At 71.9% G+C, this 104,800-nt stretch carries 72 protein-coding genes, 2 pseudogenes and 1 riboswitch; of the genes and pseudogenes, 48 read left to right on the plus strand and 26 right to left on the minus strand.

The genetic code is table 11. The annotated features are described in order from the left end of the window. Positions 1 to 195 precede the first annotated feature (195 nt). The 10 genes from ACIP89_RS34540 to ACIP89_RS34585 all read left to right on the plus strand — a co-directional run bounded on the left by ACIP89_RS34540 (position 196) and on the right by ACIP89_RS34585 (position 10,258). Positions 196 to 804, plus strand: coding sequence for a CDP-alcohol phosphatidyltransferase family protein (locus ACIP89_RS34540; protein ID WP_401934307.1), 609 nt, complete (start codon positions 196 to 198; stop codon positions 802 to 804). 113 nt (positions 805 to 917) lie between these two features. After that, the gene (locus ACIP89_RS34545; RefSeq protein WP_401932645.1) at positions 918 to 3,413 is read left to right on the plus strand and encodes a sugar phosphate nucleotidyltransferase; all 2,496 of its coding nucleotides are present in this window, start codon (positions 918 to 920) and stop codon (positions 3,411 to 3,413) included. 149 nt (positions 3,414 to 3,562) lie between these two features. Beyond that, the gene (locus ACIP89_RS34550; protein WP_401934309.1) at positions 3,563 to 4,486 is read left to right on the plus strand and encodes a DUF881 domain-containing protein; all 924 of its coding nucleotides are present in this window, start codon (positions 3,563 to 3,565) and stop codon (positions 4,484 to 4,486) included. Beyond that, complete coding sequence (locus ACIP89_RS34555) at positions 4,483 to 4,815, plus strand: small basic family protein (protein ID WP_003970459.1); 333 nt, start codon at positions 4,483 to 4,485, stop codon at positions 4,813 to 4,815. Before ACIP89_RS34550 ends, ACIP89_RS34555 begins: the two co-directional genes overlap by 4 nt. 5 nt (positions 4,816 to 4,820) lie before the next feature. After that, positions 4,821 to 5,612: a DUF881 domain-containing protein gene (locus tag ACIP89_RS34560; RefSeq protein ID WP_401932639.1), complete on the plus strand. Its 792-nt coding sequence runs from the start codon at positions 4,821 to 4,823 to the stop codon at positions 5,610 to 5,612. Positions 5,613 to 5,673: 61 nt separating this feature from the next. Next, positions 5,674 to 6,582, plus strand: a complete 909-nt coding sequence (locus tag ACIP89_RS34565) for an FHA domain-containing protein (RefSeq protein ID WP_401932656.1) — start codon at positions 5,674 to 5,676, stop codon at positions 6,580 to 6,582. Positions 6,583 to 6,622: 40 nt separating this feature from the next. Beyond that, the gene (locus ACIP89_RS34570) at positions 6,623 to 7,366 is read left to right on the plus strand and encodes a MerR family transcriptional regulator (RefSeq protein ID WP_402118322.1); all 744 of its coding nucleotides are present in this window, start codon (positions 6,623 to 6,625) and stop codon (positions 7,364 to 7,366) included. 53 nt (positions 7,367 to 7,419) lie between these two features. Further along, positions 7,420 to 7,893, plus strand: a complete 474-nt coding sequence (locus tag ACIP89_RS34575; RefSeq protein ID WP_006123076.1) for a bifunctional nuclease family protein — start codon at positions 7,420 to 7,422, stop codon at positions 7,891 to 7,893. A 167-nt stretch (positions 7,894 to 8,060) separates the two neighbouring features. Beyond that, a complete protein-coding gene (locus ACIP89_RS34580; RefSeq protein WP_401932633.1) occupies positions 8,061 to 8,678 on the plus strand; it encodes a MerR family transcriptional regulator in 618 nt (205 codons plus the stop codon). 92 nt (positions 8,679 to 8,770) lie between these two features. Then, on the plus strand, positions 8,771 to 10,258 hold the full coding sequence (locus ACIP89_RS34585) for a DNA polymerase IV (protein WP_401932631.1): 1,488 nt from the start codon (positions 8,771 to 8,773) through the stop codon (positions 10,256 to 10,258). Here ACIP89_RS34585 and ACIP89_RS34590 read toward each other — a convergent pair. After that, positions 10,183 to 10,551 carry a PRC-barrel domain-containing protein gene (locus ACIP89_RS34590; RefSeq protein WP_401932628.1) on the minus strand — a complete coding sequence of 123 codons (369 nt, stop codon included), beginning with the start codon at positions 10,549 to 10,551 and terminating at the stop codon, positions 10,183 to 10,185. The genes ACIP89_RS34585 and ACIP89_RS34590 overlap by 76 nt on opposite strands. A 113-nt stretch (positions 10,552 to 10,664) precedes the next feature. Further along, a riboswitch (glycine riboswitch) is annotated at positions 10,665 to 10,761 on the plus strand. Between the two features lie 193 nt (positions 10,762 to 10,954). On the opposite strand from ACIP89_RS34590, the gene gcvP reads away from it, so the two are divergent. After that, positions 10,955 to 13,840, plus strand: coding sequence for an aminomethyl-transferring glycine dehydrogenase (gene gcvP / locus ACIP89_RS34595; RefSeq protein ID WP_402118324.1), 2,886 nt, complete (start codon positions 10,955 to 10,957; stop codon positions 13,838 to 13,840). 97 nt (positions 13,841 to 13,937) lie between these two features. Here the strand turns inward: gcvP and ACIP89_RS34600 are convergent, their stop codons facing one another. Both ACIP89_RS34600 and ACIP89_RS34605 read right to left on the minus strand, forming a co-directional pair. Then, the gene (locus ACIP89_RS34600) at positions 13,938 to 14,144 is read right to left on the minus strand and encodes a DUF5999 family protein (protein ID WP_401932623.1); all 207 of its coding nucleotides are present in this window, start codon (positions 14,142 to 14,144) and stop codon (positions 13,938 to 13,940) included. A 313-nt stretch (positions 14,145 to 14,457) separates the two neighbouring features. Then, entirely contained in the window at positions 14,458 to 15,051 is a 594-nt protein-coding gene (locus tag ACIP89_RS34605; protein ID WP_401934315.1) for a hypothetical protein, read from the minus strand. 483 nt (positions 15,052 to 15,534) lie between these two features. Between ACIP89_RS34605 and ACIP89_RS34610 the strand changes: the two genes are divergently transcribed. Then, the gene (locus ACIP89_RS34610; RefSeq protein ID WP_401934317.1) at positions 15,535 to 17,040 is read left to right on the plus strand and encodes a glutamate-cysteine ligase family protein; all 1,506 of its coding nucleotides are present in this window, start codon (positions 15,535 to 15,537) and stop codon (positions 17,038 to 17,040) included. Between the two features lie 81 nt (positions 17,041 to 17,121). On the opposite strand, the gene ACIP89_RS34615 is transcribed toward ACIP89_RS34610, so the two are convergent. Then, positions 17,122 to 18,909: a substrate-binding and VWA domain-containing protein gene (locus ACIP89_RS34615; RefSeq protein WP_402118326.1), complete on the minus strand. Its 1,788-nt coding sequence runs from the start codon at positions 18,907 to 18,909 to the stop codon at positions 17,122 to 17,124. Positions 18,910 to 19,093: 184 nt separating this feature from the next. On the opposite strand from ACIP89_RS34615, the gene ACIP89_RS34620 reads away from it, so the two are divergent. After that, a complete protein-coding gene (locus ACIP89_RS34620; protein WP_401932612.1) occupies positions 19,094 to 19,873 on the plus strand; it encodes a CPBP family intramembrane glutamic endopeptidase in 780 nt (259 codons plus the stop codon). 79 nt (positions 19,874 to 19,952) lie between these two features. On the opposite strand, the gene ACIP89_RS34625 is transcribed toward ACIP89_RS34620, so the two are convergent. Next, positions 19,953 to 20,768: a PhzF family phenazine biosynthesis protein gene (locus tag ACIP89_RS34625; protein WP_402118327.1), complete on the minus strand. Its 816-nt coding sequence runs from the start codon at positions 20,766 to 20,768 to the stop codon at positions 19,953 to 19,955. A 148-nt stretch (positions 20,769 to 20,916) separates the two neighbouring features. Between ACIP89_RS34625 and ACIP89_RS34630 the strand changes: the two genes are divergently transcribed. Further along, positions 20,917 to 21,495, plus strand: a complete 579-nt coding sequence (locus tag ACIP89_RS34630; protein ID WP_402118328.1) for a carboxymuconolactone decarboxylase family protein — start codon at positions 20,917 to 20,919, stop codon at positions 21,493 to 21,495. Next, entirely contained in the window at positions 21,492 to 22,364 is an 873-nt protein-coding gene (locus tag ACIP89_RS34635) for an RNA polymerase sigma-70 factor (protein ID WP_402118329.1), read from the plus strand. Before ACIP89_RS34630 ends, ACIP89_RS34635 begins: the two co-directional genes overlap by 4 nt. A gap of 241 nt (positions 22,365 to 22,605) precedes the next feature. Here the strand turns inward: ACIP89_RS34635 and ACIP89_RS34640 are convergent, their stop codons facing one another. Together ACIP89_RS34640 and ACIP89_RS34645 are read right to left on the minus strand one after the other, a co-directional pair. Then, positions 22,606 to 23,169: a DinB family protein gene (locus tag ACIP89_RS34640; RefSeq protein WP_402118331.1), complete on the minus strand. Its 564-nt coding sequence runs from the start codon at positions 23,167 to 23,169 to the stop codon at positions 22,606 to 22,608. 51 nt (positions 23,170 to 23,220) lie between these two features. Beyond that, positions 23,221 to 24,036 (minus strand): class I SAM-dependent methyltransferase, encoded by an 816-nt coding sequence (locus tag ACIP89_RS34645; protein ID WP_401932654.1) that lies wholly within the window; start codon positions 24,034 to 24,036, stop codon positions 23,221 to 23,223. Between the two features lie 559 nt (positions 24,037 to 24,595). Between ACIP89_RS34645 and ACIP89_RS34650 the strand changes: the two genes are divergently transcribed. Together ACIP89_RS34650 and ACIP89_RS34655 are read left to right on the plus strand one after the other, a co-directional pair. Next, the gene (locus tag ACIP89_RS34650) at positions 24,596 to 24,928 is read left to right on the plus strand and encodes an SCO4225 family membrane protein (protein WP_401932652.1); all 333 of its coding nucleotides are present in this window, start codon (positions 24,596 to 24,598) and stop codon (positions 24,926 to 24,928) included. 72 nt (positions 24,929 to 25,000) lie between these two features. Next, positions 25,001 to 25,639 carry an SMI1/KNR4 family protein gene (locus tag ACIP89_RS34655; RefSeq protein WP_401932599.1) on the plus strand — a complete coding sequence of 213 codons (639 nt, stop codon included), beginning with the start codon at positions 25,001 to 25,003 and terminating at the stop codon, positions 25,637 to 25,639. Between the two features lie 16 nt (positions 25,640 to 25,655). On the opposite strand, the gene ACIP89_RS34660 is transcribed toward ACIP89_RS34655, so the two are convergent. Further along, positions 25,656 to 26,255 carry a TnsA-like heteromeric transposase endonuclease subunit gene (locus ACIP89_RS34660; RefSeq protein ID WP_401932596.1) on the minus strand — a complete coding sequence of 200 codons (600 nt, stop codon included), beginning with the start codon at positions 26,253 to 26,255 and terminating at the stop codon, positions 25,656 to 25,658. A gap of 625 nt (positions 26,256 to 26,880) precedes the next feature. Here ACIP89_RS34660 and ACIP89_RS34665 point away from each other — a divergent pair. After that, positions 26,881 to 27,528 (plus strand): PadR family transcriptional regulator, encoded by a 648-nt coding sequence (locus tag ACIP89_RS34665; protein WP_401932593.1) that lies wholly within the window; start codon positions 26,881 to 26,883, stop codon positions 27,526 to 27,528. Between the two features lie 130 nt (positions 27,529 to 27,658). Here the strand turns inward: ACIP89_RS34665 and ACIP89_RS34670 are convergent, their stop codons facing one another. After that, the gene (locus tag ACIP89_RS34670; protein WP_401932591.1) at positions 27,659 to 28,090 is read right to left on the minus strand and encodes an SRPBCC family protein; all 432 of its coding nucleotides are present in this window, start codon (positions 28,088 to 28,090) and stop codon (positions 27,659 to 27,661) included. A gap of 148 nt (positions 28,091 to 28,238) precedes the next feature. After that, entirely contained in the window at positions 28,239 to 28,433 is a 195-nt protein-coding gene (locus ACIP89_RS34675) for a hypothetical protein (RefSeq protein WP_401932588.1), read from the minus strand. A gap of 243 nt (positions 28,434 to 28,676) precedes the next feature. Here ACIP89_RS34675 and ACIP89_RS34680 point away from each other — a divergent pair, with 243 nt between their 5' ends. The 4 genes from ACIP89_RS34680 to ACIP89_RS34695 all read left to right on the plus strand — a co-directional run bounded on the left by ACIP89_RS34680 (position 28,677) and on the right by ACIP89_RS34695 (position 32,045). After that, the gene (locus ACIP89_RS34680; RefSeq protein ID WP_402118332.1) at positions 28,677 to 29,219 is read left to right on the plus strand and encodes a Clp protease N-terminal domain-containing protein; all 543 of its coding nucleotides are present in this window, start codon (positions 28,677 to 28,679) and stop codon (positions 29,217 to 29,219) included. Between the two features lie 168 nt (positions 29,220 to 29,387). Further along, positions 29,388 to 29,870, plus strand: a complete 483-nt coding sequence (locus ACIP89_RS34685) for a nuclear transport factor 2 family protein (RefSeq protein ID WP_402118334.1) — start codon at positions 29,388 to 29,390, stop codon at positions 29,868 to 29,870. Between the two features lie 56 nt (positions 29,871 to 29,926). Continuing rightward, positions 29,927 to 30,931, plus strand: a complete 1,005-nt coding sequence (locus ACIP89_RS34690; protein ID WP_402118335.1) for an EamA family transporter — start codon at positions 29,927 to 29,929, stop codon at positions 30,929 to 30,931. Positions 30,932 to 31,088: 157 nt separating this feature from the next. Beyond that, positions 31,089 to 32,045, plus strand: a complete 957-nt coding sequence (locus ACIP89_RS34695) for a DMT family transporter (protein WP_402118337.1) — start codon at positions 31,089 to 31,091, stop codon at positions 32,043 to 32,045. 62 nt (positions 32,046 to 32,107) lie between these two features. Here ACIP89_RS34695 and ACIP89_RS34700 read toward each other — a convergent pair whose 3' ends face one another. Beyond that, entirely contained in the window at positions 32,108 to 32,803 is a 696-nt protein-coding gene (locus tag ACIP89_RS34700; RefSeq protein WP_401934346.1) for a pyridoxamine 5'-phosphate oxidase family protein, read from the minus strand. Positions 32,804 to 32,838: 35 nt separating this feature from the next. Here ACIP89_RS34700 and ACIP89_RS34705 point away from each other — a divergent pair, with 35 nt between their 5' ends. Next, positions 32,839 to 34,170 (plus strand): aminotransferase class I/II-fold pyridoxal phosphate-dependent enzyme, encoded by a 1,332-nt coding sequence (locus ACIP89_RS34705; protein ID WP_402118339.1) that lies wholly within the window; start codon positions 32,839 to 32,841, stop codon positions 34,168 to 34,170. Between the two features lie 212 nt (positions 34,171 to 34,382). Further along, positions 34,383 to 35,204, plus strand: coding sequence for an APH(3'') family aminoglycoside O-phosphotransferase (locus ACIP89_RS34710; protein ID WP_401934350.1), 822 nt, complete (start codon positions 34,383 to 34,385; stop codon positions 35,202 to 35,204). Between the two features lie 36 nt (positions 35,205 to 35,240). Here ACIP89_RS34710 and ACIP89_RS34715 read toward each other — a convergent pair. Then, positions 35,241 to 36,290, minus strand: a pseudogene (locus ACIP89_RS34715) (DMT family transporter); the annotation flags it as partial. A 38-nt stretch (positions 36,291 to 36,328) separates the two neighbouring features. Between ACIP89_RS34715 and ACIP89_RS34720 the strand changes: the two are divergent. After that, positions 36,329 to 37,249, plus strand: coding sequence for a LysR family transcriptional regulator (locus tag ACIP89_RS34720; protein ID WP_402118341.1), 921 nt, complete (start codon positions 36,329 to 36,331; stop codon positions 37,247 to 37,249). 49 nt (positions 37,250 to 37,298) lie between these two features. Here ACIP89_RS34720 and ACIP89_RS34725 read toward each other — a convergent pair whose 3' ends face one another. After that, positions 37,299 to 37,775 carry a pyridoxamine 5'-phosphate oxidase family protein gene (locus tag ACIP89_RS34725; protein WP_401932562.1) on the minus strand — a complete coding sequence of 159 codons (477 nt, stop codon included), beginning with the start codon at positions 37,773 to 37,775 and terminating at the stop codon, positions 37,299 to 37,301. A gap of 122 nt (positions 37,776 to 37,897) precedes the next feature. Here ACIP89_RS34725 and ACIP89_RS34730 point away from each other — a divergent pair, with 122 nt between their 5' ends. Beyond that, positions 37,898 to 38,548, plus strand: coding sequence for a cysteine hydrolase (locus ACIP89_RS34730; RefSeq protein ID WP_401934354.1), 651 nt, complete (start codon positions 37,898 to 37,900; stop codon positions 38,546 to 38,548). On the opposite strand, the gene ACIP89_RS34735 is transcribed toward ACIP89_RS34730, so the two are convergent. From ACIP89_RS34735 to ACIP89_RS34745, 3 genes are all read right to left on the minus strand, one after another. Beyond that, the gene (locus ACIP89_RS34735) at positions 38,532 to 38,990 is read right to left on the minus strand and encodes a Rieske (2Fe-2S) protein (RefSeq protein WP_401932556.1); all 459 of its coding nucleotides are present in this window, start codon (positions 38,988 to 38,990) and stop codon (positions 38,532 to 38,534) included. The two genes, ACIP89_RS34730 and ACIP89_RS34735, sit on opposite strands and share 17 nt — an antisense overlap. A gap of 74 nt (positions 38,991 to 39,064) precedes the next feature. Continuing rightward, on the minus strand, positions 39,065 to 41,233 hold the full coding sequence (locus tag ACIP89_RS34740) for a prolyl oligopeptidase family serine peptidase (RefSeq protein WP_402118343.1): 2,169 nt from the start codon (positions 41,231 to 41,233) through the stop codon (positions 39,065 to 39,067). A gap of 45 nt (positions 41,234 to 41,278) precedes the next feature. Beyond that, positions 41,279 to 42,484 carry a cytochrome P450 gene (locus tag ACIP89_RS34745; protein WP_402118373.1) on the minus strand — a complete coding sequence of 402 codons (1,206 nt, stop codon included), beginning with the start codon at positions 42,482 to 42,484 and terminating at the stop codon, positions 41,279 to 41,281. 292 nt (positions 42,485 to 42,776) lie between these two features. On the opposite strand from ACIP89_RS34745, the gene ACIP89_RS34750 reads away from it, so the two are divergent. The 3 genes from ACIP89_RS34750 (at position 42,777) to ACIP89_RS34760 (ending at position 44,376) form a co-directional block, all read left to right on the plus strand. Next, the gene (locus tag ACIP89_RS34750) at positions 42,777 to 43,004 is read left to right on the plus strand and encodes a hypothetical protein (RefSeq protein WP_401932552.1); all 228 of its coding nucleotides are present in this window, start codon (positions 42,777 to 42,779) and stop codon (positions 43,002 to 43,004) included. 19 nt (positions 43,005 to 43,023) lie between these two features. After that, entirely contained in the window at positions 43,024 to 43,512 is a 489-nt protein-coding gene (locus ACIP89_RS34755; RefSeq protein ID WP_401934359.1) for a hypothetical protein, read from the plus strand. Between the two features lie 105 nt (positions 43,513 to 43,617). Beyond that, a complete protein-coding gene (locus tag ACIP89_RS34760; RefSeq protein WP_402118345.1) occupies positions 43,618 to 44,376 on the plus strand; it encodes a thioesterase II family protein in 759 nt (252 codons plus the stop codon). 72 nt (positions 44,377 to 44,448) lie between these two features. Here the strand turns inward: ACIP89_RS34760 and ACIP89_RS34765 are convergent, their stop codons facing one another. The 7 genes from ACIP89_RS34765 to ACIP89_RS34795 are packed head-to-tail and all read right to left on the minus strand — an operon-like array spanning position 44,449 to position 64,361. Beyond that, complete coding sequence (locus tag ACIP89_RS34765; protein WP_402118347.1) at positions 44,449 to 46,521, minus strand: beta-ketoacyl synthase N-terminal-like domain-containing protein; 2,073 nt, start codon at positions 46,519 to 46,521, stop codon at positions 44,449 to 44,451. Continuing rightward, the gene (locus ACIP89_RS34770; protein ID WP_402118348.1) at positions 46,518 to 49,817 is read right to left on the minus strand and encodes an amino acid adenylation domain-containing protein; all 3,300 of its coding nucleotides are present in this window, start codon (positions 49,815 to 49,817) and stop codon (positions 46,518 to 46,520) included. Before ACIP89_RS34770 ends, ACIP89_RS34765 begins: the two co-directional genes overlap by 4 nt. Positions 49,818 to 49,822: 5 nt before the next feature. After that, a complete protein-coding gene (locus tag ACIP89_RS34775; RefSeq protein WP_402118350.1) occupies positions 49,823 to 53,776 on the minus strand; it encodes an amino acid adenylation domain-containing protein in 3,954 nt (1,317 codons plus the stop codon). Continuing rightward, a complete protein-coding gene (locus ACIP89_RS34780; protein WP_402118352.1) occupies positions 53,773 to 58,476 on the minus strand; it encodes an amino acid adenylation domain-containing protein in 4,704 nt (1,567 codons plus the stop codon). Before ACIP89_RS34780 ends, ACIP89_RS34775 begins: the two co-directional genes overlap by 4 nt. Beyond that, positions 58,476 to 59,528: a MupA/Atu3671 family FMN-dependent luciferase-like monooxygenase gene (locus ACIP89_RS34785; protein WP_402118353.1), complete on the minus strand. Its 1,053-nt coding sequence runs from the start codon at positions 59,526 to 59,528 to the stop codon at positions 58,476 to 58,478. The genes ACIP89_RS34780 and ACIP89_RS34785 overlap by 1 nt, the downstream gene beginning before the upstream one ends. Continuing rightward, positions 59,513 to 63,031 (minus strand): amino acid adenylation domain-containing protein, encoded by a 3,519-nt coding sequence (locus ACIP89_RS34790; protein WP_402118355.1) that lies wholly within the window; start codon positions 63,029 to 63,031, stop codon positions 59,513 to 59,515. The genes ACIP89_RS34785 and ACIP89_RS34790 overlap by 16 nt, the downstream gene beginning before the upstream one ends. Then, positions 63,015 to 64,361: an MFS transporter gene (locus ACIP89_RS34795; RefSeq protein WP_402118357.1), complete on the minus strand. Its 1,347-nt coding sequence runs from the start codon at positions 64,359 to 64,361 to the stop codon at positions 63,015 to 63,017. Before ACIP89_RS34795 ends, ACIP89_RS34790 begins: the two co-directional genes overlap by 17 nt. 321 nt (positions 64,362 to 64,682) lie before the next feature. Between ACIP89_RS34795 and ACIP89_RS34800 the strand changes: the two genes are divergently transcribed. Then, the gene (locus tag ACIP89_RS34800) at positions 64,683 to 65,075 is read left to right on the plus strand and encodes a hypothetical protein (protein ID WP_401932529.1); all 393 of its coding nucleotides are present in this window, start codon (positions 64,683 to 64,685) and stop codon (positions 65,073 to 65,075) included. 153 nt (positions 65,076 to 65,228) lie between these two features. Continuing rightward, positions 65,229 to 65,540: a hypothetical protein gene (locus ACIP89_RS34805; protein WP_401932527.1), complete on the plus strand. Its 312-nt coding sequence runs from the start codon at positions 65,229 to 65,231 to the stop codon at positions 65,538 to 65,540. A 72-nt stretch (positions 65,541 to 65,612) separates the two neighbouring features. Here the strand turns inward: ACIP89_RS34805 and ACIP89_RS34810 are convergent, their stop codons facing one another. After that, complete coding sequence (locus ACIP89_RS34810) at positions 65,613 to 68,627, minus strand: BTAD domain-containing putative transcriptional regulator (protein WP_401932525.1); 3,015 nt, start codon at positions 68,625 to 68,627, stop codon at positions 65,613 to 65,615. Positions 68,628 to 68,901: 274 nt separating this feature from the next. Here ACIP89_RS34810 and ACIP89_RS34815 point away from each other — a divergent pair, with 274 nt between their 5' ends. Together ACIP89_RS34815 and ACIP89_RS34820 are read left to right on the plus strand one after the other, a co-directional pair. Continuing rightward, positions 68,902 to 70,266, plus strand: coding sequence for a helix-turn-helix domain-containing protein (locus ACIP89_RS34815; RefSeq protein WP_402118358.1), 1,365 nt, complete (start codon positions 68,902 to 68,904; stop codon positions 70,264 to 70,266). Between the two features lie 77 nt (positions 70,267 to 70,343). Further along, positions 70,344 to 71,270 (plus strand): ornithine carbamoyltransferase, encoded by a 927-nt coding sequence (locus ACIP89_RS34820; protein ID WP_402118359.1) that lies wholly within the window; start codon positions 70,344 to 70,346, stop codon positions 71,268 to 71,270. Between the two features lie 91 nt (positions 71,271 to 71,361). On the opposite strand, the gene ACIP89_RS34825 is transcribed toward ACIP89_RS34820, so the two are convergent. Together ACIP89_RS34825 and ACIP89_RS34830 are read right to left on the minus strand one after the other, a co-directional pair. Further along, entirely contained in the window at positions 71,362 to 71,574 is a 213-nt protein-coding gene (locus ACIP89_RS34825; protein WP_401932518.1) for an MbtH family protein, read from the minus strand. Positions 71,575 to 71,718: 144 nt separating this feature from the next. Continuing rightward, positions 71,719 to 72,000 carry a hypothetical protein gene (locus ACIP89_RS34830; RefSeq protein ID WP_401932516.1) on the minus strand — a complete coding sequence of 94 codons (282 nt, stop codon included), beginning with the start codon at positions 71,998 to 72,000 and terminating at the stop codon, positions 71,719 to 71,721. A gap of 366 nt (positions 72,001 to 72,366) precedes the next feature. Here ACIP89_RS34830 and ACIP89_RS34835 point away from each other — a divergent pair, with 366 nt between their 5' ends. The 15 genes and pseudogenes from ACIP89_RS34835 to ACIP89_RS34905 all read left to right on the plus strand — a co-directional run. Further along, on the plus strand, positions 72,367 to 72,714 hold the full coding sequence (locus tag ACIP89_RS34835; RefSeq protein WP_402118361.1) for a cobalamin B12-binding domain-containing protein: 348 nt from the start codon (positions 72,367 to 72,369) through the stop codon (positions 72,712 to 72,714). Next, positions 72,711 to 74,150 (plus strand): methylaspartate mutase, encoded by a 1,440-nt coding sequence (locus tag ACIP89_RS34840; protein ID WP_402118363.1) that lies wholly within the window; start codon positions 72,711 to 72,713, stop codon positions 74,148 to 74,150. The genes ACIP89_RS34835 and ACIP89_RS34840 overlap by 4 nt, the downstream gene beginning before the upstream one ends. Further along, positions 74,147 to 75,163, plus strand: a complete 1,017-nt coding sequence (locus tag ACIP89_RS34845; protein WP_401932508.1) for an asparagine synthetase A — start codon at positions 74,147 to 74,149, stop codon at positions 75,161 to 75,163. Before ACIP89_RS34840 ends, ACIP89_RS34845 begins: the two co-directional genes overlap by 4 nt. Continuing rightward, positions 75,160 to 76,425, plus strand: coding sequence for a glutamate synthase-related protein (locus tag ACIP89_RS34850; RefSeq protein WP_402118365.1), 1,266 nt, complete (start codon positions 75,160 to 75,162; stop codon positions 76,423 to 76,425). The genes ACIP89_RS34845 and ACIP89_RS34850 overlap by 4 nt, the downstream gene beginning before the upstream one ends. A gap of 155 nt (positions 76,426 to 76,580) precedes the next feature. Beyond that, positions 76,581 to 87,932, plus strand: coding sequence for an amino acid adenylation domain-containing protein (locus ACIP89_RS34855; RefSeq protein ID WP_402118366.1), 11,352 nt, complete (start codon positions 76,581 to 76,583; stop codon positions 87,930 to 87,932). Then, positions 87,929 to 95,014 carry an amino acid adenylation domain-containing protein gene (locus tag ACIP89_RS34860; protein ID WP_402118368.1) on the plus strand — a complete coding sequence of 2,362 codons (7,086 nt, stop codon included), beginning with the start codon at positions 87,929 to 87,931 and terminating at the stop codon, positions 95,012 to 95,014. Before ACIP89_RS34855 ends, ACIP89_RS34860 begins: the two co-directional genes overlap by 4 nt. A 262-nt stretch (positions 95,015 to 95,276) precedes the next feature. Then, the gene (locus ACIP89_RS34865; protein ID WP_401933099.1) at positions 95,277 to 96,122 is read left to right on the plus strand and encodes a kinase; all 846 of its coding nucleotides are present in this window, start codon (positions 95,277 to 95,279) and stop codon (positions 96,120 to 96,122) included. A 1-nt stretch (position 96,123) separates the two neighbouring features. Further along, positions 96,124 to 97,173, plus strand: a complete 1,050-nt coding sequence (locus tag ACIP89_RS34870) for a PLP-dependent cysteine synthase family protein (RefSeq protein WP_401930286.1) — start codon at positions 96,124 to 96,126, stop codon at positions 97,171 to 97,173. Then, positions 97,170 to 98,435, plus strand: a complete 1,266-nt coding sequence (locus ACIP89_RS34875) for an ATP-grasp domain-containing protein (RefSeq protein WP_402118370.1) — start codon at positions 97,170 to 97,172, stop codon at positions 98,433 to 98,435. The genes ACIP89_RS34870 and ACIP89_RS34875 overlap by 4 nt, the downstream gene beginning before the upstream one ends. Next, on the plus strand, positions 98,432 to 99,898 hold the full coding sequence (gene argH / locus ACIP89_RS34880; protein WP_401930290.1) for an argininosuccinate lyase: 1,467 nt from the start codon (positions 98,432 to 98,434) through the stop codon (positions 99,896 to 99,898). The genes ACIP89_RS34875 and argH overlap by 4 nt, the downstream gene beginning before the upstream one ends. Continuing rightward, the gene (locus ACIP89_RS34885) at positions 99,895 to 101,187 is read left to right on the plus strand and encodes an MFS transporter (protein ID WP_401930292.1); all 1,293 of its coding nucleotides are present in this window, start codon (positions 99,895 to 99,897) and stop codon (positions 101,185 to 101,187) included. Before argH ends, ACIP89_RS34885 begins: the two co-directional genes overlap by 4 nt. 45 nt (positions 101,188 to 101,232) lie before the next feature. Further along, positions 101,233 to 102,009, plus strand: coding sequence for a 4'-phosphopantetheinyl transferase family protein (locus ACIP89_RS34890; protein WP_401933108.1), 777 nt, complete (start codon positions 101,233 to 101,235; stop codon positions 102,007 to 102,009). A gap of 136 nt (positions 102,010 to 102,145) precedes the next feature. Further along, positions 102,146 to 104,008, plus strand: coding sequence for an acetolactate synthase large subunit (locus tag ACIP89_RS34895; protein ID WP_401930296.1), 1,863 nt, complete (start codon positions 102,146 to 102,148; stop codon positions 104,006 to 104,008). A 14-nt stretch (positions 104,009 to 104,022) separates the two neighbouring features. After that, the gene (ilvN, locus tag ACIP89_RS34900) at positions 104,023 to 104,595 is read left to right on the plus strand and encodes an acetolactate synthase small subunit (protein WP_401930298.1); all 573 of its coding nucleotides are present in this window, start codon (positions 104,023 to 104,025) and stop codon (positions 104,593 to 104,595) included. A gap of 67 nt (positions 104,596 to 104,662) precedes the next feature. Next, a pseudogene (locus tag ACIP89_RS34905) lies at positions 104,663 to 104,800 on the plus strand (ketol-acid reductoisomerase); the annotation flags it as partial.

A 104,800-nucleotide genomic window follows, 5' to 3' on the forward strand; every position in this document is an offset into this window, starting at 1 on the left:
AGGGGGGACCCTGTGGGAGAGTAGGACGCCGCCGAACTCCTTTTAAAATAGTTGAGCCCCGTGCCCTTGTGGCACGGGGCTCTTCTGCGTTCCCGAACAGCCGACGAGGACCAAGTACCCCCGTGTACCTGCCGGCCGCCCCTGAGGGTAGGGTCAGGAGGCATCATTGGCACGTTCTTCACAGGAGGCCCCCGGGTGGAGGTCCAGGAGACTCGCGTTCAGACGAACCGGGTACTCACCATCCCCAACATCCTCAGCATGGCTCGCCTCGTCGGCGTACCTGTCTTCCTGTGGCTGATTCTCCGTCCTGAGTTCGGCGGGCCCAAGAGCGACGGCTGGGCGCTGCTCGTGCTGATGTTCAGCGGTATCAGCGACTACCTGGACGGAAAGCTGGCGCGTCGCTGGAACCAGATCAGCAGCCTCGGGCGACTCCTCGACCCGGCCGCCGACCGTCTCTACATTCTTTCTACCCTTGTCGGGCTGACCTGGCGGGAGATCCTTCCCCTCTGGCTCACCGCGGCGCTCCTCGCTCGCGAGCTGATGCTTCTCGTGATGGTGGGAATCCTGCGCCGGCACGGCTATCCGCCGCCCCAGGTGAACTTCCTGGGCAAGGCGGCTACGTTCAATCTGATGTACGCGTTTCCCTTGTTGCTGCTCAGCGATGGAGGTGGTTGGCTTGCATGGTTGGCCACTGTTTTCGGATGGGCGTTCGCAGGATGGGGTACAACGCTCTATTGGTGGGCAGGGATCCTCTATGTGGTTCAGGTCCGCCGTCTTGTCACGGCGGATGCAGTAGCCGATTGAGCCCGTTGATGCGGTGCCGCGCAGCGTGGCCGGCCCGCGGCTGATGACACAGATGCTGCTCCGACGGGCGAAGTCGGCTTGACCGTCGTCTCTTCGAGGAGGACGTTTCCGACATGAAGGCCGTCGTTATGGCTGGTGGTGAAGGCACTCGCCTTCGCCCCATGACCTCAAGCATGCCCAAGCCGCTCCTGCCCGTAGCCAATCGGCCGATCATGGAGCATGTGCTCCGGCTGCTGAAGAGGCACGGGCTCAATGAGACGGTTGTGACCGTCCAGTTTCTCGCGTCTCTGGTGAAGAACTACTTCGGAGACGGCGAAGAGCTCGGAATGGAGCTCACCTACGCCAATGAGGAGAAACCGCTCGGCACCGCGGGCAGTGTGAAGAATGCCGAAGAGGCATTGAAGGACGACACCTTCCTCGTCATCTCCGGTGACGCCCTCACCGACTTCGACCTCACCGACCTCATCGCCTTCCACAAGGAAAAGGGCGGCCTGGTCACGGTCTGCCTCACTCGCGTACCGAACCCCCTGGAATTCGGGATCACGATCGTGGACGAAGCGGGCCAGGTCGAGCGGTTCCTGGAGAAGCCCACCTGGGGTCAGGTCTTCTCGGACACCGTCAACACGGGTATCTACGTGATGGAGCCCGAGGTCTTCAACTACGTCGAGGCCGATGTCTCCGTGGACTGGTCCGGAGACGTCTTCCCGCAGCTCATGAAGGAAGGCAAGCCCATCTACGGCTATGTCGCCGAGGGCTACTGGGAGGACGTGGGGACGCACGAGAGCTACGTCAAGGCCCAGGCCGACGTACTTGAGCGCAAGGTCGACGTGGAGATCGACGGCTTCGAGATCTCGCCCGGAGTGTGGGTGGCCGAAGGCGCGGAAGTACACCCCGACGCCGTGCTCCGGGGGCCCCTGTACATCGGTGACTACGCCAAGGTCGAGGCCGGGGTCGAGATCCGTGAACACACGGTCATCGGGTCGAACGTCGTCGTGAAGAGCGGGGCGTTCCTGCACAAGGCAGTGGTGCACGACAACGTGTACATCGGTGATCACAGCAATCTGCGTGGCTGTGTCATCGGCAAGAACACCGACATCATGCGTGCCGCCCGGATCGAGGACGGCGCCGTCATCGGCGATGAATGCCTCGTCGGCGAGGAATCGATCATCCAGGGCAACGTCCGCGTCTACCCCTTCAAGACCATTGAGGCAGGCGCGTTCGTCAACACCTCGGTGATCTGGGAGTCGCGCGGACAGGCTCATCTGTTCGGAGCGCGTGGTGTCTCCGGGATCCTGAACGTCGAGATCACGCCGGAACTGGCCGTCAGGCTGGCCGGCGCGTACGCCACGACGCTGAAGAAGGGTTCGACGGTCACCACCGCGCGTGACCACTCCCGCGGCGCCCGAGCGTTGAAGCGCGCGGTGATCTCGGCACTTCAGGCCAGTGCCATCGATGTCCGCGACCTGGAGAACGTGCCGCTGCCCGTGGCGCGTCAGCAGACCGCACGCGGCAGCGCCGGCGGCATCATGATCCGCACGTCGCCGGGTGTTCCCGACTCCGTCGACATCATGTTCTTCGACGCGAGCGGTGCGGACCTCTCCCAGGGGCAGCAGCGAAAGCTGGACCGCGTCTACGCCCGGCAGGAGTACCGCCGTGCCTTCCCCGGCGAGATCGGGGACCTGCACTTCCCGTCCAGTGTCTTCGACTCGTACACCGGATCCCTGCTGCGGAACGTGGACACCGCCGGAATCGCCGACTCCGGGCTCAAGGTCGTCGTGGACGCCTCCAACGGCAGCGCGGGGCTTGTTCTGCCCAGCCTGCTGGGACGGCTCGGTGTGGACGCGCTGACCATCAATCCGGGACTGGACGAGTCGCGTCCCACCGAGTCCGCCGAGGCCCGGCGGTCCGGACTGGTGCGGCTCGGGGAGATCGTCTCCTCGGCCAGGGCAGCCTTCGGCGTCCGGTTCGACCCGGTCGGCGAACGGCTCTCCCTGGTCGACGAGCGGGGCCGGATCATCGAGGACGACCGGGCCCTGCTCGTCATGCTCGATCTCGTCGCCGCCGAGCGGCGCAGCGGGCGGGTGGCGCTGCCGGTGACCACGACCCGGATCGCCGAGCAGGTGGCCGCGTACCACGGCACCCAGGTCGAGTGGACGATGACATCGCCGGACGACCTGACCCGGGTCGGACGCGAAGAAGGCACCATCTTCGGTGGAGACGGCCGGGGCGGCTTCATCGTTCCGGAATTCAGCAGCGTCTTCGACGGCTCGGCCGCGTTCGTGCGGCTGATCGGGCTGGTGGCGAGGACTCAGCTCACTCTCAGCCAGATCGACGCACGTATCCCGCGAGCCCACGTGCTACGCCGGGACCTGGCGACTCCGTGGGCAGTGAAGGGGCTGGTGATGCGCCGGGTCGTCGAGGCCGCCGGAGACCGTGACGTCGACACGACGGACGGCGTCCGGGTCGTCGAGGCGGACGGCCGCTGGGTGATGGTGCTGCCGGACCGGGCGGAAGCGGTCACCCATCTGTGGGCGGAAGGCCCGGACGACGCGTCGGCCCAGGCCCTGCTGGACGAGTGGTCGACGATCGTCGAGAGCGCGGGCGACTGAGACATCCGGCCGCGGCGGTGGGGCAACGCATTCGCCGCGGCCGGACGGTTCGCGCTCCCGCGGTCCGCCGGAGCGCGTCGGTCGGCGCGTCCCCGCACACCGGTGGGGCCATTCGGCGGTAGCAGCTGCGACGTGCGACGATGTGCGGCATGTCGCAGCAGCCCCCCGATCGGAGTACGGCCTCGCCGCCCGCGCGCCCCGACGCGTCCATGTCGCTGCTGACCAATGTGATGGACCACAGCCTGGACGACGGATACGCCGAGGCATCGGCCCGTCGCGAGGCCGACGGCCGGGCCGGCCTGCCCCGTACGCTCAAGGCGAAGCTGGGCTTCGCCGCGTGCCTGGTGCTGGCCGCGCTCGTTGTCACACTGGGCGCCGCGCAGGCACGGGTCTCGGCGCCGGTCCTCGCCAAGGAACGCGAAGAGCTGATCGACCGGATCGACGCGGAGACCGACGCGGCCGACACCCTTGAGGACCAGGTCGAGAAGGTCCGCGACGACGTCGGCCGACGCCAGCGCAAAGCTCTGGAAAAACACGGCGGCGACCAGGCGGAACTGGTAGCGCTGCTCTCCGGCGCAACCGCCGTGCACGGGCCCGGCGTGAAGCTGGTCGTCGACGACGCGAAGAACACCGACCAGGGCGGCGGCGGGCCGCGTGAGACCAGTGGCTTCTCCGACACCGGACGGGTCCGGGACCGGGACATGCAGCGGGTCGTCAACGGGCTGTGGCAGTCCGGTGCCGAAGCGATCGCCATCAACGGGCAGCGTCTGACCGCCCTGTCGGCGATCCGGGCCGCCGGCGACGCCATACTGGTCGACAACAAGCCGCTCGTGCCGCCGTACTCGGTGCTCGCGGTGGGGGACGGGAAGAAGCTCGGTGCCGCCTTCCGCGACAGCGCCGACGGCCAGTACCTGCAAGCGCTGAAGGACACCTTCGACATCAGGACGAGCATCTCGGTCCAGGAGAAGGTGAGTCTCCCGGCCGCCCCGAGCCTGACCGTACGGACAGCAGAGCCTTATAAGGCCGCAGACACCGGCAGTGGTGCGGCAGACACAGGGAAGGGCACATCGTGATCGCCGTACTGGGCCTCGTCGTGGGAGTCGTGGTCGGACTGTTGGTCCGGCCCGAAGTGCCGGCGGTGGTCGAGCCCTACCTCCCGATCGCCGTCGTGGCCGCCCTCGACGCCGTCTTCGGCGGCCTGCGGGCGATGCTCGACGGAATCTTCGTCGACAAGGTCTTCGTGGTCTCGTTCCTCTCGAACGTGGTCGTGGCCGCCCTGATCGTCTTCCTGGGCGACAAGCTGGGCGTCGGCGCCCAGCTCTCCACCGGTGTGGTGGTCGTCCTGGGTATCCGGATCTTCTCCAACGCCGCGGCCATCCGCCGGCACGTCTTCCGGGCCTGAGGCCGATGAGCAACGACGAGGAACCCACCGGCGGCCGGGAACAGCCCGGAGAGCGGCCCGTGGACGCGCCCAAGGGGCTCACCGGACGCCAGCGGCTGATGGCCGGCATCTGGCCACCACGGGTCACCCGTGCCCAACTCATCGTCGCGGTACTGCTGTTCGTCCTCGGCCTGGGGCTCGCGATTCAGGTGCGCTCCAACAGCGACAACAGCGCCCTGCGTGGCGCGCGCCAGGAGGACCTGGTCCGCATCCTCGACGAGGTGGACGACCGTTCGCAGCGGCTGGAGGACGAGAAGCAGCGCCTGGAGGATCAGCGCACGGAGCTGGAGAACAGCTCCGACCAGGCCGAGGAGGCCCGCAAGCAGACGGTCGAGAAGGAACGTCAACTCGGCATCCTCGCGGGTACCGTGGCCGCGCACGGCCCGGGAATCACCCTCACCATCAACGACCCGGGCGACGCGGTCGAGGCGGACAAGCTGCTCGACGCGCTTCAGGAGCTCCGGGCCGCCGGCGCCGAGGCCATCGAGGTCAACGGCGTACGGGTGGTGGCCAATACGTACTTCTCCGGTGACGGCGGCGCCATCAAGGTCGACGGGCGGAAGATCTCGGCTCCGTACGTCTTCAAGGTCATCGGCAAGCCGCAGGATCTGGAACCGGCGCTCAACATCCCGGGAGGCGTGGTGCAGACGCTGGAGAAGGAGCAGGCCACCGTGCATGTGTCGCAGGCCGAGGACATTGTCGTGAACGCCTTGCGACCGGCGGAGCGGCCTGACTACGCTCGGTCGTCGGCCCAGTGAAGCCGGGACGCGTGGGCGTCGGGGGACACGGACAGAAGGTTGCGGGGGGTCGCCGCATCGTATTCGTGGTGCGTGGTGGAAACTGTCGAGTAGATACGGACGTTGTGAAGATGTCCGGGTCGGCAGGTGTGTTCATTCAGGGTTCGTCCTGCCCCACGGGCGGGTCTGTTTCGGTCAAGGGGAATCGCCCGTGAAGTTGTTTGGGAAGTTGTTCGGTAAGAGCGCACGCGATGAGGCTGCCCGCCATCGTGCGCCGCGCAATGGTCAAGCCGACGAGCAGGGCTCCGAGCGCCCGCTCTTCCGTGATCAGGTGGGAGGCCCCGGGGGTGACAATTCGGGCGCGTCGTCTGTTGACCCCGCCGGTCCCGGCCGCATAGGTTTCGGAGAACCGTCAACCTCAAGTACGGGTGGAGGGTTCACTCCGAGGCAGGAGGGTTCGTCCATGCCGGTCTGTACGAGGTGCGGTCACCGCAATGCCGAAGCCAGCCGCTTCTGCTCCAACTGCGGCGCGCCGCTGAGGGGCGGGGTTCCCGAGCGGGCTTCGGAGACGACGTCGACCATCTCCATCTCGGGCCTTGAGGCCTACGAGGCGGAGGCGACCGGTCAGTCGTCGGCGCCGTCGCTCTCGCCCGAGGCCCAGGCGGCTGTGGACGCCCTGCCGCTCGGCTCGGCACTCCTGGTGGTGCGTCGCGGTCCGAATTCGGGCAGCCGCTTCCTGCTGGACGGCGAGCTGACCACGGCCGGCCGCCACCCGCAGAGCGATATCTTCCTCGACGACGTGACGGTCTCGCGCCGCCACGTGGAGTTCCACCGGAATCCGGACGGCAGCTTCACGGTCGGGGACGTGGGCAGCCTCAACGGCACGTACGTCAACCGAGAGCGCATCGACTCCGTCCCGCTGTCCAACGGCGACGAAGTGCAGATCGGCAAGTACCGGCTGGTCTTCTACGCGAGCCAGCGGGCCATCTGACCCGCCCCTGACTCCGTCGGGGGGACCCCGAGGAAGGTCCATGCTGAGAACACCGACGGGCGGTGCCGGAAACGGCACCGCCCCCGCCGACGACCGCCCGATGAGCATCGGCACGGTGCTCCTGCAACTGCGGAACGAGTTTCCCGAAGTGACCATCTCCAAGATCCGGTTCCTGGAGGCGGAGGGGCTCGTCGAGCCGCAGCGGACGCCCTCGGGCTACCGCAAGTTCCGCCCCGACGATGTCGAGCGGCTCGCCCAGGTGCTGCGGATGCAGCGGGACCACTACCTTCCGCTGAAGGTCATCCGCGAGCACCTGGACGCCGTCGCCCGGGGCGAGCGGGCCCCCCTGCCGGCCCCGGACAGCGAGCGGGACTTCACCGACGGCAGCTGGACCGGCGGGACGGGCCGCGCCACCGCCGCGCGCATCGGCCGGGCCGAGCTGCTCGCTGCCGCAGAGGTCACCGAGAGCGACCTCGACGCGTGGGAGTCGTACGGTCTGGTCGTCCCATCGGCCGACGGCGGATACGACGCGGAGACGGTCACCGTCGCCAGGCTCGTGTCGGATCTGGGCCGATTCGGTCTGGAACCGCGGCATCTGCGCGCCATGCGGGCGGCCGCTGACCGGGAGGCCGGGCTGATCGAACAGGTGGTCGCCCCCCTGCGCCGGCACCGGAATCCGCAGACCAGAGCCCATGCCGAGGCCACCGCGAAGGAGCTGGCAGAACTCTCTGTACGGCTGCATTCGGCCCTCGTGCAGACCGCGCTCCAGATCAGACTCCACTGATCCGCGTGGGCCCCGACTACCCAAACCTGCCGAGCACGTCCTAGGGTTGCTGTGTGAACGAGCTCGACGTTGTGGGTGTCCGGGTGGAAATGCCCTCCAACCAGCCGATCGTGCTCCTGCGTGAAGTGGGAGGCGACCGGTACCTCCCCATTTGGATCGGTCCTGGCGAGGCGACCGCTATCGCCTTCGCCCAGCAGGGCATGGCTCCGGCGAGGCCGCTGACCCATGACCTCTTCAAGGATGTGCTTGAGGCCGTGGGCCAGGAGCTCACCGAGGTCCGGATCACGGACCTCAGGGAAGGGGTCTTCTACGCGGAGCTGGTCTTCGCGAGCGGAGTCGAGGTGAGTGCGCGGCCGTCCGACGCCATAGCGCTCGCCCTGCGTACCGGAACGCCGATCTACGGCAGTGACGGGGTGCTCGATGACGCGGGAATCGCGATTCCCGACGAGCAGGAGGACGAGGTGGAGAAGTTCCGCGAATTCCTCGACCAGATCTCGCCGGAGGACTTCGGTACGAACAGCCAGTGAGGTCCCGAAGGGGCGCCGCCAGCGCATCCGAGAAGCCTTTCCCGGTCGAGGGTCACTGGAAACCACCCTCAGGGTGATTATCACTCGGCGTGCCGAGTGTGGCGATCGTTGACGCACCCCGGGTGACTGCCTACCTTCGAGTGGGCAGGTCAAGGACGGAGGTCGGCGTGGGAAGCAGCGGCGACGGTGCGGCAGCGGGTGGGCCGTATCCGCAGCAGGGGAGTACAGCCGACCAGACCATCAGGCAGCCGGCTGCGCCGGCTGCGGTGGCGGGGGGCGGCGTGGCATCGGCCAAGGACATCGGCTATCGCGGGCCGACGGCGTGCGCGGCGGCGGGGATCACTTATCGACAGCTCGACTACTGGGCCCGTACGGGCCTGGTCGAGCCGAGCGTCCGTCCGGCCTACGGGTCGGGCACACAACGGCTCTACAGCTTCAGGGACGTCGTCCTGCTGAAGATCGTGAAGCGCTTCCTCGACACCGGGGTGGCCCTCCAGAACATCCGCACCACGGTCCAGCACCTGCGGGCCCGCGGGTTCCAGGACCTTGAGCGCATGACGCTGATGAGCGACGGAGCGACGGTCTACGAGTGCTCCTCACCCGCCGAGGTCGTGGAGCTGCTCCAAGGGGGTCAGGGCGTCTTCGGTATCGCCGTGGGGGTGGTCTGGCGGGACGTCGACGCCGCGCTGTCACAGCTGCACGGAGAGCGGGTGGACACCGGCGAGACCCTGATCGGGAACAATCCCGCCGATGAGCTCGCCCGACGGCGCAACCGGGCCGGCTGACCCGGTGAGGTCCGGCCGGTACCGGGCCGTCCGGGGCCGGCGGGCGCTCGCCGCCCGGCGATTGTCAGTGCCATGGGGCAGCATCGGTTGATGTGAGAGCCGTGCCGACCATCCTGCATCTGGACATGGATGCCTTCTACGCCTCTGCCGAGCAGGCGTCGAAGCCGAGCCTGCGCGGCAAACCGGTCGTGGTGGGCGGTCTGGGACCGCGCGGGGTCGTCGCCACCGCCTCGTACGAGGCCCGGCGTTTCGGGATCCACTCGGCCATGCCGATGGCGCAGGCCAGAAGGCTCGCGCCGAACGCCGCCTATCTGGTGCCGCGCTTCGCGCTCTACCGGACGGTGAGCGACCAGGTCATGGAGCTGCTCGGCCGGCTGTCGCCGCTGGTTGAGCCACTGAGCCTGGACGAGGCCTTCGTCGACCTGGAGGCGGGCGGCACGGCGAACGACACGGCCTCCGCGCTGGCCGTCGGCGAGCAGCTGCGCGAGGCGATCGAGGCGGTCACCGGACTCAGCGGCTCCGTCGGCCTGGCGGGCTCCAAGATGCTGGCCAAGATCGCCTCTGAGGAGGCGAAGCCGGACGGGATCATGCTGATAGAGCCGGGGACCGAGCGGGAGATGCTCGCGCCCATGCCGGTGCGCACCCTGCCCGGCGTCGGACCGGCCACCGCGGACCATCTGCGGCGCGCCGGGATGACCACGGTGAACGACCTGGCAGAGGCGGGCGAGGCGGAGCTCGTGCGGCTGCTGGGCAAGGCGCACGGCAGCTCACTGCACCGGATGGCCTCCGGCCACGACGACCGGCCGGTCGTCGCCGAGCGCGACGCGAAATCGGTCTCGGTCGAGGACACCTTCGACATGGACCTGCACGACCGGGTCCGGGTCAGGAACGAGGTCGAGCGGCTTGCCGACCGGTGTGTCCAGCGGCTGCGCGCGGCGGAGCGCTCGGGCAGGACCGTGGTGCTGAAGGTGCGGCGCTACGACTTCTCGACCCTGACCCGCTCCGAGACGCTGCGCGGGCCCACCGACGACCCCACGGTGGTCCGGGAGGCCGCGGCGCGGCTGCTGGAGTCGGTGGACACCACCGGGGGAGTGCGGCTGCTGGGAGTGGGCGTCACCGGGCTGGCCGACTACACCCAGGAGGATCTGTTCGCGCAGGCGGCCGGCGAGCGCGCCGCGGCCGGGCTCGCCGCGGCCCTTGCCGACGCCGAGCGGGCCGGCGGTGCGGAGACCGGAGGGGACGCGGGAACGGACGAGGGCCGGCCGGAGCCCGGAGAGGCGGAACCGGAGAGCGCGGAGCAGCTCGCCGCCCGGCGCTGGCCGGCCGGACACGACGTGCGCCACGACGCCCACGGCCACGGCTGGGTGCAGGGCAGCGGGGTCGGCCGGGTCACGGTGCGTTTCGAGGAGCCGGATTCGGCGCCCGGCCGGGTGCGTACGTTCCGTATCGACGATCCGGAACTCCGGCCCGCCGATCCGCTGCCGCTCGTGCGGGACCCGGCCGACTACTCGTCCTGGCCGGCCAGCCTGCCGAAGTCCCGGTCCGGGGCGGTCTCCTCGGGCGGGGAGTCCAGACCGTAGTGCCGGTAGAGCTGGAGCTCCTGTTCCGGCGAGAGGTGCCGGCCGACCCCGAAGTCGGGTGCGTCCTTGATCAGCGCGCGGTCGAAGGGGACGCGAAGCGTGTCCTTGACGAATTCGCTGGGTTCCAGCGGGACGAAGGCGTCCCGGCTGAACAGTCCGGTGCGTACGGCCGCCCACTCCGGCACACCGGTCGCATCGTCGAGGTACACCTCGTCCACGGTTCCGATCTTGGTGCCCTCGCGGTCGAAGGCCTTGCGGCCGATCAGGCTGCGCGGATCGATGTCGGTCTGCACGGTCCCTCCCACTGGTCGCGGGTACTCCACAGGAACCACAGAAGTGCAGATCCGTGGGGTTGGCCACTCGAAATCTACGCCCGGCACCCCGCTGGTACGCTGAAGGCGGCTGCTTACCCCGTGCGGGAGAGTCCTCCGGAACGAATCCGGAGGCGCCGAAGGAGCAAATCCTCCCCGGAATCTCTCAGGCCCCCGTACCGCACGGACGAGGTCACTCTGGAAAGCAGGGCGGGTTCCGCACGGCACGGGTGCCGAGTGGGTCCCTCCCTCACCGACGGTGAAAGCCGGTGCGCGCAGTGGCACCGGTGAAGCTCTCAGGTTGAGATGACAGAGGGGGAGGCCGTTCGGGCACCCCGCGCCGCGGTGCCCCTCGCAGGTCGTGACAGACCAGGAGGCCTCCACCATGACCCCCCGTCGCACTTCGCTCTCCCAGCTCGAACAGGGAATCCCGTTCGAGCAGCGTCATATCGGTCCCGACGCCGCGGCGCAGGCGAAGATGCTCGCCCAGGTCGGTTACGGCTCGCTCGACGAGCTCACCTCGGCCGCGGTGCCCGACGTCATCCGGAGCGCCGAGGCGCTGCGGCTTCCCACGGCCCGCACCGAGGCCGAGGTGCTGGCCGAACTGCGGGCGCTCGCCGACCGCAACCAGGTGCTGGCCCCGATGATCGGGCTCGGCTACTACGGCACGTTCACCCCGCCGGTGATCCTGCGCAACGTGATGGAGAACCCCGCCTGGTACACGGCCTACACGCCGTACCAGCCGGAGATCTCCCAGGGCCGCCTCGAAGCCCTCCTGAACTTCCAGACGATGGTCGCGGACCTGACCGGACTGCCCACCTCCGGTGCCTCGCTGCTCGACGAGGGCACCGCCGCCGCCGAGGCGATGGCGCTGGCACGGCGCGTCGGCAAGGTGAAGAACGGCGTCTTCCTGGTCGACGCCGACGCCCTCCCGCAGACCGTCGCCGTGATCCGGACCCGTGCGGAGCCGACCGGTGTCGAGGTCGTCGTCGCCGACCTGGCCGACGGCATCCCGGCGGAGATCGCGGAGCGCGGCGTCTTCGGCGTACTGCTGCAGTACCCGGGCGCCTCCGGAGCCGTGCGCGATCTGCGGCCCGTCATCGAGCAGTCCCACGAGCTGGGCGCGATCGTCACCGTCGCCGCCGACCTGCTGGCGCTCACCCTGCTCACCTCGCCCGGCGAGCTGGGCGCGGACATCGCGGTGGGCACCACGCAGCGCTTCGGCGTGCCGATGGGCTTCGGCGGACCGCACGCCGGCTTCATGGCCGTGCGCGAGAAGTTCGCCCGCAGCCTGCCGGGCCGTCTCGTCGGCGTCTCCGTGGACGCGGACGGCAACAAGGCCTACCGGCTGGCCCTGCAGACCCGCGAGCAGCACATCCGCCGTGAGAAGGCCACCAGTAACATCTGCACCGCTCAGGTGCTCCTCGCCGTGATGGCCGGCATGTACGCCGTCTACCACGGCCCCGACGGGCTGCGGACGATCGCGCGGCGCACCCACCGTTACGCCGCGATCCTCGCGCAGGGCCTGCGGTCCGGCGGCGTGGACGTGGTCACCGCCTCGCACTTCGACACGCTGACCGTCCGGGTGCCCGGCCGGGCCGCGGAGGTCGTGGCCGACGCCCGCGAGCGCGGCGTGAACCTGCGGGTCGTCGACGGCGATCTCGTCTCGCTCGCCTGTGACGAGACCACCACACGTACGGAGATCGCGTCCGTCTGGGCGTCCTTCGGCGTCACCGGTGACATCGAGGCGCTGGACGCCACGACCGCCGACGCGCTGCCCGAGGGGCTGCTGCGGACCGACTCCGTGCTGACCCACCCGGTCTTCCACCAGCACCGTTCCGAGACCGCGATGCTGCGCTACCTGCGCAAGCTCGCCGACCGTGACTACGCGCTGGACCGCGGCATGATCCCGCTCGGCTCCTGCACCATGAAGCTGAACGCGACCGCCGAGATGGAGTCGATCACCTGGCCCGAGTTCGGAGCGCTGCACCCCTTCGCGCCGGCCGAGCAGGCCCAGGGCTTCCTGACGCTCATCCGTGAGCTGGAGGAGCGGCTGGCCGAGGTCACCGGTTACGACGCGGTGTCCATCCAGCCGAACGCCGGTTCGCAGGGCGAGTTCGCCGGACTGCTGGCCGTCCGGGCGTACCACCGTGCCAACGGTGACGAGGGGCGGACCGTCTGCCTGATCCCGTCCTCCGCGCACGGCACGAACGCGGCCAGTGCGGTGATGGCCGGTATGCGGGTCGTCGTGGTGAAGACCGCCGACGACGGAGAGGTCGACATCAAGGACCTCCGCGCCAAGATCGAGCAGTACCGCGACGAGCTGGCCGTGCTCATGATCACCTACCCGTCGACGCACGGTGTCTTCGAGGAGCACGTCGCGGACATCTGCGCCGAGGTGCACGACGCGGGCGGTCAGGTGTACGTCGACGGCGCCAACCTCAACGCGCTGGTCGGGCTCGCCAAGCCGGGCCACTTCGGCGGCGACGTCTCGCACCTGAACCTGCACAAGACCTTCTGCATCCCGCACGGCGGCGGCGGCCCCGGCGTCGGCCCGGTCGGGGTGCGCGCGCACCTGGCGCCATACCTGCCGAACCACCCGCTGCAGCCCGCCGCCGGTCCGGAGACCGGGGTCGGCCCGATCTCGGCCGCGCCGTGGGGCTCGGCCGGCATCCTGCCGATCTCCTGGGCGTACGTACGCCTGATGGGCGGGGAGGGCCTGAAGCGTGCGACGCAGGTCGCCGTACTCGCCGCGAACTACATCGCCAAGCGCCTGGAGCCGCACTACCCGATCCTGTACAACGGCCCGGCCGGGCTCGTCGCGCACGAGTGCATCGTGGATCTGCGGCCGATCTCCAAGGCGACCGGCGTCAGCATCGACGACGTGGCCAAGCGGCTCATCGACTACGGCTTCCACTCACCGACCATGTCGTTCCCGGTCGCGGGCACGCTGATGATCGAACCGACCGAGAGCGAGGACCTCGCGGAGCTGGACCGCTTCTGCGACACGATGATCGCCATTCGCGCCGAGATCGAGAAGGTGGCCTCGGGCGAGTGGGCCGCGGACGACAACCCGCTGGCCAATGCCCCGCACACGGCTGCCGCGCTGGGCGGTGACTGGGCGCACGGCTACAGCCGTGCGGAGGCGGTCTTCCCGGCCGGGGTCACCGCCGCGGACAAGTACTGGCCGCCGGTGCGCCGGATCGACGGTGCGTTCGGTGACCGTAACCTCGTCTGCTCCTGCCCGCCGCTGGACGAGTACGACAACTGACGGGGCCGACGTCGTGGGCGTCGGCGGATGACGCGGAACTGCGTCGGGGCCGGTGCGGAGATCTCTCCGGGCCGGCCCCTCCCCGTATCTGCCGCGGTCAGGCGGCCTTCATCACCCGGCCCGTTCCCAGCGGCCGGTGGGGCGCGATGATCTGCCCGTTCGGGAGCAGCTCACCGGTGTCCTCGAAGAGCAGGACGCCGTTGCACAGCAGGCTCCAGCCCTGCTCCGGATGGTGTGCCACCGGGCGGGCTGCCTCCCGGTCGGCTGAGTCGGCTGTGGGGCAGGGTGGCTGGTGCTGACACATGGCTGGGTTCTTTCGCTGCGTTGAGTTGAGTGTCCTGCGGCTTGAAGAGGTGTTCATGGCCGCCCCCCGTATCGATCGGTCCGTTCCCAGTGTTGCCCCACGGGCGTCGTTCCGCAGGGATTTCGCGGCAGCGCTGCTTCTCCTCTCATGACGCGTCACCCGGCCGGACGGTTCAACGCAACTGCCCTGTCACTTCGGGTGGTTCGGGGTGGCCGGATGGGGCTAGTCCGGATGGGGCGCGGATGCGCCCCCGCGCGCTGTGCCCCGCCACCGGAACCGGAGGCGGGGCACAGTGAAGTGAGAGGGCCGGAGGTCAGGCCGGAGAGCCGAGGAGAGGGCCGGGGCCGGGTGTGATGCGGGTGGTGATCACTGGAAGCAGCTCGGCGACCCGGTGCGGACGGTGTGCCGCGATGCCCGGGGGAGCGGGAGCCAGTGGTACCAGCAGATCGGCGGGTGCGGGGGAGCCGGTGGACGCGTCGGCCTCGGTGTCCTCGTGCAGCCACAGCGCCAGCATGTAGAGCTCGGGGATGGACAGCAGCCTCGGCTGGTAGTGCGTGCTCGCCGCCTCCGCCCGGCGCAGGGCGAGTTCGGTCGAGGCGACGTAGGGGCCCTCGAAGAAGTGCGAGAAGGTCCAGCCGTCGGGGGTGAGCATGGTGTCCGCGGCGGCGACCGCCCGCTCCGCGCCGCGGATCTGGAAGCGCCAGGCGGCGAGCCGGGTGGTGGGTGTGAGTCCGTCCGGTCCGCCGCGGTCCAGCACGTGTACGGGGAGCGGGTGTTCGGGGCTCAGGGGGCCCTGGGCCGACCGCAGGGCAGGTGTCCGGGCCTCGCGGACCGCGGTGGGTGAACCGAGTGCCGCGAGGACGCTTCTCAGCGCGGGCGCGGGGGCCGGAGGAACATGCAGGGGCATGGTGGGTCGCCTCTCACTTCGGAGACACGGTGGAGCGTGGGCGGGTGCAGACGGCGCTGTCGGCGGGCGGGGCCAGAGGAGGCCGGTGACTGAGCCGGTGCGTCAACTCTCTGCCCCGTTCGCGGAGTTTATACGACACGTGTTCACGCGGTGATTCCACTAGCCGCCACCACTATTGCCGGCAAGGCGGTATCCAGACTTTATTATGCGGAGAATATGCTGATTCGGTGAGGCGCGCCGCAGCCGCCGCCTCGGGTTTTCCCTCCGACGCGGTAGGCTGAAACACGTCGGCGTATTTCTTACGCCCCGAACGGCGGAAAGCGCTCACTGCGTCATGCCGAGTGAATGTGCCCCCGGCCGCGGTCATCAGATTAGCGGGTGTGCACTGTCCGCGGGGCGTTATAGATCACTCCGTCTGGGCATTATCGATCGTGACGCGAGCGGCCTGGGCCGCGGGCTGCCCACTCATGGAGGGACACGTCGATGGGGGAGAAGGTCGTGGCGGGCGCCTTTGACCTGTCCGATCGGCAGAGGTACCGACGGAAGCTCCACCAGTGCCTGGAGGGGCTGGAGAGGCTGCTGGCGGAGCGGAGATTCGACCGGCCGCGCAACCTCATGGGCATGGAGATCGAGCTGAACCTGGCGGGCCCCGACGGTATGCCGAAGATGTTGAATGGACAGGTCCTTGAGCGCATCGCGAGCGGGGATTTCCAGACGGAACTCGGGATGTTCAATCTGGAAGTGAACATTGTTCCCCACCGTCTCGACGGCCGTGTTCTCGATCAGCTGGCCGAAGAGCTGCGAACCGGCCTTGGATATGCCGACCGGAAGGCCGGTGAGGTCGATGCCGGGATCATGATGATCGGCATCCTGCCCACCGTCGGCAGTACGGACATGGTCCGCGGGACCCTCTCGGACGTGGACCGCTACGCGCTGCTGAACGACCAAATGGTGGCGGCGCGCGGCGAGGATTTCTCCCTCGATATCGAAGGTGTGGAGCGCCTGGTCTGCACCTCGGGGTCGATCGCACCGGAGGCGGCCTGCACCTCGGTCCAGCTCCACCTCCAGGTGACCCCGGAACGGTTCCCCGACGTGTGGAACGCCGCGCAGGCCGTTGCCGCGGTCCAGGTGGCCCTGGGTGCCAATTCGCCCTTCCTGTTCGGCCGGGAGCTGTGGCGGGAGTCGCGGCCGCCGCTCTTCCAGCAGGCCACGGACACCAGGCCGCCCGAACTGCAGAACCAGGGGGTGCGCCCCAGGACCTGGTTCGGGGAGCGGTGGACGGGTTCGGCGTACGAGCTCTTCGAGGAGAACGTGCGCTACTTCCCCCCGCTCCTGCCCATCTGCGACGAGGAGGAGCCGCTGCGGGTCCTCGACGAGGGCGGGGTGCCCCGGCTCCAGGAACTCGTGCTGCACAACGGCACGGTCTACCGCTGGAACCGGCCGGTGTACGGGCTGTCGGACGGCGTTCCCCACCTCCGGGTGGAGAACCGGGTGCTGCCCGCCGGACCGACCGTCGCGGACGTGATCGCCAACGCCGCGCTCTACTACGGGCTCGTGCGGGCCCTGGCGGAGGAGTCCCGGCCGGTGTGGACCAGGATGCCGTTCGCCGCGGCGGCCGAGAACTTCGACACCGCCTGCCGCCGGGGCATCGACGCCGAACTGCTCTGGCCCCGGCCCGGCCGCGCCGGTGGGCTGACCCGGGTCCCGGCCGCCAAGCTCGTACGGGACGAACTGCTGCCGCTGGCGGCCGCCGGGCTCGACGCGTGGAACATCGAACCCGCCGACCGCGACCGCTACCTCGGGATCATCGAGGAGCGCTGCAAGCGGCGGACCAACGGGGCGTCCTGGCAGGCGGACACCTATCACCGGGCCCGTGAGTCCGGGCTGGGGCGGGACGCCGCGCTCGCCGCCATGACCCGCCGGTACGCCGAACTGATGCTGGGCGGGGAGCCCGTGCACAGCTGGCCGGTGGGCATCGCGCGGACATGAGCGGGCGGGGCCGGACCCCCGGGCGCTCGGTCCGGACCCGACGAGGGGCTGGCCCCGCCCGCGTTCGGCACGGCTCGGCGGCTACTCCTGGGCGGCGCGGCCGCTCTGCCCGGCGGTCATGACCGCCTGGAAGATCACTGCCTGGATCTCGGCCGGGTCGTTGACCTGGTAGCCGCCGCCACCGGTCACCTTGGCTATCTCGTTCACCTCTTCACGGTCGGCGTCGGGACCGACCGCGATGGCGAGCAGCGGAACCGGTCGCTCGGGATCGGCGATCCGGGTGAGTTCCGCGATCAGGGCGCTGCGCGAGATGGAATGGTCATCCTGGTTCGAGCCGTCGGTGAGGATCACGACGGCGTTGAACTTGCCCTTCACGTAGGTGCGCTGCGCCTCCTTGTAGGCGGCCAGCGTGGTGTCGTACAGCCCGGTCGCCCCGTCCGGCACGGGCTGCAGCGCCGAGAAGGCCTCCGTGAGCTTCGCACGGTGGGTGCCGCCGTCCTTCGCCTTCTCCCCGAGCCGGCTGGTCGCCACCAGCCGGCGGTAGTCCTTGTCGCCGTCGAGCCTGGTGGCGAACTCCCAGAGGCCGATCTCGTCGTTCGGGGTGAACTGGTTGAGGGCCTCGATCAGGGACGCCTTGGTGACGTCCATCCGGGACTGGTTGCGGCCCGGCACGATCGTGGCCATCGACCCCGAGGCATCGACGACCGTGGTGAGCCGTGCGCTCTGCACGGTGATCGTCCACATGCCGAGCGTTTCCTGAAGTGTCTCGTCGGAAGGCGCCGTGGCGGGTGAGGTGGCGTACGGCTGAGGCGACCTGCCGCCCGCGGACGCGACCAGTGTGCCGCCCGCCGTGCCGTCGACCGTCCGGAAACCGTGCTCCTCCAGTGTGCGCTGCGCGCTCTCCTCGGAGAGCAGGGTCATGAACCGCAGCGCCGCCCGGCTCTTGTCCGTACTGAGCTGATCCTCGTTGACCAGCGCGAACGGATAGTCGAGCAGCGGGGTGCCGTCCTCGGGGTAGAACAGGTCGAGCTTCCCGGCCGCGGTCGACTCGGCGTTGTGGGCGAACGCGGCCTGCTCGGACAGCAGCACCGCCTGGTTCCGGGCGGGATTGCCCTCCTCGGCGCCCGAGTCGTCGCCGGCCAGGGTCCCGAGCACCTGGGTGTCGCCGTCCGACATCCGCTGGGCGAGGAGCTTGGCGGTGGCGGCGACCCTGGTGTCGCTGTCCCCGCCCTGTTTGTCGGAGGACGCGCCGATGCTGGTGAGCGCCAGCAGGCCGGTGGCGCTGCGCGCCGGGTCGGCCGAGCCCAGCCGCACCTTGTCGGACTCCATGGCCGTGGCCATCAGCTCGGCCCAGGTGTACTTCTTCTCCGGCCAGCCGAGGGTCTTTGCGGCGGAGGGCACCATGGCCAGGGCCACCGGGGAGGAGGCGACGGAGTCGCCCGGGGTGACGGGCACGGCGTCGCCGGTCCCCTTCGCCCGGCTCAGCCAGAGATCGGAATCCGGCAGCCACATCTGGTAGTCGGGCTTGCTGGTCCCGGCGGCGAGGGCGTCGGCGACCTTGTACGAGTCACGGGCCAGCACCTCCACGTCGAGACAGTTGCCGTCGGATCTCAGATCGTCCTTGCGGGCCTTGTCGGCCACCGCGCGCACGGCGGGCGCGATATCGGGCGAGGCCACCATCGACAGGTGCACCGCTGAGTCCTCGCAGGACTTCGAGAACGACAGCAAGCCCCCCTGGGCCGCTACCGCCGTTCCCGCCGCCACGGCGAGAACGAGCGCGGTGGCGATGGCTACGGTTCGACGGCGGTTCGGTGGACGGTCCCCGCTTCCGTCCGCCGTGTAGTCGTCGGGCAAGCTGTGACGTCCCATGTCGGTGGTGCCCCTCCTTGAGGATGAACAAGGAAAAGGGGGACCACACCATCGGCAATGGTGCTTGTCCCCCGGCCTGTCGCGCATGATCTTCGTACCTGTATTCGAGACCCTAGCGGGGCGGGGAGCGGCATGGGACGTGAATGCACAACTGAAGGCAGGTGTACAGGTGGAGGCGGGGCGCGTGGCTGATTCTTATCCTCAGGAGGCCGTGTCACGACGGATCTTGCGGTCCGAGACGGTGTTGGTGCTGGCGCTCTCGCTGGGAGCCAGCGGGGTGTCTGCCCTGATCAGTTTTGTCGGATCACTGACGAAACCAGGGGGTTTGAAGGACCAGGCGGCGACGCTCAACAGTTCCTACGCACCCGGCCGCCCCTGGCTGGATCTCGCCTGGCAGCTCTTCGGTATCGCGACCGCGCTGGTGCCTGTCGCGCTGGTGGCCCACCTCCTGATCCGCGAGGGGGCGGGCCTGCGGGCGATCGGTTTCGACCGGACCAGGCCGGGATCGGACCTGGGGCGCGGCACCCTGGTGGCGGCGGGCATCGGCAGCGCCGGGCTGGCCTTCTATCTGGTGGCGCGGGCCGCCGGATTCAACCTCACGGTCGTCCCCGAGTCGCTGCCCGACGTGTGGTGGAAGTTCCCCGTGCTGATCCTGTCGGCGGTCCAGAACTCCGTACTGGAGGAGGTGATCGTCGTCGGATACCTGCTGCGCCGGCTGGGGCAGTTGGGCTGGACCCCGATGGCCGCCCTGGTGGCCAGTTCGGTGCTGCGGGGCTCCTACCACCTGTATCAGGGGATCGGCGGGTTCATCGGGAACATGGCGATGGGTGTCGTCTTCGTGCTGCTGTACCGGCGCTGGCAGCGGGTGGGGCCGCTGGTCGCCGCGCACGCCCTGCTCGACATCGGGGCGTTCGTCGGATACGCGCTGCTCGCCGGAAAGGTGGGGTGGCTGCCCACCCCGTGAACGGCAGTGGGGCCGGGCTCCTGGAGGGGGTGTGCGGGATGATCCGCACACCCCCTCCAGGCGTTTCCTCCTGCCCCTGCTACAGGGCGACGAGCAGTTCTCCGTCCAGGACCGTGACGGCCTCGCCGGTCAGCAGGGTCCGGTCACCGCGCAGCGCGGTGCGGACGAGACCGGACCGGGCGGACGCCTGGAGGCCGGTCAGTTCGTCGCGGCCGAGCCGGGCCGACCAGAACGGCGCCAGGGCGGTGTGGGCGCTGCCCGTCACGGGGTCCTCGTCGATGCCCACGGCGGGGAAGAAGCCGCGGGAGACGAAGTCGTAGCCGGACCCGGTGGCCGCGGCCGTGGCGATGACGCCGCGCCGCGAGTGGGCGGCCAGCGCCGCGAAATCCGGGGCCAGTCCCCGTACGGCCGCCTCGTCGGCCAGTTCCACGAGCAGGTCGCCGGTGTGCGGGCCCGTGTCGTGCACCGATACGGGCTCCGCACCCAGTGCGGCGGCCAGCCAGTCCGGCGTGGCCTCCGGGGTCAGCGGCGCGGTGGGGAAGTCGAGCGTGAGCGAGCCGTCCGGCCGGGCGGTCGAGGTGAGGATGCCGCACCGGGCGGCGAAGCGCACCGTGCCGCTCGCGACGGCCGTGGTGTGCAGGACGTGGGCGGTGGCGAGGGTGGCGTGGCCGCACATGTCGACCTCGGTGGCCGGGGTGAACCAGCGCAGCGCCCAGTCCGCGGCGCCGCCCGGCGCCAGCGGGTGTGCGAACGCGGTCTCGGACAGGTTCAGCTCCGCCGCGATCTGCTGGAGCCGGCTGTCGTCGGGGAAGCCCTCCGGACCCAGCAGCAGGACGCCTGCGGGATTGCCGGTGAAGGGGCGGTCGGTGAACGCGTCGACGATTCGAATCCTCATGCCGCGACCGTAGGCGCGCCGCGGACCCCTACGCCAAGGCCAATTCCGGATCCGCGGACCGGTCGGTCCCGGCTCGGTGCGGGTGTCACATTCGCGGGCCCGGCGGTGTCTTCATGCCGAAGCGGGAAAACGTTCAGAGGAGAACACGATGGCACTGCGCATTCCGAAGGCCGAGCTCCCCGCCGAGCTCCGCGAAATCCTGATCAAGCAGCTCGGTTCCGTGCCCGAGCCCGACGAGGTGTTGTGGAACAACCCCAAGATCGCCCAGGCCAACCAGGAGTTCTCGGCCACGGTGGGCACCTGGGACGCGGCCGACGCGAGCCTCAAGACGTTCGCGCACATGGCCGTCGCGGCACAGATCGGCTGCAGCTGGTGCCTCGACATCAACTACTTCGCGGCACAGAACCAGAACCTGGACCTGACCAAGGCGAGCCAGGTGCCGCGCTGGCGGGAGTCGGAGGTGTTCACGCCACTGGAGCGGGAGGTGATGGAGTACGCCGAGGCCATGACGAACACGCCGCCGACCGTCACCGATGGGCTGTCGGCGAGTCTGCTCGGCCGGCTCGGCCCGGCGGCGCTGGTCGAGATCACCGTGTTCATCGGCTTCGCCAACCTGGCAACCAGGTGCAACACGGCGCACGGGATCACCTCGCAGGGCTACTCCGAGGCCTGCGAGATCCCGCTGGCTGCGCGCCCTGCGACGTCCGACGCAGTCTCGACGGCATGACCGAGGACCCGTTCGTCGCCCATCGCGGTCTGCTGTTCACGGTCGCCTACGAGATGCTCGGCTCGGCGGCCGACGCGGAGGACGTGCTGCAGGAGTCCTGGCTGCGGTGGGCCGAGGTCGACCGGTCGCGGGTGAACGACGCGCGGGCGTACCTCGTCAGGACCGTCACACGGCAGGCGCTCAACCGGCTGCGGACGCTGGCGCGCAGCCGCGAGGACTATGTCGGCGAGTGGCTGCCGGAACCGTTGCTGACCAGCCCGGATGTCGCCGAGGACGTAGAGCTCGCGGAGAGCGTCTCGATCGCGGTGCTGACCGTCCTGGAAACGCTCGGGCCGACGGAGCGGGCGGTGTTCGTGCTCCGCGAGGTGTTCGAGCTGCCGTACGGCGAGATCGCCGGGGCCATCGGGAAGTCCGCGGCCACGGTGCGGCAGATCGCGCGGCGGGCACGCGAGCATGTGGCGGCCAGACGTCCGCGGGTGCGGGTGAGCCGGCCGGAGCAGCAGGCCGTGGTGGAGCGGTTCCTGCAGGCCTTGCGGACCGGGCAGTTGCAGGAGCTGGTCGAGCTCATGGCGCCGGACGTGGTCCTGATCGCCGACGGTGGCGGGCTGGCGGCCGCCGCGCTGGCTCCGATCCACGGGGTCGAGCTGGTGGCGAGGGTGCTCGCGCGCACCAACCGGGTCGACGCGGCCGCGCTCGCGACGACGGCCGTGTGGCTCAACGGCGCACCCGCGGGCCGGATCGAGATCGACGGCGAGCTGGCCACCGCGGTGAGCCTCGTCGTGGAGAACGGGCAGATCACCCGGGTCTACCTGGTGAGAAACCCGCGGAAGCTGACGCGACTGGACGAACCGGCTGAACTCGTCAGGTAAGCCGGCTGCTGCCCCTGTGTCGTGAGTGTTCCGGGCGAGACCGCCCGGAACACTCACCACCGCAGTCCGGGCCGGAACGCGACGGCGTGCCTGTCCAGTCCGCTCAGGCCCCAGGTCAGAAGGAAGCCGCGGGGCACGGCGCCGGGCATGGCTCCCGGCACTGCCGCCAGAGGCGTATCGGCAACAGAAGACGAGGCTGTCCTGTCCCGTCTTCCGAAGCTCGGTCGCCGGCCCCAGAAAGTCATATGCGGTGCGGTGCGGCTCCGTCCCGCCGGCGGTAGAGGTCGCGCAGCAGGGAAATCTCGGCGCCGTGATGGATCAGCTCCCTGTTGACGTGCAGGACCCTGTTCTCCATGGGAAACCGCTCGGGACCCACCGCGGGCGGATTGTCCAGGTCGGTGTCCGAGAGCTTGCGGACTCCCGCGTTCCATCTCCCGTACATGTCGTCGAGCTGCCCCAGCGCCTCTTCGGCGGTCCCCGCGTAGGCGAATGTCCGGGAGTCGATGTCCTGGCCGCCGAAGTGCCATCCGACCCGGTAGCCCAGGCACGAGACGGTGATGTGCGCCAGCCGCCAGGCAATAGTGGTCACCGGTGCAGGCGCCGGGTCGGGGGACGCGGAGTCCATCGTCCACTTCCCCGAACCCGCCGACATTGGTGCGGCCGACGTGCCGCGCGGGCGGATGCTCCAGCAGTCGCGCACCGGCTCCCAGAAGTACTCCTCGTCGGTAAGACCGTCCAGCCGTGGCCGCAGGTTCTTGCGCCAGTACCAGTCCAACTGCTCCGCGAGCCGCTCGCTTCTCATCATTGCCGCACATTACAGATCCGTCGGGCCGAGTCGTCGCCGCCTGGAGGCGCTCTACCGGCGGACCGCCGAGATCAGTCCGCCGGGCCGCTCCTCGCGCCGCGGAGGGGTGCTGATCGGGCGGCCGTACGCGGCAGCGCACTCGCGCAGGGTATGGCTGTCGGCCTCCCAGCCGTGCCCGGCCAGCCAGCCCGCCGGGTCGTCGGGCATCTCCGAGACCCACATGGAGGCCGCCGATCCCGGCACGGCGTCCGCGCCGAAGCGCTCGATCACGCCGCGCGAGCCCAACGTCAGCCCCATCCGACTGCCTGCCGCCGACTGCGCGCCGATCCGGGTCAGGAGCAGTTCCACCGCGTCCTCGGGCAGATAGATCAGCAGTCCTTCGGCGATCCACACGGTCGGCACCGCCGGGTCGTGCCCTGCGGCGGCCAGCGCGGCCGGCCAGTCCGCACGCAGATCCACCGCGACGGTGATCCGCTCGCAGCGGGCGACGGCCCGCTCCCGGCGCAGCACCGAAGCCTTGAAGTCCAGTGGCGCGGCGGTGTCGACCTCGAACAGCCGGGTGCCCTCGGGCCAGTCCATCCGGAAGGCCCGGCTGTCCATGCCGGCGCCGAGCTGCACGACCTGCCGGACCCCGGACGCGGAGGCCCGCTGCAACAGGTCGTCGAGGAACTTCGTCCTGATCACGATGGAGAACGCCACGGCCAGCCGGCGGCGGCGCGCGGCCTCGTCGTCGGGCAGCGGCGGTGAGGAGGGCCATAGACCGCCGGCGGTGGCGAAGGCCTGTGCCAGTGGGTCGCGGAACAGCGCGTTCTCCCGCTCGGTCTCCAGCGCCCGCACCCGGGCCACCCCCACCGCCGTGGCCCACACTCCCGACGGCCGCACCCGCTTCTGCTCATCAGTCACCGCGCCAGCCTAGGCGGAGCCAGTTGGGCCTTCCGCTGCCGGTATGCCTTCTGGCAGCAGGCCGGGGCCTGGCGGCCGGTGATGTCGGTGGGCGGTACCTCCGCGTCGCACTCCAGGGGGCGCCTCGGTTCCAGGCTGGCCAGCAGCGTCTCACGACCGGCCCGACGGCCTGCGGCAACGCTCTCCGGCGAACGAGTGTCCCGTTCGGTTCTGGGTTGTCAATGTTGTCAATGCGGTGTGTCGTTGACCTGCGAATAGGCAAGATGCAGCGAACGGAGTGATCTCGGAGGTCCGGGAAGACGTTGTCGCTCAGGGGGATTTGAGGGCGACTGTCTGGCTCTATAGTGCAGCGTCGTCAGAAGCATGGGTGGCCGGAGTGTCGGGTCCCGGCCGGCAGATGCGAAGGCCGAAGGCGATCATGAGTAGGGGTACTCATGTGACGGATTCCGGTGGACGGCATTGTTCCGGCCGTCAGCAGGTCAGCCACCGTACCGGGCGTTCCGGCATTCTCAGGAGATCCGCCCTGGAAAAGAATCGCCGCTCGTTTCCCCAGGCTCTCCGCCACTACCTGGTGAACCCGCTGTCCCTGGGATACTTGGGTGTTGTTTTCGCGGTGTGCGTGTGGGTGACCATGGACGCCCTCTCCCACTCTTCCTCCGGAGACGCCAGCTTCGCCGGAGTGTGGGCCTTCTTCGTCACGGCACCGACCTCGATGGTGTTCCTCGTCGCCGGACCCGCAGGACTGATAGGCGTCCCCGTCGGTGCCCTTGTCCAGGCCGCCGCGCTCGGCGCCCTGTACCGCAACATCACCGAGCGGTGGGCCCACAGCACCGGGAGCGACGTCAGCAACGCCTGACTGCCCGGCAGTTCGACAGATCCAGCACCAGGGGCCGCCCCCTCCTCCGCATTGTCATAGCCACCTGGCACCATGATCGGCATGAGTGAGACAACTGAGCCTGAAGACAATGAAGTTGCCGCCGTCCTGACGACGCCGGAAGCGTGGCGCGACTTTCTGCAGCGGTTCGGCGAGCTGTACGTGAAGACCCGTGCCGACGAGGAAGAGTTGGACGACCTCCTGGACGAGGATCAGCTGGAGGCTCTGGACCAAGGCGGACACGTCGAGCTGTGGCTGGGTGAAGCCCCTGCTCACGAGGAGGCTCTGGCGGCAGCCGAGGAACGGCTCGGGGTGCGGTTCCCGCCCAGCCTGCGGGGGTTCTTCCTGGCGAGCGACGGTTGGACGCGCCTCGATGCCTACGTGGACGGCGTCCATCCGTGCGACCGCGTCGTGTGGATGCGGGACAGCGACGCCGGCAGCCGCGTGACCGAGACCTACGCGTCCATACCGGGCAACGAGGGAGACGTCGAGTTGTTCCGCCGGTCCGTCGAGATCGCCCGGGGAGAGGACTTCTGGCTGCTCGACCCGACCGACGTCGGGCCGGACGGCGAGTGGGCCGCCTACGAGTTCGCACCGAAGTACGGCGACACCACCCAGTACCCCAGCTTCTCCGCGCTCTTCCGCTCCGGGTACGAGAGCATGGAGGAGGACGCGGACGAGGACATGGACTGAGTCGGGTCGTCAGTCTTCACGCTGACGCCCGGAGTGGGGCAGGGCGACGACCGCTTCGTAGGACCGAGAGGTTCCCTCGCACCGGGAGGCGATCCCTCGCGTGCGCAATGCCCCGGCGGCGGAGCCACGCGCAAAGCGCCTTCGAACAGGCCCTGCCCCCAGGACGTGATCGGACCCGGGGGGCCCTGCCCTGGGCAGGGCCCTGTCGAGTCGGAAGATTGCCGGTTGGAGGGCGGGCAGTACCGGGAGCCAGTTCCCTGGGTTTTGGCCGTCCAGTGGGCCCCATGACCTGCGACTCCATCTCTGTAACCAGCGCCCCGCGCCAGAGCAGGTGGTAGAGCACCGGCAGCACCGCGACCCGGTCGCCGACCGCCTCCGCCCCGGCGAACAGCGGCCTCGGCACGTTGAACGCCTCCAGCAGCCGTCCCGCAGTCTCCTGCCGCCAACACCTGGAATGGCCGTAGCCCCTTGACCAGCGCACGTTCGCCAGTAGAGCCGGTCTGATCATCCCCACCCGTTCAAACGACCAGCCAGCCGGATCACAGACCCGCTCGGTCGCTGCGAACGCCTCGGCGTCGTCCAGCTCAATCCGGTCGTCCGGACGGACATCGACCACCGTCCCGGTGCCGTCAGCAAGACGTAGGAAGAAGTCCGGGACGTGTCCCCAGGCGCCCTCGGCGCGTAGGCCGAATCAGCCGGAACGGCGGCGACACCAGCCCCGAAACCTGCGGATCGAAGTCCATCGGCATCGCGTGATCACGCTCCAGCCGCGACTCGCACGCGAGAGCCCTGCGCATGGTCGCCGACCAGTAATCCCGGGTCACCGACCGCTGCCCGCCCTACGCACGTACCTTCCGCACTGGCGGCATCGTCTCGAACCCTTCCGTCCACACCGCTGACAGCGGCTCACGACGGCGAACGCGGTCCGCATCGACGTACTCGACCTCGAAAACGCCGTGCCCTGCATCGGCGAACGCCTTGACAGCCATCAGGCCCCCTCACCAGGGCGAACGCCCGCCGAGTCCGGGTACGTGCGGCGGGCGGCAACATGCCCCGGGACGGACGGTGAACTGCACAACCTCACCCGGGACAGCGGCGAGAAGGCGAGGGACGGGACAGCTCTCCAGCGAACGGGATTCGCCGGCACAGGACAACCGGTCTCAGCGAGGGGTTTGCCAAGCGACCGGTTCCGATATATCGTTGAAGCATCGCGACCGATCAACGATAGAAGGAGTGCAGTCATGCGATCACACGGATATGAACACGGACACGGACATGGACACGGGCACGGGCGTGGGCGCGGCCCCTTCGGTCCCGCCGGCGAGGACGCGCGGGGTGACTTCGAGGGGCGCAGGGCGGCCTTCGGGCAGTTCGGACCGCCGTTCGGCGGCGGACCCTTCGGTGGTGGCCCCTTCGGGGGCGGCCGCGGCCGGGGCGGCGGCCGGGGAAGGGCGCGCCGCGGTGACGTACGCGCCTCGATCCTGGCCCTGCTGAAGGACCGGCCGATGCACGGCTACGAGATGATCCAGGAGATCGGCGAGCGCAGCGGCGGGGCCTGGCGGCCCAGTCCCGGCTCGGTGTACCCGACCCTTCAGCTGCTGGAGGACGAGGGCCTGATCGTCAGCGCCAGCGAGGGCGGCAAGAAGCTGTTCACGCTGACCGACACCGGCCGCACCGAGGCGGAGTCGGGTTCCGAAGCGCCCTGGGAAGAGGCCGGCCGCGGCGTCGACTGGGAAGGCGTCAATGAGATCCGGCAGGCCGGATTCGGTCTGATGGAGGCGTTCGGCCAGGTCTGGAAGACCGGCTCCGCCGACCAGCGCGAGAAGGCGCTCACGGTCATCAACGACGCCCGGAAGAAGCTCTATCTGATCCTCGCCGACGAGGACTGAGCCGACGGTGCGAAGGCTGAGGAACCGTACGTCGAAGAGGCCCCGCGGATGTCCCGCGGGGCCTTTTCGACGCCGGTGTGCGAACGGCGGGTGCGGGTACGGGTGTGGCCGGTCCGGCCGTCCGTCGCTTTCAGGCGACGATCAGTCCGTCCAGTTTGCGCAGTGACTCGATGAGGGCGGCAGTGGCTGAATCCTTGAGCTTGCCGGCCATCAGGGAGACAGCCGCCCCCGTGAACTCGCCGTCGATGCGCACCTTGGTGGCGTCCCCGTCCGGTGTCAGCGCGTAGCGCATCTTCAGGTTGACGCCCATGGGGCCCTTCCCGGTGGTCGTCAGCAGGCGGCCGTCGTCCAGCTCGGCGATCGTCCATGTCACCTCGGCCGGGAACCCCATGAGCTTCATGTTCTCCTCATAGGTGCCCGCGAGCTCCAGGGTGGCCGGTCCGCCCTTGGGGAAGCTGGTGTGGGTGGCGTTCCACTCCCCGTACGTGCTGAAGTCGGTCAGCTGGGCCCAGACCTTCTCGGCCGGTGCCTCGATGCGCGCCTCTGCACTGACTTCGGCCATGCGACCACCCCTTCTCGGCGGGTTACGGTGTCGCGGAACGTAGTCGCAGAGGCTTGAACATTCAATACTGATGAACTGTCAGATTGGAGGTTCTGTGCGGACCCAAGGTTCTCTGCGGATCCACGGCTGTGTCAGATCCGTGGCTTGTTCAGATCCAGGTTTCTGTTCCGGCCCGCCAGATCCGCGCGGAGTCGAAGCGGTCGGAGGCGCGCGGGTGCGGGCCGTCGTCGTGGCAGTGGAACGCCGCCCAGAACAGGTCGGCGGGCAGCGCGTCGCGGGGCGCGTGGACCCGGTAGACGTAGTCACGCCCGTCGAGTGCGGGCAGGGCGACCAGCCAGCTCACCTCCGGCACCCCTCCCGCCGCCGCAACAGTGCTCCGGGCTGTGGGACGTGCGCGGGGGTCATTCCGGTTGCTGTGGGAGGGCAGGGCAAGGCGGCGCGCGCCGTTTCCCGGGACCGGATTCCAGAACGGCTTGATCTCATCCGTAAGGAGGAGGAGTCGCGCCTCTGTGCCCAACTCGGGTGGGATGTGTCAATGGGCCTCTCCGGGGACGATCCGGTCCGTCAGGGCTGATGAGGTAGGAGTGTGCAGAACCGGACACCGCGGATTCCTCAGCAGCCCGCACCGAACCACCGTGCCGAGACCGACGCCGAGCTCACCGACGAGCTGGCCGCGGTGGTGACGGGTGCGCGCAGGCGCGCCCTCCGCGACGGCGATCAGCAGATCGACACGGCTCATCTGCTGCACTCCCTGATCGAGTCCGACCCCGCGGTCCGCACCGCCTTCGACGGCGGACCGCAGCTGGCCAGAGTGCTCGGCTACCTCGTCCAGCGCAGTATCGGCTACGGGCTCCGCTGGCAGGGCGCGATCGAGGACTCCGGGGCCGTCCCGGTCGTCCCGGCCGCACCGGACGCGGTGGCCGAGGGCTGGTCACCGGCCGCCGGTTCCGCGATGGAGGAGGCCCATCGGCGCGCCCGGCTCCTGGGCCGGGAACGGGCCTGCGGGCTCGATCTGCTCGCCGCGCTCGCCGCGGACCGGTGGTGCCGGGCCGTCGAGGTGCTGGAGCGGGCGGGCGTGGACACGGGGCTGCTCGCGGACCGGATCGTCGGCACCTCTGGCCAGGGCTGACCGCCGGGCCCGTCCGACGCCCCCGCGCCCGGTGCCGAAGCGCTGCGTGACCGTCGCCTGTCCGCGTCGGCCGAAGCGATGCCCGAGGTGGCTCAACGGCTGTTGACCGACGCGGGGCGGACTCGTATCGTTTTACTCAACGAGCGTTGAGTGAATGGAGCGAGTCCCATGGCGACGTCACAACCGCCCGCCCCGTCCGTCGCCCGTACGGTGCTGGACCGCTACCACCAGGCCATGCGGGACAAGTCGGCGGACGGCCTGGCCGATCTGTACGCCGTGGACGCGGTGCACGAGTTCCCGTTCTCGGCGCCCGGCCTTCCCGAGCGGTTCGAAGGCCGGGAGGAGGTCCGGGCGGGCTACCGGGCGGCCTGGGGCGCCAGTCCGCTCCGCGTGGTCGAGGTTAGGGACGTCGTGGTGCACGCGGCCACCGGGCCGGACATGGTCATCGCCGGACACGTGGTCGTGGTGGAGTCCGCCGGGGGCGAGCGGGCCCGTGTCCCCGGACTCCTGATCATCGAGGTCAGCGAGGGTCTGATCACCCGGGTCCACGACTACATGGACGCACCCGCGGTGGCCCGTGCGGCGGCGTCGGCCGCCGGGAGGTCCTGGCGGCAGGTTCCGGCGGGAGCGGGTGGTGGCATCGGAGCGTAATCCGCGACAGGTGTCACCGAGGTGACGCTCCTGACGGCAGCTGTCATGATGTGCCGATGCACGCGTCTCGGGGTAGAAGCGCCGGCCTGGGACTCGCCCTCGCCTCGGCCTTCGCGTTCGGCGGTTCCGGAGTGGCTGCCAAGCCACTGATCGAGGCGGGGCTCGACCCGCTCCACGTGGTGTGGCTCCGGGTGGCGGGCGCCGCGCTCGTCATGCTGCCGGTGGCCTGGCGCCACCGCGCTCTGGTGCGCGGCCGGCCCGTGCTGCTGCTCGGCTTCGGGCTGCTCGCCGTCGCGGGCGTCCAGGCCTGCTACTTCATGGCGATCTCCCGCATCCCGGTCGGCGTGGCGCTGCTGGTCGAATACCTCGCGCCGGCGCTCGTCCTGGGCTGGGTGCGCTTCGTCCAGCGCCGCCCGGTCACCCGGGCGGCCGCGGTGGGCGTGGTCCTGGCCGTGGGCGGTCTGGCGTGCGTGGTCGAGGTGTGGTCCGGGCTGACCTTCGACATCGTCGGCCTGCTGCTCGCACTCGCCGCCGCCTGCTGCCAGGTCGGCTACTTCGTCCTCTCCGACCAGGGCAGCGGCGAACAGGCGGCGGGTGCCGGGACTCCGCACCCGGTCGGGGTCATCGCCTACGGACTGCTGATCGGTACCGCCGTCCTCACCGTGGTGGCCCGGCCCTGGGGCATGGACTGGTCCCTGCTCGCCGGGGGCACCGCCATGAACGGCACGGATGTGCCCGCCTGGCTGCTGCTCGTCTGGATCGTGCTGCTCGCCACCGTCATCGCGTACGTCACCGGGGTGATCTCGGTGCGGATGCTGTCCCCGGCCGTCGCGGGCGTCGTCGCCTGTCTGGAAGCGGTCATCGCGACCGTGCTCGCCTGGGTTCTGCTCGGGGAGCATCTGGCGGCCCCGCAGCTCATCGGCGGGTTCCTGGTGCTGTTCGGTGCCTTCATCGCGCAGTCCTCCACACCGAGGGCGCCCTCGGGACCCGTCGCTTCAGGACCGGGCGGTGAGCCGGCCGGGGCCGAGGGGGAGTTGTCCGCCGGCCGTGCCGCCTCGTAGGGTGACGATCATGCATCTCACCGTACTTCCGCCTCCCGCCGCCTAGCGCGGGCGGCCACCTCTGACGAAGACCGGGCTCGGGCAGTCCCCGAGCGGTTCGTCGCTGCCCGCGTGCGGAGCCGAGCGACCACCTTCCCGTCTTCCTTGGAGAAGTCACGTGTCGAATCCTGCTTCCGGCCTGTCCGCCGGGCGGAGCCTGTGTTATTTGATCATCGCCGGAGTGGCCTGGGGCACGGCCGGTGCCGCCGCCTCGCTGATCTTCGGGGCCAGTGATCTCGGCCCCCTCGCGCTGTCTTTCTGGCGATGCGCGGGCGGCCTCGTACTCCTGCTCGCCGCGCTGGTGCTGCGGCCCGCGCGGGCCGCGGCCGCTGCCGAGCCCCGTCGTCGTCGGCTGCTGCGGATCGTCGGCACCGGTGTCGGGCTCACCGTCTTCCAGACCGCCTATTTCGCCGCGGTCCAGGTCACCGGCCTCGCGGTCGGGACCGTCGTCACGCTCGGGGCGGGCCCCGTCCTCATCGCCGTCGGCGCCCGGATCACCATGGGCGAGCGGCTGGGCGGCGGCGGGATCGCCGCGGTGGCGGGCGCGCTGACCGGGCTCGCCGTGCTGGTGCTCGGCGGCGACGCCGGTACGGTGCGGCCCGCCGGTATCGCGCTGGCGCTGCTCTCCGCGGCCGGTTACGCGTCGATCACCCTGCTGACCCGTTGGCTGGGCCGGGGCGGTGGCGGGGCCGACGCGCTCGCGACCAGCGCCTGGGCGTTCGCCGTCGCGGCCGTGCTGCTGCTGCCGATGGCGGCCGGCGAGGGAATCGTGCCGGCGACCGCGCACCCGGTGGAGGTGGTGGCCCTGATGGCGTACGTCGCCGCCATCCCGACCGCTCTCGCCTACGCGCTCTACTTCGCGGGGGCCGCGGTGGTGCGCGCCGCCACCGTTTCGGTGATCATGCTCCTCGAACCGGTGAGTGCGGCGTTCATCGCCGTCGTGGTGCTCGGCGAGGAGCTCACCGCCGCCACCGTCGCGGGGACCCTGCTGCTGCTCACCGCGGTGGCGGGGCTGGCGGTGGCCGAGATGCGGGGCGCCGCGAACGCCCGCCGTGCGGCGGCCGCCCACGCCTGACCCGGGGCGGGCGGGCCGGTTCACTGCCCGGCGAGGGCCGGTCCGCCCGCCCAGGGGGTGGTTCAGAGTGCCTTGAGATAGTCCGGAACCGCGATGGCGGGATCGAGGTCGGCCGCGGGGACGGGGGCGGCGAATCCGTGCGTGAGCGGGACGACCCCCGTCCAGTAGGGCAGTGCGAGGTCTTCCGGTTCGTCGTTCGGGCCGCCGGTGCGGACCTTGGCGGACACCTCCCGCAGATCCAGCCGGAGCACGGCGGTGGCCGCCAGCTCCTTCTCGTTGGCCGGACGTGAGTCCCGTGAGCGCCCCGGAACCACCTGCTCCACGATCGCGTCGAGCGCGGTGCGCCGCTCCTCGGGGTCCGTCACCGCGTGCGCGGTCCCGTGGACCACCACCGAGCGGTAGTTGAGCGAGTGGTGGAAGGCGGAACGGGCCAGCACCAGCCCGTCGACATGGGTCACCGTCAGGCACACGGCGAGCCCGTCGGAGCTCCCGCCCGCCGTCCGCAGCGGGCGGGAGCCGGTGGAGCCGTGTACGTAGAGCCGCTCCCCGATCCGGCCGAAGAGCGTCGGAAGGACGACGGGGGCGCCGTCGCGTACGAAGCCGAGGTGACAGACACAGGCCTCGTCGAGTATCGAGTGGATCTGCTCGCGGTCGTACGCGGCCCGTTCGCGGGAGCGGGTCGGGACCGTGCGACCGGTCGGTTCGTAAGCGGCCGCCGCGTCCGGGCCCGTGGTCTGCGGCGGTTGGGTGTCCGGCATTGCGTACTCCATTGCACTAGTGCATACTGTTCTTTGTGCTAGGAGAGTATCGGATCACCGGACGGCGCGCATCGGAAATTGCCGCCAGCGTGGAGCGGGCGGTCGGCTCGGGGGAGCTGGCCCCGGGGCAAGTGCTGCCCCCCATGCGGGAGTTGGCGACCCAGCTGGAGGTGAACCCCAATACGGTGGCAGCCGCCTACCGCACCCTGCGCGAGCGCGGGGTGATCGAGACGGCGGGGCGCAGGGGCAGCCGCGTCCGGCCGCGCCCCGCGAGCACCGCGCGGGGATCGCTGCGGATCGAGGCACCGCCCGGGGTGCGGGACCTGGGCACGGGGGATCCCGATCCGGCGCTGCTGCCCGCCCTGGGCGAGGCGTTCGCGGCGGTCACCGAGGCGTACGCGCGTGCGCCCGGGATGTACGCACAGGCGCCGGTGGATCCGGAGTTCGCCGCGTTCGCACGAAGCGCTTTCGACTCGGACGGGATTCCGGCCGGGCCGGTGATCGCCACCTCGGGATCGCTCGACGCGATCGAGCGGGTGCTGACCGCCCATCTCCGACCGGGCGACGCGGTCGCCGTCGAGGATCCGGGCTGGGGCAGTCTGCTGGATCTCGTGCCCGCGCTGGGAATGCGCCCGGTCCCGGTGGCGCTCGACGACGACGGTCCGTTGCCGGACGCTCTCGAAGCGGCGCTGCGAGCGGGCGCCCGTGCGGTCGTCGTCACCGGCCGGGCGCAGAATCCGACCGGGGCCGCGATCGGTGCCGGGCGCGCTGCCGAACTGCGCGCGGTGCTCGCGGGACACCGGGGCGTGCTGCTGATCGAGGACGACCACGGACACGCCATCGTCGATCTGCCGCTCCACACCCTGGCGGGCGCCACGGACCGCTGGGCGGTCGTGCGTTCGGTGGCCAAGGCGTACGGGCCGGACCTGCGGGTCGCCGTGCTGACGGGCGACGCGGTCACGGCCGACCGGGTGTCGGGGCGGCAGCGGCTGGGGCCAGGCTGGGTCAGCAAACTGCTCCAGCGGGCGATGGTGCACCTGTGGACCTCGGGCGCCGTGGACCCGCGCGAGGTGGCCCGGTCGTACGCGCTGCGCCGGGACGCGCTGGTGCGGGCGCTGGAGGCCCGCGGGGTCGAGGCGCACGGCCGGAGCGGGATGAACGTGTGGATCCCGGTGAGCGACGAGACCGGGGCCGTGGCACGGCTGCTGCACACGGGCTGGGCGGTGGCGCCCGGGGCCCGGTTCCGGATGTCCGCGCCCCAGGGGATCCGGATCACCGTGTCCCCGCTCGTCGACGCGGACATCGCTCCGCTGGCGGACGCGGTGGCGGCAGCGGCGGGGCCCGCCCGGCCGCTGAGCTACGGCTGAGCCGGTGCTCGGGCGGGGAGGCGGTGCGGCTGGCCGGTGCTCGGGTGGGGGAGACGGTGCGGCTGAGCCGGTGCTCCGGCCGGGAGTCGGGACGGGGTGCCGGGCTCGGACGCGGAACGATGTGAGCGCCTCGGCCGGCGGCAGGGCGCATTGCCGGGGGTGGAGATCCGCGGTCCTGATCCCGGTGCGGAACGGCGCTTAGAGTGGCCGACATGAGTGATCCGCGCGGAACTCGGACCCTGTCGCCGGTGCTGCTCGGCGTGGATGACGGCGGCTGGTTGCCTGTCGGCGCCGGAGAGTCGGGAGCAACCGTCTTTCGCAGTGCGGACGCCACGCGGTATGCCAAGTGCGTGCCCGCTGCGGATGCCGCCGATCTGAAGGCCGAGTGCGACCGGGTCGCCTGGCTGAGCGGTCAGGGTGTTCCCGGCCCCCGAGTGCTCGACTGGCGGTCCGGTGACGACGGCGCCTGTCTGGTGACGCGTGCTGTCGCCGGCATCCCTGCTGATCAGGTGCCCGCCGAGGACCTGTGGGCTGCCTGGGAACACATCGCGGACGCGGTCCGCGGGCTGCACGAGGTGCCCGTGTCCCAGTGCCCGTTCCGCCGGAGCCTGGACGCCATGGTCGCCGTGGCGCGCGATGTCGTGGCCCGTGACGCCGTCAACCCCGAATTCCTCCCCGTCGAACAGCAGCAGACCCCCGCCCCTGAGCTGCTGGACCGCCTCAACCGGCAGATCTCACAGCGACGGGAGCAGGAAGCCGCCGACACGGTCGTGTGCCACGGGGACCTCTGCCTGCCCAACATCATCCTCGATCCGCAGACCCTGGAGGTGTCAGGCTTCATCGATCTGGGCCGCCTCGGACTGGCCGACCGCTACGCCGATCTGGCTCTGCTGCTCGCCAACGCGCGGGAATCCTGGACGGACGAGGAGCAGGCCCGAGCCGCGGACACGGCCCTCGCCGCGAGGTACGGCATCGCGCTCGACCACGACCGCCTGCGCTTCTACCTCCATCTCGACCCGCTCACCTGGGGCTGAACGGTCTCCGCAGCCGGTCGCAGACGTCTCACCGGCCGGGGCGGTGGTCCTGGTGGAACGGGGCCTGCTCTGGGTCAGCGCGGCGCCCGCCAGGACCACGAGGGCGCCGACCGGGGTGTTCCAGTTCAGCTGCTCGCCCAGCACGGTGACTCCGGCGGCGGTGGCGATCACCGGGATGAAGTAGGTGACCATCTGCGCGGTCGTCGGGCCGACCTCGGTGACCAGTCCGTACTGGAGGAGTACCGCGAGTCCCGTGCCGAGGGCCCCCAGCGCGACCACGGCCAGGGTGGGCAGCAGCGGGAATCCTGTCGGGGCCGAGGTGAACAGCGGTGTCACCAGAGCGAGTTGCGCGGTGCCCAGGAAAAGCTGGCTGCCCGTCAGTGCGAGGGCCGAAAAACCGCTGCCCGCCAGCGTCCGGCGGACGTAGATCCAGCCGACCGGATAGCTGAGGGAGGCCAGCAGTGCCATCGCGGTGCCGGTGAGGTCCAGTCCGGCGAATCCCTGCCAGGCACCCAGCACGGTCAGCACCCCGAGGAAGCCGAGCCCGAGCCCGGCCACCCGGCGTCGGGTGGGCCGGTCCTCCGAGAGTGCGACCACTGACAGCGCCATCCCCCACAGGGGCGAGGTCGCGTTGCAGATGCCGGCCAGCGTCGAGGGGATGGTCAGCTCGGCGTACGCGAAGAGCGAGAACGGCAGCGCGTTGAGGAGGAAGGCGGCCACGGCCAGGTGGCCCCAGGTGCGGACCGTGCGCGGCAGCCGCTCCCGCTTCACCGCCATCGCCACCGCCAGCACCGCCGTGCCCGAAAGCAGCCGGCCGAGGGTGACCTGGAACGGCGCGTACCCGTCGGTGCCTACCTTGATCAGGAGAAAGCTGAAACCCCAGATGAGCGACAGCGCCGCGAAACGCAGCCGCCAGTCCAGTGCCGGACGGCGAGCGGGGCCGGTGGCGTCGGCGGGGCCGGCTCCCGGCCGGGCCGCTGCGGGAGATGCAGGAGATGCGGGAGATGTCGGAGAGGGAAGAGGTGGAGGCGATGCGGGCGGTGCGCTCATGCGGTCCACGATGACGAACGCAATCTCGTAGCACAAGTGAGAGTTCGTGCGGTGGTTCACGTAGCATCGCTTACATGTTGAATCTGGAGCGCCTCCGCACCCTGGATGCCCTGGCCCGGCTCGGCTCGGTCAGTGCCGCCGCCGAGGGCCTGCACGTCACCACCTCGGCCGTCTCGCAGCAGATGGCCAAGCTGGAGCGCGAGGTCGGGCAGCAGCTGCTCGCCAAGAACGGCCGCGGGGTCCGGCTCACCGACGCGGGGCAGCTGCTCGCCGATCACGCTGCCCGGATTCTCTCCCAGGTCGAGCTCGCCCAGTCCGACATCGAGGCGCAGCGGGGCGAGGTGGTGGGTGAGATCCGGCTGGCCGCGTTCCCCACCGCGGCGCGCGGCCTCTTCCCGTCCGCCCTGCTCGCCCTGCGCGCGGATCACCCCGAACTCCGGGTGCGTAGCAGCGAGCTGGAGCCCGAGGCCGGAATCCGTGCGGTGTTCAGGGGGGACGTCGACCTCGCGGTGGTGCTGGACTGGAGCAATAAGCGGCTGCCGGTGCCGGGCGGGCTCGCCACGGCGCGACTGCTCGACGACGTACCGGACATCGCGATGCCTGCCGGGCACCGGCTCGCGGACCGGGCGGAGGTGGACCTGGAGGAGTTCGCGGACGACGACTGGGTCTCCTGGCCCGAGGGTGAGTTCTGTTACGAGTGGCTGGTGTTCACCCTGCGCTCCAAGGGCATCGAGCCGCGTATCGCCCATCTCGCGGGTGAGCATCACACCCAACTAGCCCTGATCGCCGCTGGGATGGGGGTGTGCGTGGCGCCGAGGCTCGGTCGCGGTCCGGTGCCGGACGGGGTGCGGCTGGTGCCCGTACGGCAGCGGATGCGGCGCCACGTCCATGCCGTCTGGCGGGCGGACGCGGACCGGAGGCCCTCGATCAGGGCGGCGGTCGCGGCTCTGCGGGAGGCGGGCCGGGTCCTGGACGCGCCGTTGGAGGACGCGTAGGCCGGGTGTGGCGGCGGCGGGAGCCGTCGCCGCCACCCCCCGGTCGCCGTCAGATGCCGGGCAGGGCGGCGAGTTTCCCGAAGTCCCAGGAGGTGACGGCCTCCGGAGTGAGCCGCAGCCACGCGTGCCGGCCGTCGTGCGGCATCACCTCCATGCCGAAGTACTTCGCCGCGAACAACTGCTCGGGGACGGCGAGTTCCGGGCAGGGCTCGCCCGTGCGCGGTGCCTCTCCGACGAACACCGCGTCACCGGAGAGCTCGATGCCGCGCAGCTCCCCGTACTCCACCCCGTCATCGACGACCACCGCGATCCTCCGGTCCCGGCCGAGCTGCGACCAGCGCAGACTCCGGGTGATCGAGTACAGCCACAGTGAGGTGCCGTCCCAGCAGAACCAGAGCGCTCCGACGTGCGGGCGGCCGTCGGGGCCGACGGTGGCGACCCGGCAGGTGCGCTGCCGCGCGAGGTAGGCGTCGCGTTCCTCGTCCGTCATCATGATCCGGCGGCCCCGTCGCTGTATGACGGCCATGGGGAGCCTCCTCCTGTTAGCTGACTAGGTGTCAGGAATCATGGAGGCTCTTCCCTCATCACGCAATGGCGGTTAGCCTCGCGCGCCCGTTCCTTCAGCGACTTCACCGAGAGGGGCAGCCCGTGCCGTCCAGGGAACAGCTCGCGGAGCAGATCGGTCCGGCCTCCACCGTCCTGCTGACCGTGGAGTGCCAGCAGGGTGTGGTGGGGACCGAGAGCGCACTGCCCGAACTCGCCAAGGAGGCCAGGTCGTCGGGCGCGCTGCACAACGTGGCCAGGCTGGTCGCCGCCGCTCACGAGAGCGGTGTCCAGGTGCTGCACGCCGTGGCCGAACGCCGCCCGGACGGCCGCGGTGCCAACCGCAACGCCCGGCTCTTCCGCGCCGCCGGGCGGCTGCCCGTGCAGCAGCACTCCGGAACCACGGCGGTGCGGATAGCCGAGCCGATCGAGGTGGCGGACGAGGATCTCGTCGTCCGCAGACTCCACGGGCTCTCGCCCATCGCCGGCACGGACGTGGACGCGCTGCTGCGCAACCTCGGCTGCCGCACGCTCGTCGTCACCGGGGTGTCGGCCAACGTGGCCATCCCGAACGCGGTGTTCGACGCCGTGAACCTCGGCTACACGGCGGTGGTGCCGTCCGACGCCATCGCGGGGGTGCCCGCCGAATACACCCCCGCGATGATCCGCAACACCCTCGCCCTGGTCGCCACCGTCGCCACCACGGACGACGTGCTCGGCTGCTGGCTGGGCCGGGGCCCTACGAAGCGAGGCTGATCGAGTCGCCCTGCACGCTGATCGGGGTGGCCGGCAGCGGCTCGGTGGCGGGGCCCGCCTTCACCTCGCCCGTCGCCACGTCGAATTTGCTCCCATGACATGGGCAGTTGATGGTGCCGTCCGCGACGCTCGACACCGCGCAGCCCAGGTGCGTGCACTTCGACGAGAACGCCTTGAACTCACCGGCCGCCGGCTGCGTCACCACGACCCCCTGCTCCGTGAAGATCCTGCCGCCGCCCTCCGGGATGTCCGTGGTCTTCGCGAGGACGGAGCCCCCGCCGCCGGCCCCGCTCCCGCCGCCCTGCCTGACGGCGCCGGAACCGGCGGACGCCTCCTTCGGCCCGCCGCACGCGGTGAGTACGGCAGCCACGGAGACGGCACCGGCCGCCGTGACGACGTTCCGGCGTCCGGGACGGCCCTCGTGGTCCTGCGATGCGCTCATACTGGCTTTCCCCTTCACGGTGTACTCGGCTCCGGAGCCCCGTCCACGGGCGCGTCCGGCAGGCACCCCCGTGTTCAAAGCCCCAGGGACTTCCTCAGGAAATCCCGCTCCAGCAGCAGCAGACCGCTCGCTGTGCGCTCCTGGCCGACCAGATGGCCGGCGCCCGACAGCGGCAGCACCGTATGCGGCCGGCCGGCGGCCAGCAGCGCTGCGGAGAACCGCAGCGTGTGAGCCACGGCCACATTGTCATCGGCAAGACCGTGCACCAGCATGAGCGGCCGGTCCAGCGCCCCGGCCTCGTCCAGGAGGGAATTGCGGGAGTAGCGCTCCGGAAACACCTCCGGGTGGCCCAGGAACCGTTCCTCCCAATGGGTGTCGTAGAGCCGCCGGTCGATCGACGCGGCACCCGCGACCGCGGCGTGGAAGACCTCCGGATGACGCAGCACCGCGGCCGCCGCCAGATAGCCGCTGAACGACCAGCCGCGCATCGCCACCCGGGTCAGGTCCAGCTGCGGGTGGAGCCCGGCCGCCGCGTGCAACGCGTCGATCTGGTCCCGCAGCACGGCGCCGAGACGGTCCCCGTGCACCGCCTTCTCCCAGGCCTCACCACGACCCGGCGTACCCCGCCCGTCGGTCACCAGGACCGCGAATCCCTGCTCCGCGAACCACTGGGCGACCGCGACCCACCAGCTGCGCACCTTGAGCACCACCCGCATGCCGTGGCCCGCGTAGGGGCTGAGCAGCACCGGCAGCGGACCGTCGCCGGGCCGGTGCCACGACGGCAGGTACAGCCTGCTGCGCAGCTCCCGCCCCCCGAGGCTCAGCGCCAGCGGCCGAGGGGTGACGAGCGGCTCCTCCGCCAGCACCGCGATCCGGCCCGCCGGAACGCCGGCCCGCAGCACCGTCACGGTGTGGCCGTCCGGAGTCCTGCTGTCGAGCACCACCGTCGGCCCGCCGGCCGACGCCGTGTGCACCCCTGGTGCGCCGCTGACCCGGACGAAACCCTCCTCGGGCACGTACGACCAGACGTGGGTCTCGGTCGGCTCCTCGCAGGCGGTGAAGTACACCCGCCCCTCCGCCGCGCCCAGCACCTCGCGGACCTCCAGCCCCGCCGGTGTCCGGGCACCGCCGATGTCCAGCCCCTGACTGTCGCCGCCCGGCCGTGCGGGGACGGTGAGCGCGCCCGAGGCGAGCCGCAGCGGAGTGCCGGGCCGCAGCGACACCCAGGCGGGGTCGTGGGCCGTGTGCACGGCCCGGGTGCCGCCCGTCCGCTCGTCCACCTCCAGGACGTGGACGGACCGCTGGTCACGCGTCTGCACCGAGACGAGCGGTCCACGGCTGTCCCAGCCCGCCGACACGACGTACTCGAAGGCCCGGTCCGTCCAGGCGCCCTCGGGGTGGTCCGGGCCGGCGGCCGGGGGCAGCCGGACACCGGTCCGTTCCCCCGACACCCGGACCAGTTGCAGTGAGACCTTCGCGTTCGGGGTGCCGGCCGCCGGATACGGCACCGCGCGCGGCGGCCGCTCCGGGTTCGCCGGATCACTGATGTACCGGCGCCGGACCCCGGCCGTGTCCACCCGCGCCACCAGCAGCGCATCGCCGCGCGGCGACCACCAGTAGCCGCGCGAGCGCCCGATCGACTCCTGCGACACATGGTCCGACAGCCCGTACGTCACGTGCTCGCCGTCCGGCCGGGCGAGCGTCCGGACGTCCGTCCCGTCGGCCCGTACGGTGTGCAGCGCACCGTACGAGACATACGCGACCAGGGAACCGTCGGGGGAGGGTCGCGGGTCCACCACCGGTCCCGGCGTGCGGATGCGGCGCGGCTCGCCGCCGTCGCAGCGCACCGTCCAGAGCGTGCCCGCGAGCGCGAAGGCCGCCAGCCGTACGGCCTCGTCCGTGGCGTAGGAGACCACGCCGGAGGAGGTCTCCCGGGCCCGTTCGCGCCGCGCCAGCTCCTCCGGCGGCACCGTCCCCGACGACTCGTCCGCGAGGCCGGGCCCGAGAGGGTCGGCGAGCATCCGCTCCGCGCCGTTCTCGTACAGCCAGAGCCGGCTCACCGGGTCGGTGCCGGAGGTGCCGCGCACGAACAGCACCCGCTCGCCGTCCGGGGAGACGGTGAACTGCCGGGGCACCCCGAGCGAGAAGCGCCGGGTACGGGCGAACTGGAGGGGGAAGCGCCCGGCAGCGGTGGCGAGGGCATCGGCCGTGGCGTCGGTGGGGGTGTCGGCAGGGGGATTCATGGCGACACCATGACAGGTCGGAATCGGCCGGAGCCGTCGGCCTCCTCAGCCGCGCAGCCGTACGGTCAGCCGCCGCACGCTGTTGCCCACGAAGGAGGCGTGCCGTGGCAGTTCGGAATCGGGGACGGCCAGATCCAGGCCGGGGAAGCGTGCGAAGAGCTGCTCCAGTGCCGTGACGCCCTCCATCCGGGCCAGTTGGGCGCCCACGCAGTAGTGCGCGCCATGGCCCAGGGAGAGGTGCCGGACCCCGCTGTCACGGGTGATGTCGAAGTGGCCGGCATCGGGCCCGTGGGCCGACGGGTCGCGGCCGGCGGCGGAGTACCCGGCGAGTACCGGGGTGCCCTTGGGGATCACGGTGCCGTCGATGTCGAGGTCACGGGTCGGGTAGCGGAACGGGAAGTAGCTGACCGGGCTGTCCCAGCGGAGCGTCTCCTCGACCACGTCCGCCCAGCTCGCGCCGCCGGACCGCACCAGGTCGAGCTGGTCGCGGTGGGCGCACAGGGCCCGTACGGCGTTGGTGATCAGATTGAGCGTCGTCTCGTGACCCGCGATGATCGTGAGCATCAGGGTGCCGATCAGCTCGTGCGGGCCGAGCCGGTCGCCGCCGTCCTCGCGGGCCGCGATCAGGGCGCTGGTGAGATCGTCCCCCGGATTCTTCGTCCTCGCGGCCGCCACCGCGCTCAGCAGCTCCACCATCTCCCGGTTGGCCGCCACCGACTCCTGCGGACCGGTGTCCGTGCCGACGATCCGGTTGGACAGCTGGTGCAGCCGGTCCTGGAGCGCGGCGTCCACGCCCAGCAGTTCGCAGATGACGCCCATCGGCAACGGCAGCGCGAAGTGCGCACGCAGATCGACGACACCGCCGCCGGTCGCGGCCGGCGATTCGAGGCCGTCCAGCAGCGAGGCGGTCAGCGCCTCCGTGCGCGGCCGCAGTTGCTCGACCCGGCGCGCGGTGAACGCCTTGCTCATCAGCGAACGCAGCCGCCGGTGGTCGGCTCCGTCGGCGGTGGTCATCCCCTGCACGGTGGCGAAGGTCCGCAGCGGCCAGCCGTCCTCGATCCGACCGGACCGGAGCGCCTCGAAGTGCCGGGCGTCCTTGGCGACATCGGGGTGCGAGAGGAACTCCCTGAGCGCGTCGTGGCCCAGCACGGCCATCGCGGGCACCTCGCCGGGGAGGATCACGGAGGCGACGGGACCCCGGGCCAGCAGCCGGGCGTTGGCCGCGTGCGGACAGCCGCCCGCCGGGTCCATGCGGTGCGGGAGGTCGGCAGCGGGATTCACCGGCGAAGTGCTCAACAGGGCCCTCCAGTTCCAGAGTTACCCAGGTTTGTATCAGATCGGGCCGGACCGCGTGCCGGATCCGTGAGCCCGGCCCGACCCGTACGAGTGGACCTCGGCCGTCGGGTCTGATTCGGGGAGCCGCCGGGGAAGGTTCCTTGCGGAACCGGGTGGCGGAAGATGCCGCCGTAACTGCCGATCGCGGCCGGAGGAGGAACCTACCGTCAACTCCTGTAAGCGATATCCGACGTCTTGGAGGACAGGCATGAACAACAGCATTCGTACGGCTGCCGCTGCCGCGGCTCTCGTCGCCGGTCTCGTCACGGTGAGCGGTACGGCCAACGCCGCCGAGCGTCCGGACCGGATCACCAGTCAGGAGCAGCTCGCACAGAGCATCGCGCGGGCGGTCGCCGCCGAGCAGCAGAGCGGCGCCGTCACCGACGGGGTCATCGGCGGCATAGTGATCAACCCGTCTGTCGCGCGTTCCTGCTGACGAAGAGGAGGTGAGCACCGTGGACAGCACTGCGGACCTTGCCCGGGACGGGCAGGAGACTCCTCTGAGATGGTGTCCGAGCGGCGATGCGAGCCGCCCGGAGTCCGTCGTCCTCGGCGTGCGGTCCGGGGAAGACGGCCAGGTCGTGTATCTGGCAGAGCCCGTACCGGCCGCCGATGTCCTCGGAGCCATTCCGGAGGGGATCGCCCCGAACCGGGTGCTCCGGTTCGCCTCGCACTGCGTGTCGGACTGCGCGAACCGGGTCGGAGAGGCCTGCGGGCTGATCGAACGGATCACGACCGTGCCGGCCGGGACCGCACCCGCCGCCGTGCCGCGGTGCCACCTCCGCCCGCACTGCAAGTGGTGGAACCAGACCGGCGTCGAGGCCTGCCACCGCTGCCCCGCCCTCACGACGCTGGAACCCCGCGACGACGAACTCGCCGTTCTCGTCGCGGACCCGGCGACCACCCGCGAACAACTGGAGAGCTGGGTTGCCGCCGCACAATGAGGTGGGCCGTTCACGGCAGCGGGTCCGTTCGCCTGAACGGGCCCGCTCGCTGTGCGCGTCCGCTCCCGGAACCGGTCGCGGACCGGACCGAGCAGGAGAGAAGGGATGGTTGTGAACGACTGGATACGGTGCTTCCGCCCGGCCCCCGACGCCGGGGTCCGGGTGCTGTGCTTCCCGCACGCGGGAGGTTCGGCCAGTGGCTACTACCCGCTGTCGACCGAGCTCGCGGAGGTGGCGGAGACCCTGGTCGTGCAGTACCCGGGGCGGCACGACCGCCTCGCCGAACCGTTCGCCGAGCGGTTCGGCGAGGTCGTGGACGCGGTACTGGCCTCGCTCCCCACGAGTGACGGCCGGCCGCTCGTGCTGCTCGGCCACAGCATGGGCGCGCTCCTCGCGTTCGAGACGGCGCGTCGGCTGGCGGCGGAAGGACAGCCGCCCGCCGCGCTGTTCGTCTCCGGGAGCGAGGCCCCGGCACTGCCACGACAGGTCCGGCTGCCCAACCCGCCGGGCGACGACGACCTGATCGGGGAGATGCGGCTGCTGTCCGGCACGGGCGAGGAACTGCTGACCGATCCCGAGATCCTCCGGCTCGCCCTGCCGCCGCTGCGGGCGGACTACGCGATGCTCTTCGCCCGCACCCACGTCCCCGGGCCGCCGCTGCGCTGCCCGCTCGTCGCGCTGACCGGTGACAGGGACCCCCGGGTCTCCGTCGAGGGGGCGCGGGCCTGGGAGGGGGAGAGCGTGGGCCCCTTCGAGCTGCATGTGCTGTCCGGCGGCCACTTCTTCCTGAGTGACCACCTGAGCCGTGTCGCGGAACTCGTCGCGGCCTACGTGCCCGGCCGGGCGGTCCAGGTCACCGGCTGAAACCGCGGACACCGCACAGGGCGTGGGCCCCGACCTCCGGGTCGGGGCCCACGCCCTGTGCGGTGTGGTCACTCACTCCGCCTCGAACTCCGCGAGCAGGGCGTCGAGGGAGTCGTCACCGTCCCGCACCGCCATGATCTGACGGGCCATCTCGTGCAGCGTCAACTGCTCCAGGAACAGCGTGATGGGGACATCGAGGCCGAACTCGTCCCGCAGGCAGCCGACCAGGTGGACGGCGGTCAGGGAGTCGCCGCCGGCCGCGAAGTACGTCATCTCCGGGTCGTCGGCGTCCGCCAGCCCCAGGGCCCCGGCGATCAGCGCCCGGACCTCCTGCTCCGGGTCCGCGGCGGGCGCCTCCTGCTCCGGCTGCCGCGCCCGCTCCCCGGCCGGCGCGACCGGCGCGAGGCGGTACGCGCCGTGGCGCTCCCCGGCGAAGGGGTAGGACGGCAGCGCGGTCCGCCGGCCGCCTCCCTCCACCGTCGCCCCCACGGACGCCGATCCCGCCTCCGGGACCGGCACCGGTCCGCCCGCCAGCCACGCCTCGCCCAGCACATCCGGCCCGCCCGCGGCCGGCGCTCCGCCCGCCGCCAGCCCGGCCAGCAGCTCCGCCGCCTCCGCGCGGTCCACGGCCCGCACATAGCCGCGTACGGCCATCGGCGCACGGCCCACGCGCAGGGTGTACGCGGTGTCGGTGAGGGACGGGGCGTCCGGTGCCCGCAGCGCCTCGGCCAGCCGGCCGGCCAGCGCGTCCAGGTCCGCCCGGGTGCGGGCGGACAGCAGCAGCACCTCCGGGCCGTCCGGCGCCCCGGCCGCGCCGCGCGGCGGAGCCTGCTCCAGCACCACGTGCACGTTCGTGCCGCCGATGCCGACGGAGCTGACCCCGGCCCGCCGGGGGCCGGAACCGGGCTCCGGCCAGGAGGCCGCCCGCTCGATCAGGTGGAACGGAGAGTCCTCGAAGCCCAGTTCGGGGTGCGGCCGGCCCGCGTCGGCGTTCGGCACCAGCGTGGCGTGCTCCAGCATCAGCACCGACTTGATCAGCGCGGCCACACCCGCCGCCGCGTCCAGGTGGCCGATGTTCGACTTCACCGAGCCGATCCCGATCCGCCCGGTGCCGAGCGCCCCCTTGAACGCGGCGCTCGCCGCCGCCGCCTCGATGCGGTCACCGAGCGCGGTGGCCGTACCGTGCGCCTCCAGGTACTGGGCGTCCGCCGGGTCGAGGCCGGCCGCCGCCCACGCCTCCACGATCGCGGCGGTCTGCTGGTCGACGCCGGGCGCGGTGAACCCGACCTTGGTGGCACCGTCGTTGGTGACGGCGCTGCCCCGGATGACCGCCCTGACCGGGTCGCCGTCCGCGAGCGCGTCGCTCAGCCGGCGCAGCACGACCACACCGACCCCGTTGCCGGGCACCGTGCCGCCGGCCCGCTCCTCGAAGGGGCGGCACCGGCCGTCGGGGGAGAAGATCCCGCCCTGGTGGTGCACGTAGCCCTTCTTGTGCACGGTGTCCACGGCGACGCCGCCGGCCAGCGCGGTGTCGCACTCACCGAGCAGCAGCGACTGCACCGCGAGGTGCACGGCGGTCAGCGAGGTCGAGCAGGCCGTCTGCACCGTCAGGCTGGGGCCCTCCAGCCCCAGCCGGTAGGAGATCCACGGGGCGAGGAACTCGCGGTCGGTGAGGATGCGCACCTGGAGCGCCCCGATGGACGCGGCGAGCCCGGGATCGGTCTGCGCCGCCAGCATGTGCTCGGTGACCCCGCCGCCGACGTACACACCGGTACGGGCCGGGCCGCGCGGGTTGCGGCCGGCGTTCTCCAGCGCTGACCAGGCCGTCTCCAGGAGCAGCCGGTGCTGGGGGTCCAGGGCCGCGGCCTCCGTGCGGTTGAAGCCGAAAAGCTCCGCGTCGAAGCGGTCCGCGTCCGCGAGATGGCCCTTGGCCGGCACGTAGTCCCGGCCCCGGACCTCCCGCGCGTCCGCGCCGTCCGCTGTCAGCTCCTCCTCGGTGAAGTCGGTCACCGAGCAGAGCCCGCCGAGCAGGTTGCGCCAGTAGGTGTCCAGGTCGGGGGCGCCGGGGAAGCGTCCGCTCATTCCGACGACCGCGATCGCGGAGTCGGCTGCGAGGGGCTCGGCGGCGCTTGCGTTCTCGGTCATCGTGTGGAGCCTTTCCGGTAGCTGAGTCGTCGGGCGGCGGCGGTGGATCGTGCGTGCCGGTCACCGCCGCGTGCGGCAGCCGTCGCGGCGGTGTCGGGGCCGGTGTCGGAGGCCCCGGCGGCCGGGCCGGGGACCGAGCGGTCGAGGTGGGCGGCGAGGTCGGCCACGGTGGGGTGGCGGAACAGGTCGACGAGGCTGAGTCCGCCGTACGTGCCCAGCTCGCGCAGGGCGGCCAGAACGCTGAGCAGCCGGATCGAGTTGCCGCCCAGTTCGAAGAAGTGGTCGGTGACGGCGACCCGTTCGAGGTTGAGGACCCTCGCCCACAGACCGGCCACCAGCTGCTCGGTCGCCGTGCCCGCGACGGTGGCGGAGCCGTCCGGCCGGCACGCCACGGTGACTGGTTCCGGCAGCCGGGCCCGGTCGAGCTTGCCGTTCCCGCTGACCGGCATCTCGTCCAGCCGCACGAACACCTCGGGCACCATGGAGGCGGGCAGCCGCCGGGCGAGATGGGCGCGCAGCTCCGCGTCCGGCGGCGCGGCCCCGTCCCGGCCCACCACGTACGCCACCAGCCGCTGCTCGGTGCCCGTACCGCGTACGGTGGCCGCCGCCAGGGCGACCCCCGGCGCGCCGGCCAGCAGGGTCTCGATCTCGCCGAGTTCGATGCGCACGCCGCGCAGCTTGACCTGGAGGTCGGTGCGTCCCAGGTAGTGGATGAGGCCGTGCGCGTCGATCCGGCCGAGGTCGCCGGTGCGGTACATCCGGCTGCCCGGTGCGCCGTGCGGGTCCGCGACGAACCGTTCGGCGGTCAGGCCGGGCCGGCCGATGTAGCCGCGCCCCAGCGAGGCACCGGCCACGTAGATCTCACCGGCCACCCCGGCGGGCACCGGCCGGAGCCGCTCGTCGAGGACGTAGACCCGGGCCCCCGGCACCGCGCCGCCGAGCGCGACGGGTTCACCGGGGGTGAGGTCCCCGGTGGTCGCGTAGACGGTGACCTCGCTGGGCCCGTACGCGTTGACGACGCGCCGGCCGGGCGCGCTGAGCCGTCCGACCAGCTCGGCCGGGCAGGCCTCGCCGCCGACCGCGACGGTCCGCAGGTCCGGCAGCTGCCCGGTGAGGTCGGGCAGCAGCATCGCGGCGGACGGCGGCAGGAACACATAGGTGATGCGGGAGTCCCGCAGCCGCTTCAGCAGCCCCTCACCGATCCGCTCGTCCTCGCTCGGGATGTGCAGCTCCGCTCCGGCCACCCAGGGGAAGAACAGGTCGGAGACGGCGACGTCGAAGCCGAACGAGACGAACTGCAGCACCCGGTCGTCGGCGTCGACCGGGAAGGAGTGCCGCACCGCCCGGGTGAGATTGACCAGCGCCCGGTGCTCGACGGCGACGCCCTTGGGGACACCGGTGGAGCCCGAGGTGAACAGGACGTAGGCGAGATCCCCGGCGGACGGCGCGGCGGCGGCCCCGGCGGGCGCGGGGCCGACGGGGTCCGTGACGGCCGGGCGGTCGACCCGGATGCACGGCACCCCCAGGGCCGCCCCCGTCTCCGCGGTCTCCCGGGCGGTCAGCAGGAGCCCGGTGCCGGAACTGTCCAGCATGTGGCGGAGCCTGGCCTCCGGGTGCGCCCGGTCCAGCGGTACGTAGGCGCCGCCCGCGCGCAGGACGGCCAGGGCCGCGATGCCCTGGTCGGCGGAGCGGGGCAGCAGCAGGCCGACCCGGAAGCCGGGCCGCACCCCGGTGGCGCGCAGCCGGGCGGCCAGCGCGTCGGCCCTGCCGAGCAGTTCGGCGTAGCTCAGGCGGAGGTCGCCGCAGACCAGGGCCGTGGCATCGGGGTGCTCGGCCGCCCGGTCCGCGATTAGTTCGGGCACCAGGCGGTCCAGCGGCGCGGCCTCCGCGAGGCGGTCGGCGCCGTCGATGGTCCGGGCGCGTTCGCCGGGCCCCACCAGATCCACGGCGGACAGGGGCGCGGACGGGGCCGCGAGCAGCCCGGCCAGCAGGGTGCGGAAGTTCTCCGTCCAGCGGCGGACCGTCGCGGCGTCGAACAGGTCGCTGCGGTAGATGAACTGGGCGGCCAGTTCGTCGCCCCAGCGGTCCATGAACAGGTGGAAGTCGAACTTGGCGGTGTCCAGCGTCAGGGCGAGCCGCTCGGTTGTCGCACCGGGAAGCCGAAGACCGGGCGCCGCCTCGTCCTCGTAGCTGAGCGCCACCTGCACCACCGGGTCGTGACTGGTCTCACGGACCGGGGCGAGCGTGTCGACCACCGCCTCGAACGGCGCGTCCTGGTACGGCTGGGCCGCCAGCAGGGAGTCCCGGACGCGGCGGGTCAGCTCGTCGAGCGACGGGTCGCCGGAGACGTCCACGCGCAGCGCCAGGGTGTTGGTCAGCATCCCGACCATCTCCTGGAGTTCGGGCCGTTCGCGGCCCGAGGCCGGGTAGCCGACGACCAGGTCCTCACCGCCCGAGAGCCGGGAGAGGAACGCGGCGTAGACCGCGAACACCGTCATGAACGGGGTGGCGCCCTGGGCGGCGGCGACCTCGGCCAGCCGCGCCCTGACATCGGCGCCGAGCAGGAAGCGCTCGGTGCCGCCCGCGGCGGTGCGGACCGGCGGGCGCGGGCGGTCCAGCGGCAGCTCCATGGCGGTGGGCGCGCCGCGCAGCCGCTCCGCCCAGTGCCGCACGGACTCCTCGAACGCGCCCTCCGCGGTGCGCTCGCGCTGCCAGGCCGCGTAGTCGGGGAACTGGAGCGGGAGTTCGGCCGGCCGGTGGACGGTTCCCCGGATCTCGTGCGCGTACGCCTCTGACAGGCCGTCCAGCATCAGGCCGAGTGACCAGCCGTCGCAGACCAGGTGGTGGGCGACCAGCAGCACCCGGTGGCTGCCGTCGTCCACCGCGTACACAACGCAGCGCAGCAGCGGTCCGGCGGCGGTGTCGAAGGGGCGGGCGGCCTCCGCGCGGACCAGGGCGTCCGCACGGTCCGCCGGTACGTCGCGGTGGATCGCGGGCCGCACCCGCCCGACGGACGAGACGCGCTGGGCGGGGGTGCCGTCCTCCGCGGTCCGGAAGACCGTGCGCAGTGCCTCGTGGCGGGCGACGAGCCCGTCCAGCGCCCGGCCGAACGCCCGGGTGTGGAAGGGCCCGTGCACGGCGAAGGCGACCGGCACGTTGTACTGGGCGCTGCCCGGATTCAGCTGGTCGAGGACGAGCAGGCGGCTCTGGGCGTCGGAGGCGGGGAACTCGTACTCCTCGTTCCCGCCGCCCTCGCCGGCGTAGAGGTCGATGAGATCGACGGTGTCGACGGTCATGGGTTTCAGTCCCCTCGGAGGGCGGATTCGAGGACCGCGGCGACCTCGGCCGCCGGGCCCGGATTGAGTACGTCGCTGTGACCGCAGTCCAGTTCGTGCACGTCGAGCGCGGCGGTGACGCGCCGCCAGGCCGCGGTCTTCTCGGCCGTGCCCGGCCAGCTGTCGTGCGTCGCGGAGAAGAGCGTGAGCCCGCCTCCGTAGCGCGACGGCCGCCAGGTCCTTACGAGCGCGCTGTGATGCGCCCCGATGTCGACCAGGGTGTGCAGGGCGGCCTCGGAGAGGCCGTCGAAGGCTCCCTCGTGGGCGGTGGAGAACACCGTGGCCCGGTCCAGCCGCCCGTCGTCCGGTACCGGTGCGCCGGGGGCGTGGGAGTGGAGCAGGATGCGCAGCATCTCGTCCTCGACGGCGCCGGGGTCCAGCGGCGTGCCGAGGATCTCCTCCGGCATCGGCATGGCGTCCACCACGACGAGCATCCGCACCTCCTCGCCGGCCCGGCGCAGCCGCACCGCCAGCTCGTGCGCGAGCGCTCCGCCGAAGGACCGGCCGAGGAGCAGGTACGGCCCCCGGGGCTGGAGTTCACGGACGCGCGGCAGATACCGGTCCGCCATCGCGCCGATGGACGCCGGGAGCCCGGCCGCCCCGGTGAGCAGCGCCGGACTCTGGAGGGCGTGCACGGGGCGGGCCGGATCCAGGTGCGGCAGCAGGTTCGCGTACGACCAGCCGAGGCCGAGCCCCGGATGCACGCAGATCAGCGGGGTGAGGTTCCCGCCGGCCCGCAGGGTGAGCACGGGCGCCAGTCCGTTGTGCTGCGGTTCTGCCCCCTGTTTCCCGGACGCGGGACGGCCCCGGCCGGGGCGCAGCGCGATCCGTGGAGCCTGGTCCTGCCCGGACGGCGGTGCGTCGAGCCGGGCGGCGAGTGCGGCCGGGGTGGGGGCGTCGAACAGGGCGGAGAGCGGGATCCGGGCCCCGAGCACCGTCTCGATCTTCGACTTCAGCCGCAGCGCGGTCAGCGAATGGCCGCCCGCCAGGAAGAAGTCGGTGTCGGGACCGACCGCCGGCAGGCCGAGCACCGTGCCGAACAGGGCGCACAGCTCGCGCTCGCGCGAAGTGCCCGGACTCCGCCGCGCCGCCGGCTGCCCGGCGGGCCCCGGCTCCGGGAGCGCGGCCCGGTCGGCCTTACCGTGCCGGGTGAGCGGTACCGCGTCGATACGGGCCCACAGCGACGGCACCAGGTGCGCGGGGAGCTGCCGGGCGGCATGCTCCCGTGCCCGGTCGAGGAGCGCCTGCCACGGCTCGGCCGCGTCGTCCGGCACCAGCCAGGCGGCCAGCAGTTTGCCGCCCGCCGCGTCGGTCCGGGCGCCGGCCACGGCCCGCCTCACGCCGGGGCAGCCGGTCAGCACCGTCTCGACCTCGGCGGGCTCCACGCGGAAACCGCGCACCTTGACCTGGTCGTCGGCCCGGCCGGCGAACTCCAGCGCGCCGTCGGGCATCCGGCGGGCCAGGTCCCCGGTGCGGTACATCCGGCTGCCCGGCGGCCCGTACGGATCTGCGACGAACCGCTCCGCGGTGGCCGCGGGCCGCCCGAGGTAGCCCTGGGCCAGCCCGCTGCCGCCGAGGTACAGCTCACCGGTGGCGCCCGCCGGAACGGGGCGCAGCCGGTCGTCCAGGACCTGCGCGCGGGTGTTGTCCAGGGGGCGCCCGATGGGGACGCCCCCCGGGTGGCCGGCCGACTCCGCCGTGGCGGTGTGCGCGGTGGCGAACACCGTCGTCTCCGTGGGCCCGTATCCGTTGACGACGACGGTCCCCGGGCAGTGCTCGTGCAGACGGCGCACGGTGCCGGGCGCGAGGACGTCGCCGCCGGACCACACCTCGCGGAGTCCGGAGAGCGCGTCGGGCGCGATCTCCGCGACGGTGCGCAGCAGTTCGGGCGTGAGCATCAGCGCGGTGACCCCCCGGTCGGGGACCACCCGCTTCAGCAGGTCCGGAGTGATCGCCTCCGCGGGGGCGACGACCACGGTCCCGCCGTTCAGGAGCGGGACCCACACCTCGTAGGTGGAGGCGTCGAACGTGTACGGGTTGTGCAGCAGCACCCGGTGGTGGGCGCCGCCCGCGAACCGGCCGTCCGCCGCGAGTTCGGTGATCGCCCGCTGCGGGACGACCACTCCCTTGGGTTCGCCGGTGGAGCCCGAGGTGTAGATCACGCAGGCGGCGGCGCCGGGGGAGGACTCCACCCCGTCGAAGGGCTCGGGGCCGGACTCCTCCGTGAGGTCCAGCACCGCCGTCCCGTCGGGCAGCCGGGTCGCCGCGGAATCCGGCCGGTCGGTGAGGACGAGGGCGGGCTCCGCCGCCGTCAGGAGCCGGGCCAGCCGCTCCGCCGGGTGCGCCGGGTCGAGGGGGAGCCAGCAGGCGCCCGCCTTGAGGACCGCGAGCTGGGCGACGACCACGTCCGCGGAGCGGGCCAGCAGGAGGCCCACGGTCCGCCCCGGCGCGACCCCGGCCCGGACGAGCCGGCCCGCCAGCCGGTCGGAGGCGGCGTCCAGCCGGGCGTAGCTGAGGATCTCGCCGTCCGTGTCGACGGCCGGGGCGTCGGGGGTACGGGCCGCCTGGGCGGCGAACCGTCCGACCACGGTGGCGGGTGCGGCGGGCGTCCGGGACGGTCCGCCGGCCAGGGCCAGCAGCTCGTGCCGCTCCGCCGCGGGCAGGGCGTCGATCTCTTCCACGGGTGTCCGCGGGGAACGAGCCAGCCGCTCCAGTACGTGCGCCAGCCGGGCGGTGACCGCGGCCGCCGAGATGCCCCGGCGGCAGCTCACGGAGAGCAGCAGCCGGTCCTCCGCGACCGCCGCGATGGTGACCGGGTAGTGGGTCGCGTCCGTCACCTCCGCCAGGCGCACCGGGCCCGCGGCGTCCTCGCTCCCGTCGGTCCTCGGGAAGTTCTCGAAGGCGAGGACCGAATCGAAGAGTTCACCGGCCCCCACCGCACGCTGCACCTCCGCGGCGCGGGCGTGGTGGTGGGCCAGCAGCCGGGACTGCTCGTCCTGCACCCGGCGCAGCAGTTCGTCCACCCGCTCGCCGTCCCGCAGCCGGACCCGTACCGGCAGGGTGTTGATGAAGAGGCCCACCATGGACTCGACGCCGGGCAGATCGTGCGGGCGTCCGGACACGACCGCGCCGAAGACCAGGTCGCGGGAGCCCGTCAGTCTGGACAGCACCAGGGCCCAGGAGACCTGCACCAGGGTGTTCAGGGTGACGCCGGCCTCCGCGGCCCGGCTGACCAGCGTCCCGGTCAGGCCGGTGGTCAGCCACAGCCGGTCGCGGTCGGGCTCCGTGTCCGGGCCGGTGGGGGCCAGCAGCGCGGGCCGTTCCAGGCCCTCCAGCGCCTCGCACCACGCGGCCTCCGCCTTGCCGCGGTCCTGGCCTCCCAGCCACACCAGATAGTCCCGGTAGGGCGCCGCGGGCGGCAGCGGACGGCCCGCCACCAGGGCCGCCAGGTCCCGTTCGACGACCGGCATCGACCAGCCGTCCAGGAGGATGTGGTGGAAGGACACGACGAGGTCGCCGCTGGAGCCGTCCCGCAGGAACGTGGCCCGCACCAGCGGCGGCCGGGCCAGGTCGAAGCGGAGCGCCGCGTCCTGGCGCAGCACCTCGTCGGCCCGCACACGCGCCTCGTCCGGGGCGAGGCCCGTCAGGTCCACCTCGGTCCACGGCACCGTAACCGCCGCCGGCACGACCTGCACCGGCCGGTCCAGGCGTTCGTGCCGGAAGCAGGAGCGCAGATTGGGGTGCCGGTCCAGGAGCGCGGTGACCGCGTCCCGTACCGTGCGCCCGGTCGTCGCGGCACCGATCCGGAACCGGGCCTGCACCAGGTAGGGATCGGGGCCGGAGGTCTCCCGGGCGGCGTGGAAGAGGAGGCCCTCCTGGAGCGGGGAGAGCGGCAGTACGTCCGCGATGCGCGCGTTCATCGTCGTTCTCCTTCCTCGTCGTCGTGCTGCGCGGTGCCGAAGCCGTCGAGGTCACCGAAGTCCATGTCCTGCGCGAGCAGTTCGAGCTGGTCCCCGGTGAGGTCGACGAGCGGGAAGTCGGACGGGGTGTGGACGGCTGGGCCGTCCGGCCCGCTGTGGTCCGCGAGGACGCCGAGCGCCTCTGACCAGTCCCCGGCCAGGGCCCGCACCTCCTCCTCCGTGAACACCCCGGACGGGTAGGAGAAGCTCGCCTCCAGCAGGGGTTCGCCGTTCTCCTCGCGGGCCAGCACGTCCACCTCCAGGGTGTGCGCCAGCGGCACGGCGTCCGGCCCCAGATCGAGCAGCCGCCCGCCCGCCGCGTCGGTCGCGGTGAACCGGCCCAGATAGTTGAAGCGGACATCGGGTGCGGGCAGCGCGGCGAGCGCCGGACCGGTCTCCGGGTGGAGGTGGCGGAGCAGCCCCCAGCCGAGCCCGCCGGACGGCACCGCCCGCAACTGCTCCTTGACGCACTTGAGGGCCTCGCCCGGCCGGCCGCCGGGCTCCACGGCGGCGGCTCCGATGTCCAGCCGGACCGGGTACTGCGTGGTGAACCAGCCGACCGTGGCGGAGACGTCGACCTCGGTGGAGATCGCCTCCCGCCCGTGCCCCTCCAGGTGGACGAGGAGAGCGGATCCGGTGCCCCGGCGCCGGACCGCCGCCGCCGTGAGCGCGGTCAGCATCACCGCGTCGGGACGGCAGTTGAAACCGGCCGGCAGCGTGACGAGCACACTCCGGGTCAGCGCCGCGCCCAGTTCGAAGGTGAACGTCTCCCGGTGTCCGCCCGGCTGCCCGCCGTCGGTGAGCCGTGCCGTGGGGTCCGCCAGCTGCCCTTCCCACCAGGGGAGTTCATCGGTGCGCAGTCCGGCCTCCCGGGAGAGCAGCCGGGACCAGCGGGTGAAGGAGGCGGTGGCGGGAGCGGTGGCGTCCCCGGGACGCGGATCGAGGGCCGAGGCGAGTTCCTGGCCGAGCACCCGCCAGGAGAAGCCGTCGACCGCCAGATGGTGCACGGTCAGGACCAGGGCGCCGGGCCGGCCGGGCCCGGGGTCCAGCCACAGCGCCCGCACCATCTCGCCGTCCTCCGGCCGCAGCGTGGCGGTGCGCGCCAGCTCCGTCGCCCGCGCGTGCAGATCGGTGTCCGCCGGCACGGCCAGCCGGACGGCCCGCGCCCCGGCGGGCGCTCCGGCGGCGGGCACGTCGAACTCCCAGCCCGTGTCGTCGTCGCGCACCAGGCGCATCCGCAGCGCGGTGTGCCGCTCGGTCAGCGCGGCGACGGCCGCCTCGATCGCCGCCAGCCCGGTGCCGGCCGCCAGCGGGAACAGCATGGACTGGGTGAACGCGGAGGTGTCCCCGACCTGTTCGCGCCACCAGTGCATCACCGGGGTGAGCGGCAGCCGTCCGGTCCCGGTGTCCTCCTCGGCCGGGCCCTCGCTCTCCGGGGTACGGGCCAGCGCCGCCAGCCGGGCCGGGGTGCGCACGGTGAACACGTCGTGCGGGGAGAGCACCAGACCGGCCGCGCGGGCCCGTGCCGCGAGCTGGATCGCCATGATGCTGTCGCCGCCGAGCCGGAAGAAGTCGTCGTCGGCACCGGCCTGTCCGACGTCCAGCAGCTCCGCGAAGAGCCCGCAGAGGATCTCCTCGCGCGCCGATCCGGGCAGCCGGACCGTGTCCCCGGTCCGCTCGGCCGGTGCCGGCAGCGCGGACCGGTCGAGCTTGCCGTGGGACGACAGCGGCAGCGCGTCCAGCACCACCACGGCGGCCGGGACCATGGCCGCGGGCAGACGTCCGGCCGCGTGCAGGAGCAGCGCGTCCTCATCGGGCTCCGCCCCCCGCGCGGGCACCACGTACGCGACGAGCTGCGCGGTGCCCCGGTCGTGCCGTACGACGGCCACCGCCCGCTCCACGGTGGGGTGTTCCACCAGCGCGGCGGCGATCTCGCCCGGTTCGATCCGCAGGCCGCGCAGCTTCACCTGCTCGTCGCCGCGCCCCAGGTAGTACGTGATCCCGCTGTCGTCGCGGTGGACCAGGTCGCCGGTGCGGTACATGCGGCTGCCGGGCGGGCCGTAGGGATCGGCGACGAACCTTTCGGCGGTGAGCGCGGCACGCCCCAGATAGCCGCGGGCCAGGCCCGCGCCCGCCAGGTAGAGCTCGCCGCCCGCCCCGGCCGGCACCGGCCGCAGCCGCTCGTCCAGGACGTAGGCCGTGGTGCCCGCCACAGGGGAACCGATGGGCGGCACCGTGGAGTCGGCGTCCAGCGGCCCGGAGACCGTGGCGACGACGGTGGACTCGGTGGGACCGTAGGCGTTGTGGAAGCGCCGCCCCCCGACGGCCCAGCGCGCCACCAGGTCCGGCGGGCACGCCTCCGCGCCGACGACGAGCGCGCGCAGCCACGGCTGCGGGCCGGCCGGCACCGTCGCGAGCACGGACGGCGGGACGAACGCGCAGGAGATCCGCCGCTCCGTCAGCACCGCCCCGAGACCGTCGCCCACGAGCGGCCCCGGCGGCGGCAGCACCAGGGTGCCGCCCGAGCCGAAGGCCAGGCACAGTTCGCCGACGGAGATGTCGAAGGTGGGCGGTCCCAGCTGGAGCACCCGGCTCCCCGGGTCGAGCGCGACGCCGTCCACCAGGCTCCTGGTGAGCGCGGCCACACCGGCATGGGTCACCAGCACTCCCTTGGGGGTGCCGGTGGAACCGGAGGTGTGGATGACGTGCGCGACGTCGTGCGGCTCCGGGCCGCCCGGCGGCAGCGGCGGACCGGCCCAGGCGTCCTCGTCGAGGACCAGCACCGGTACGTCCGTCACCGGGGGCACGGCACCCGGCTCGGTGATGAGGAGCACCGGCCCGGCCTCGTCGAGGACCCGGCGGACGCGCTCCGCCGGATGGGCGGGGTCGACGGGCAGGTACGCGGCGCCGGCGCGCTGGACGGCCAGCGCCGCCACCGGCCAGTCGCTGCCGCGCGGGAGGGCGAGCGCCACGATCCGCCCCGGACCGGCACCGAGACGCACCAGGCGGCCGGCCAGCCGGGCGACCCGCTCGTCCAGTTCGGCATAGCTCAGACCGCGTCCGGGGAACGGGGACTCGATGGCGGGCGCGTCCGGCGTACGGGCCGCCCGCCGGCTCACCAGAGCGGGCAGCGACTCCGGGCCGGGGGCGGCGGAACCGGCGGAAGCGGCAAGCAGTTCACCGCGCATGGCCTCCGGCACCAGGTCGATGTCCCCGATCAGCGCCGTGGGCTCTGCGGTGATCCGCCGCAGCAACTCGACGTAGCACTGCGTCCAGCGGGCCACCGCCGCCGGGCTGAAGACATCGGTACGCAGACCGAAGCTGCCCTCCATGCCGTCGCCGCTGTCCTTCACCACACCGACGAGATCGTGCTCGCCGCCCGTGTGGATGCGCTCGGGCTCCGCGAACTCCTTCATCACCGTGACGCTCGGCTGCTGCGTCAGGTGCATGAACACCCACTGGTACAGCGGGGCCCGGCCCGCGCTGCGCTCGGGCGCGGCGGCCGACACGATCCGGCCGACGGGCACGTCCGCGTTGGCCATCAGATCCGGGAAGTCGGCGGCGAACCCGGCGAGCACATCGGTGAACGACCGGTCGGGGCGCACCTGCCAGCGGGTCGGCACGGCGTTCATGACGTAGCCGATGACCTGGTCGAGGCCCTTGGCCGCCCGGTTGGCGATCGGGGTCCCGATCACCAGGTCTTCCGCGCCGCTGACCCGGTGCGCCAGGACCGCGAAGGCGGCCATGAGGACGACGTAGACGGAGGAACCGCGCTCCCGGGCCAGGGCCCGTACGGCGGCGGTGGTCGCCGCGTCGATGCGGAAGGGGACGTTCGCGATGCCGTCGCCCTCCGTGGTGGTGCCGGTACCGGCACCGGGCACGGTCAGCGGACCGGGCGGGTCGGCGAGATAGCGGCGCCAGAAGTCGAGCCGGCTCCCGAAGACCCCGGCCTCCGTGAGCTCGCTCTGCCAGGACGAGAAGTCGGCGTACTGGATCCTGGGCCGGGTGAGGGGCGGCTCGACACCGTCGCGCAGGGCGCCGTACGCCTGGGCGAACTCGTTCTGGAGCACGTCGAACGACCACCAGTCACTGATGGTGTGGTGCAGGCTCAGCATCAGCGTGGAACGACGCCCGTCGACCCGGACGAACCGGGCCCGGATCAGCTTGTCCCGGCTCAGGTCGAACGGGCGGTTGCGGAACGCTTCGAAGGCCGCGTCGATGGTCCCGCCGGTGCCCCGCAGGTCCTCCCGCTCCAGGTCGAACTCCCCGTCCTCGGGGAATTCGACGTGCAGCCCACCCGCCGGGTCCATGACGATCCGGGTCCGCAGGATGTCGTGGTGACGCTGGATCAGCGTCAGCGCCGCCGCCAGATGCGCCGGGTCCACCGGCCGCTCGAAGTGGTACGCGGCGCACAGGTTGAGCGCGGGAGTGCCCGGATACAGCGAGTCGTACACCCACAGGTCGTGCTGCGCCGGGCTGAGCGGCACCCGGCGGGCCGGATCGCGCGGCGGGATGACGGCCGGTATCTCACGGGCCCGGCCCGCCTCCAGGAGGCGGCGCATCAGCCGGACCCGCTGCTCCCGGCCGAGCGCGCCGAACCGGTCGGCCATGGAAGGGGACGCGGCGCCCGGAACGGCGCGGGCGACGGTGGGGGCGCTCATCACAGGTTCTCTTTCAGTTCGGCCAGCCGGTGCAGCCCGGCCAGTACGTCGTCCCGTCCGATGCCGAAGTCGATGAAGCAGGCGACCTCGTCGACGCCCAGCTCGGCCAGATCGGCGAGCATCTTGGCGCAGTGCCCGGGGGAGCCGAGCAGGCTGCCCCAGCTCAGATAGCGTTCGAAGGCGAAGTCGGCCAGCATCGCGGTCTGTTCCTCGGTCAGCTGCGCCGTCGTGGGGTCCGCCGCTCGGTTGGCCGCCGTCTGGCGGACGTACGAGGCGAGATACGCCTTCAGGGGCGCGCCCGCCATCCGGCGCACCTCCGCGTCGTCGGCGCCGACGTAGGTGTGGGCCATCAGCGTGACCCGGCCGTGCGCGTCGGTGCCGCGCTGCTCGGGGGCGGCCGCGCAGGCGCTGCGGTAGAGGGCGATCTTCTCGGCCAGCTCCTCCCGGCTCTGCCCGACGGTCGCGCCGAGCACTCCGGCGCGCAGTCCGCCGGCCGCCGACCAGGTCTCCGGGTTGCCGGACGTGGTGACCCACAGCGGCAGGGTGTCCTGGACGGGCCGGGGCTGGGGCGTCACGGCGACCGGGGTGCCGGTGCCGTCGGGGTACTCGGCCGCTTCGCCCGCCCACAGCGCCCGCAGCCGGGGGATGGTCTCCAGGGCGGTCCGTCGCCGGTCCGCGTACTGCTCCGGGGCCAGCGTGAAGTCCTTGGAGTGCCAGCCGGTGGCCACGGAAAGCCCCACCCGGCCGTGCGAGAGGTTGTCCACGACGGCCCAGTCCTCCGCGACCCGCAGCGGGTGGTGGAGCGGCAGGACGACGCTGCCCGCGCGGATCCCGATCCGTTCGGTGGCGACGGCGAGCGCCGCGCTGAGCACCGGCGGGCTGGGGAAGACCTGTCCCACCTGCTGGAAGTGGCGCTCCGGGGTCCAGACGGCGTGGAACCCGAGCCGGTCGGCCGTCCGGGCCACGGCGAGGATGTCCTCGTACGTCTCGGTGTGCCGGGCCTCGCCGGCGGTGGTGCTGTCCGCACCGAAGAACATCACACTGAGGTCCACTGCCGCTCCTCCTGCTTCCTGCTGGGCTGGGTGGGGGTTTCCGGACGGCGCGGCACCCGGGGGCGGCGCGTTATGGGGGTGGAGGCGGCCGGTCCGGGCAGGGCGGCGGCCCGTTCCAGCTCGGCCGCGAAGGCGGCGACGGTCGGGGCGGCGAACAGCTGGGCCACGGTCACCGGCCGGCCGGCGGCCAGCCGGGCCACGACGCGTACCGCGCGCAGCGAGTTGCCGCCGAGCGCGAAGAAGTCGTCGTACGGGCCGGCGCTCGGCACACCGAGGACCTCGCACCACACGGCGGCGGTCTCCCGCTCCAGAGCGGTCATCGGACGATCGGCGGGGCTCGGCCGGCGGCTCGCGACCGCCACCCGGTCGCCCTCTCCGGCCCGGCGCGGCGGCGGGCTCGCGACCAGCCGCGACAGCGGGGTGCCCGGCGCTGCCGCGGCTGCCTCCAGGGCCTCGGGGAGGGCGCGGGCGAGCCACTGGACGAAGTCCGCCTCCAGCGCCTGGTCCCGGTACTCGAAGGTCAGGGTCAGCCCGTCCGGGGAACCGTCCGGCGCGGTGGAGTCCGTGACGTCCACCAGGAGTTCGAACCGGGCGGCGCCGGTGCGCACGACTTCGACGCCGTGCTCGGCGCCGGGCAGCGCGACCTCGGCCCGCGCGTTGTTCTGGAGCGCGAGGACCACATCGGTGAACGGCTGACGGCCGGGGTTGCGCGGCGGGTTGAGGGCCCCGACCACGTCCTCGAACGGCACGTCCTGGTGGCTGAACGCGGCGAGGTCCGTCTCCCGTACCCGGGCGAGCAGCTCGGCCGCGGTGGGGTCGCCGGACAGATCGGTGCGCAGCACCAGCATGTTGACGAAGAAGCCGACGACGTCCTCGACGCCGCCGTCCCCGGCCCGGCCGGCCACCGGCGCGCCGACCGCCAGGTCCTCGTCCGCACCGGCCCGCAGGAGCACGGTGGCCAGCGCGGCGTGCAGGGCCATGAAGAGGGTGGCGCCCCGGGAGCGGGCCGACTCGACGACCCTGGAGTGGGCCGCCGCGTCCAGCCGGGCCACCACGACCCGCGCGTCCGGCCCCGGTACCGCCGGCTGCCCGGCGCGACGCGGCAGCAGCGGTCCGCCGGCCGGCAGCCCGTCCAGCTCCTTGCGCCAGTACCTGAGCTGGCGGGCGGCGAGCGCGTGCGGATCGGCCGGTGAGCCGAGCCGGCCGAGCTGGTGACGGGCGTGCTCCGGGTACGGGACGGCGAGCGGCTCAAGGACGGCGCCGGCACCGGAGACCCGGGCCGCGTAGGCGCGGGACAGATCGCGGAAGAGCGGGCGCAGGGACCAGCCGTCCCCGGCGATGTGATGGACCAGCACCAGGAGCGCGTGCTCGTCCCTGCGCTCCCGGGTGGTGAACAGGGTGGCCCGGAAAGGGATTTCGGCCCCGAGATCGAAGCGGCGACGGGCCTCCCGCTCGATCTCCCGGTCCAGCGAGCCCCCGGCGACGCTCAGTTGACGCAGGGGCGGCCGCCCGGCCGCCCCGCCCAGGACCCGCCGTACGGGGGAGCCGTCGGCCTCCTCGAAGACGGTACGGAGCACTTCGTGCCGCTCCGCGACCTCGGCCAGGGCGTCACCCAGCGCCGCCGCGTCGACCGCGCCGCGCAGCCGTACCAGCATCGGCAGGTTGTACGCGGCGCCGGCCCCCGTCCGGTCCAGGAACCACAGCCGGTGCTGCGCGTGCGAGACCGGGAGCCCTCCGGGGGCGGCGGCGCCGGCCGGGGCCTCGGCCGGCACCGGGGGAGCGGTGTCGACGAGGGGGGCGAGCAGCGCCGGGGTGGGTGCCCCGAACAGTGTCCGGATGTCGATCTCGGCGCCGAGCACGGTGCGGATCCGGCCCAGCAGCCGGGCGGCCAGCAGGGAGTGGCCGCCGAGGGCGAAGAAGTCGTCGTCCGGGCCGACCGCCTCCGCGCACAGCACCTGGGCGAAGAGCTCGCACAGCGCGGCCGCGGTCCCGTCCGCCGCCGTCCGGCCGGTCACGGCCGCCGCGGCTCCGGGCTCCGGCAGCGCGGCCCGGTCCAGCTTGCCGCTGGGCGTCAGCGGCAGCGCGTCCAGCACCACGAACGCCGCCGGCACCAGGTAGTCGGCCAGCATCTCGCGGGCGTACGTGCGCAGCTCCGCTTCCCGGAGGCCCTGCCGGTCGCCGCCGGCCGGCACGACGTACGCGGTCAGCTGCCGGTCACCGGCCGGGTGGTCATGGGCGACGACCGCGGCCCGGCCGACGCCGGGGTGCCGGGCGAGCACGCTCTCCACCTCGCCCGGCTCCACCCGGAAGCCCCGGATCTTCACCTGGCTGTCGGCCCGTCCCAGGTATTCGAGGACCCCGTCGGCACGCCGCCGGCCGAGGTCACCGGTGCGGTAGACGCGTTCGCCGGACGGAGCCGCGACGAAGCGCTCCGCGGTCAGCGCGGGCCGGCCCCGGTACTCACGGGCGAGGCCCGCGCCGGCCGCGTAGAGCTCACCGGCCGTCCCGTCCGGTACCGGCCGCAGCTCCTCGTCGAGGACGTACAGCCGCTTTCCCGCGAGCGGGCGGCCGATCGGCACCGGGCCGTCGCCCAGCCCGGCGCGGGTCACCGGATGGACGGTCAGGAAGACCATGCACTCGACGGGGCCGTAGCCGTTGCTCAGCCGCAGTTGGGGGCTGCGCTCCAGGGCGCGGGCCGCGTGCGGCGCGGAGAGTGCCTCGCCGCCCACCACGAGCTCCCGCACCCCGTCCAGCAGGTGCGGGTACTCGTCGACGACGACGTTGAAGAGGGACGCCGAGAGGTACATCGAGGTGATGCCGTGCTCCGCGACGAGCCGCGCCATCAGGAGGGGTTCGGGCCGCCCGGCGGGGTGCAGGACACAGGTCCCGCCGTTCATGAGCGGCCCCCACAGCTCCAGGGCGAACGCGTCCCAGGACAGCGGCGCGCACTGGAGCCAGACCGCGCCGGGCCCGAAGGAGGCGAAGTCCTGCCCGGTGAGCGTCGCGGTGAGCGCGTGGTGGGAGGCGGCGATGCCCTTGGGGCGTCCGGTCGATCCCGAGGTGAACATCACGCAGGCGATGTCGTCCGGCCGGACCCGGACCGTGCCGTGCGGCAGCGGGCGCGCGCCGGCGGCGTCCTCGATGTCCACCCGCGCCGCGCCGAGCCCGTCGGACGCGGTGCCCCGGGCCGAGACGACCACGGCCGCACGGGCGTCCTCGGCCATCACGCGCAGCCGTTCGGCGGGGAAGTCCGGGTCGAGCAGCACATAGCCGGCCCCGGCCTTGAGGATGCCCAGCACCGCCACGACGAGCGAGGCGGAGCGCTCCAGGTACACCCCGACCGTGTCGCCGGGCCGGACGCCCCTCGCGGTCAGCAGGCCGGCCAGCCGGTCCGCCCGTGCGTCGAGTTCGGCGTACCCGGTCCGCTCGTCGCCGTGGATCAGCGCGGTCGCGCCGGGGGTCAGGGCCGCCTGCTCCTCGAACAGCTCATGCGCGCACCTCATCGCGTTCACCTCCCTGGTTGTCGCTCTGCCCGGCCGGTTCGCGCGGAGCGTCGAGATCGGGCAGCAGGGTGTCGATGTCCCTGATCGAACGGCTGGCGAGTCCCCACAGGGCGACCCCGGTCCCGCAGACGCCGGCCAGGAACAACATGGCCGCCATGCCGCTGCCCGGGGAGTCACCGACGAGCGGGCCGAGCACGGTGAAGAGACCGGAGCCCTGGGCGGCCTGCGGTTCGAAGACGTGGTCGGCCAGCGGTCCGGAGACCGCCATGGCCAGCGGGACGGATATCTGTGACAGGAACATCACCGCGCCGAAGACCCGGCCCTGCCACTCGTGGGGGACCTTGGTCTGCACGATCGTCTGCATCGAGGCGTTGACCACGGTCATCAGCAGGGCGCCGACCAGGATGGTCAGGCACCAGCCGGCCACCCCGCCCACCAGGCCCATCGCCACCAGTCCGGAGAGGCACATGCCGACGACGCCGAGCATCATGCCCCGGCCCCGGTTCGCTGGGCCGCCCCAGGCCGCCATGAGCAGGGCGCCGGCCACCCCGCCGATGCCCACCGAGGTGTTCACCGCGGCGAGTGCGCCGTTCCCGGACCGGATCAGCACCATCGGCGAGATGAGCGCGAAGCCGAAGACCATGACCAGGTTGACGACACAGAAGTTGATGATCAGGTCGCGCAGGCTGGGCACCCGGAACAGGTAGCGCAGCCCTTCGACGGAGTCGGCGGTGATCCGCCGCCGAGGCGCGCCGGGCTTCGTCGTGACCCGGTCACCGGCGAAGCGCACGACCCGGACGCCGATGAGGGCGAACGTGTAGCTCGCCACGTCGACCAGGAGCGTCGGGCCGATCCCGAAGAGCGCGAGCAGCAGACCGCCCAGTGCCGGGCCGCCGATTCCGGCGGCGCTCTTGGCCCCCGCCAACATGCCGTTGGTGCGGTCCAGTTGGTCCTTGCGGACCAGCAGGGGAACGGCCGAGGACAGTGCGGGGAACTGGAAGGCGGCACAGACTCCGAGCAGCACCGAGGCCGGATAGACCTGCCAGGCCTGGAACGCGCCGATGTAGTGGAGCAGGGCCAGCGAGCCCACGACGAGGAGCCCGCCGGCGTCGGCTATCTGCAGCGCGGCGCGCTTGGATATCCGGTCGACGATTGCGCCCGCAATGGGACTGAAAATGGCCTGCGGCAGCATGGCGCACAGCGAAAGAATGGTGACGGCGGTCGCCCGCTCACCGGACGACCACACCTCGACGATGAAGGCGAACCGGACCGCCGCGCTGCCTGCCAGGGAAACCGCCTGACCGGACCAGACGAGGAGAAAGGGCCCCATTCCCGAGAAACGGCCGGGAATGTCCGTTGATATCCGGGCGCCCATCAGGATTCGGGCCCGCTGTACACCGGCGTTCGGCCCAATGCGCCGCCGCCGTCGAATGGTTTGGTTACCACGCCTCAAACTCCCGGATGTCGCATCCCCTGCGGATCACCGCGGATCCCTGTCTGATCGGAACGGGGTCATCATGCGGCCACCGATTACCGCTGCGTTCCCTTGGCGAACGAGGGAACGGTAAGGAAGCGGGAACGAAACGGGAGGGAACCGGGAGCCGGGAGGGCAAGGGTGGCCGGGAAGTTGTCTGCAGTAAGGAGTACTCAAGTGAAGGACCCCAGGGATCGCTCCCCCGACGGGACGGAGCTGCGCCAGGCCTTCCAGGACCTTTCCACCGTGGAACGGTGGGCCGAGCACGTCGCGTCCGGCGTCCATTCCCGCCCGTACACCACGCCGGAGTCCCTGGAGGGCCCCCAGCTCAGCGTCGAGACCAGAACCGAGGACGGCATGCACACGGTGGCCGGGATCGAGGCGTGGCCGCCCGGGGGTGACGGCGGAGTGGCCGTCCTGGGCGAGACGGAGCGTGCGGTGCTCCGCTCCCTCGTGAGATCGCTGCTCGACCTGGCCGGCCATGAGTCGGGAACCGCCCGTACCCGGGTGGTGCTCACGCCCGTCGGCCCCCGTGTCGCCGCCTGCCAGCTGGAGCCGGACGCCTCCTAGGCCATGCCCGAGGGCCGTTCCTGCCCCGTTCCTGCGGCAGTTCCGGCGGCGGTATCGGGGCAGGAACGGACCGGGAACGCCTGTCAGCAACATCAGTGGTGTCGGGAAGCGGAACACCGCAAAAACCCACAAACACCACTTAGGGGCGGGACCATGGGACACAAGCTTGCTGGGCTCTTCGGGATCATCGCGGCGACGCTGGCCTTCGGTATCGGCGTGACCGCCGAAGCGGGCCAGGCGCACAGCCCCCGGAGCACTCAGCAGGTCGTGGCCGACGACAAGGGCCCCACGGTGATCGGCACCCACACACTCGCCGACGACAAGGGCCCCACCGTCATCGTCGCCACCCCCAATGACGACAAGGGCCCGACCGTCATCGTCGCCACCCCCAACGACGACAAGGGCCCCACCGGCATCGTGGCCACCCCGAACGACGACAAGGGCCCGACGTCCCCCGCCATCTGATCCCGCGTCTCGGCAAGCGCGCCCCGCACCGGAGTCACGGTGCGGGGCGCGGTGCTGTCCGGGCGTCGTTCGTCAGCCGCGGCGGTGTTCCGCCGGTACGCCCAACGAGGCGAAGAGCTTCTCGGCCTCGGCCCGGTAGTGGACCCCGTCCGGGGTGTCACCGAGGGCGTCGGCCATGCCCGCGAGGGCGTAGGCCTCCTCGATGCGATAGCTGAGGGAGGAGGAGAGGCCGTGGGCATGGGTGTGCAGCGCGAGCGCCGCCGCGGTGTCGCCCTGGCGCCGGCGCAGCCGCCCCACCATGTTCTCGACCTTCGCCCGGCGCAGCGGAGAGGAGTTCGTCCGCATCATCGCCAACGCCCGCTCCGCCTGGTCCGGATCCCGGGGAGGCCGGCCCAGCAGGTTGTCCACATCGGCGGAGAGCGCCAGGGTCAGGGCGAGGTTCACCTCGTTGCCGGCGTCCCCGTACAGCGCGCGGGCCTCCGCCAGGCATCGGTCGGCCTCTTCGTAGGCACCCAGACCGACATGGGCGAAGGCGAGGTCGGTGATGGCTCCGGGCAGGCCCTCGTGCTGGCCCAGCTGCCGGCTCAGCTCGGCCGACCGCTGGGCCGCGTCCCGCGCCTCCTCGTACCGCCCCCACTGTTCGTAGAGCGTGCTCAGGATGGTCAGGCTCTCCGCCTCGGCGCGCGGCATGTCCAGGTCCCGCTCGTGCGCGATCGCCGTCTCCATGTGGCCCAGGGCCTCGGAGAAGTCACCGAGCAGGCTGTTGAACTGGCCGAGGATGCTCTCGCTGTGGGCCTTGGTGTGCAGATCACCGAGCCGGATCGCCACGTCCCGGCTCTCCCTGGCGGCTTCGAGCCCCTCGGTCAGACGGCCCAGTTTCCAGCAGGCGACGCCGAGGTTCGAGAGGCTCACCCCGAGCAGCGAAAGATCCTGCAGCCGTCCGGCGGCGGCGACCGCGACCCGGCTCAGCTCGCCGAACTCCTCCAGGAGACCGAGGTCGTTGAGCTGGAAGACGAGATTGCGGGACAGGCACACCACATAGCGGTCGTGGCCCTTGCGCTCCGCCAGCGTCACGGCCGCCAGGAGCGCGGTCTGCTCACGCAGGAACCACGTGCGGGCCCGCTCTGCCGTGCCGAGGTCGGGCAGTTCGGCCGTGGAGGGCGGGATACCCGTGCTGCGCCGGCGCCGCCCGGAGTAGAGGAGGTCGCACGCCTCCTCGGTGGCGGTGAGGTAGTAGCCCAGCAGCCGCTCCACCGCGTCCGCGCTGTCGGCGGACTCCGCGGACTCGACGAGCAGGCTCTGCGCGAAGCTGCGCACCAGGTCGTGGAAGGTGTAGAGGCCGATCTCCGGCTGCTGGACGAGATGGACGTCGAGCAGCATCTCCAGCAGATCCTCCGCGTCCCGCGCGCCCGTACCGAGCAGCGCGCCGGCCGCGTGGATGTCCATGTCGCTGCCCGGGTGGAGGGCCAGCGTCGAGAACGCGTTCCGGCACTCCTCGTCCAGGGCCTGGTAGGACAGGCGCAGGGTGGCGGAGACGCTGCGGGCGCCGGAGCTGAGCTCGTCGAGTCTTCGGGTCTCGTCGCGCAGCCGTTCGGCCAGGTACTGAAGGGTCCAGCGCGGACGGTTGCGCAGCCGGGCGGTGGCGATCCGCAGGGCGAGGGGCAGGTGGCCGCAGAGCCGGGCGAGTTCGGCGGCGGCCTCCGGCTCGGCGGCGACACGCTGGGCGCCGAGCGTCTCGGCCACCAGCATCGCGCTGTCCTGGGGCGGCATCACACCGATGGAGATCCACCGCGCGCCGTCCAGGTCGACCAGCCGGGCCCGGCTGGTGACCATGATCAGGCTGCCGGAGAAGGCGGGCAGCAACGGGCGGACGGTGGCGGCGTCCGCCGCGTTGTCGAAGAGGATCAGCAGCCGCTTGCCGATCAGGGTGGCCCGCCACAGGGCGGTGCGGGCGGGTACGTCGTCGGGTATGAGGTTGCCCGGCACGCCGAGCGCCCGCAGCAGGGTGTCGAGGGCCATGCCCGCGGTCACCGGCTGGTCGCCGGGCGTGTACCCGCGCAGGTCTATGTGCAGCTGGCCGTCCGGGTACTGCGGTGCGAGCCGGTGCGCCGCCCGCACCGCCAGCGAGGTCTTGCCGCAGCCGCCCATGCCGTCGATGGCCACGATCTGCGGGCCCTGTCCGCCGGCGTCCTCCGCGGCACGCTGGATCTCGGCCAGCTCCCGGTCCCGCCCGGTGAAGTCGGAGAGGTCGTACGGGAGGGTGCTGGGCGGTTCCGCGGGCAGTGGCACCGGTGCGACCGGTGCGACCGCCGGGCCGGGGCCGGCCAGCTCGGGGCTCTCCCGCAGGATTCCCTCGTACAGCTTGGTCAGGTTGGGGCCGGGATCGATGCCCAGTTCCTCGACGAGGAGCTCGCGCACCCTGCCGTACTCCTCAAGGGCCTCCGCCTGCCGCCCGGACCGGTACAGGGCGATCATCAACTGCCCGCGCAGGGACTCGCGCAAGGGGTGCTGCTGGACCAGCTCGCGGAGTTCGACGACGAGTTCGGCGGATTCACCGAGACCCAGGTGGAGTTCGAAGAGCTGTTCCGCGGCGGTCAGCCGTCTCTCCTCGATGGAGGTCGACGCGGCCTCGATGACCGGGCCGCCGCCGCCGGACAGAACAGGCCCCCGCCACAGGGCGAGAGCGCCGCGCAATATCTCCGCGGCCTCGGCCGCGCGGCCCATGGAAGCCGTCTGCTTCGCTTTGCGTATCAGTAGGCCAAATTCGGCCAGGTCGATTTCGCATTGCTCGTCCGCGACGCGATAGCCGGGACCGTCGGTGAGCAGGACGTCGGCGCCGCCGGGTATCCGCCTGCGGAGATCCGCGACCGCCTTGCGTACTTGGTGCGGTGCCGTCGGCGGCGGTTCTTCGTCCCAGGCCGCCTCGACCAGACGCGATACCGGAAGCACCTTTCCGGGCTCCAGAAGCAGTGTGGCCAGAACTCGCTCCTGGATGACTCCCCCCAGTCGGAGCCGCGTCCCGTTCGACCACCCCTCGATCGGGCCGAGAATGTTGAAGCGCAGCCGAACCTCTTCCGCTGTTGACACGCATCCTCCCGTCAGCTCTGCCCACCCGCAGCTCTACCCAGGCGCGAAGTGATCGTAGCCCCTGAGTGAAGGAAGTCGCGGTACTGCACCGGGAAGACTTCGGGAATGGCTCGATGGACGCTGTTCATCGACGGCAGGCCTTCGCTGTCGCGGAGAGTACGGAGCGTGAGCGGGCCGGAAAGATCCCGGTCCGGGAGGCGCGTTCCGGACAGTCCTTGGACGCCGGGCAACCGGCTATTGCCTTTCTGATCGTGTGGAGACCGAGGAGACAATGATGAATTCCCAGCCTGCACACGGGCTTGACGTTCTTCTGCAGAATGCGCGCAGAAGAGCGGGGCTCACTCAGGAACAGCTCGCCGGGCTTTCCACCGTGAGCGTCCGGGCCATTCGGGACCTGGAGCTGGGGAGGGTTCAGCACCCGCGCAGGGAAACGCTGAAGCTTCTCGCCAATGCCATGAGACTGAGTGACACCCGACGTGTCGAGCTCGAACTCGCCGTCGACGCGAAGGCGGTGGGCCGCGTCTTCCAGGACAGTTACGGGGCGGATCTCGCCACACCGCCCCCCGCGCTGCGCCCGCTGGTCGGGCGCCGCCCCGAACTGGAGGCACTCACGGCCAGGTTGAGTACGGATCACGAGCGGCTGCTGACACTGGTGGGCCTGCCGGGAGTGGGAAAATCCCGGCTCGCCCAGGAAGCCGCGTCCGTCATTCACACCAGGGACCGGGTTCCGGTCCTGTGGGTGAGTCTGGACGACCCGGCCGAGACCGCGGAAATGAGCCCCGGCAGCCCGCAGTCGACCGTGGCCGGCTGGGTGCGCGCACTTGTCCGCGACGGCGGGGAATTCGAGGAGCTGGCCACGCTCATCGGGTCCAAGGAGACGCTGATCGTGCTGGACGGTCACGATGCGTCACCGAATGTGACCCCTCGGCTGCTGAATCTGCTGCGCGCCTGCGAGCGCCTGAAAATACTCACCACCTCCGACCGGCCGGTGCAGCTGCCGGGCGGGCGGCTGCTGCCACTGGCGCCGCTCGCGGTGCCGTCCGCTGCGGAGCTGGCCGGCGAGGTGGCCGGTGACACGCTCGTCGCGGACCGGCACGCCGTCGAGCTGACACTCTCCCATGTCAGCTACGCGCGGCCCGACTTCCTTCCCACGGACACCGTCGTCACCACCGTCGCCCGTATCTGCCGGGCACTGGACGGGATGCCGCAGGCACTGGAGGGCGCGGCGTCGTGGCTGCTCCTCTACTCGCCCCAGCAGCTCCTGGACATCGCCCGCACCACTCCGCTGGTCCTGCTCGACGGGGTCACCCCGTCCGATCCCGCCGGCGGCCCCACCCTGAGCGAACGGCTCACCGCCGCCGTGACCGGACTGACCCCGCAGGCAGCCGGTCTGCTGCGCACACTGGCGACCCTGGAGGACCCGTGGACGGTGGACGGCGCCGCCCGCGCCTGCGGAACCCCGCTGGCCGGGACCGCCCGTGACGTACACGCCCTGCTGGTCCGCGGCCTGATCCGCAGACTGCCCGCCACGGCGGGCGACCCGGTCGGCTTCACGGTGCTCAACCTGGTCCGCGCGGTGCTCACGGCGCAGGACCGGGAGCCGGTCCCCGCCGCTCTCGTCTCCGCGTCGGCCGAATGAGCCGTGCGGCCCCGCCCGCCCGGAGGCCCGGCCCTCCGCCCCGCCCCGCTCCCGCCCTCACGAAAGGCACCCCACCCATGCGCAACCTGATCTCGCTCGCCGACCTCACGCCCGCCGAGCTGGACCAACTGGTCCGGCGTGCCGTCTCGTTCGGCCGCGACGGCATCGTGCCGAAGCCGCTGGCCGGACGCCAGGTCGGCCTCTACTTCCGCAAGTCCTCCACCCGGACCCGTACGTCCTTCTGGAGCGGGGCGACCCGGCTCGGCGCCGACGTGATCACCTTCGGCCCGGGCGAACTCCAGCTCACCACCGGCGAGACGGTCGAGGACACCGCCCGGGTGCTCGGGCAGTACCTCGACGCCCTCGTCGTACGCACCAACGGGGACGTGGAGGAGATCCGGCGGCTCGGCAGCAGCGAGGACCTGGCCGTCGTCAACGCCCTGAGCCTGGACGAGCACCCGACCCAGGCGATCGCCGACCTCGCCACGCTCACCGAACGGTTCGGCTCGCTCGACGGCCTGCACCTGCTCGCCGTCGGTGAGGGCAACAGCTCCGGCGCCGCCCTCGCGCTCGCCGCCGCGCTCACCCCCGGCCTGCGCCTCACCCTGCTGTGCCCGCGGGGATACGAGGTGCCCAAGGAGACCCTGGACCTGGCGGCCGAACTCAGCGGCGGCCAGGCCCTGGTGAACCAGGTCGTGACCCCCGAAGAGGTGCGGGGGCCGGTGGACGCGGTGTACACCAGCCGCTGGCAGACCATGGGGGTGACGAAGGAGAACCCCGACTGGCTCCGCGACTTCGACGGCTTCCAGATCAACGCCGGCTTCCTGGAGCGCTTCGGCGGTCCGGAGACCGTCTTCCTGCACGACCTGCCCGCGGTCCGGGGCGAGGAGGTCACCGACGAGGTGCTCGACGGCCCGGCGAGCCTGGCCTGGCGCCAGGCCCACCACAAGATGACCGCCGCCGCCGCGGTCCTGGAGTGGTGCGTCACCGGCTTCCGGGGCTGACCTTCCTCTTCGCGTCGTGAGCGGAAAGGGCGGGTGCGAGACGCTGTACGCGTCTCGCACCCGCCCTTTCCGTACGGGAGTGGCGAGGGGATCAGCCACCCATCGCCGCGACGACCGAACGCGGCCGCATATCGGTCCAGTTCGCCTCGATGTATTCTCCGCACTCCTGCTTGCTGCCCTCGTCCTTCACCAGTTCCCAGCCCGCCGGCTGCTGGATCCGGGCCGGCCACAGCGAATACTGCCCCTCCTCGTTGGCCAGCACCACATAACGGCCCTGAGGGTCCTCGAACGGGTTGGTTGCCATGATTCCTCACCTCGGTTGGACGAAGGTATTCATTCGGTATCGGGTCCGGCTGGTCTCTTTATCGCCTGTATCAAAGGCTAGGAGCCGCAGGCCGGTTCACCGGGCAGAAGCCCAGGCAGATCGGCGGCACCACGCGGCGCGGGATCAGGCGAGCACCCGGGCCGTCTGATGCGCGTAGGTCAGGGCGACCCCGGTGGCGACGGTCGCCGCACGCACCGCGCCGAGCGCCTCGCGCACCAGCTCTGAGCGCTCCGCCGGCATCGCCTCCGAACCGGTCTGACCGGCACGGACGATGTTCACCGCGGCTTCGAGCACGGCGACCTGCGCCTCACCGAGCGCCTCCCGCCGGTCGACCCTCTCCCGAACCTGTGCCAGGACGTCCGCGAGCACGTCCGCCGCCCGGACGCTGTGGCCGGTCTCTGCCATGTCATGACTCCTCGGTCGTTCGCCGGCGGTGTGCACAGGGCCGGGCGCTGAATTCTGCGGGCGCAGTCCGGCCAGTCTCACGCCCCGCCGCCCGCCCGGCACGGCGCTGTCGGCCAACTGCTGCTGTCCTGCCGCCCAGTTGCCGCCGGTCACGCCGGATTCGGCTCCGCGACGAATCTACGTTGGTGGTCGAAAGGAAGTTCAGGCCATGTCTGGACCTCTTTCTCCCCCTGTCATCCAATGATGTGGACGAAGCGAACAATGAAGCCTGCGGAATGGGCGGCTCGTCATCGATCCGGGCCGCTGGATGTTGTCGTCACCGGACTGCCATCCGATGCGCACACCTGGAATCTCATCTACATCCAATTGCTGCTCGAAGACCTCGGGCACAAGGTCGTCAATCTGGGTTCCTGCGTGCCCGAGGACGAGATCGTCGAGTCCTGCTGCAAGTTCCAGCCCGACCTGCTGGTCGTCAGCAGCGTCAACGGACACGGCTTCAACGACGCCCAGCCGCTGATCGGTGCCATCCGGTCGCGCTGGGAGCTGACCGGCCTGCCCGCCGTCATCGGCGGCAAGCTCGGCGTCGCGGGCGGCGGGGAGAAGGAGGCCGACGTCCTCAGGAGGGCCGGGTTCGACGCGGTCTTCCAGGACGGCGCCGACCTCACCGCCTTCGAGTCCTACGTCGGCTCACTGCCCAGGGAGGTGGAACGATGACCCCGCAGACCCTCGCGGCGGCCCCGGACAGCCGCACCACCGTGCACCGGCGCCCGCTCTCCTTCGGCCGCTTCGTGGCCGAGGCCCAGAACCGGGGCGCCCTGGTCGTCCAGCCCCGCATGGGCTTCTCCGGCCCCGCCCTGATGCGGGCCGGACTGCTGGCCACCAAGGGCGCCGCCGACGCGGTCGTCGGCACCATGACGATCGACAGCTACACCCGGGTGAGCGACGAGGCGTCCGCGGTCCGCGCCCTGAACAGCGGCGTCCCGCTCAACGGGTTCCCCATCACCTCCTACAGCCCCCACACCTCGCGCTGGGTCCTGGACGGTGTCCGGGACGCCGGCTTCCCGGTCCAGATCCGGCACGGATCGGCGCGCCCCCAGCGCATCGTCACCGCCCTGGCCCGGCTCGGCCTGGACGCGACGGAGGGCGGCCCGGTCTCCTACTGCCTGCCCTACGGCCGCACCCCGCTCCTGGACTCCGTCCGCAACTGGCAGGAGAGCTGCGAGTTCCTGGCCGGTCTGCGCGCCACCGGCGCCGAACCGCACCTGGAGACCTTCGGCGGCTGCATGCTCGGCCAGCTCTGCCCGCCCGGACTCCTCGTCGCGATCAGCGCGCTGGAGGCGCTCTTCTTCCACCGGGCCGGGCTGCGCAGCATCTCGCTCAGCTACGCCCAGCAGACCAACGCCGCGCAGGACCGCGACGCGGTGCACGCGCTGCGCCGGCTGGCCGGGGAGTTCCTGCCGGACACCGACTGGCACATCGTCCTCTACACCTACATGGGTCTCTACCCGCAGACCCGGAGCGGTTCCCTGGACCTCCTGGAGCGCTCGGCGGAACTGGCCGTGGAGACCGGGGCGGCCCGGCTGATCGTGAAGACGGTGGCCGAAGCACACCGCATCCCGACGGTGGCGGAGAACGTCGAGGCACTGCGGGTCGCCGCACGCGCCGCGTCCCGGCACCGGGCGGCGGCGGCAGAGGCCGGGCGGCCCGGCGCCGTGCCGGGCCCGCCCGCCGGCGCGGCCGGCAGCACCGTGCCGCCCGACGCGGCCGACAGCGCGGTCTACGCGGAGGCCCGCGCCCTGGTGGAAGCCGTGCTGAACCTCGACGACGACCTGGGCCAGGCCCTGCTGAAGGCCTTCGCCCGCGGATACCTCGACGTCCCGTTCTGCCTGCACCCCGACAACGCCGGCCGTTCCCGGAGCCGCATCGACGGCTCCGGCCGCCTCACCTGGTCCGAGATCGGGGCGATGCCCCTGGGGCCCGTCCGCGACCGGGGCCGGCGGCTCACCGCCGCCGGGCTGTTCGACGCCCTGTCCTTCGTCCAGCGGCGGCACGACCGCACCCTTCCCCCGTCCGTCCCCCGCACCCCGCTTCCCTCGGCGGCCCGTCGACCGGCGGCCCATCGGCAGCACACCCAGGAGGTAGCACCATGACCAGCACGAGTGCCGAGCCCCGCGCCCGCGTCGCGCCCACATTCCCGGTCTCTCCCGACCAGCACCTGATGGCAGAGCCGACCCGGGCGACCCTGCGGGTGCAGAGCCGCATGCTCGCGGCCACCCGCGCCTTCCTGACCGGTCAGGGGTTCCAGGAACTGCTGCCGCCGGTCATCGGACCGGTCACCGACCCCGGCATCCGGGGCTCCAAGCAGGTGGACATCGACTTCTACGGCCACAAGTACAAGCTGATGACCAGCGCGATCCTCTACAAGCAGGCCTCCCTGATGGCCTTCGAGAAGATCTTCTACATCGCGCCCAACGTGCGCCTGGAACCGCTGGAGACGGCCGTCACCCACCGCCATCTCGCGGAGTTCCACCAGATAGACGTGGAGATCCGCGACGCCGGCCGCGAGGACGCGATGGAGCTGGCCGAACGGCTCGTGGCGCACGTCGTCGCCGAGGTCGTCCGCGAGATGCCCGGCGACCTGGAGCTCCTGGGCCGCGACCCGGACGCCTTCCGGGAGGTGGTCCAGGGGGCGTTCGCCCGCACCACGCACCAGGAGGCCACCGCGGACCTGGTGGCGCTCGGCCACCCGCAGGACCCGGGCGCCGAGATCGACTGGGAGGGGGAGGAGATCCTCTCCGCGAAGACCAGCCGCCCGTTCTTCGTCGTCGACTACCCCAAGGGCTCGCGCGGCTTCTACGACCAGGAGGACGCCGGACGCCCCGGCATCCTGCGCAACTTCGACCTGATCGCCCCCGAGGGCTACGGCGAGCTGGCCAGCGGCAGCGAGCGCGAACACGACTACGCGGCCCTGGTCACCCGGATGCGCGAGACCGGCGAGAACCCCGCGAAGTACGGCTGGTACCTCGACCTGGCCCGCCGCGGCATCCCCGCCAGCTCCGGCTTCGGCATCGGCCTGGAGCGCTTCACCCGGTACGTCACCGGCCGCACCGCCGCCTGGGAGGCCAGCGCCTACCCGAAGCTCCCCGGAGTGGTGTCGGCATGAGCGTACTGAGCGCCGAAGGCTTTCCCGAGGAACAGGTGCGGCACCGGGCCAGGGCCGGAGCGGCGGCGGCCTTTCCCGCCCTGGAGTCGTACGGCAGCAGCCTGCTGGGCGCGATCCCGGCCGGCCACGACCCGCAGGACCTGCTGGAGCGGGCCAGGATCGTGCCCCCGGTGTTCATGCCGGAGCGGCTGAAGAAGCTCATAGACCTGGCCCGTGAACCGCTCTACACCGACGTCGAACTCACCACCTCCGTCGGCGGGTTCACCTCCCGGCTGCCGCTGTACGTCTCCGCGTTCGGCTCGACCCAGGTCGCCAGCCACGATCTGGGCGAGGCCGCCGGACGACAGGCCGGACAGCTCGGCATCCCGATGGTCATCGGGGAGAACGTGGTGCCGGTCAACGGCTACCGCGCCGCCTCCGACTCCGGATCCTCCCCGCTGCTCGGCCGGATCGCCGCCTACACGGCCGCCGCCGACGACGAGCACGGCGGAGTGGTGGTCCAGCAGTCCACGGAGGACGCGGACGCCGAGGTGTGGAACCTCGTCTACAGCGACCCGGTCTCCGAACCACTGCTCGCCACCGGCCGGCTCGCCTTCGAACTGAAGGTCGGCCAGGGCGCGAAGCCGGGGCTCGGCGGACTCACCGTCCTGGGCCGCGAGGCCGGCGGCCGGGTCGCGGAACAGTACGCCATGGACGCGGTGTTCGGCCCGGACAGCGACTCCGTCCTGCGGATCAGCAGCCCCGGCACCTTCACCGAGGAGATCCTGCGCCAGCAGATCCGGCTGATGCGCAACAACTTCCCCCGCGTGAAGGTGTGGGTGAAGCTGCACCCCGGTCGTGACATCGCCCTCGCGGCCGCCACCGCCTGGGCGGCCGGCGCCGACTCCGTCACCGTGGACGGCGCGGAGGGCGGCACCGCCTGGGCCCCGACCGGCTTCCTCGGCCAGGTGGGGCTCCCGCTCGGCGAGTGCCTCACCCGCATCGGCCCCACCGAGCACTGCCTGCTCGCCAGCGGGCGGATCTGGGAAGGCGGCAGGGCCGCGAAGGCCCTGGCGCTCGGCGCCCGCGCCGTCGGCCTCGGCCGGGCCGCACTCCTCGCCGTCGACGAGGACGCCGACGCCGGCCTGGTCCGGCTGGCCGAGAGCATCGCACTGGAGCTCCGGCTGCTGATCAGCGCCGTCGGCAAGTACCACGCGAACGCCCTGGAAGCGGACGACATCCTGCTCCCCGCCGACGCGGCTGCGGCGTCCCGTACCGGCTGACCCCGCCCCGCCGACGCGGCGGCGGCGTCCGCCCCGGCCGACTCCCCGCCCCGCCCCACGACTTCGCACCCACCCGCACGTCATCCACCGTGGCTCCGTCGGTCTCCCGGCACGCCGCGAGACCACGAGATCCGAGCTACCAAGAAGGTGTCGAGATGTCCCAGCCGCAAGCAGACCCAGCCCTCTCCCTCGGCGTCCCCGCGCACGTCGCCACGTACAACGACACGGCGGAGGACCTCCCCGAGGGTGCGCTGCACACGCTCTTCGCCGCGCAGGCCGCCCGTACCCCGGAGGCCGTCGCCCTCGTCCACGAGGACCGCGGGCTCACCTACCGGGAGCTGGACGGCGCGGCCAACGCACTCGCGCACCGGCTCGTCACCGAGGGGCTGCGGCCGGGCGACGCCGTGGGCCTCCTCTTCGACCGCTCGTTCGCCTACGTCATCACGGTCCTCGCCGTGCTCAAGAGCGGCTGCGTGTACGTCCCCCTCGACCCCCGCCAGCCCGCCGAGCGGCTCAGCTGGATCCTCGGAAAAACCGGCGCCACCCTCCTGGTGACCGACCGCGCCGCCGGGGAGACGGGCTTCGCCGCCGACCTGCCCACTCTGCGGCTCGACGACCGGAGCGCCACGGCCACCACCGCGCCCACGGCGCCCGGCATCACGGTCCACCCCGACCAGCCGCTGTACATCATGTTCACCTCCGGCTCCAGCGGCACCCCCAAGGGCGTCGTCAACACCCACCGCAACGTCGTCGAACTGGCCCTGGACCCCGGCTTCGGGGCCCAGGCCCACCAGCGCGTACTCGCCTACTCGCCGCTGCCCTTCGACTCCTCCACCTACGAACTCTGGGTCCCACTGCTCCGCGGCGGACTGGCCGTCGTACTGTCCGCCCCGAAGATCGACATCGGTGAACTCGCCGAGGCCATCGCCCGCCACGACGTGACCGCCGCCTACTTCACGACCGCCCTCTTCGACGCCATGGCCGGCGAGGCGATCGACGCGCTCCAGCAGCTGCGCGAGATCTGGACCGGCGGCGACGTCCTGTCCGGGGTCGCCCTCCAACGCGCCCTCGACCACTGCCCGGACACCACGTTCGTCCACGTCTACGGCCCCACAGAGGCAACGGTCTTCTGCAGCTACCAGGCCTTCACCCCCGAGACCCGCACCCTCGACCGGCTGCACCTCGGCATCCCGATGGCGAACACCGCCATGTACGTGCTCGACGCCGGACTGCGCCACACCGCCCCCGGCGAAACCGGGGAACTCTACGTCGCCGGACCGCACCTCGCCCAGGGCTACGGCCGGCTCCCGGCCATGACCGCGGAACGGTTCACCGCCGACCCGTACGGACCGGCCGGCAGCCGCATGTACCGCACCGGCGACCTGGCCGCCTGGAACGAGCACGGCGAGGTCGTCTTCCTCGGCCGCGCGGACCAGCAGGTCAAACTCCGCGGCAACCGCATCGAACTCGGCGAGATCGAGACCGTGCTCGTCCGCCACCCCTCCGTCGCCCAGGCCGCCGTCATCGTCCGCGAGGACCGCCCCGGCGACAAGCGCCTGGTGGCCTACGCCGTACCGGCGGAAGCCGGGGTCCTGGACGGGGCCGAACTCCTGCGCCACGTGGCCGGACAGCTCGTCGAGTACATGGTGCCCTCGGCCGTCGTGCCGCTGGGAGCCCTGCCGCTGACCCCGAACGGCAAGCTGGACAGGCGCGCACTGCCCGCCCCCCGAGTGGGCGCGGCAACCAAGGGCCGGGCCCCCCGCAACCCCGTCGAGGAGGTCCTCTGCGGGCTGTTCGCCCACTCCCTCGGCCTCCCGTCGATCGGCATCGACGACGACTTCTTCGCCGTCGGCGGTCACTCACTGCTCGCCACCCGGCTGGTGAGCCGGGTGCGCGGCGTCCTCGACGTCGAGCTGACGCTGCGGCAGTTCTTCGAGTACCCGACCGTGGCGCTGCTCGCCGAGTACGTCGCCACGGGCGGCGGCGAGCCCACCCGCCCGGCCCTGACGGCGCAGGCACGGCCGGAGCCGCTGCCGCTCTCGGCGGCCCAGCAGCGGCTCTGGTTCCTCGACCAGCTGGAGGGCCCGTCGGCCACGTACAACATCCCGCTCGCCGTCCGGGTGCGTGGCGAACTCGACGTAGCGGCCCTGGAAGCGGCGTTCACCGATGTCGCGGGACGGCACGAGAGCCTGCGCACCGTCTTCGGCCAGGCCGAGGGGCAGACCTACCAGCGCATCCTGCCCGCCGACAGCGTCCGGGTCGAGCTGCCGCTCACCACCGCCACAGAGGAGACCGTCGCCGCGCTGCTCACCGCCGAGTCGGAGCGCGTCTTCGACCTGGCGGACCGGCTGCCGTTCCGCGCGAGCCTGTTCAGCCTCGGCGAGCAGGAGTACGTACTCCTGGTGGTCATGCACCACATCGTCTCCGACGGCTGGTCCTACGAGCCGCTGATGCGCGACCTCAGCACCGCGTACGCGACCCGCTCCCGCGGTGAGCGCCCCGCCTGGGACCCGCTGCCCGCCCAGTACGCGGACTACGCCCTCTGGCACCGAGGCGTCCTCGGTGACCCGGCGGACCGTGACAGCCTCTCCGCCCGCCAACTCGAGCACTGGCAGAAGGCTTTGGCGGACCTCCCGGAGGAGGCCACCCTGCCCGCGGTCAGACAGCGGCCGGCCGTCGCCTCCTACCGGGGTGCCACCCACACCGTGCACTGCTCAGAGGCCGTGCACACCACGCTCGCGGAGCTGGCGAGCGAAACGGGTGCCTCGGTGTTCATGGTGGCGCAGGCGGCGGTGTCGACCTTGCTGTCGCGGTCCGGTGCCGGGCACGACATCCCGCTCGGCTCACCGATCGCCGGCCGCACCGACCAGGCCCTCGATGATCTCGTCGGGTTCTTCGTGAACACCCTGGTCCTGCGGACCGATACCAGCGGTGACCCGAGTTTCCGGGAGCTGCTGACCCGGGTCCGGGAGACCGACCTCGCCGCCTGGGCCAACCAGGACCTGCCGTTCGACCGGCTGGTGGAGGCCCTCAACCCGGACCGCTCGGCAGCCCGGCACCCGCTGTTCCAGGTGATGCTGACGCTCACGGACGCGGCCACCCCGACACTCGTCGCCGAGGGCCTGGACACCGAGTCGGAGTTCACCTGGCTGCGGTTCGCCAAGTTCGACCTGACGTTCTCGTTCGCGGAGCATCGGACGGGTGAGGGTCGGCCGGGTGGGCTGGACATCACGATCGAGTATGCGACTGATCTGTATGACGCGCGGTCTGTGGAGTTGGCGGGTGAGCGTCTGGTGCGGTTGCTGGAGGGTGCGGCGTCGGCTCCGGATGTGCCGGTGGGTGAGTTGGAGTTGTTGTCCGATGGTGAGCGTGAGGTGTTGTTGGGGGAGTGGTCGGGTGAGGTGACGGGTTCGCCGGGTGCGGGGCTGGGTGTGTTGTTCGCGGCGCAGGTGGCGCGGACTCCGGACGCGGTGGCGGTGGTGGGTGAGGGGCGTGAGCTTTCCTACCGTGAGCTGGATGGGCTGGCGAATGCGGCGGCGCGTTGGCTGATCGGTGAGGGGGTGCGGCCCGGGGGCCGGGTGGCGTTGTTCCTGGAGCGCTCGGTGAGTGCTGTGGTGATGACGTTGGCGGTGGTGAAGGCGGGTGCGGTGTACGTCCCGCTGGATACCCGTTATCCGGCCGAGCGGGTGGAGTTGATTGTTGGTCAGTCGGGTGTGTCGCATGTGGTGACGGACCGGGACGCGGGTGTGTTGGCGGTGCCGGCCGGTGTGCGGGTGCTGAGTCCGGTGCTGGACGGTGTGGGTGATTCTTCGGATCCGGCGGTTGTGGTGCATGCGGATCAGCCGGTGTACGCGATGTTCACGTCGGGTTCGACGGGGGTGCCGAAGGGTGTCGCGGTCACGCACCGCAACGTTGCGGACCTCGCGGCGCAGACGATGTACGCGAACGGGGCGCACCGTCGGGTGCTGTTCCACTCGGCGATGGCGTTCGACGCGTCCACGTACGAGATGTGGGTGCCCTGGCTGAACGGCGGCACCCTCGTCATCGCCCCCGCGGGACACCTCGACGCGGCAGCGTATGAGCGACTGATCTCGGAGCACGGGATCACCGCGTTGTGGCTGACGGCGGGTCTGTTCCGGGTGATGGCGGAGGAGGTGCCGGAGGCGTTCGCCGGGGTGCGCGAGGTGTGGGCCGGAGGTGATGTGGTGCCGCCGGAGGCCGTGCGCCGCGTGATGGAACACTGCCCGGAACTCACTGTCGTCAACGGTTACGGTCCGACGGAGACGACGACGTTCGCCACCACCCACCGTATTCACCGCCCGCTGGACTACGCGGGTGCCATCCCGATCGGGGAGCCGTTGGACAACCACCGGGTGTATGTCCTGGACGAGGGGCTGCGGCTGGTCGCGCCGGGTACTCCTGGTGAGCTGTACATCGCGGGTGCGGGTCTGGCGCAAGGGTATCTGGACCGGCCGTCGTTGACCGCTGACCGGTTCGTCGCTGATCCGTACGGTCCTGCCGGTACCCGGATGTACCGGACGGGTGACCTGGTCCGCTGGAATGCCGAGGGCTCTGTGGAGTACCTCGGCCGTGCCGACCAGCAGGTCAAGCTCCGCGGCTTCCGCATCGAACCGGGCGAGATCGAGACGGCGTTGAGCGCCCAGGAGGGTGTGGGCCAGGCGGCCGTCGTCGTCCGCGAGGACCGGCCGGGCGACAAGCGCCTGATCGCCTATCTCGTCGCCGCCGGCGCCGCACGGATCGACACAGAGGCCGTGCGCCGCGCGCTTGCCGGCATCCTTCCCGAGTACATGGTCCCGTCCGCCTTCGTGGTCCTGGACGAGATCCCGCTCACCGTCAACGGCAAGGTCGACCGACGCGCCCTGCCCGCACCGCAGCTGGCCAACGACACCACCGGGCGCGCGCCCCGTGGGCCGGGCGAGGAAGTGCTGTGCGGCCTCTTCGCGGAGGTCCTCGGACTGACCTCGGTCACCATCGACGACCACTTCTTCCACCTCGGCGGGCACTCCCTGCTCGCCACCCGCCTCATCAGCCGCATCCGGCAGACCTTCGGCGTCCAGATCACCGTCAGGGACCTCTTCCAGGGCCCGACGGTCGCCGCTCTGGCCGAGTACGTCGAAGCGGGCGGCGAGCAGCAGGCCGTACAGCGCCCCGCCCTGCGGGAGGCCGTCCGGCCCGAGCGGGTACCGCTCTCCTCGGCCCAGCAGCGCCTCTGGTTCCTGCACCACCTGGAGGGCCCGTCCGCGACGTACAACATTCCGCTGTCACTGCGCCTCAAGGGCGCACTCGACACGCAGGCCCTCCAGCTCTCGCTCACCGACCTGGTGGTCAGGCACGAGTCGCTGCGCACCCTCTTCGGCATGGCGGACGACGCCGCCTACCAGTGGCAGCTCCCGGCGGCCGAGGTCGAGGTGGCACTGCCCGTCGTCGCGGTGACCGAGGAGACCCTGGAGGCGGGGCTCAGCGGCCACGCCGCCCGCAGCTTCGCTCTCGAATCCGAACTTCCCTTCCGCGCGGTCCTGTTCGCGCTCGGGAGCGAGGAGCACGTCCTGCTGGTGGTCATGCACCACATCGCCTCCGACGGCTGGTCCACCGCCCCGCTGCTGCGGGACCTCACGGCCGCCTACACGGCACGCACCAGGGGAGGCGCCCCCGACTGGGAGCCGCTTCCCGTCCAGTACGCCGACTACACCCTCTGGCAGCGGGAGCTCCTCGCGGCGGACGGGGAACGGCAGGCGGAGTTCTGGCGCGAGACCCTGGACGGGCTGCCCGACGAGGCCACGCTGCCGGCCGACCGCCCCCGCCCGGCGGTGGCCACCTACCGGGGCACCACCCACAGCGTGCACGTTCCGGCGGCGTTGCACGACGCGCTGACCCGGCTGGCCCGGGAGACCGGCAGCACGCTGTTCATGGTGGCCCAGGCCGCTGTCGCGACCGCACTCTCCCGCTCCGGCGCCGGCGAGGACATCCCGATCGGCGCCCCGATCGCGGGCCGCTCCGAGCAGTCCCTCGACGAACTGGTCGGCTTCTTCGTCAACACCCTGGTCCTGCGTACGGATCTCACGGGCGCCCCCGGCTTCCGTGAACTGCTGACCCGGGTACGGGACGCCGACCTGGCGGCCTGGGCCCACCAGGACCTGCCGTTCGACCGGCTGGTGGAGGCACTCAACCCCGAGCGCTCCACCGCCCGGCACCCGCTGTTCCAGGTGGTCCTCACCCTTCAGGATGCCGTCACCCCCACCCTCGAACTGCCGGGAATCTCCGCCGAGTCGGGCTTCACCTCGCTGGACATCTCCAAGTTCGACCTGACCTTCTCCTTCCATGAGCACCGTACGGCGGACGGCAGCCCGGACGGGCTGGACATCAGGGTCGAGTACGCCACCGACCTGTACGACGCCGGCACCGTCGAGGCGGTCACCGACCGACTGGTCCGGCTGCTGGGAGACGCCGTCGAGCGCCCCGAAACCCCGGTCCGCGAACTCGACTTCATCGGCCCCGACGAGCGGCACCAGCTGCTGGAGGGATGGAACGGCACGATCACCGCCTCCTGCGATGCCGGGCTCGCGGAGCAGTTCGCCGCGCAGACCGCCCGCACCCCGGACGCGATCGCCGTGGTCGACGGTGTCCGGGAGCTGACCTACGCGGAGCTGGACGCGGACGCCAACCGGCTCGCCCGTCACCTCATGGGCCTCGGCGTCCGACCGGAGAGCGTCGTCGCCGTCCTGATGGAACGGTCGGCGGACCTGCTCACCGGCCTCCTCGCGGTGGTCAAGGCCGGCGGCGTCTACGCCCCGCTCAACACCGCGGACCCGGACAGCCGCCTGCTGAGGATCCTCGCGGAGACCGGGGCGCCCGTCCTGCTCACGGACAAGGTGCTGGCAGAGCACCCGGTGGTGGCCAGGACCACCGCGGAGACCGTCGTGCTCGACGGGACCTCGGGCTTCGCCCACCTTCCGTCGACGCCACCGGCCCTGCCCGCCCACCCCGACCAGTGGCTGTACGTGATGTTCACGTCCGGTTCGACGGGGGTGCCGAAGGGCGTCGCGGTCACCCATCGCAACGTCGCCGACCTGGCCGCGCAGACCATGTACGCCAACGGCGGCCACACCCGGGTGCTCTTCCACTCGCCGCACACCTTCGACGCCTCCACACACGAGATCTGGGTGCCGTGGCTGAACGGCGGCGCGGTCGTCGTGGCACCCCCCGGCTACCTCGATCCCGGAACCCTGGGCGGACTGCTGACCGAGCGCGGCATCACCTCGCTGTGGCTGACGGCCGGGCTGTTCCGGGTGATGGCGGAGGAGGTTCCGGAGGCGTTCGCCGGGGTGCGTGAGGTGTGGGCCGGAGGTGATGTGGTGCCGCCGGAGGCGGTGCGCCGGGTGATGGACCGCTGCCCGGAGGTGACGGTCGTGAACGGTTACGGTCCGACGGAGACCACCACCTTCGCCACCACGCACCACATCCACCGCCCGCTGGACTACGCGGGGGCCATCCCGATCGGGGAGCCGCTCGACAACCACCGGGCCTATGTGGTGGACGAGGGGCTGGGGCTGGTCCCTCCGGGCACCCCCGGCGAGCTGTACATCGCCGGCGCCGGTCTGGCCCGCGGCTACCTCGGCCGGCCGGGCATGACGGCGGAACGCTTCGTCGCGGACCCGTTCGGCGCGCCGGGTACCCGGATGTACCGGACGGGCGACCTGGTCCGCTGGAACGCCGAAGGCTCCCTCGAATACCTCGGCCGGGCCGACCAGCAGGTCAAGCTCCGGGGCTTCCGCATCGAACTCGGCGAGATCGAGACGGCGCTGGCCGCACACGCGAGTGTGGGTCAGGCGACCGTCGTCGTCCGGGAGGACCGGCCCGGCGACAAGCGCCTCGCCGCCTACCTCGTCGCCACCGAAGGCGCCCGCATCGACGTGGCCGAGCTACGGGCCCACGTCACGGCCGCCCTGCCCGAATACATGGTCCCGGCCGCCTTCGTGGTCCTCGACGAGATTCCGCTCACGACCAACGGAAAGGTCGACCGGCGCGCCCTGCCCGCACCCCAGGTCGCCCACGCGGCAAACGGGCGGGCACCGCGCACACCGCAGGAAGAAGTGCTCTGCGGCCTCTTCGCGGCCGTTCTCGGACTGCCGTCGGTCACCATCGACGACCACTTCTTCCACCGGGGCGGCCACTCGGTGCTCGGCACCCGGCTGATCAGCCGTATCCGGCGGGCCTTCGGCGTCCAGCTCGGCGTGAAGGACCTGTTCCGCAACCCGACCGTGCTCGCCCTCTCGGAGTGCGTCACCGAGAGCAGTGGCGAACTGCCCCGGCCGGCCCTGATGCCCGAGGAGCGCCCGGAGCGCGTTCCGCTCTCCTCCGCCCAGCAGCGGCTGTGGTTCCTCGACCAGATGGAAGGCCCGTCCGCCACCTACAACATCCCCCTCGCCCTGCGCCTCAAGGGCCCCCTCGACCACCGCTCACTCCGGCTGGCCCTGACCGACCTCACCACCCGCCACGAAGGCCTGCGCACCGTCTTCCCCACCCATGAGGGCACCCCCCACCAGCACGTCCTGCCTCCGGCCGACATGGAGCTGCCCCTGATCAACACCACTGAGGAGGAGCTCACGGCACGGCTGGCGGTCCTCTCGGCGGCCACCTTCGACCTGGCCGTCCAGCCACCGATCCGCTCGCACCTGGTCTCGCTGGGCGAGCAGGAGCACATCCTGCTGGTGGTCATCCACCACATCGCCTCCGACGGCTGGTCCAACGGACCGCTCTTCCGTGACCTGGCCACCGCCTACGAGGCCCGCACCGAGGGCACCGCCCCCGCGTGGGAGCCGCTCCCGGTCCAGTACGCCGACTACTCGCTCTGGCAGCAACGACTTCTGGGAAGCGACGAGCAACGCCAACTCGAATACTGGCGCTCGGCGTTGGCCGACCTGCCCGAGGAGGCCACCCTTCCGTCCGACCGGCCCAGGCCGGCCACCGCGTCCAACCGGGGCACCACCCACACCGTGCACTGCACGGCCGGGCTGCACGATGCGCTCACCACGCTGGCCCAGGACACCGGCAGCACCCTGTTCATGGTGGCGCAGGCGGCGGTGTCGACCTTGCTGTCGCGGTCCGGTGCCGGGCACGACATCCCGCTCGGCTCACCGGTCGCGGGCCGCACCGACCAGGCCCTCGATGATCTCGTCGGGTTCTTCGTGAACACCCTGGTCCTGCGGACCGATACCAGCGGTGACCCGAGTTTCCGGGAGCTGCTGACCCGGGTCCGGGAGGCCGACCTCGCCGCCTGGAGCCACCAGGACCTGCCGTTCGACCGGCTCGTCGAAGCCCTCAACCCCGAGCGCACCACCGCCCGTCACCCCCTCTTCCAGGTCATGCTCACCGTCGGTGACATGTCGGCAGAGGCCCCCGAACTCGCCGGACTGGAGGCGGAGTACGAGTTCTCGAAGGTGGAGATCGCCAAGTTCGACCTCACCTTCGGCTTCGCGGAGCATCGGATGGGTGAGGGTCGGCCGGGTGGGCTGGACATCACGATCGAGTATGCGACTGATCTGTATGACGCGCGGTCTGTGGAGTTGGCGGGTGAGCGTCTGGTGCGGTTGCTGGAGGGGGCGGCGTCGGCTCCGGATGTGCCGGTGGGTGAGTTGGAGTTGTTGTCCGATGGTGAGCGTGAGGTGTTGTTGGGGGAGTGGTCGGGTGAGGTGACGGGTTCGCCGGGTGCGGGGCTGGGTGTGTTGTTCGCGGCGCAGGTGGCGCGGACTCCGGACGCGGTGGCGGTGGTGGGTGAGGGGCGTGAGCTTTCCTACCGTGAGCTGGATGGGCTGGCGAATGCGGCGGCGCGTTGGCTGATCGGTGAGGGAGTGCGGCCCGGGGGCCGGGTGGCGTTGTTCCTGGAGCGCTCGGTGAGTGCCGTGGTGATGACGTTGGCGGTGGTGAAGGCGGGTGCGGTGTATGTGCCGCTGGATACCCGTTATCCGGCCGAGCGGGTGGAGTTGATTGTTGGTCAGTCGGGTGTGTCGTATGTGGTGACGGACCGGGACGCGGGTGTGCTGGCGGTGCCGGCCGGTGTGCGGGTACTGAGCCCGGTGTCGGACGGGGAGGGTGATGTATCCGATCCCCTGGTTGTGGTGCATGCGGATCAGCCGGTGTACGCGATGTTCACGTCCGGTTCGACGGGGGTGCCGAAGGGTGTCGCGGTCACGCACCGCAATGTCGCGGACCTGGCGGCGCAGACGATGTACGCGAACGGGGCGCACCGTCGGGTGCTGTTCCACTCGGCGATGGCGTTCGACGCGTCCACGTACGAGATGTGGGTGCCCTGGCTGAACGGCGGCACCCTCGTCATCGCCCCCGCAGGACACTTGGCCCCGGCCGACTACCAGCGGCTGCTGGCCGAGCACCGGATCACCGCGCTCTGGCTGACCGCAGGGCTGTTCCGCGTCATGGCGGAGGAGATTCCGGAGGCGTTCGCCGGGGTGCGCGAGGTGTGGGCCGGAGGTGATGTGGTGCCGCCGGAGGCGGTGCGCCGGGTCATGGACCGCTGCCCGGAGGTGACCGTCGTCAACGGGTACGGTCCGACGGAAACCACCACCTTCGCCACCACGCACCGCATCCACCGCCCCCTCGACTACGCGGGCGCCATCCCGATCGGGGAGCCGCTCGACAACCACCGGGTGTACGTCCTGGACGAGGGGCTGCGGCTGGTCGCCCCGGGCACTCCCGGTGAGCTGTACATCGCGGGTGCGGGTCTGGCGCAGGGCTATCTGGACCGGCCGTCGCTGACCGCCGACCGGTTCGTGGCCGATCCGTACGGTCCCGCCGGTACCCGGATGTACCGGACCGGCGACCTGGTCCGCTGGAATGCCGAGGGCTCTGTGGAGTACCTCGGCCGTGCCGACCAGCAGGTCAAGCTCCGCGGCTTCCGCATCGAACCGGGCGAGATCGAGACCGTACTCGTCGGCCGGCCGGGCGTGGCCCAGGCCACCGTCGTCGTCCGCGAGGACCGGCCCGGGGACAAGCGCCTCGTCGCCTACCTCACCGCCGTGGACGGCGCACGGATAGAGCCCGGAGACGTCCAGCGGCAGCTGTCCGGGCTGCTGCCCGACTACATGGTCCCGTCCGCCTTCGTGGTCCTGGACGAGATCCCGCTCACCGTCAACGGCAAGGTCGACCGGCGTGCACTGCCCGAACCGCAGACCGTCAACGACACCACCGGGCGCGCACCGCGTACCGCCAAGGAAGAAGTGCTCTGCGGCCTCTTCGCGGAGGTCCTCGGACTGACCTCGGTCACCATCGACGACCACTTCTTCCACCTCGGCGGGCACTCGCTCCTCGCCACCCGGCTCGCGGGCCGGATCCGTACCGTACTCGGGGTCGAGCTCTCCGTGGCGACCCTCTTCGAGAACCCGATCGTGGCCACGCTCGTCGAGAAGCTCGACGGCGCCTCGGCCGCGCGGCCCAGACTTCGGCCGATGCGCCGGATGGGAGCGACCAAGTGATCCCCTTGTCCTTCGCCCAGCAGCGGCTCTGGTTCATCGCCCAGATGGAAGGGCCGTCGACCACCTACAACATCCCGCTCGCCGTGCGACTGAACGGCGAACTCGACCGCCCGGCCCTCCAGTCGGCGCTCCTGGACCTGGTCGGCAGGCACGAGAGCCTGCGGACCCTCTTCCCCGACCAGGACGGCACCCCGTATCAGCGCATCCTGGCCGAGGAGGAGGTGGAGCTCGCGCTCGACGTCGTACCGGCCGACGCCACGACGCTGCCGGACGTGCTCGCACAGGAGTCCGCGCAGGTCTTCCACCTCGCCGTGGACCTGCCGGTCAGGGCGCGGCTGATCGCCCTCGGCGAGCGCGAGCACGTCCTGCTCATCGTGATGCACCACATCGTGTCGGACGGCGGCTCGACCGCCCCTCTGCTCCAGGACCTCGCCACCGCCTACGAGGCGCGGGTCCGGGGTGCCGTACCCGACTGGGAGCCGCTGCCGGTCCAGTACGCCGACTACACCCTCTGGCAGCAGGAGCTGCTGGGCGAGGGCGACGACCCCGAGAGCGCCGGATCGCGTCAACTGGACTTCTGGCGATCGGCCTTGGCGGATCTGCCCGAGGAGGGAACGCTGCCGGCCGACCGTCCGCGCCCCGCATCGGCCTCCTACGCGGGCGCCACCTGCGACGCCCGGCTGCCCGCCGACGTCCACGCCGGTCTGACCCACCTCGCGCGGGAGTCCGGCGCCACCCTGTTCATGGCGGTCCAGGCCGCCGTCGCGACCGCCCTGTCGCGCTCCGGCGCCGGCCTCGACATCCCGATCGGCTCCCCGGTGTCCGGGCGCATCGACGAGGCGCTCGACGGGCTGGTCGGCTTCTTCGTCAACACCCTGGTGCTGCGGACGGACGTCACGGGCGACCCGAGCTTCCGTGAACTGCTGTCCAGGGTCCGCAGGACGGATCTGGCCGCCTGGGACAACCAGGACCTGCCGTTCGACCGGCTGGTCGAGGTGCTGAACCCGGAACGCTCCGCCTCCCGCCACCCGCTGTTCCAGGTGATGCTCACCATGGGTGAGGCCGGTTCCGACGTCATCGGGTTCCCGGGGCTCGACGCCCGTACCGAGTACAGCGCGCTGCAGATCGCCAAGTTCGACCTGACGTTCGGCTTCGCCGAGCACCGCACCCGCGACGGCCGGCCGGACGGCCTCGACATCACCATCGAGTACGCCACCGACCTCTACGACGCCCGGACCATCGAGGCGCTCATGGCGCGGCTGAACCGGCTCCTGGAGGCCGTCGTCACCTCGCCCGACTCCCCGCTGTCCGTCCTCGACCTGCTGGGCGAGCACGAGCGGCGGCTGCTCCTGGAGGAGCGGAGCGGCGCCACCACCGGATCGTCCGGGAAGAGCCTGGCGGAGCTGTTCGCCGCCCAGGCCGCCCGCACCCCGGACGCGATAGCCCTGGTGGACGAGGACCATGACCTGACCTTCGCCGAACTCGACGAGGCCACCAACCGGCTGGCCCACCACCTCATCGACCTCGGGATCCGGCAGCACGACGTGGTCGCCGTCCTGATGGAGCGGTCCACCGACCTGCTCACCGCTCTGCTCGCCGTGGTCAAGGCCGGAGCCGTGTACGCCCCGCTGAACACCGGCGACCCCGACAGCCGACTCGTCCGGATCCTCGCCGACACCCGGGCGCCGGTCCTGCTCACCGATCAGGCACTGTCGGACCACCAGGTCGTCCTGGACGCCGACGCGCAGGTCGTCGTCCTGGGCGCCGGCACAGAGCTCGGCCACCTTCCCGCCACCGCCCCGGCCCGCTCCATCCACCCCGACCAGCCCGTCTACGCGATGTTCACCTCGGGTTCGACGGGGGTGCCGAAGGGTGTCGCGGTCACCCATCGCAACGTCGCGGACCTGGCCGCGCAGACCATGTACGCCAACGGCGCCCACCGGCGCGTGCTGTTCCACTCGCCGGCCGCCTTCGACGCCTCGACGTACGAGATCTGGGTGCCCTGGCTGAACGGCCGCACGGTCGTGGTGGCACCGCGCGGCCACCTCGCCCCGGCCGACTACCAGCGGCTGCTGGCCGAGCACCGGATCACCGCGCTCTGGCTGACCGCAGGGCTGTTCCGCGTGCTGGCGGAGGAGGCGCCCGCCGCCTTCACCGGGGTCAGCGAGGTATGGGCGGGCGGCGACGTGGTGCCGCCGGAGGCGGTGCGCCGGGTCATGGACCACTGCCCGCAGCTCACCGTCGTCAACGGTTACGGTCCGACGGAGACCACCACCTTCGCCACCACCCATCGCATCCACCGCCCCCTGGACCACGCGGGAGCCATCCCGATCGGGGAGCCCCTCGACAACCACCGGGCCTACGTCCTGGACGCCGCCCTGCGACTCGCCGCGCCCGGCGCTCCCGGCGAGCTGTACATCGCGGGGGCCGGTCTGGCGCAGGGCTACCTCAACCGTGCCTCGCTGACGGCGGAACGCTTCGTCGCGGACCCGTACGGCCCGGCCGGTACGCGGATGTACCGGACGGGCGACCTGGTCCGCTGGAACGCCGAAGGCTCCCTCGAATACCTGGGCCGGGCCGACCAGCAGGTCAAGCTCCGGGGCTTCCGCATCGAACTGGGCGAGATCGAGACGGCGCTGACCGCGCAGGCGAGTGTGGGCCAGGCGACCGTCGTCGTCCGGGAGGACCGGCCCGGCGACAAGCGCCTCGCCGCCTACCTCGTCGCCGCCGAAGGCGCCCGCATCGACACCGAGGCCGTGCACCGCGAGATCTCCGGCGGGCTCCCGGAGTACATGGTCCCGGCGGCCTTCGTGGTCCTCGACGAGATTCCGCTCACCGCCAACGGCAAGGTGGACCGGCGCGCCCTGCCCGCGCCGCTGCTGACCGCCGACGCCGGAGGCCGGCCGCCCAGGACGCCCGCGGAGGAAGTCCTGTGCGGCCTGTTCGCGGCCGTTCTCGGACTGCCGTCGGTCACCATCGACGACCACTTCTTCCGGCGCGGCGGACACTCCCTGCTCGCCACCCGCCTCATCAGCCGCATCCGTGCCGTGTGGGACACCGAGATCACCATCCGGGACCTGTTCCAGTACGCGACGGTCGCGCAGCTGGCCGAGCGGATCGCGGCCGAGGGCAGCGGGGAGCAGCGGCCGGCGCTGACGCCGCAGGAACGGCCGGAGCGCGTACCGCTCTCCTCCGCCCAGCAGCGGCTGTGGTTCCTCGACCAGCTGGAAGGCCCGTCCGCCACCTACAACATCCCCCTCGCCCTGCGCCTCAGGGGTCCCCTCGACCACCGGGCGCTCCAGCTGGCCCTCACCGACCTGGTCACCCGCCACGAAGGCCTTCGTACCGTCTTCCCCACGCACGAGAGCACGCCCTACCAGCACGTGCTGCCCCCGGCCGGCCTCGCCCTCCCGCTGGCCGGCACCACAGAGGAGGAACTCCCGGAGCGGCTCGCCGCCGAGGCCGCCCGCACCTTCGATCTGGCGGCCGAGATCCCCTGCCGGGCAAAGCTGCTGGAGATCGGTGCGGCGGACCACGTGCTGCTGCTCGTGATCCACCACATCGCCTCCGACGGCTGGTCCAACGGCCCGCTCTTCCGTGACCTGGCCACCGCCTACGAAGCCCGCACCGAGGGCGCGGCCCCCGCCTGGGAGCCGCTGCCGGTCCAGTACGCCGACTACACCCTCTGGCAGCAGGGCATCCTGGAGCGCGACGAGGACCGGCAGCTCGACCACTGGCGCGAGGTGCTCGCGGACCTGCCGGAGGAGGCCACCCTCCCCGCCGACCACGCCCGTCCCGCGTCCGCCTCCAACCGGGGCCGCACCCACGCCGTGCACTGCCCCGCCGCCCTGCACACCGCCCTGATGTCGCTGGCCCAGGACACCGGGACCACGTTCTTCATGGTGGCCCAGGCAGCCGTCGCGACACTGCTCGCCCGCTCCGGCGCCGGGCACGACATCCCGCTCGGCTCACCCGTCGCGGGGCGCACCGACCAGAAGCTCGACGACGTCGTCGGCTTCTTCGTCAACACCCTCGTCCTGCGCACCGACACGAGCGGCGACCCGACCTTCCGGGAGCTGCTGACCCGGGTCCGGGAGACCGACCTCGCCGCCTGGGCCCACCAGGACCTGCCGTTCGACCGGCTCGTCGAAGCCCTCAACCCCGAGCGCACCACCGCCCGGCACCCCCTCTTCCAGATCATGCTCACCGTCGGGGACACCAGCGACGAGGCGCCTCGACTCGCCGGACTGGAAAGTGAGTTCGCCACTCCGGAGGCCTCCGTGGCCAAGTTCGACCTCACCTTCGCCTTCGCCGAGAACCGGACCGCCGACGGCCGCCCCGACGGACTCGACATCCTGATCGAGTACACCACCGACCTCTACGAGGCACGCACCATCGAAGCCACCGCGGACCGGCTGGTCCGGCTCCTCACCGGGGCCGTGGCATCCCCCGACCTGCCCCTCGCGGACCTGGAGACCGTCTCGGAGGACGAGCACCACCGGCTGCGGGAATGGAGCGGTGCCCGGTCGTCCGCCCCGGCCCTGGCACTCGACGCGCTGTTCGCGCGGCAGGCCGCCCGCACACCGCACTCGGTGGCGCTGGTCCACGAGGAACAGCAGGTCACCTACCAGGAGCTGGACATCTGGTCCAACCGGCTGGCCCGCCACCTGACCTCACGAGGCGTCACGCCGGGCAGCATCGTCGCCATCCACCTGGAACGCTCCCCGCAGCTCATCGCCTCGCTGCTCGCCGCCCTGAAGGCCGGGGCCGGATACACGCTGCTCGACCCGCAGTTCCCGGCCGACCGGCTGAACACCGTGCTCGGCCAGACCGGTCCGGCGGCGCTGGTCACCCAGGCCCATCTGACGGCCCTGTCGACCCCGGCCACCGTCGTCGACCTCACCGAGGAGATCCCCGGCATCAGCGGCCTGCCCGGGACACCGGTCGAGACGGGCGGACGCCCCGAATCCATCGCCTGCGTGATGTTCACCTCCGGCTCGACCGGACTCCCGAAGGGGGTGGCCGCCTCGCACCGGGCCCTGGCCGCCACCTTCATCGGCCCCGACTACCTGGACTTCGGACCGGAGCAGACCTACCTGCAGAGCTCGCCGGTCTCCTGGGACGCCTTCGCCCTGGAGGTCTTCGGACCGCTGCTGCACGGCGGGGTCTGCGTCCTTCAGCCGGGCCAGCACACCGACCCGCACCAGATCGCGGAACTCGTCGAACGGCACGGAGTCACCACGCTCCAGATGTCGGCGAGCCTGTTCAACCACATGCTCGACGAGCACCCGGTGGTGTTCGCCCGGATCAAGGAGGCGATGACCGCCGGCGAGGCGGCCTCGCCCGCCCACACCGCCAAGGCGCTGGCCGACCACCCGCACCTCCACCTGGTCAACGGCTACGGGCCCGCCGAGAGCATGGGCTTCACCACCGCGCACACCCTCACCCGGCCCGCGCCCGCCATCCCGATCGGGCGGCCGATCGCCGGCAAGCACGCCTACGTCCTGGACGAGAACCTCCGGCTGCTGCCCCCGGGCGTCCCCGGTGAGCTGTACGTCGCAGGGCACGGACTCGCCCACGGCTACATTGGGCAGCCCGTACTGAGCGCCGAACGCTTCGTCGCGGACCCGCACGGTGCGCCCGGCTCCCGGATGTACCGGACCGGCGACCTGGCCCGCTGGAGCCAGGACGGCGAGCTGGAGTATTTCGGCCGGGCCGACCAGCAGATCAAGTTGCGGGGCTTCCGCATCGAGCCGGGTGAGATCGAATCGGCACTGCTGCGGCACCCCTCCCTCGCGCAGGCGGCGGTGCTGATCCGGGAGGACCGGCCCGGCGACAAACGCCTGGTGGCGTACGTGGTGCCCACGGAGGGCAGCCGTCCCGACGCCCAGGAACTGCGCAGGCACGCGGTCGCCGCGCTGCCCGAGTACATGGTGCCGGCGACCATCGTGCCGCTGGACGCGCTGCCCCTCACGGTCAACGGCAAGCTCGACCGCCGCGCCCTGCCCGAACCGCCGCAGTCCGCGACCGGCGGCGGCCGGGCACCGCGTACCCCGGCGGAGGAGGTCCTGTGCGGGCTCTTCGCCGCCACCCTCGGAGTGCAGTCGGTCACCATCGACGACCACTTCTTCCAGCTGGGCGGCCACTCACTGCTCGCCACCCGGCTGATCGGCCGGATCCGCTCCGTCTGGGAGACCCGGGTCACCATCCGCGACCTGTTCCAGTACCCGACGCCCGCGCTGCTCGCCGAACACATCGCCTCCGACACGAGCGGCGACCCGATGGAGACGCTGCTGCCGATCCGGGCCGCTTCCCCCGAGGCCGACGAGGCCCCGCTGTTCTGCGTCCACGCGATCTCCGGGATGGCCTGGTCGTACGCCGGACTGCTCCGGCACATCGGCGGGCGGCGGCCGCTGATCGGCCTCCAGGCCAAGGAGCTGACGCGTCCGGCGGACCGGCCGGCCGGTATCGAGGAGATGGCCGACGGCTATGTGGCCGAGATCCGCTCGGTCCAGGCCCACGGCCCGTACCACCTGCTCGGCTGGTCGTTCGGCGGGCTCGTGGCGCACGCGGTCGCGGCCCGGCTGGAGGAGCAGGGCGAGCAGGTGGCCCTGCTGGCGCTGCTCGACTCCTACCCGCTGCCCGACGGTTTCCGGCCGCCCGCCGTCACCGGCCGCGAGGTGCTGACCGCCCTGCTCGGGGGCCGCGGCGCCGAACTCGACGTGCGGTGCGCGGACAGCGCCCCGGACGCGGCGGAGCTGGCCGCCGTACTGCGCGCGGAGGACGCGATCCTGGGCGCGCTGGAACCGGCCCAGGCCGCCGCGGTCGTCGCCGTCACGGCCGGCAACCTGGAGATGCGCTACCGGTACGTGCCGCAGCGCCGGTTCGGCGGCGACGCGGTGTTCCTCAACGCCGCCCGCACGCCCGCGGAGACGACCGGAGCGGAGGCCTGGGCACCCCATGTCCTGGGCCGCGTCGAGGAGTACGACATCGACTGCGCGCACTGGGACATGACCACCGCGGAGCCGCTGCGCGAGATCGGAAAGGTGCTGGCCGAGGAGTTGCGCGGAGCGCGTCACTGATCTCCGCTACACCGCACAGGTGCCCGGGACCGCCCACACGGCGGCCCCGGGCACCCGTGCGCTCCGGCCGGCCGGAGCGGCACCCCAAGTTGCCCGCGGGCTGCCGCTCATGCCGCCGGGCGGCACGTTCCGGCCTGCATAGCGTGAAGCCATCCGCAGGCCACGGTCCCGGCAACAGAAAGTCAAGGAAATGGTTGATCATTCCGGCTGGCGTGTCGGGGTAGCCTCAGCCCCCGTCCACCACGGTGAGATCCTGCAAGGCGTGTTCACCGGTGACGGAGGGCTCACCCGAGGTCTCGTCACTCTTCCCTGCACCATTCACGCGACCCGCGCGACGTTCATCCCCGCCCCCGGCGACGAGGTCACCGTCACGCCGCACTGGAAGGGCAAGGCACGGCGCGCGGCCGAACTCGCGGTCCGCGCGGTGACCCCGCCGGGCGCAGAGCCGGCCGGCGGCCACCTGGACCTCACCGGTGACGTACCGCTGTGCCGGGGCTTCGGCTCCTCCACGAGCGATGTGCTCGCCGCCATCTGGGCGGTCAAGGACGCGTTCGTCAGCCCCCTGCCGCCGCAGGAGGTCGCCAGGATCGCGGTACGGGCGGAGACCGCCTCCGACTCCCTGATGTTCGAGGAGTCCACCGTCCTGTTCGCCCAGCGCGAGGGCACGGTGATCGAGGACTTCGGCTACCGGATGCCGGCCCTGCGGATCCTCGGCTTCGGCTCACGGCCCGAGGGCGGCGGGCGCGGTGTGGACACCCTGGCCCTCTCGCCGGCCCGCTACGGGCAGGACGAGATCGACCTCTTCACCCGGCTGCAGTCGATGCTCCGGGAGGCCATCCAGATGAAGGACGTGGCCCTGCTGGGATCGGTGGCCACGGCCAGCACGGAGATCAACCAGCGCCATCTGCCGATACCGCGGCTCGACCGCATCCGTGACATCGCGCGGACCACCGGAGCCGTCGGAATCCAGGCGGCACACAGCGGGGACATCGCCGGGCTCCTCTTCGACCGGGACGACCCCGAGGTCGAGGCACGGACCGGCACGGCCCAGGACCTCCTGCAAGAGCTCGGAATTCACGAGCAGTGGAACTACACAACGGGTGACTGACATGACGACGACCACTCTCCCCAAGGCTCACTCCTCGATCGTGGAGGCGACGGAGCTGCCACGCATCATCAAGGTGACCGACAACCTCTACGCGGCCGCCTTCAGCCTGATGAAGCTGCTGCCCGCCCGCTACATCCTCGACCGGGCGGAGGCCGCCGGTCTGATCTCCCCGGGTACCCGGATCATCGAGACCTCCTCCGGCACCTTCGCGCTGGGCCTGGCCATGGTCTGCCGGCTGCGCGGCTACCCGCTGACCATCGTCGGTGACTCGGCGATCGACCGCGATCTGCGCACCCGGCTCGAAATGCTCGGTACGACCGTGGAGATCGTCGAGCACACCGGCCAGGCCGGCGGTATCCAGGGCGCCCGGCTCGCCCGCGTGGCCGAGCTGCGCCGGCAGGACCCGGAGGCCTTCGTCCCCGGCCAGTACGACAACCCCGACAACCCCGGCGCGTACGGCATCGTCGCCGATCTCATCGGGGACACCGTGGGCGCCGTGGACTGCCTGGTGGGCCCGGTGGGCTCGGGCGGCTCCACCGGCGGGCTCGCGGCCGCGCTGCGGCAGACAGGGCCCGCCCTCCACCTGGTCGGCGTCGACACTCAGGGGAGCATCATCTTCGGCAGCCCCGACGGACCGCGCACCCTGCGCGGACTCGGCAGCAGCATCCACCCGGGCAACGTCAGCCACACCGCGTACGACGAGGTCCACTGGGTGACCGCGCCCGAGGCGTTCCACGCGACCCACGAGCTCTACCGCGAGCACGGCCTGTTCATGGGCCCGACCAGCGGCGCCTCCTTCCAGGTCGCCTCCTGGTGGGCCGAGCAGAACCCGCGGAGCACCGTCGTGATGGTGCTGCCGGACGAGGGCTACCGCTACCAGTCCACGGTGTACAACGACACCTGGCTAGACGCGCAGGGGATCGTCCCCGCCCCCGCCGCCGGCGGCCCCCGCACCGTCGAGCACCCGCTGGACGCCACCGCCGCCTGGTCCCGGCTGCTGTGGGCCCGCCGCGGCTTCGACGACGTGGTGATGCCGGTGGTCGGCTCATGAACGAGCGCCTGCTGCTCCTGGTGGAGAGCAACACCACCGGCACCGGACGGCTGTTCGCCCGCCGCGCGGCCGAACTGGGCGCGGTGCCCGTGCTGCTCTGCGCGGACCCGGGCCGCTACCCGTACGCCGCAGAGGACCGGCTGCGGACCGTCACCGTGGACACCTCCGACGAGGACGCGCTGTGGGCGACCGTGCGGTCACTGGAGGACGGGGCGACCGTCGCGGGCGTGCTGACCAGCTCCGAGTACTACGTGCCGACCGCCGCCGCCCTGGCCTACCGGCTCGGGCTGCCCGGCCCCGCGGCCGACGCCGTACGGGCCTGCCGCGACAAGGCCGAGCAGCGCCGGATCCTGACCGCCGCGGGCGTCGGCTCCGCGGACTTCGCCGTCGTCAGCGAGGTGGCCGGCGCACTCGCCGCCGCCCGCGGCATCGGACTGCCCGTGGTGGTCAAACCGGTGCAGGGCTCGGGAAGTCTGGGTGTCCGGCTCTGCACGGACCTCGGCGAGGTCGCCGAGCACGCCGGGACCCTGCTCTCGGCCACCGTCAACGAGCGGGGCGTCACCGCACCGGGCCGGATCCTGGTCGAGGAGTACCTGACGGGCCCGGAGTTCTCCGTCGAGGTCTTCGGCACCGAAGCCGTCGTCACCGTCGCCAAACACGTCGGTCCGCTCCCGGTGTTTGTCGAGACCGGACACGACGTACCGGCCGCCCTCCCCGGCGAGCAGGAGATCGCCCTGCGCGAGACCGCGGTACGCGCGGTACGCGCGCTCGGACTCGGCTGGGGCGCCGCCCACGTGGAACTGCGGCTGACCGGCACCCGCACCGCCCAGGTCATCGAGGTCAACCCCCGGCTGGCCGGCGGCATGATCCCCGAACTGGTCCGCAGGGCCTGCGGGACCGACCTCGTACGCGCCCAGGTGCTGGCCGCGCTCGGGGCCGCCCCCGAACTGGAACGCGGCCGCCACGCCCGCGCCTCGATCCGCTTCCTCACCTGCGACCAGGACGGCATCCTCGCGCCGTCCGCCGCCCTGCACGAAGCCGTGGACCGGGCCCGCACCGTACCGGGCACCGTCGAGGCGCTGCTCTACCGGGGCCCCGGCGAACCGGTGGGCCCCGCAGAGGACTTCCGCGGCCGCGTCGGCCACGTCATCGCCGTCGCCGACCGCGCGGGACGGGCAGCGGAGGCGGCCGGCCGGGCCGTGGCCCTGCTCGGCGAAGCCGTCTCGTACGCGGACCTGCACACAGAGGAGGCATACGCATGACCACAGCGCCCGCGCACGGCGTCGACACCGGCCGGCTCAAGGCCGCGCTCGACGCCGAGGCGCACCGCATCGTCTACGACCAGTACCTGCCGGACACCGCCGACGGACTCGGGCAGGAGCTGCGCGGCATCAGCGAGGTCGACCGGGCCCACCTGATCATGCTCACCGAGCGCGGCATCGTCGACCGGGACCGGGCAGCGGCCCTGCTGCGCGCCATCGAGGAACTGCGCGGGCAGGATTTCGCACCCGTCAGGGCCAGACCGATGCCGCGCGGCGTCTACCTCGCCTACGAGGGCCACCTCATCGAGCAGCTGGGTGACCGGACCGGCGGCATCCTGCACACCGGCCGCTCGCGCAACGACCTCAACGCCACCACCACCCGGCTCAAGGTCCGCGCCCCCTACCTGGCCCTCCTCGACGCGGTCGACCGGCTGGCGGAGGTGCTCCTGGACAGGGCCGAGGAGTACCGGGACGTGGTCATGCCCGCCTACACCCACGGCCAGCCGGCCGTGCCCATCGGCTACGGCCACTACCTCGCCGGTGTCGCCGGCGCGGTGCTGCGCGCGTACGAATCGCTGCTCGACGCCGGACGCCAGATCGACGTCAACCCGCTGGGAGCCGGTGCGATCGGCGGGACCTCCGTCCCCATCGACCCCCGGCGCACCGCCGAACTCCTCGGCTTCAGCTCCGCCGCACCCAACTCGGTCGACGCGGTGGCCTCCCGCGACTTCGTCCTGGACCTGCTCTCCGCGTCCGCCGTCCTCGGCGTCGCGCTGGCCCGCACCGGCCGGGACCTGAGCACCTGGACGTCGGAGGAGTTCGGCCTGCTGAGGGTGGGCGACACCCTCGTCGGGTCCAGCTCGATGATGCCGCAGAAGCGCAACCCATTCCTGCTCGAACACATCCAGGGCCGGTCCGCCGCGAGCCTCGGCGCCTTCGTCGGCGCGGCGACCGCCATGACCACCGGCGGCTACACCAACGCCATCGCGGTCGGCACCGAGGCCGTACGCCACCTGTGGCCCGGACTCAGCGACACCACCGACGCGGTGACACTGCTGAGCCTGGTGGTCGCGGGCACCGAACCCGAACGCGAACGCATGACGGAGAGGGCCGTGGACGGATTCACCTCGGCCACCTACCTGGCGGAGCGGCTCGTGCTGGACGGGATGCCGTTCCGGGCCGCGCACCATCTGGTGGGCGAGACCGTGCTCGGTGCCCTGGACTCCGGCCGGTCGCTGGTGGACGCCGCCCGCTTCCCGGCCGTCGAGGACGGCGGACTGGCCCCCGGGCTGGTGGCCCAGGCGTGTGCCCACGGCGGCGGACCCGGCTCCACGGCCGACGGGATACGCGCTCTGGCGGCCCGGCGGGACGTACTCAGAGCCGAGCTGACCGCCCGGCGCACCCGCTGGTCGGACGGGAGCGCGCTGCTGACCCGGGCCGTACTCAAGGCGGTGACGTCATGAGCGCCGGACTGTCCGAGCGGGCCCCCGGCATGGACCACGAACCGCCGCCGCGCAGCGGGCTGCGCGGCCACCGGGACTTCCGGCTGCTGTGGATCGGCGAGACGACCAACCGCGTCGGCATCAACATCACCGCTGTCGCCATGCCCATGGTCGCCCTGGTGACGCTCAAGGCGAGCGTCTTCTCCGCGAGCCTGCTGGCCGCCGCGCCCTGGCTGCCCTGGCTGCTGATCGGCCTGCCGGCCGGCGCCTGGGTGGACCGGATGCGGCGCAGGCCGATCATGCAGATCTGCAACGTGGTCCCGCTCGTGCTCCTGGCGAGCGTGCCGGTCGCGGGCTGGCTCGGCATCCTGACGATGACCCAGCTGCTGACCGTGGCGCTGATCAACGGTTTCGCCGCGGTCTTCTTCGGGATCTCGTACAAGGTCTACGTGCCTTCCATCGTCGGGCCGGAGGACCTCCAGGAGGCCAACGCCAAGCTCCAGGGCAGTGAATCGGTCGCCCAGGTCGCCGGTCTCGGCGGGGGCGGACTGCTCGCGCAGGCGTTCGGCGCCACCTCCGGTCTCCTGGTGAACTCGGCGACGTTCCTCGTCTCCGCGCTCTGCCTCTCCGGCATCCGCAGCCAGGAGCGGCTGCCGGAACGGCCCGCGCAACGCCCGGCGCTGAGGCAGGACATCAAGGAAGGGCTCGGCTTCGCCTTCAAGGACCCCTACCTGCGGGTGCTCACCCTCTACGGGACCGCCACCAACCTGGTGCTCACGGCAGAGGCGGCGATCCTGCCCGCCTTCATCCTCCGCGTACTCGGCGTACCAGAAGGCGCCACCGGATGGCTGCTGGCGTCGAGCAGCATCGGCGGCATCCTCGGCGCCACCCTCGCGAAACGGCTGATCGCACGGTTCGGCTCGGCCCGCGGACTGCTGGTCGCCACCATCCTGAGCGCCCCGTTCGCCCTGCTCATCCCGCTGACCGGGGCGGGCTGGACGCTGTCCGCGCTGGTGGCCGGGAGCGCCGTGCTCTCGCTCGGCGTCGTACTCGCCAACGTGATCCAGGGAGCGTTCCGCCAGCGCTACTGTCCGCCCCAGCTGCTCGGCCGGGTCTCGGCCAGCATCTCGGTCGCGAACTTCGGCGTGATCCCCATCGGTTCACTGCTCGGCGGAGGCCTCGGCACCCTGCTCGGCCTGCGGCCCGCCCTGTGGGTGCTCACCGCGGGCCTCGCCCTGACCCCGCTGCTCCTGCTGACCGGGCCGCTGCGCGGAAGGCGGGACCTGCCGGTCGCGCCGGCCACGCGGTGAGACCCGGCTCACCTGTCTCACTCCCGTACGAACAGGAGAGACCCCGTGGAACACACCCTGCCGTGGGTCGTTCGTGAGCTGCCACCCGCCGGCTCACTGGACCTCTGGCTCCTGAGGGTCTCGGATGTCCCCCTCGGCATCCTGGACGAACAGGTACTCGACGCCACCGAGCGTCAACGGGCCGCCGGCCTCATGCACGCCGCCGACCGCACCCGGTTCACGGCCGCGCACGTCGCCCTCCGCCGGCTGCTGGGCTCATACCTGAGCCTGCGCCCGGAGGACGTCCACCTCGGCCGGGACACCTGTCCCTGCTGCGGCGGACCGCACGGCCGGCCCACCGTGCTCGACGCCGACGAACGGCTGTTCTTCTCGCTGTCCCACCGGGGCGACCTCGCCGTCGTCGGCACCGCGGCGGCCCCCATAGGGGTCGACGTGGAGCTGGTGGGCGACGAGGAGGGCACCGCCGAACTCGCCTCGATGCTGCACGTGGACGAGCAGGCCGAACTGGCCGCGCTCAGCCCGGCGGAACGCCCCCGGGCGCTGGCCCGGCTCTGGACCCGCAAGGAGGCCTACCTCAAGGGCCTCGGCACGGGCCTGGGCCGCGACCCCGCACTCGACTACGTCGGCTCCGGACGCCCCGAGGGCCCGTACCCGCCGTCCGGCTGGACCCTGCTCGACGTCCCGGTGGACCGGGGCTACGCGGCGGCGGTGGCGGTGCGCGGCGAGCTGAGCGTGGAAGGACCGTTCGTCAAGCGGCTCTCCGGCCTCGACGTCGTACGGCACGCCCGCGAGGCGCTGCGGACGGCGGGGGCCCCGCCCTGATCCGCCCCGAGGTCCGCCGGGTGCACCCGATGCGGTGATCACCCGGCGGCGGGTACGTACCACCGGCCGCCCCCGCCGCGGCTCCCGATCACCGAAACGTCCTCGACAACACCCCTACGGACTTTTGGAACTGACGATGTCAAACGCTGTGCAGCAGGCCCCCGCGCCCCTCCTCCCGCAAGTGCGGACCCGTCCCACCGGGCAGCCGGACACCGGCGCCGAGCACGTGACGGGTGCCCAGTCGCTCATCCGCTCTCTCGAAGAGGTCGGCGCGGACACCGTGTTCGGCATCCCGGGCGGCTGCATCCTCCCCGCGTACGACCCCCTGATGGACTCGGCCCGGGTCCGCCATGTGCTGGTCCGCCACGAGCAGGGCGCCGGCCACGCGGCCACCGGATACGCCCAGGCCACCGGCAAGGTGGGGGTGTGCATGGCGACCTCGGGTCCGGGCGCCACCAATCTGGTGACCCCGATCGCGGACGCGCACATGGACTCCGTGCCGCTCGTCGCGATCACCGGCCAGGTGCCCTCCAAATCGATCGGCACGGACGCCTTCCAGGAGGCGGACATCGTCGGCATCACCATGCCGGTCACCAAGCACAACTTCCTGGTCACCGACGCCGACGACATCCCGCGGACCGTCGCGGAGGCCTTCCACATCGCCGCCACCGGCCGCCCGGGACCGGTGCTCATCGACATCACCAAGGACGCCCTCCAGGCGGCCACCACCTTCCAGTGGCCGCCGGTGCTGGAACTGCCCGGCTATCGCCCGGTGACCAAGCCGCACGCCAAGCAGATCCGCGAGGCCGCCCGGCTCATCGGCGAAGCCCGCCGGCCGGTCCTCTACGTCGGCGGCGGGGTGCTCAAGGCACGCGCCACCGCCGAACTGCGTACCCTGGCCGAGCTGACCGGGGCACCCGTCGTCACCACCCTGATGGCGCTCGGCGCCTTCCCCGGCAGCCACCCCCAGCACGTGGGGATGCCCGGCATGCACGGTGACGTCGCCGCGGTCGCCGCGCTGCAGAAGGCGGATCTGATCGTCGCGCTGGGGGCCCGGTTCGACGACCGGGTCACCGGCAGGCTGGACGGCTTCGCGCCGCACGCCAAGGTCGTGCACGCCGACATCGACCCGGCGGAGATCGGCAAGAACCGGCTCGCGGACGTCCCGATCGTCGGAGACGCCCGCGAGGTGCTCGACGCCCTGGCCGCCGCCGTGCGCGGCGAGCGGGACGAGGGGCGCTCGGGCGACTACACGGGCTGGTGGCGGGAGCTGGACCGCTGGCGGACCACCTACCGGCGCGGTTACGAACTCCCCGCGGACCCGGGGCTGCTCTCCCCGCAGCAGGTCATCGAGCGGATCGGCCAACTCGCCCCGGACGGGACACTGTTCGCCTCAGGTGTGGGCCAGCACCAGATGTGGGCGGCGCAGTTCCTCCCGCACGAGGAGCCCGGCACCTGGTTCAACTCGGGCGGTGCGGGGACGATGGGGTACGCGGTGCCGGCAGCGATGGGGGCCAAGGCCGGGAAGCCGGACCGCACGGTGTGGGCGATCGACGGTGACGGCTGCTTCCAGATGACCAATCAGGAGCTCACCACCTGCGCGCTCAACAACATCCCGATCAAGGTCGCGATCATCAACAACGGCGCGCTCGGGATGGTCCGCCAGTGGCAGACCCTGTTCTACAACCAGCGGTACTCCAACACCGTGCTGCACTCCGGCGCCGACACCGACGGCAACGCGGCGAAGGGCACCCGGGTGCCCGACTTCGTGCAGCTCTCCGAGGCGATGGGCTGTGTGGGCCTGCGCTGCGAGAACCCGTACGAGCTCGACGCGATCATCGACAAGGCCAACTCGATCAACGACCGCCCCGTCGTGGTGGACTTCATCGTCCACGAGGACGCGATGGTGTGGCCGATGGTCCCCGCCGGCACCTCCAACGACGACATCATGGCCGCACGCGACGTACGCCCCGACTTCGGCGACTCCGCGGACGACTGAGAGGACCTCCCGACATGTCCCAGCACACGCTCTCCGTCCTGGTCGAGAACACGCCCGGCATCCTCGCCCGGGTGGCCGCCCTGTTCTCCCGCCGCGGCTTCAACATCGACTCGCTCGCGGTCGGCACCACGGAACACCCCGAGCTCTCCCGCATTACCATCGTGGTCCGGGTCGATCACGAACTCGCCCTGGAGCAGGTGACCAAGCAGCTCAACAAGCTGGTCAACGTCCTGAAGATCGTCGAGCTGGAGGCCGACTCGGCCGTCCAGCGCGAGCTGGTCCTGGTGAAGGTGAGCGCCGACAACGCCTCACGCGCCCAGATCGTGCAGATCGCCGAACTGTTCCGGGCCAGAACCGTGGACGTCTCGCCCGAAGCCGTCACCCTTGAGGCGACCGGCTCCGGCGACAAGCTCGACGCGATGCTCAGAATGCTCGCGGCCTTCGGCATCAAGGAGCTCGTCCAGTCCGGCGCGATCGCGATCGGCCGGGGCTCCCGGGCGCTGGCCGACCGCACCGCACGCGAGGCCCGGCCGATCCGCCTGACCCCGGCCGGCAACACCACCGCGGCACGCGCGCAGAGCGCGTAGCACCCGGCCGCCCTCCGCTCCTCCCGTCCGTACACCGTCATATTCCAGGAACCAAGGAGAACTCCCCATGCCTGCCGAGCTGTTCTACGACGACGATGCCGACCTGTCCGTCATCCAGGGCCGCAAGGTCGCGGTCCTCGGCTACGGCAGCCAGGGCCACGCCCACGCGCTGTCGCTGCGCGACTCGGGTGTCGACGTCCGTGTC

The sequence above is a fragment of the Streptomyces sp. NPDC088730 genome (assembly GCF_044751215.1).
Taxonomy (GTDB): domain Bacteria; phylum Actinomycetota; class Actinomycetes; order Streptomycetales; family Streptomycetaceae; genus Streptomyces.

Excerpts from the sequence above, each read along its gene's own strand:
- ACIP89_RS34545 (WP_401932645.1), top strand. The coding sequence starts at position 918 with ATGAAGGCCGTCGTTATGGCTGGTGGTGAAGGCACTCGCCTTCGCCCC.
- ACIP89_RS34550 (WP_401934309.1), top strand. The coding sequence starts at position 3,563 with ATGTCGCAGCAGCCCCCCGATCGGAGTACGGCCTCGCCGCCCGCGCGC.
- ACIP89_RS34560 (WP_401932639.1), top strand. The coding sequence starts at position 4,821 with ATGAGCAACGACGAGGAACCCACCGGCGGCCGGGAACAGCCCGGAGAG.
- ACIP89_RS34570 (WP_402118322.1), top strand. The coding sequence starts at position 6,623 with ATGCTGAGAACACCGACGGGCGGTGCCGGAAACGGCACCGCCCCCGCC.
- gcvP (WP_402118324.1), top strand. The coding sequence starts at position 10,955 with ATGACCCCCCGTCGCACTTCGCTCTCCCAGCTCGAACAGGGAATCCCG.
- ACIP89_RS34600 (WP_401932623.1), bottom strand. The coding sequence starts at position 14,144 with ATGTGTCAGCACCAGCCACCCTGCCCCACAGCCGACTCAGCCGACCGG.
- ACIP89_RS34605 (WP_401934315.1), bottom strand. The coding sequence starts at position 15,051 with ATGCCCCTGCATGTTCCTCCGGCCCCCGCGCCCGCGCTGAGAAGCGTC.
- ACIP89_RS34610 (WP_401934317.1), top strand. The coding sequence starts at position 15,535 with ATGGGGGAGAAGGTCGTGGCGGGCGCCTTTGACCTGTCCGATCGGCAG.
- ACIP89_RS34615 (WP_402118326.1), bottom strand. The coding sequence starts at position 18,909 with ATGGGACGTCACAGCTTGCCCGACGACTACACGGCGGACGGAAGCGGG.
- ACIP89_RS34625 (WP_402118327.1), bottom strand. The coding sequence starts at position 20,768 with ATGAGGATTCGAATCGTCGACGCGTTCACCGACCGCCCCTTCACCGGC.
- ACIP89_RS34630 (WP_402118328.1), top strand. The coding sequence starts at position 20,917 with ATGGCACTGCGCATTCCGAAGGCCGAGCTCCCCGCCGAGCTCCGCGAA.
- ACIP89_RS34635 (WP_402118329.1), top strand. The coding sequence starts at position 21,492 with ATGACCGAGGACCCGTTCGTCGCCCATCGCGGTCTGCTGTTCACGGTC.
- ACIP89_RS34640 (WP_402118331.1), bottom strand. The coding sequence starts at position 23,169 with ATGATGAGAAGCGAGCGGCTCGCGGAGCAGTTGGACTGGTACTGGCGC.
- ACIP89_RS34655 (WP_401932599.1), top strand. The coding sequence starts at position 25,001 with ATGATCGGCATGAGTGAGACAACTGAGCCTGAAGACAATGAAGTTGCC.
- ACIP89_RS34665 (WP_401932593.1), top strand. The coding sequence starts at position 26,881 with ATGCGATCACACGGATATGAACACGGACACGGACATGGACACGGGCAC.
- ACIP89_RS34670 (WP_401932591.1), bottom strand. The coding sequence starts at position 28,090 with ATGGCCGAAGTCAGTGCAGAGGCGCGCATCGAGGCACCGGCCGAGAAG.
- ACIP89_RS34685 (WP_402118334.1), top strand. The coding sequence starts at position 29,388 with ATGGCGACGTCACAACCGCCCGCCCCGTCCGTCGCCCGTACGGTGCTG.
- ACIP89_RS34690 (WP_402118335.1), top strand. The coding sequence starts at position 29,927 with ATGCACGCGTCTCGGGGTAGAAGCGCCGGCCTGGGACTCGCCCTCGCC.
- ACIP89_RS34700 (WP_401934346.1), bottom strand. The coding sequence starts at position 32,803 with ATGCCGGACACCCAACCGCCGCAGACCACGGGCCCGGACGCGGCGGCC.
- ACIP89_RS34710 (WP_401934350.1), top strand. The coding sequence starts at position 34,383 with ATGAGTGATCCGCGCGGAACTCGGACCCTGTCGCCGGTGCTGCTCGGC.
- ACIP89_RS34720 (WP_402118341.1), top strand. The coding sequence starts at position 36,329 with ATGTTGAATCTGGAGCGCCTCCGCACCCTGGATGCCCTGGCCCGGCTC.
- ACIP89_RS34725 (WP_401932562.1), bottom strand. The coding sequence starts at position 37,775 with ATGGCCGTCATACAGCGACGGGGCCGCCGGATCATGATGACGGACGAG.
- ACIP89_RS34735 (WP_401932556.1), bottom strand. The coding sequence starts at position 38,990 with ATGAGCGCATCGCAGGACCACGAGGGCCGTCCCGGACGCCGGAACGTC.
- ACIP89_RS34740 (WP_402118343.1), bottom strand. The coding sequence starts at position 41,233 with ATGAATCCCCCTGCCGACACCCCCACCGACGCCACGGCCGATGCCCTC.
- ACIP89_RS34745 (WP_402118373.1), bottom strand. The coding sequence starts at position 42,484 with ATGGACCCGGCGGGCGGCTGTCCGCACGCGGCCAACGCCCGGCTGCTG.
- ACIP89_RS34750 (WP_401932552.1), top strand. The coding sequence starts at position 42,777 with ATGAACAACAGCATTCGTACGGCTGCCGCTGCCGCGGCTCTCGTCGCC.
- ACIP89_RS34760 (WP_402118345.1), top strand. The coding sequence starts at position 43,618 with ATGGTTGTGAACGACTGGATACGGTGCTTCCGCCCGGCCCCCGACGCC.
- ACIP89_RS34765 (WP_402118347.1), bottom strand. The coding sequence starts at position 46,521 with ATGACCGAGAACGCAAGCGCCGCCGAGCCCCTCGCAGCCGACTCCGCG.
- ACIP89_RS34770 (WP_402118348.1), bottom strand. The coding sequence starts at position 49,817 with ATGACCGTCGACACCGTCGATCTCATCGACCTCTACGCCGGCGAGGGC.
- ACIP89_RS34775 (WP_402118350.1), bottom strand. The coding sequence starts at position 53,776 with ATGAACGCGCGCATCGCGGACGTACTGCCGCTCTCCCCGCTCCAGGAG.
- ACIP89_RS34780 (WP_402118352.1), bottom strand. The coding sequence starts at position 58,476 with ATGAGCGCCCCCACCGTCGCCCGCGCCGTTCCGGGCGCCGCGTCCCCT.
- ACIP89_RS34790 (WP_402118355.1), bottom strand. The coding sequence starts at position 63,031 with ATGAGGTGCGCGCATGAGCTGTTCGAGGAGCAGGCGGCCCTGACCCCC.
- ACIP89_RS34795 (WP_402118357.1), bottom strand. The coding sequence starts at position 64,361 with ATGGGGCCCTTTCTCCTCGTCTGGTCCGGTCAGGCGGTTTCCCTGGCA.
- ACIP89_RS34805 (WP_401932527.1), top strand. The coding sequence starts at position 65,229 with ATGGGACACAAGCTTGCTGGGCTCTTCGGGATCATCGCGGCGACGCTG.
- ACIP89_RS34815 (WP_402118358.1), top strand. The coding sequence starts at position 68,902 with ATGAATTCCCAGCCTGCACACGGGCTTGACGTTCTTCTGCAGAATGCG.
- ACIP89_RS34820 (WP_402118359.1), top strand. The coding sequence starts at position 70,344 with ATGCGCAACCTGATCTCGCTCGCCGACCTCACGCCCGCCGAGCTGGAC.
- ACIP89_RS34825 (WP_401932518.1), bottom strand. The coding sequence starts at position 71,574 with ATGGCAACCAACCCGTTCGAGGACCCTCAGGGCCGTTATGTGGTGCTG.
- ACIP89_RS34830 (WP_401932516.1), bottom strand. The coding sequence starts at position 72,000 with ATGGCAGAGACCGGCCACAGCGTCCGGGCGGCGGACGTGCTCGCGGAC.
- ACIP89_RS34840 (WP_402118363.1), top strand. The coding sequence starts at position 72,711 with ATGACCCCGCAGACCCTCGCGGCGGCCCCGGACAGCCGCACCACCGTG.
- ACIP89_RS34845 (WP_401932508.1), top strand. The coding sequence starts at position 74,147 with ATGACCAGCACGAGTGCCGAGCCCCGCGCCCGCGTCGCGCCCACATTC.
- ACIP89_RS34850 (WP_402118365.1), top strand. The coding sequence starts at position 75,160 with ATGAGCGTACTGAGCGCCGAAGGCTTTCCCGAGGAACAGGTGCGGCAC.
- ACIP89_RS34855 (WP_402118366.1), top strand. The coding sequence starts at position 76,581 with ATGTCCCAGCCGCAAGCAGACCCAGCCCTCTCCCTCGGCGTCCCCGCG.
- ACIP89_RS34870 (WP_401930286.1), top strand. The coding sequence starts at position 96,124 with ATGACGACGACCACTCTCCCCAAGGCTCACTCCTCGATCGTGGAGGCG.
- ACIP89_RS34875 (WP_402118370.1), top strand. The coding sequence starts at position 97,170 with ATGAACGAGCGCCTGCTGCTCCTGGTGGAGAGCAACACCACCGGCACC.
- argH (WP_401930290.1), top strand. The coding sequence starts at position 98,432 with ATGACCACAGCGCCCGCGCACGGCGTCGACACCGGCCGGCTCAAGGCC.
- ACIP89_RS34885 (WP_401930292.1), top strand. The coding sequence starts at position 99,895 with ATGAGCGCCGGACTGTCCGAGCGGGCCCCCGGCATGGACCACGAACCG.
- ACIP89_RS34895 (WP_401930296.1), top strand. The coding sequence starts at position 102,146 with ATGTCAAACGCTGTGCAGCAGGCCCCCGCGCCCCTCCTCCCGCAAGTG.
- ilvN (WP_401930298.1), top strand. The coding sequence starts at position 104,023 with ATGTCCCAGCACACGCTCTCCGTCCTGGTCGAGAACACGCCCGGCATC.